We start from the raw sequence: 110,718 nt of genomic DNA on the forward strand, positions 1-110,718 counted from the left end.
GGCCCGCCCTCGGCCGTGCAGGCCTGGCTCGCCGCCGACGGAGCCCTCGCCCGCCGTCTCGCGACCCTCGCGCCCCTCGTGCTCGCCGCCGCGGCAGACGACGACGCCGTCGCCCGCGGGATCGTCGACGAGGCTGCCCGGCTCCTCGCGGCGACGACTGCTGCGGCCGCCGGGGCGACCGAGGACGTCGCGCTGCACGGTGGCCTCACCGACCACGACGGCTTCCGCGCCGCCCTGACCCGCGCTCTGGACGCGCGCGGCCACCGCGTCGTCCCCGCGCGCGGCGGCGCCATGGACGGGGCCCTGCTGCTGACCCGTCGCCTCGATCTCCCCCATGAAAGGTTCGTGCACCGTGCCGAATGACTCCCGTCTGACCACTCTCCTCGCCGAGCTCGCGGGCCTCGATACCGAGGCCTCCACCACCGAGCGCGGCGACCTCGACCTGCTGAGTACGACTGAGCTCGTCGAGCGCATGAACGCCGAGGACCGGCGTGTGCCCGAGGCCGTGGCCGGACGCACGGCGGAGATCGCGGCGGCGGTGGACGGCATCACGGAGCGGTTCCGCCGCGGCGGTCGTCTCATCTACATCGGCGCGGGCACGGCCGGACGCATCGGCGTGCTCGATGCGAGCGAGTGCCCGCCCACCTTCGGCACCGACCCGTCGATGGTCGTGGGGCTCATCGCGGGCGGGGAGACGGCCATCCGCTCGGCGGTGGAGAACGCGGAGGACGATGACGAGGCCGCGGCCGTGGCTCTGCGCGACCTGGACCTCACCGGCCTGGACACGGTGGTGGGGATCTCGGCATCCGGCCGCACGCCCTACGTCATCGGCGGGCTGCGGTACGCCCGGGGCCTCGGTGCGCTCACGGTGGCGATCGCCTCGAACGCCGGGTCGGCGATCGGCGCGGAGGCCGAGATCGCGATCGAGGTCGTCACGGGGCCGGAGTTCATCTCGGGCTCCACGCGGCTGAAGTCCGGCACGGCGCAGAAGCTCGTCGTGAACATGCTGACGACGCTCTCGATGATCAAACTCGGCAAGACGTACCGCGGGGTCATGGTCGACCTGCTGGCGACGAACGAGAAGCTGCACGCCCGCTCGATCCGCACGGTGTCGCAGCTCGCCGGCGTCGACGTCGACGCCGCGTCCGCCGCGCTGGAGGCCGCGGACGGTTCCGTCAAGCTCGCTCTGCTCCTGCTCGCGACCGGAGCGTCCGCCGAGACCGCCGCGGCGGCACTGGCGGCGTCCGACGGCATCCTCCGCGACGCGATCGCCGCCCTCACCTGAGCCGGTCGTCGCTCTCCCCGCGGTGCGGGATGCGAAAAGCTCCGGACGGGAGCCATCGGGGCACCCTTTCGCACCCGCGACGGGCCGCCCGCTAGCGTGAGGGCATGCCCCTCGTTCTCGTCACCGGCGCCGCGCGCGCGAACAGCATCGCCGCCGGCATCGTCCGGCGGCTCCGTGCCGACGGCTGGACCGTCGTCACCAGCGACCTCCACGACGCCGATCACCCCGCCGACCTCTCCACCGCGGACGGGCCGGAGCGCCTGATCGCCGAGGTCGCGGAGGCACACGGTCCGATCTCCGCGCTCGTCCTCAGCCACGCGCACGACGTCGAGTCCGGCGTGCTCGACACCACGGCGGAGAGCTTCGACCGGCACGTCGCCGTGAATGCGCGGGCGAGCCTGCTCCTCATCGCGGCCTTCGCCCGGCAGGCCGAGGACGGCGGCGCGATCGTGGCTCTCACGAGCGATCACGTCACCGGGAACCTGCCGTACGGGGCGTCCAAGGGTGCGCTCGACCGGCTGGTCATCTCCGCCGCGCGCGAGCTCGGTCCGCGCGGCATCTCCGCCAACGTCCTGAACCCCGGCCCCATCGACACCGGATGGATGGACGACGAGACGCGCGCCGGCCTCGCCGGGATGACGCCGCTCGGGCGCCTCGGCACCCCGGGCGATATCGCCGCCGTCGTATCGTTCCTCGTCTCGGACGAGGGGCGCTGGATCTCCGGGCAGCTCCTCCAGGCCGACGGGGCCTTCTCCGCCCGCTACTGATCGCGCGGCGGAGCGAGCCCGGGCGCGCTCAGTGGCCGCAGGCGCAGGAGTCGCCGCCGCAGCAGGAGGCCGTCGCCGCCGCGCCGCCGTGCGCCTGGGAGGACTCCGGCACGTCCATGGCCGGGTTCTGGTCGAGGAAGCCGTAGGGCTTGAACCAGAATCCCGCGTAGTCCACGGGCATGATCGGCCAGTCCTCCGGGCGGGGGAAGTGCGTGAGCCCGAAGGTGTGCCACAGCACGATGTCCTCGCCGTCGATCCGGCGATCGTCGGCCGTGTACTCCGGGAGGCCGGCGCCGCCTTGGTGCGCGTTGGGATAGCGCCCGGCCGGCCAGATCTGACCGTGCTCGTATCGCGTCGCCCAGAGGTGCTTCGTGGCGAAGGCCGCGCGCGCCGCGACGGACGACGCGGGGTCGGCCATCAGTAGAGCGGTCGGCTCCGGCACGAGGTGATAGGCGGTCGGGCGGCCGACGTGGTTCGTCCGCGAGGCACTCTGCACCTCCCACACCCGGGCGACCGAGGAGTCGGCCTCGCGCCGGGCGGCGTGCTCGGTCTCCAGCACCGTCTCCGACCAGGTGAAGGCGTTGCCGAACGGGTTGTCCGGCCCCAGGGGCACCCGCTGCGCGTCCACCTCCACGAGACGGTTGTCCTGGCCGTCGATCGCCACATCGAGGCGCGCGCAGAACAGGTGCTGGTGGACCGGGGCGAAGACGCCGGGAGCGAGTTCGGTGGCGTGCTTCTGGCGGACACCCGGCTCTCCGGCGGCGGCGAACACGATGCCCGTGGCCTTGGCGACGACCTCGATCGAGCCGTCCAGGCCGAAGTTCCAGTAGAAGCCGTAGTCGTAGTTGCCGATGGTGGAGAAGTACGAGACGACGAAGCGCCGCGAGCGCCGCACGTCGGAGCGCCCGGAGAGGTCGGTGTGCTTCCAGAGGATGCCGTAGTCCTCCTCGTGCATGCAGATCACGTTGGGGATGCGGACCGGGTGGCCGTGGTCGTCGGCGACGTAGCCGTCGAGGTACCGGATCACGCCGAGGCAGTCGCAGCCGAGCTCCAGGTGGTTGGCGTTCTTGCCGAGGAGATACTCGCCCGCGTCGAAGTAGCTGATCCAGTAGCGCCCGGGGGCGGTGTCGCCGTAGGGCACGACCATCTCCGGCACGCTCGCCCGGTGCAGCACGGAGCGCCCCTGGAACGACACGTCGTGCAGCACGAGGCCTTCGCGGGCGTTGAAGCCCACGCGCATCGACCAGCCCTCCCACTCGACGAGCGATCCGGAGACGGCGAAGCTCGGCCCCTCCGGCTGGGTGATCTCGATGGGCTTCAGCGTCGTCCGCGCCGCGCCCTGCACCTCCGGGTAGTAGTTGCCGTGTCCGGCCGGGACCGGCACGTCGCCCTCGTCCTCGACGCGGATCACGCTGTCCGTGGTGAGGTCGATGTGCACGATCAGCCCCTCGACGGGGTGCGCCCACGGCGAATCCTGCTCGTCGTCCCGGAGGAAGGTGAGGGATCGGATCACGCGGCGGCCGACCTCGTCGGCCCGGCCCGTGTAGCCCGGGGCCAGGGGGGAGCAGAAGGCGAGGGCCATGTGGTCCGCCAGGCCGCGGCGGCGCATGGCCGCCTGCCATTCCGGGGACGCCTTGGCGATGGCCTCGGCCCGCTCGTACTCCTCGAAGAGGTACTGCGGCTGGCCGTAGGGCGGGGCGTCGTTGGGCACCCGCTCCTGGCGCACGACCTCGCCGCGGGTGATCGAGACGATCACCTCGGTCGCGACGCCGGTGGCCGTGTCGAGCAGGGTGACGTCCACCCGGCGGTCGATGGGGGAGCCGGGGCGCCAGGCCGCGAGCTCCTCCTTCGTGGCTTCGTCGGGGAGCAGCATCGGCACGCGGGTGGTCGCCGTCAGCAGGCCGGCCGCGTCGAGCACCGCGCGGGCGGCGGCGATCTCGGCGCCGGTGAGCGGATCGAGCGGATGGGGAGCGGCGATGGGCTCGAGGGAGACGGGTTGGGGGGAGTGCGGGGACATCGTTGACCTCACTATTTTCGAGCAAGCGCTCAAGAAACGGGTTGGCACGATGATACGACGGCGGGCGCGGGCGCACAACCGTGGCGTGTGGGCGCCGTCGAGGTCAGCGTCGCCAGGGGGCGAGGATGCTGTCGAGGACCGCGAAGTGCGCCGCCGGCGTCTGCGGCTCGGTGACCTCGACGACCTGCTGACCGTAGGTGATCGAGCGCAGGAGGGCGAGGAGGTCGCCGGTGGGGGTGTCGGGGCGCAGCTCTCCGTCGGTCGCCGCCTCGTCCAGGGCCTCCCGGATGCTGTCCTGCCACGTCGCGAGGGTCGGCGCTCCGGCGTCGGGAGCCGGGGCGAGAGTGGCCAGGCGCCCCCAGAAGCCGACGACCACGTGCGCCTCGGTGCGGGTGCGCTCGTCGACGGGGAGCACCTCGCCCATCAGGGCCCGCAGGCGGGCGAGGCCACGCAGTCCGTTGGTCGCGGCGGTGATGCGCTCGTCGGTGCGGCGGGTGACCTCGGCCGCCGCGGCGCGGACGACGTCGTCGAAGCCGTCGAAGTAGTGCCACAGGGAGCCGGTCGCGACGCCGAGCTCCTTCGCGACCGCCCGCGAGGACACGCTCTCGTGCCCGTCCCTGGCGGCGACGACGAGCAGCGCGTCGGCGATCTGACGGCGACGCTCATCATGGTCGACGATGCGGGGCACGTGCTCATTGTGTCGCATCGCGACGGGGTCTCGCTTTTTTGAGCGATCGATCAATATACTTCGGCTGTGGACTTCCTGCTCCCGGCAGCATCGTGGCTGATGGCGGCGGCGGGGCTCGTGTCGGCCGGCGCGTGTCTCGCCGCGCGTCGTGCTGTGCCGTGGCAGGGGCGCCAGGCCGCGGTGGTGATGGCGGTGGGGATGCTGCTGATGGCGACGGGCGGCGCGGGAGCGCTGGGCGCGCTGCTGCTCGGTGCCCTGATGCTCGCGTCCGGCATGATCGGCACGATGGGCGTCCGCGGGGCGGCATCGGCGGCCGGCTGCTGCCACCGCGCTCTCGGGGCGCTCGTGATGGCGATTTGCGCCTTCCACGGTGCCGCCGGAGCGGGCGGTCAGGACGTGACGTCCGCGGGGCACACGGGGCACAGCGTCGGCGGTGCGCTCGGTGCGCTCATCGTGCTCGGCACCCTCGCCGTCGTCGGGTGGACGCTCGCCGCGGCCCTGCGTCCGGCGGGGCATCGGGGGCGCACCGCCCGGCTGCTCGCAGTGGAATCCTGGGCGATGGCGATCGGGGTCGTCGCGATGAGCATCGTGGGCTGACCGTGCGGTGCGACGGCCGACCTCACTCCCGCGCGGCGGGGCGGACGAAGGCCCAGGCGGCGATCGCCGCGACGGCGGCGGCCAGGGTCATGGTGACCGCCATCGTGACGGCGTTCGTGCCCCCGATCCCGGCGGCGACCGGGGCGAGCACCGGGCCGAACAGGAACGACGACATGCCGAGCAGGGCGGACGCCGTCCCCGCCCTGGCGCCGTGATGCGCGAGGGCGAGCGTCTGGCCGTTCGGGCCGCCGAGGCCCGCGCACAGCATGAACCCGACGAGTGCCGCCACCACGCCCGCCACCCCCGTCCCGCTGAGGGCCAGGACGAGGAAGGTCGCGGTCGCGACGAGCGTCGCCGTGACCCCGCCGAGGTAGACGCGGAGGGGGCCGAACCGGCGCACGACAAGGCGGCTCGACTGGCTGCCGACGATGCTCGCCAGGGCGCCGGCGGCGAAGGCGAGACTGAAGCTCTGCGGGCTGAGGCCGAACTCGTCCTGCAGGACGAACGACGACATCGACAGATAGGTGAAGAACGCCACGCCCGCACCGGCGGAGGCGCACAGGACCGCGGCGAAGAGCCGGTCGCCCAGCACGGCGCCGGCGTGCGCCCGCAGCACGCGGAGGCCTCCGCCGTGGCGCGCCTCCGGTCGCAGCGTCTCCGGCAGGAGGAAGACGACCACGAGCAGTAGGACGACGCCGATCCCGGCCAGCACGCCGAAGATCCCGCGCCAGTCCATGATGCGGGCGAGCTGGCCGCCCACCACCGGCGCGATGATCGGCGCGGTGCCCGAGACGAGGAACAGCAGTGAGAGCATGCGGGAGAGCTCGACCCCCTCGAACTGGTCGCGGGCGATCGCCAGGCAGATCACGATGCCCGCCGATCCCGCCAGCCCCTGCAGGAAGCGCGCGACGAGCAGCAGCTCGATGTTCGGAGCGACGGCGCACACCGCGGAGAGCACCGCGAACGCCGCGACGCCGACCAGCAGTGGCAGGCGTCTGCCCAGCCGGTCGCTGAGAGGACCGGCCACGAGCTGCCCCAGGCCGAGGCCGATCATGCATGCCGACATCGTCACCTGCGCCAGGGCCTCGGTCGTGCCGAGCGACGCCGCGAGCTGGGGAAGCTGCGGGAGGTAGAGGTCCATCGACAGCGGACCGAAGGCTTCCAGCATGCCGAGCACGAGCACCGCCCGCAGCGTGCCCATCCGTGCGGGCTCACCGCGCGCCGGGAGACTCATCCGCCCAGGCGAAGCACGCGGCGCAGCCAGCTCTCCCGCGCGGCCACCGCGGCCCGCGAGACCTCGGCATCGGGGGAGAAACCGGAGAAGCCGTGGTAGCCGCCCGCCCAGACGTGCAGTTCGGCCTGCCCGCCCGTGGCCCAGATCCGCGACGCGTAGGCGACGGCCTCGTCGCGGAAGGTCTCCGCGGCGCCCACCTCGATGAACGCCGGAGCGAGTCCTGCCAGATCCGTGGCCCGGGCCGGTGCCGTGTACGGCGACACGCGATCGGTGAACCGGTCGGCCCCGGCGATCGCGTCCCACGCGGTGTCGTTGTTGTTCCGGTCCCAGGCGCCGAAGCCGTCGTACTGGCGGGTCGACGGGGTCTCGTTGCGGTCGTCGAGCATCGGGCAGCCGAGGAGCTGCCCGGCCAGCCGGGGCCCGCCGCGGTCGCGGGAGAGCAGCGCGACCGCCGCCGAGAGCCCGCCCCCGGCGCTCTGCCCGGAGGCGATGATGCGGGAGGTGTCGATGCCGAGCTCGTCGGCGTGGGCGACCATCCACTCCAGCGCCGCGTAGCAGTCCTCCGCCTGCGCCGGTCCGGGGTGCTCGGGGGCGAGGCGGTACTCGACCGCGACGCCGACGACGCCGTGCCGCTCCGCGAGGTCGATGAGCTCGGCGGTGCCGAAGAAGCGCGTGCCGAGCACCATGCCGCCGCCGTGGATCGACAGCACCGCCGGGGCCGGGTCCGACGGCGCCTGCGCCGGGCGCACGACGGTGATCTCGAGGTCCGGAGCCCCGACGGGGCCGGGGATGACCCGGTCCTCCCAGGTCACGGCGCGGCCCTCGGCCTGCACGGCCATCGGCGGGATGATCGTGGCGAAGTGGTCGCGGTTGGTGTGGATCGTGTCCGCGCGCAGCGGGATGACCTCCACGAGGTCGACGAAGGCGTCGAGTCCGGCGACGAGCTCCGGGTCGTAGGGCACCGGCTCCGGCGTGCTCATGCGGCGGCCCGCCAGATCCGTCGCAGCCAGGAGGCACGGGCGGCGAGGGCGGCGCGGGTGATCTCGGCCTCCGGCATGTACATGTCGAAGCCGTGGGCGCCGCCGCCCCACACGTGCAGCTCGGCCTGTCCGCCGGTCTCCCAGATCCGGAGGGCGTACGCGGTGTCCTCGTCGCGGAACATCTCCGCCTCGCCGACCTCGATGTACGCGGGCGGGAGGCCGGAGACATCCGTCGCGCGGCTCGGCGCGGCGTAGGCCGGGGCCTCGGCGCTGAACGCGAGCTCCTCGCCGAGGACGCATGACCAGGCGAGGAGGTTCATGTCGCGCTGCCAGGTGCCGATGCCGTCGTACTGCCGACTGGCGACCGTGGTGTTGGTGTTGTCGATCATGGGGCACAGCAGCAGCTGCCCGGCCATGACAGGGCCCCGCCGATCGCGCGCCAGCAGGGCGACGGCCGCGGTGAGACCGCCGCCCGCGCTGCCTCCGCCCACGACGATGCGCGCGGGGTCGATGCCGAGCTCCGCGGCGTGGGCGTGCGTCCACACGAAGGCCGCGTAGCAGTCCTCCACGCCCGCGGGGTACGGGTGCTCCGGCGCGAGGCGGTACTCGACGTTCACGGCCACGACGCCGTGCTGAGCGACGATGTCGACGACCCGAGCCGTCTCCCACGAGCGGTGGCCGACGATCATGCCGCCGCCGTGGATGTTTACGAAGCCCGGGAGCGTCGAGGTCTCGGAACCCGCCGGGCGGAAGATCGTGACCTCGATGTCCGGGGCTCCGGGCGGGCCCGGGATGACGCGGTCCTCCCACGTGATGTCCCGGCCGGCGATCACGGTGTCGTTGTCCGGGAACATCCGGTCGACGCCGTCGCGCGGCAGGGTCTCGCGGGTGAGCGCGGGCTGCGGGTTCTTCGCGATCTCGTCGAGCACGGCCTGCACGTCGGGATCGAAGGGGACGGGGATGGTCATGGTTCTCCTCGGGTGGGGCGGCGTCAGGGGCCTTCGGGGTCGACGACCCCGCGGTCGGCCCAGAAGGGCTCGACGAGACGGCGCAGCTCGGCGATGCCGATGCGGTCGACGAGGGCGGCCGCGTCGAGGTTCGCCCGCAGCTGCGCGACGCGGGAGGCGCCGAACAGGGTCGTCGTCAGGGCGGGGTGGGTGAGGGTGAAGGCGATGCCGAGCTGGGCCGGGGTCACGCCGAGGTCCTCCGCGACCGCGGTGAACGCGGGGACGTCGGCGATGATCCGTTCGCGGATGCCGCCGGGGTCGCGCCCGATCTGCCGGCCGCCGTTCACCGTCCCGGCGAGGATCCCGCCCTCCAGGCAGTCCGAGGCCTGGAGCGTGAGGCCCTGCTCCCAGAGGCGCGCGAACGGCTCGCCGTCCGGGATCGACCGCCGCGAGACGCTGTACTTGAGCTGTGCGATCTGCGGGCCGGGCACGCCTTCCGCGGCGGCGAGGTCGATCAGGGCCTGGATGCTCCCCGCCGACCAGTTGTTCACGCCCCACGCGCGGATGAGCCCGGCGTCGGTGAGGGCGGCGAGGTCGAGCACGAGGTCGCGCAGGTCGAGGTCGTCGCGGCGCAGGTCGCCGAGGATCACGAGGTCGGCGTGCTCGGTGCCCACCCGCATCAGGGCGTTCTCGAGCTGCGGGCGGAAGCCGTCGGCACCGAAGGCCTCCAACCAGAGCTTCGACGACAGCAGCCACTCCTCTCGGCGCAGCCCCGCCGCGCGCACCATCGCCGAGAAGATCACGTCGGTGAAGACCGGCGGGGCGCCGGGTGCGGAGTACACGCCCACGTCGAAGAGGTTCACGCCGCGGTCGGTGGCCTCGCGGAGGAGCGCGACCGCGTCGGCGAAGTCCATGCGGTCGTAGGTGTGCCACGAGCCCAGGGAGAACAGGGAGGCATGCAGGCCGCTGCGGCCGATCTCGCGAAGGGGGAGGGGGGTGGTCATGATGCTCCTCAGAGGCTCGGGTCGATGACGGCCTTGACCTCATCGAGGTGGTGCATGTGCGCGATCTTCGCGGAGGCGTCGGCGAGCCCGACCGGGGCGCTGAACAGGTCGTCCCAGGGGAAGCGGTCGGCGAACGCCGTGAAGAAGTCGATCGCGCGGGCGTAGTCGGAGATGTCGCCGTTGAGCGACCCGACCACCGTGAGCTCCTTGCCCATGATCGTGCTGAGGGCGAAGCCGTCCCCGGCAGGGCCGGTCGAGCCGACGATCGCGACGGTGCCGCGCTGGGCGGCCATGCCGACGGCGTCCGGTCCGACGCTCGGGGCGCCCGCGAAGTCGAACACGTGGTCCGCCCCCTGGCCTCCGGTCAGCTCCAGGACCTGGTCGACGACGGGACCGTCGCGGAAGTCGACGACGGCGTCGGCGCCGAAGCGGGCGGCGAGTTCCAGGCGGGCCGCGGGAGCGCCGACGGTGATGACCTGCCCGGCACCCGCGATGGTCGCGACTGCCGTGGCGAAGATGCCGAGGGCGCCCGAGCCCTGCACCACCACGAGGGAGCCGGGGCGGATACGACCGGCCCGCTCGAACGCGCGGAGGACGGTCTTCGCGGCGCAGCCCGCCATCGAGGCCCAGGTGTCCTTGACCGCGGCCGGGAGCAGGAGCTTGGCGGCACCCGGGGTGACGTACGCGTACTCGGAGAGCCCGGCCGTCGCGAACGGCGGCACGTCCGCGCGCTGGAGGAAGCCGTAGCCGCGGCGGGAGCAGGCGACCGGTTCCCGGAGCACGACGCAGCCGTGGCACTCGCCGCAGGTGGACTCCGACCAGCCGATCCGGTCGCCGGCGGAGAGCGGGCGGCCGAGCGCGTCGCGGGTGTCGGGTCCGGTGGCCACGATCTCGCCGACCATCTCGTGGCCGAGGACCAGGGGCAGCATGCCGGGGAACGACATCCTCCCCTCCCAGATCTCGATGTCCGTGCCGCACAGCGTGGTGCAGGCGATGCGGACGAGGGCGGCGCCGGGTTCGATCTCGGCGGGCAGCGGGAGGTCCTGCAGGGTGAGCGGCTCGCCGTGCGCGGTGAGCACCGCGGCGCGGGTGGTGGTGGGGAGGGTCATGGTTCTCCAGTCGCGGGGCGGGTAGCGGGATCGAAAACGGTCCTCCGCGATGCCCGGGAGGGGCGGAATCGATCCCGCACGGAGGGGGACGCGGTCAGACGAGGAGCTGGCCGCCATCGACGGGGACCGAGACCCCGGTGATGTGGCTGGCAGCACTGCTCGCGAGGAACAGCACGAGCGGGGTGACCTGGTCGACCTCGGCGATGGTGCCGAGCGGGATGCGCGACTCCCACGCGGCGCGGGCATCCGGGTTCGAGGCGAAGTCGGCGGTCAGGGGCGTGAGCACGGGGCCGGGGGCGACAGCGTTGACCCGCACCCCGGAGCCGGCGAGCTCGATGGCCGCGGTCCGGGTGAGCGCGTCGACCGCGGCCTTCGTGGCCTCGTAGTGCCCGAGGCCGGGGGTGGGCTGCCGGGCGCCGATCGAGGAGATGTTGACGATGGCCCCGTGGCCGGCCGTGGCGAGCAGCCCGCCGAAGACCCGCAGCATGAGGAACGTGCCGCGGACGTTGACGCGCAGAGCCGCATCGACCGCGTCGACCGCGACCTCCTGGAGTGTTCCGCCGCCGGCGACGACGCCGGCGTTGTTGACGAGGACGTCGAGTCCGCCGGCCGCGTGGATCCGTTCGGCCGCCGCCTGCACCGACGCTTCGTCGCCGATGTCGAGGGGGAGGGCGGTGGCTCCGATCTCGGTGGCGACGGCCCGGGCGGCATCGAGATCCACGTCGCCGAGGAAGACATCATCCCCGGCGGCGCGGAAGGCGGTGGCGATGCCGCGGCCGAGCCCGGAGGCTCCTCCGGTGACGAGGATACGGCGCGGGGAAGCGGTCATGGTCGTCCTCACTGACGGTGTTGCGATGGGATTCCTCCGTTATATTCTACAACCATAGAAAAACACAACCCCGTGCTGGAGACGGCGAAGGAGCCCTCATGTCCGATGTGATCTATCCCCGCAAGCCGCTGTCCCCGGGAGGCGCGACGGTGCCGCCGCTCGCCCTCGGATCGTGGAACACCTGGGATCGCATGGAGTTCGACGACGCCGTGCAGCTCATCCACCGGGCGGTCGAGCTCGACGCCGGATTCTTCGACATCGCGTACTACAACATGGGACCGCACGCCGAGAACTCCCGGACCGACATCCTCTTCGGAGAGGCCTTCCGGGCGAGCGGGGTGGACCGTTCCGACGTCGTGCTGTGCGGCAAGCTCTGGCTCTGGGACTGGCCGAACCAGGGCTTCCGTGGGCAGATCGAGGAGTCACTGGAGCGGGCCGGCCTCGACCGCTTCGACACCCTCGTGGTGGGGGACTACCTCGACGCCCCGGACGTGCCGCGGCTCGTCGCCGACGTGAACGCCCTCCTCGCGGACGGCCTGATCGACTCGTGGGGAATCAACAACTGGCGGATCGCGGACACCAGGGCGGCGCTCGCCGAGGCGGATGCGCAGGGGCTGATCGGCCCCTCGTTCGCGCAGCTCAAGTACGGCATCGCCCGACGGGCCATGGCGGAGGGTGACGCGTACGGCCCGCTGTTCGCCGACGGAACCCTCGCGCTGCAGGCCTCGGACGTGTTCGAGGGCGGGATCCTCGCCACCGGACGGATGCCCCAGCGCAAGATCGGTGCCGACGTCGGAGGTATCCGCGAGCGGATCCTCGCCGTGTACCCCGAGGTCGCACGGGTCGCGGGGGAGTTCGGGGTGACCCCGGCCGCCCTCGGCATCGCCTTCTGTCTGGCGAACCCCGCGACGGCCACCGTGCTCTTCGGTGCCTCCCGCGTCGCGCAGCTCGAGGAGAACCACGCCGCCCTCGCCCTCGCCCGCGACCACGGAGCCGAGGTACGCGCCGCCCTCGCCGACTGCCGCGTCGACCACGCCGTCCGCCCCGACGGCACCTGGTGACCCCCGTATCTCCCCCGGCTTCTCCCCTCTGGCGTGCGGGATCACTTCCGCACCTCCCGCGCGTCCCGCAGGCACGTTCCTGATCCCGCCTCGCTCCGCCCCCGCGCCCCACTCCGCTCGCGGGATCAGTTCCGCACCTCGCAGGCACCCCACGGGCCCGTTTCTGATCCCGCACGGCGTGACGTTCCCCGCGCCGATTCGAAAACGCGCCGCGCAGGGAGGGCGTGCGGCCGAATCTGATCCCGCTTCTGGTGGTGACTGTTTGTCCATCACCGGGCCCGCCGCTCGTGCGGGACCGGACCGCTCTCCGGAGCCCGGATCAGAAGGGCTCCTCGCCTCCGTGCTGGATCGGAAGTGCCCCGCGCACGCGCCGGATCAGAAATGCTCCTGGGGCCCGGGTGGGCGGTGCGTTCTTGATCCCGGGAAGGGGCACGGCGGCCCGCGGGGGCGCCCGCGTGGCCCGTTCGCGCCGTCGCTCACCCCGGTGCGGGATGAAAGGGGTGCCGAAAAGGCATCACCGAGGGGCGTTCCTGATCCGGCTGGAGGGGTGGGCGCGGTGGCGGGATCAGAAATGGGCCGCGCGGGGAGGGCAGGGGTGCGGTATTGATCCCGGTGCCCGTGCCTGCACCCGCGGGGGTGTGCGCGGGGGAGCAAGGTGCGTGCGCGCTGAGGCATCAGTCCGCGCGCCCGGGGGCGGAAACACGCTTGCGCTCTTTTTCCACGCATGTAGACTAACCAGCACGACACATCGAAGTGGCGTCGGTCCCGGTCTCCGGTCAGCGGCTCTTCGAACCTTCTTCACCACCCCCTGCACCCGAGAGAAGGAACCATGAAACGAATGCCCCTCGCGGTCGCCGCCGCCGTCGCCGCGACCCTCGCGCTCGCCGGCTGCAGCGGCGGCGGAACGCCCTCGCCGTCCGACGGCGGTGGCGCCGAAGGCCCCGACGCCCTCAACATCGGCAACTTCCTCGATGTCACGTCGTGGGATCCGTCCCTCGCCGACATCGGGTTCGACGGCCCCTACCTGTCCGCGGTGTACGACGCCCTGATCGCCCTCGACGCCGACGGCACCCCGATCCCGTCGCTCGCGACGAAGTGGACCGTGGCCGACGACGACCTCAGCATCGACCTCGACATCCGCACCGACGCCGTGTTCAGCGACGGCACCCCGGTCGATGCCGACGCCGTCGTCGCGAGCCTCGAGTACCTCAAGGCCGGCGCCCGGTCCGGTGAGGCCTACGTCAACGCGAAGGGCTTCGAGAAGGTCGACGACGACACCGTCCGCATCGCCCTCACGCAGCGCGACGACACGATCCTCTACCTGATGGGCCTCGGCCGCAGCTACGTCATGTCCCCGGCGTCCATCGAGGCGGGCACGCTCGGCAGCGACCCGGTCGGCTCCGGCCCCTACGTGCTAGACAGCGACACCAGCGTCGCGGGCGCCGAGTACCACTTCACCAAGACCGAGGACCACTGGGACGCGAAGACGTACCCGTTCGCCGAACTCGCGATCTACCCGATCACCGATGCGACCGCCCGTCACAACGCGATGCTCAGCGGCCAGATCAACGTGCAGTATGGCGACGTGGCCAACCTCGACCAGGCCGAGCAGCAGGGCTGGAACACCGCCCAGCGCGTCTCCGGGTGGGCGGGCCTCGTCATCACCGACCACACCGGCGCGAAGAGCGAGCCCCTCGGCACGCTCGAGGTCCGCCAGGCGCTGAACTACGCGTTCGACGGTGCGGCCGTCCTCGCGGCGGTCGGCAGTGGTGCGGGGGTGGCCACCAACCAGGTGTTCCCGGACGGCGGCGACATCAACGACCCCGACCTCAACGACGCCTACGCGTTCAACATGGACAAGGCGAAGGAGCTCCTGGCCGACGCCGGCTACCCGGACGGTTTCGACATCTCGATGCCGATGTCCCCGATCTTCGAGATGTGGAAGCCGTCGGCCGAGCAGGCCCTCAACGAGCTCGGCATCACCGTCACCTGGGACAACATGCAGATGCCGGACTACCAGCTCAACGCACCCAACTACCCGATGTTCATCTCCTTCCTCGCGATGGACGGCAACGACGTGGCCACCGTCTCCCGGCAGCTGACGAGCGTGCAGTGGTTCAACCCGGAGCCCGACTACGCGAAGAACGAGGTCATCGCCCCGCTCGTCGAGAAGGTGCAGACGGAGCGCGGCGACGCGCAGACCGCCGCCATCAAGGAGCTCAACGAGGCCCTCGTCGACCAGGCCTGGTGGTCGGTCTGGTACCAGGCGAACAACATCTACTACACGGCGCCCGGCATCCAGCTGCAGCCCGTCGTGGGGATGATGTTCCCGACGCTGCGGTACATCACGCAGGGCTGAACGCCCGCCGGGGCGGTCGCCACGCGGCCGCCCCGGCACCCCTTCCCCTCCTCCTCACCCTCGAGAGGCCCCCATGCTCCTCTTCACGGCGAAGCGGGTGCTGTCCGGCATCCTCCTGCTCGTCGCGGTCTCGATCGGCACGTTCTTCCTCGCCCACCTCGCGATCAGCGATCCGACCGCCTCGCTCCTCGGGACCACGGCGAGTCCTGCGCAGCAGGAGGCGCTGGCGACGAAGATCGGTCTCGACCGCCCCCTGATCGTGCAGTTCTGGGACTGGTTCTCCCACGCCGTGCTGCTCGACTTCGGCGTCTCGTGGCGCAACTTCCAGCCGGTCGGCGCGCAGCTCGCGGTCAAGGTCCCCGTCACGCTCTCCGTCGTGACCCTCGCGACACTCATCACCGCGGTCATCGGCGTCGCGTTCGGCATGATCACCGGACTCCGCCCCGGCACCTGGTTCGACCGGATCATCAAGGGGATCTCCGTCGTCCTCTTCGCGCTCCCCGGGTTCTGGGTGAGCCTGGTCCTGGTGATGTGGCTGGCCGTGCAGCTCAAGTGGTTCCCCGCCGTCGGCTACGTCCCGCCGACCCAGTCCGTCGAAGGCTGGCTGCGCTCGATCACGCTCCCGGCGATCTCCCTCGCCCTGGGCGGCATCGTCGCCGTGTCGGAGCAGCTGCGCAATGCCGTCATCGCCCAGAGTCGCCAGGACTGGGTGCGCACGCTCCGCAGCCGTGGCCTGTCCGCCGCCCGGGTGAACCTGCACATCCTCCGCAACGCCTCGCCCGCCGCGCTCACGGTGATCGCCCTGATGTTCGTGGGCCTGCTCTCCGGCGCCATCGTGGTGGAGCAGATCTTCAGCCTCCCCGGTCTGGGGCAGCTCACGAACCAGTCGTCGCAGAACGGCGACATCCCCATGCTGCTCGGGATCACGGTGGTCTCCATCGTCTTCGTCGTCCTCATCAACCTCCTGCTCGACCTCGTGCTCGGTTGGATCAACCCGAAGGTGCGCGTCGCATGACCACGACAGACATCCGCGTCGCCTTCGACCGGGCCGCCCAGAAGCGCCGGTCGAGCCTGTTCCGACGCTTCCTCCGTCATCCCGGCGGCTCCATCCCGCTCGCGATCTTCGTGCTCATCGTGCTCGTCGGGGTGTTCGCGCCGCTGCTGGCGCCGATGGACCCGAACCTCGTCGACCTCGCTGCCGCCAAGGCCCCGCCCTCGCCGGAGCACCTCCTCGGCGGCGACTCCACCGGCCGCGACATCCTCAGCCGCCTCATCTACGGGACGAGGACGACGCTGTGGGGTGCGCTCATCACGATCGTCACGGCGCTCGTCATCGGCGTCCCGTCGGGTATCGCGGCCGGGTACTTCGGCGGCGTCTTCGACCGGGTCGCGACCTGGATCAGCGACGCCCTCCAGTCGATCCCCGGGATGATCATCCTGCTCGTGGTCGCCGCCGGCAGCCGCAACAACTTCGAGCTGCTGATGGTCACCGTCGGCGTCTTCATGGTGCCGGGCTACTTCCGCATCGCGCGGTCGCAGACGCTCGCCGTCCGCGGCGAGGCGTACATCGACGCCGCCCGCGTGTCGGGGCTGTCGGACGCGCGCATCATCTTCCGCCACGTCATCACGGCCGTCTACCCGCCGGTCATCATCCAGACCGCTCTCACGGCGGGCATCGCGATGGGCATGCAGGCGGGGCTCCAGTTCCTCGGCATCGGCGATTCGAACGTGCCGAGCTGGGGCGCGATGATGCTCGAGGGCTTCCGGCTCATGCTGACCTACCCCCTCATGCTGCTGTGGCCCTCCGCCGCGCTCGGTCTCACGATCGCCGTCCTCGCGATCATGGGCTCCACGCTCGCCGAGCTCGTGCAGGTGCGCACGCCGCGGGCGGCCCGACGGCGGCGGCGCGGTGTGCTCGAGACCGCGGACGAGGTCGCCGCGGCTCCCGCCACGGGCAGCGTGCGTCACGAGGCTCCGGCGTCGGCCCTCCGCGTCGAGAACCTGCACGTCGTCCACGCGACGCCGACGGGGGAGACCGAGGTCGTGCACGGTGTGACGCTCGACGTCGCCTCAGGCGAGGTCGTCGGGATCGTCGGCGAGTCCGGGTCGGGCAAGTCGCAGACCGTGTTCTCGGTGCTCGACCTGCTCCCCGCGACCGGCCGGGCGACCGCCGACGCGATCTGGGTCGGTGGCGCGGAGGTCACCTACGCGACGCCGAAGGAGCGCCAGGCCCTGCTCGGACGCACCATCGGCTATGTGCCGCAGGAGCCGATGAGTAATCTCGACCCCTCGTACACGATCGGGCATCAGCTCATCGAGCCGCTGCGCCGGACGCACGGGCTCGCGAAGGCCACCGCCCGGCAGCGCGCGCGGGAGGTGCTCCTGCGGGTGGGGCTGTCCGACCCCGACCGCGTGATGCGCAGCTACCCGCATCAGGTGTCCGGCGGTATGGCCCAGCGCGTGCTCATCGCCGGTGCGATCGCCGGTCGGCCGTCGCTCCTCGTCGCCGACGAGCCCACCACCGCCCTCGACGTCACCGTGCAGGCCGAGGTCCTCGAACTGCTGCGGGAGCTGCAGGCCGAGTACGGCATGGCGCTGCTCATCGTGACGCACAACTTCGGCGTCGTCGCCGACATCTGCGACCGCGTGATCGTCATGCGCGGCGGCGACATCGTGGAGTCGGGGCCCGTGGACGAGCTCTTCGCCGCGCCCACCCAGGAGTACACGCGCGAGCTCATCGCCGCGTCGCTCGACGAAGCCGAGGGCCGCGCCGCGCTCGACGGCCGGCGGACGGAGATCCCCGCATGAACACCGCTCCGGTGAACCCCCTGCTGCAGGTGGACGACCTCGTGGTCGAGTACGGCCGGGGTCGGCACGCCTTCCGCGCGCTGCACGGCGTCTCCCTCGACATCGCCCCCGGTGAGTGCCTGGGCCTGGTCGGCGAGTCCGGATCCGGGAAGTCGACGCTCGGCAAGGCCATCCTCGGCCTCGCCCCGGTGACGGCGGGGCGCATCCGCTTCGACGGCCAGGACATCGGCCGGCTCGGCGGCCGGGCCCGACGGGCGCTCGCCGACGACGTGCAGGTCGTGTTCCAGGACCCGTACGGCTCCCTCAACCCGGCACTGACCATCGGCGACATCCTCGCCGAGCCGCTGCTGACGACGGGCATCGGGGCGAAGGCCGCCGAGAAGCGCGTGCGCGACATGCTCGACCGGGTGCGGCTGCCCTCCGCGAGCATGGACCGGTACCCGAGCGAGTTCTCCGGCGGGCAGCGGCAGCGCATCGCGATCGCCCGCGCCCTCGTCCGCGGTCCGCGGCTGATCGTGTGCGACGAGCCGGTCAGCGCGCTCGACCTCACCACGCAGGCCACCATCCTCGACCTCTTCATCGAACTGCAGCGCGACACCGGCGTGGCCTACCTGTTCGTCTCGCACGACCTCGGCGTCGTCCGGCGGGTCTGCCACCGGGTCGCCGTGATGTACCGGGGGGAGATCGTCGAGATCGGAGACGGGGAGCAGGTCACCCGCGCGCCACGCCACCCGTACGCCGAGCGCCTGCGGCTGGCCTCGCCCGTCGCCGACCCGGGGGCTCAACGGGTACGCCGGGCGCAATGGCTCGCTCTGCGGGAGGTGCCCGATGCGGCGGTACGGTAGCTCCAGGCCGGAACACGCCACACCCCGGACTCGGCCGGAAGGACGCCATGCCGAAGATCATCGACCACGACCAGCGGCGACGGGACATCGTCGAGGTGGCCAAGAGCATCATCCTGAAGGGTGGGTTCGAGGCGGCGACCATGCGCAGCATCGCCGCGGAGGCGGGCTTCGCGAACGGTGCGCTGAAGCACTACTTCCCCGGGAAGGAGAGCATCGTCGCGGCGACGTTCGAGACGATCCTGCAGCAGATGTCCGAGGGCGTGGAGGCTGCGGGGCAGGAACCGGTGGCGGCGGACGACGCGCTGCGCGGCTTCCTGCAGGCCACCGTGCCGCGCGACCCGGAGCAGATCGCCGCGGGCCGGGTGCTCCTGGCGCTCTGGGAGTACGCGATGGCGAACGAGTCGCTGGCCGAGCTCTACCGCGGACACCTGGGCTCGTGGCGAGCCTCGCTCATCGCGCGCATGGAGGCGGCCCGCGACGAGGGCTCGATTCGCGACCAGGACTACGGCCCGCTGGCGGACGAGTACATCTCCGCGGCGGTCGGCGCGACGGTCATCAACCTCATGTACCCGGACGGCGACCGCATCGCCGACTACGAGAACTACATCGACCGGTTCCTCGCGCGGCTGCGCTGAGGGCGAGGGGCCGGTCCCGAGAGGACGGCCCGTCATGACCCTTCCCCCCGAACGACCCGTGGTGTTCCTGCACGGCCTCGCCTCGCGCGGCACCCAGGACTGGCCGGACAGCGAGTGGACGGCGGTGCTCGGCGACCGGCCGCGCCGGGTCCTCGATCTGCCGGCGCACGGCGACGCCCCCGGGCTCGGAGTCGTGCCGACCTCCGCGGTGCTCGACGCGCTCGCCGAAGCGATCGGCCCGGACGAGGTCGACCTCGTCGGCTACTCGCTCGGTGCCCGGCTCGCGTGGGATCTCGCCCGGCGCCCGGGTGTCGCGGTGCGGCGTCTCGTGCTCGGCGGCCTCAGCGCGGGGGAGCCCTTCGCGCTCGTCGACCTCTCCGCCGCGCGGGCTGCGCTCGCCGGCGGACCGGCTCCCGTCGATCCGCTGACCGGGATGATCGTGCACATGGTGAGCCTGCCCGGCAACCGACCGGGCGATCTGCTCGACCTCATCGAGGGGCTCGCGACCGAGCCTTTCGCGCCCGAGGCCGGAGCGCCGGCGGAGCCGGTGCTGCTCCTGGGCGGCGAGGACGACCCGATGGCCGCGGGCATCGACGAGCTCGCCGCGCGGCTGCCGGACGTCCGCGTGCGCCGCGTCCCCGGCGATCACCTCGTGGCGCTGCACACCCCCGCGTTCCGCGACGCCGTGCGCGAGTTCCTCGCGGACTGACCCGCCGATCCGCGCCCGGCGTCCTCCTGTCCTTTATTTCCCACGTTCGTAGACATACCGAAAGGCATCCGCCATGACCGACACCCCCACTCCCGACGCCGCCCGCATCCTCGACATCGCCACCGGCTACATGGCCGCGAAGCAGCTCTTCCAGGCCAGCCGCATCGGCCTGTTCGCCGCCGTCGCCGCGGGCGCGGACACGGCTGCGGCGATCGCCGAGCGCTGCGGGGTGAGCGAGCGGATCGCCCGGCTGCTCGCCGACGCCCTCGCCGCGAAGGGTCTCCTCGTCCGGGCGGAGGGGCGCTACGCCCTGGCGTCCGACGCCTCGGCCTACCTCACGGGGGAGGACGCGGTGATCGACCTCGCTCCGTTCCTCACGTTCCTCGACGAGATCAGCTACCCGCACTGGCTGCAGTTCGCGCACACGGTCGACACGACCGAGCCCGGCGACCTGCAGATGGACGACGCGCGGTGGGGCACGTTCATGGCCGGCGTCATGACGTACAACCGCCTGCACGCGCAGGAGTTCGGCCGGCTCGTCGACCTCGCCGGCGCGACGAAGGCCCTCGACTTCGGCGGTCTGTCCGCCGAGTTCGCCCTCGCCGTCATGGCGCGCAACCCCGAGCTGCACACCACGTTCGTCTACGCCCCGGGGTTCGAGGACGGCGTGGCCGCGGCGGTCGCGGCCGCAGGCGTCGCCGACCGGACTGCCGTCGAGGTGGGGGACACGGCGACCGCGGCCCCCGAGGGTGCCTATGACGCGGTGTTCGCCAACCACGTCATCCACCGCTTCTCTGCGGAGGAGAACGCGCAGATCTTCCGACGGCTCCGTGCCGCAGCGGTCGACGGCGCGACGCTGACGGTGCTCGACTTCTTCCTCGACGACGACGACGAGCAGCGCGCGCTGGACGCCCTGCACGCGGGGGAGTACCTCGTGATCGACGGCACCGTCGTGTACCCCGAGTCGCAGGTCCGCGGCTGGCTGACGGACGCGGGATGGGCGGTGCGCGACACCGTCGCCCTGCCGGGGAGCCCGCGCGTGCTCCTGGCCACCGCGGTCTGACGACCGCGGTTCGAGACTGGTCCGAGGGGGATCAGAGGCGGGCGGCATGCGTGAACATGCCGCCCGCCGTTTTCGTGGGGCGGGTGGTCAGCCGCGCGCGAACACCGTGCGGCCGTCGACGATCGTGCGCTCGACCTGGAGGGCGGCGAACGGGCGCCCCGGGCTGCACGGATCCTCGTCGAGCACCGTGATGTCGGCGACCTTGCCGGGCTCGAGGGTGCCCTTCCAGCTCGCGGCGCCGTCCTGGATCGCGGCGTCGGCCGTCATGGTGCGCAGCAGCCGGCGCCGCGTCGCGGCGTCGTCCGCGCGGCCGTCGGCGGCGAGGAGGGCAAGGGACGCATCGAGGCTCGGGCGCCAGTCCGGCGTGGCGATCGGGGCGTCGCTGGTCACGGTGGTCAGCGCCCCGGAGGAGAGCATCGCGGCCAGCGGCCACGCGGCGGCGACGCGGGCCTCGCCGAGCTGCACCGCCGCCCAGGAGTGCGTGTGCGCCGCGATGAGGGGCTGCACGGCGAAGCCGACGCCGAGGCGTTCCGCGCGCCGGATCTGCGCGGGGGTCGCGAGGTCGCCGTGCACGATGTGGTGGGGCGCCTGCGGCGGGGGAGTCTGGCCGTGCCGTTCCAGTGCGGTGAGGAACTCCTCGATCGAGCGGTCGCCGGTGGCGTGCACCGCGATCTGGAGGCCGCGACCGGCAGCCAGCGCGATCATCTGCTGGAAGGCGCTGAGCGGATCGGCGTCGCCGCGCGTGAGCAGGTGCCCGGACGTCCCGTCGGGGTAGGGCTCCGACGTCCAGGCGGTGGCCATCGGCGGGATGCCGTCGGCGAAGATCTTCACGCCGGGGATCGCGAGCCAGCGGGGATCGGTCGACGGCGGCGGCACCGGGAGTCCGGCGGCGAAGTCGTCCAGGGAGCTCTCGCCGTCGATCGTCCCGAAGAGGCGCAGCAGCGTGACGCGCGAGGTCTGCGCGCCCTCCCTGTGCAGCTCCACGTACGCGTCGAGCATGTCGGTGCCGAAGCAGCCGGTCTCGCCGTCGTCCTCGCCGGGGCCGATGCCCGGCTCCGTGTAGCTCGTGACGCCGAGTTCCGCGAGCAGCGCCCACGCCCGACGCAGGGCCCCGCGTCGCTCGTCGGCCGTGGTCACGAGGCGGCCGGTCGGCTGCTCCTCGGGCGGGGTGTCGGAGAAGAACAGGTGCGGCCAGCGCGCGCCCAGCCAGGCGGCGTGGAGATGGGCGTCGTTGAGGCCGGGGATCGCGGTGCGACCGTCGAGCTGCACCACCTCGCGGGCCGGGAGGGCTTCGGCGGCGGCGTCGGTGGCGACGATCACCCCGTCCCGGACGGCGATCGCGGTGGCGACGGAATCGGTGGCGTCGACGGTGTGGATGCGGCCGCCGCGGACGAGGAGGTCGGCGTCGTCGCCGAGGAGTGCGCTGCTCATTATTCCACCAGTGTAGACGTAAAACTCGCGCGCACGGGAGGTCCTGCGCCGGCCGATTCGGCGCGTTGTTCCGCGGCTTGTACCCTGGAGTCATCCCCCGAACACCCCGGCAACCTCATGCGCGCCGGCGACCTCGGCGCGCGCTCACACATGCAAGGACGCAGATGAACGATTCCGCGGCACACCGCGACGAATGGACGGCGAGCGAAGAGCTGGCGGAGCGGATGATCCCGCTCATCGGGGCTCTCAAGCGCGAGCGCGACGTGGTCACCTCGTTGCACGGTCATCGCCTGCTCGGCCTCTCGGCCACCGGCCTCGTCGAGGTGCACGAGCGCGTGGCCCAGCTCGGACACGAGCGCCTGGCGGTCGAGGACAGCCTGGCGGTGCTCGAGGGCATCCACGCCCTGGCCCCCGGAGCCTCGTCGATCGACGTGGCCCGCCTCGTGGAAGGGCACGCGGAGAGCGGCCGCCCGCTCGAGGAGTACCTGGCCGAGACCCTGGCCCCGGCCGTCGGCGCGGTCCCGGCACCGCCGACCGACGTCGTGCTCTACGGCTTCGGCCGCATCGGCCGCCTGCTGGCCCGCATCCTCATCGCGCACACCGGCGGCGGGAGCGGGCTCCGGCTCCGCGCCATCGTCGTGCGCCGCGGCTCCGAGAACGACCTCGTCAAGCGCGCGTCGCTGCTGCTGCGCGACTCGGTGCACGGCCGCTTCGCGGGCTCGGTCACGGTGGACGAGGACGCCGAGCAGATCATCGCCAACGGCACGCGCATCCAGGTCATCTACTCCGACGACCCGGCCGCCGTCGACTACACGGCCTACGGCATCGACGACGCGATCGTCGTCGACAACACCGGCCGCTGGCGTGACGAGGCGGGGCTCTCCCAGCACCTCCGCGCGAAGGGCGTCGCCCGCGTGCTGCTGACCGCGCCCGGCAAGGGCCCGCTGAAGAACATCGTGCAGGGCATCAACGACGACACGATCACCGACGAGGACCGCATCGTCTCGGCGGCGTCGTGCACGACCAACGCCATCACCCCGGTGCTCGCCGCGATCGACGAGGCGTTCGGTGTGGTGAAGGGCCACGTCGAGACCGTGCACTCGTTCACGAACGACCAGAACCTCATCGACAACTTCCACAAGGGCGACCGCCGCGGACGCTCCGCCGTGCTGAACATGGTCATCACCGAGACCGGGGCGGCGAAGGCCGTGGCCAAGGCCCTGCCGCAGCTGGAGGGCAAGCTCACGGGCAGCGCGATCCGCGTCCCCACGCCGGACGTCTCACTCGCGGTGCTGCACCTCACGCTGGAGCGCCCCGCCACCAAGGACCAGGTCAACGACTACCTGCGCCGGGTGTCGCTGCACTCGAAGCTCCGGCAGCAGATCGACTACGTGGAGAGCCCCGAGGTGGTCTCCACGGACTTCGTCGGCTCGCACCGCGCGGGCATCGTCGACGGCCTGGCCACGATCGCCGACGAGGACACCCTCATCCTCTACGTCTGGTACGACAACGAGTTCGGCTACTCCTGCCAGGTGATCCGGGTGCTGGAGACCATGGCGGGGTCGCACCCCGTCGTCCTCCCCACCCGCCGCGAAGTCACCCTCTGACTCCCGACCCACCCCCTTCCGCTCGACCCGGCCCCCTGCGCGCGCACGCAACGGGCCGGGGCGCACGAAAGGGGATGGGTCGCGGCATGATGAGGGGCATGAAGACCTCACAGTGGCGGGAGGAGCGGCTGCGGTGGCAGGGGCTGACCGCGCCGGCGGCGGACGTGGCGGGAGCGGCGGCGCGGCTGCTCGCGGTACAGAGCCAGGATTTCACGGCCGGACGGTGGGCGCTGGCCGTGCGGACGAAGGGCGATGTACGGCTTCGTGACATTGACGCCGCGTTCGACCGTGGGGACCTCGTCCGGGCCTGGACCATGCGGGGGACGCTGCACACGATCCCCGCGCGCGACCTCGGCTGGGTGCTGGAGGTCACGGCCGCACGACAGCAACAGCAGGCGGCCTCCCGACAGCGGCAGCTCGGCATCGACGACGCCATGATCGACGCGGTCGTCCGGGAGCTCACGCCGCGGCTCCGCGACGGCGGCCTCACCAGGGGCGAGATCTTCCCGGTGCTCGAGGGCATCGGCATCGACCCCTCAGGGCAGCGCGGCATCCACCTGCTGTTCGCGCTGACGGTCTCCGGCGTGCTCGTGCAGGGGCCGGTCGTGCCGCGGGAGGGCATCACGCGGGAGCAGCGGTTCGTGCTCGCGGCGGACCACATCCGCGATCACGCCCGCCCGGAGGACTCGCTGGCCGAGCTGTTCGTCCGCTACGTCGAGGGTCACGGGCCCGCGGGGGTCGCAGACTTCGCGTGGTGGTCGGGGCTGACGCTCGGGCGGTCTCGGGAGGCGGCGGAGCGCGCGGCGACCCGGGTGAGCGAGGTCGAGGACGGGGTCTTCGTCGGCCGCACCCCGCCCCGGCGCGCGGCGGGCCGTCCGTCCGTGTTCGCCCTCGGAGCCTTCGACGAGTACTACATCTCCTACGCCGACCGCACCGTCGTCTGCGCTCCGGAGCACCTCCCCGTCGTCGGACCGGGGAAGAACGGGATGGTGAGGGCGACCGTGGTGGAGAACGGCCGCGTGATCGGCTGCTGGACCCACGCCGCCGCCGCCCACACCACCCCTCCCACGCTCTTCGAGCCCCCCGAAGATCCCGCCGCCGTCCCCGCCGCCCTAGCCCGGTTCGCCGCCTTCCTCGCTTGACCTGTCGTCGACCCACCCCTTTCCGCGCCTCCCGGCCCCCTACGCCCGCGCGTAACGGGCCGGGGCGCACGTAAGGGGGTGGATCGGCGCGTCACTCACTCGCGTGGCGGCCCAGGAAGTTGTAGACCTCGTTGTCGTCCACGCCGGGGAACATGCCGCGGGGGAGCGGCGAGAACATGTGGGTGTGCACGCGGGCGCTCGGCCACGCCCGGCCCTTCCAGCGCTCCGTGAGCTCGGCCGACGGACGACGGCAGCACGCCTCGTCGGGGCAGGTCGACACGGCCCTGTCGTTCGTCTCGCGTCCCCGCCACCACCGGGCGTCGTCGAACGGCACGCCGACCGTGACGGAGAACTCGCCCTCGCTCGACGAGCCGGTCTGCGTGGAGCACCAGAATGTGCCGGACGGGGTGTCCGTGTACTGGTGGTGCTCGACGGTGCGGTTCTGCTCCGTGAAGGCGGAGCGAGCCTGGAACTTCCGGCACACCCGCTGTCCCTCCACCGCTCCCGTCACGTCCATCGGCAGGGGCAGGTCGTCGTTCTCGTAGACCCGCGTGATGGCGCCGGTCGAGTCGACGCGCAGGAAGTGCAGCGACATGCCGAGGTGCTGCGTGAGGAGGTTGGTCATGCGCATGCCGGCGGCCTCGTGCGTCACGCCGAAGCCGTCGCGGAAGTCCTCCACCGCGAGGTTGCGATCCTTCTTCGCCTGCTGCAGGAAGGCCACCGCGGCGGTCTCCGGCATCAGGCAGCACGCCGCGAAGTAGTTGATCTCCAGGCGCTGCTGCAGGAAGTCGGCGTAGTCGGTCGGCGGCGTGTGCCCGAGCAGACGGTGCGCCATCGCCTGCAGCGCCATGGACCGCAGGCCGTGTCCGCCGGGGATGGACGCCGGGGGCAGGTAGATGCGGCCGTTCTCGAGGTCCGTGACCGAGCGCGTCGAGTGCGGCAGATCGTTGACGTAGATGAGCTCGAAGCCGAGCTTCTCGGCCATGATGCTCACCGTGCGGTGGGTCAGGGCGCCCTGCGAATGGCCGGCCGCCTTGAGCTGCTTCTCCGCGAGCTTCTCGATGTCCGGGAGGTAGTTGTTCTGCGCGCGCATCCGCAGGCGCAGCTCCGTGTTGGCGCGACGGGCCTCCTCCGGGGTCGCGATGGCCTCGCGCTCGCGGCGCTGCAGCTCGCGGTGCAGCCCGAGGATCGACTCGATGGTCTCGTCGCTCATGCCCTTCGTGACGCGGACGGGAGAGACCCCGAGCTGACGGAACACCGGACTCTCCTGCGCCCGCTCCAGCTCGATCTCCAGGGCCGCGCGGCGGTTCGGCGGCTCGCCGGAGATGAGATCGGTCACCTCCGTGCCGGTGGCCTGCGCGATCGCCTGGAGGAGCGACAGCTTGGGCTCGCGCTTGCCGTTCTCGATGAGGCTGAGCTGGGAGCCGGCGACCCCGACGAGGGCTCCCAGCTCGTCGAGCGTGTAGCCCTTCTCCAGGCGGCGGTGCCGGATGCGGTGGCCGAGGGTCGTGAGGTGGATGCCGGAGGACGCCATAGTTTGAGTCTAGCGAAAGAACCGCGATTCTTACCGCTCGATTTAGCCGAAAGTCCGAGTCAAGGGCGAAGAAGATGGAAGCAACGCCCCACACTTCGAAGGAGCAGTCATGGCCATGGCCGAAGTTCTCACCCCTCGCACGTCCCCTGTCGCCCCGACGCGCACGTTCGGCACCGCTCCCTCCTACGACACCCCCGCGATGGCGGAGCTCGCCGCCTGGGTCGAGGAGATCCGCGCGCTGACGCAGCCGGACGCCGTGCACTGGGTGGACGGTTCGCGCGCCGAGAACGACTGGCTGCTGCGCGGACTCGTCGATGAGGGCAAGCTCATCAAGCTGAACCCCGAGTGGCGTCCCGGCTCGTACCTGGCGCGCTCGCACCCCAGCGACGTCGCCCGCACCGAGGCCCGCACCTTCATCGCCTCGGAGCGCGAGGAGGACGCCGGCCCCACCAACAACTGGGCCGACCCCGCCGAGATGCACGCGAAGATGGACGAGATCTTCGAGGGCTCGATGCGCGGCCGCACGATGTACGTCGTGCCGTTCTCGATGGGTCGCGTCGGCGGACCACTGTCGCACATCGGCGTGCAGATCACCGACAGCGCCTACGCGGTCGCGTCGATCGGCATCATGACCCGCGTGGGGGACGAGGTCACCCGCCAGATCGCCGAGGGCGCGCCCTGGGTCAAGACGGTGCACTCCGTCGGCGCTCCGCTGGAGGCGGGCGAGCCGGACGTCGAGTGGCCCTGCAACGACGACAAGTACATCGTGCACTTCCCCGAGACGCTCGAGGTCTACTCGTACGGCTCGGGCTACGGCGGCAATGCGATCCTCGCGAAGAAGTGCTTCGCGCTGCGCATCGCGTCGGTGATCGCCCGGGACGAGGGCTGGCTCGCCGAGCACATGCTCCTCATCCGCGTGATCGACCCGCAGGGCAAGGCGTACCACGTGGCCGCCGCGTTCCCGTCGGCCTGCGGCAAGACGAACCTCGCGATGCTCCGCCCGACGATCCCGGGGTGGAAGGTCGAGACCCTCGGCGACGACATCGCCTGGATCCGTCCCGGCGAGGACGGACGGCTCTGGGCGATCAACCCGGAGGCCGGCTTCTTCGGCGTCGCGCCCGGCACGGGTGAGTCGACCAACGTCACCGCGGTCGAGACGCTGTGGGGCAACACGATCTTCACCAACGTCGCGCTCCGCCCCGACGGCGACGTGTGGTGGGAGGGCCTGACCGACGAGGCGCCCGCGAGCCTCGTCGACTGGGAGGGCAACGACTGGACGCCCGACTCCGGCCGTCCCGCGGCGCACCCCAACTCGCGCTTCACGGTGTCGGCGGCCCAGTGCCCGCAGATCTCCGAAGACTGGGAGGAGGCCGTGCCGCTCGACGTCATCCTGTTCGGCGGGCGCCGCGCGAGCAACGTGCCGCTCGTGGTCGAGGCCACCGACTGGACCCACGGCGTGTTCCTGGGCTCGAACATCTCCTCCGAGCGCACGGCGGCGGCCGAGGGCACGCTCGGCGAGCTGCGCCGCGACCCCTTCGCGATGCTGCCGTTCTGCGGCTACAACATGGCCGACTACTTCGGTCACTGGCTCAAGGTCGGTCGCGGCCTGCGGTTCGACCGTGCGCCGCGCATCTTCCAGGTGAACTGGTTCCGCCGTGGTGCGGACGGCCGGTTCCTCTGGCCCGGCTTCGGCGACAACTCCCGCGTCGTCGACTGGATCATCCGCCGCGTGGCCGGCGACGTGCCGGCGGTGGACAGCCCCATCGGACGCCTGCCGCGCGTGGAGGACCTCAACCTCGACGGCCTCGACATCCCCGCGGAAGACCTCGACGAGCTCTTCTCGGTCGACCCCGAGGCGTGGAAGGCCGAGGCCGACCTCACGGAGGAGTTCTACGACACGTTCGGCGACCGGGTGCCCGCAGCTCTGCGCACCGAGCTCGCGTCGCTGCGCTACCGCCTCGCGAAGGCCTAGCCCCCAGACCGGTGCCGGTTCGGGGGAGCCGGCACCCTCGGCCTCCGGGTCGAGATAGACCCGCGAAGGCGGGGCATCAGAGACGAACCCATGGCTGAGTGGTCTCCGACGCCCCGCCTTCGTGGCACCCACTTCCGCCGAGACCCCGGTTTCGCGTCGAGACCCCGCCCCGCATACGTGCGGAAGGCGGGGTCTCGGCGGAAACGCGGGGTCTCGGCGGTGGACAGAGGGGGGAGAGGGGGGAGTTAGGCGAGGAGCTGGTGGCGGGCGAGGTCGCGGTAGAGCGGGGTCGACTCCACGAGCTCGGCGTGCGTGCCCTGTCCGACGACCACGCCGTCCTGCAGCACCACGATGAGGTCGCTGTCGACGACGGTGGACAGACGGTGCGCGATCACGACGAGCGTGCGGTCGGTGGCGACCGCGTCGATGGCCTCGCGCATGCGCTGCTCGTTCACGCCGTCGAGCGACGAGGTCGACTCGTCCAGCAGGAGGATCGGGGCGTCCGTGAGGAGCGCCCGGGCGATCGCGAGCCGCTGCCGTTCGCCGCCGGAGAGCATCACGCCGTCCTCGCCGACCGGAGCATCGACCCCGAGGGGGTTCCGCTCCAGCACGTCGCCGAGGTTCACGGCGCGGAGCACGCGCTCGCAGTCCGCATCGGTGGCGTCGGGGGAGGCGAGCCGCAGGTTCTCGGCGAGGGTGCCGGCGAGGGTCGGGGCGTCCTGCTCGACGTAGCCGAAGTGGGCGCGGAGCTCGTCGCGCGCGTAGGTGCGGGTGTCGTGTCCCTTCAGACGGATGGAGCCGCCCGTGGGGTCGTAGAAGCGCTCGATGAGGGAGAGGATGGTGCTCTTCCCCGCCCCGCTGGGGCCGACCAATGCCACCCGTGCCCCCCGGGGGACCGCGAAGGACACCCCGCGGAGCACGTCGTGGTCCTGGGGGTCGGGGGCGGCATCGGCCTGCTCCAGGTGCGCGTCGGCGAGCAGGGTCTGCGCCTCTCGCGCGGCGGCGCGGCGGGCCGCGACGACGTTCTCCGGGTAGCGGAAGCGCACGTCGCGGAACTCCAGGACCGGGGCGTCCGCACCGGGCTCCTCGTCGCGGGGGAGGGCGGCGGCGGTGGCCGCGTCGTCCTGGGTCTCGGTGGGCAGGTCGAGCACCTCCTGGATGCGGCCGAGCGCGCCGAGGGCCTGGTTGACGGAGGTGATCGCGCCGAATGTCGAGGCGAGGGGCATCACCAGCAGGAAGAGGAACATCACGAACGAGATGAGGGCCGCGATCGAGATGGCTCCCGCGGCGACGCGGAAGCCGCCCACGCCGAGCACGACGAGCAGGGAGAGCTGGAGGGCGATGCCGGCGACCGGCACCACGAGCGAGGAGATCTTCGCGATCCGCACGCCGATGCCATAGGCCTCGGAGGCCCGCTCCGTCACCGCCGCGGTCTCCCGCTCGGTCGCGCCGGAGGCCCGGATGGTGCGGATGGAGCCGACGGCCCGCTCGACGCCCGAGGCCAGCTCGCCGACCTTCTCCTGCTGAGCGGTGGACGCCGTGCGGATCCGGCCGCTGAGGGCGACGACGACCACGACGGAGACGCCGATCACCACGACGATGAGCAGCAGCAGCACCGGGTCGATGAGCAGCATCGCGATGAGCGCCCCCGCGAAGAGCACGACGTTGCCGACCGCGTCGGCGAGCCCCTGCGTGAGGACGGCGTAGAGGAGCGTCGTGTCGGTCCCGACGCGAGAGACGAGGTCGCCGGTGCGCCGGGCGTCGAACTCGGACGTCGGCAGGTGCAGGATGCGGGCGATGAGCTTGCGGCGGCTGGAGTACACGACCGCGGTGCCGGTGCGCTGCAGCAGATAGTGCTGGAAGCCGGAGATGATCGACGACACGATCACGAAGCCGACGAGCAGCCACACGAGCACGCCGATCGTGCCGTCCGATTGCACGGCTTCGATGACCTGGCCGACGAGGAGGGGCTGCACGAGCGAGGTCGCGGCGCCGAACACGCTGAGGACGGCGACGACGACGAGGGTGCGCTTGTGCTCGAAGAGGAAGGGCAGGAGCTGGCGGAAGGTGGCGCGGGGCCCGTCGGCCGGTGCGCCCCGTCCGCGTCGGCGTGCTGTCGCCGTGCGGGACATGGGGGACCTCGATCTGGAGATGGTACTTCGACCGTACTCGGGGGACGGTCGTTTCCTATGGGGCGGCTGTATGGGCTCAGGTGCGGCCGAAGCGCCGATGTGCCGCCTGCTTCGTGACGCCGAGGGCGCTCGCGATCGCCTGCCACGAGTAGCCGCTCGTGCGGGCGCGACGGACCTGGGCCTCTTCGGCGCGGGCGAGCTCCTTGCGCAGCGCGGCCAGGCGGTGGAGCTCGGCGAGGGGTTCGCCGCCCTCGGCCGCGGCGATGGTGGTCGGTTGAGACATGGGGACCTCCTTCGCGTCAATATTCGTTGACGCGGCGGGCCCCTGTCAAGGAGCGTTGACGAGCACGTTGACTATGTCGCGCGCGAGCTGGAAGACCTCGTCCGGTACCGCAGCAATGCGCAGGTTCTCAAGGCGTCCCGGGCACGGGCGCGCGCCGCCGGCGTCTCCCTGACGCGTGAGAGCATCCTCACCGCCCGTGATCGCGAACGGGACGAGCGCGAGTGAGCGGGACGTCGGAGGCGGTCGCGCTCGATGCCTCGGCCGCGATCGAGGCACTGCTCGGCGAGGAGGTCTGGTCGCACGGCGAGGAGTTCCATGCACACACGGGTCTCGACATCGAAGTCCTGTCCGTGCTGCGCCGACTCACGATGCTGTCCTCGATGCCGGCACACGCTGCCCGCGAGGCTCTCGATGCATTCGGGGCGCTGCAGATCACCCGCCATCCGCTGCGCCGGCTCATCCCGCGGATCTGGTCGCTGCGCGGTGACGTCTCCGCATACGACGCCGGTTATGTCGCGCTCGCGGAGGCCCTCGACGTCCCGCTGCTCACGGCCGATCGCCGGCTGGCGAAGACGGCGGGGCGGTACTGCGACGTCGTGGTGCTGTGAGCCTCTGGCCAGGAAGACGAGAACGGCTGCACCCCGCGGGAGTGCAGCCGTTCGTTTCGTCGTTCGGTCGGCCTAGAGCTCGACCGCGGAGGCCAGACCGAGGTCGTCCTCGTAGTCGTGGTCCTTCGTCTCCGGGGTGAAGATGAGCGCGATGAACGTCAGCACCGCCATCGACGACAGGTACAGTCCCACGAGCCACGGCTCGCCGCCGACAGCCGCCCACAGGGCCACCGCGATGAACGGCGCCACGGCCGCACCGAGGATCGACGACACGTTGTACGCGATCGCGGAGCCGGAGTAGCGCACGTTCGTCGGGAAGAGCTCCGGCAGGAGCGCCCCCATCGGCCCGAACGTCGTGCCCATGAGCATGAAGCCGAACACGAGGAAGGCCTGGGTGAGGGCCCCGGTGAACTTCGGGTCCGCCTGCGGGAGCAGGAAGATGTTGAACGACAGGCCGAAGACGACGATGAGTCCGGTGACCCACAGCAGCAGCTTGCGGCGTCCGATCGCGTCGGCGATCGGCCCGGACAGCAGCGTGAAGATGCCGAAGAACACGACGCCGATGATCTGCATGAGCACGAAGTCCGTGTAGCCGAAGCCGAGGCCCGGGTAGAACTGCGCCGCGAACGCGCTCGGGTCGAAGTCTTTTCCGGTGGCTTCCGCCGCAGCACGGGCGGCGGCCGAGGCGGTCTCGAGGTCGGCGGCCTTCGTGCCGTAGGTGAGCGTGAAGTTCGTCATCAGGTAGAACAGCACGTAGGTCGCCAGCATGATGAACGTGCCGAGGATGAGCTGCTTCCAGTGGTGCCGGAACACGGTCGCGAGCGGGAGCTTGCGGATGGCCCCGGTCTTCTCCGCCTTCTTGAACGTGTCCGACTCGACGAGCCGGAGCCGCACCCACAGGCCGATGATGACCATGACGGCGGAGAACAGGAACGGCACGCGCCAGCCCCAGGAGAGGAAGGCCTCCGACTTCAGCGCCGGGTCCTCCGGGTGGGGGAGCGCGAAGTTGATGGCGAGGAAGATGCCGTTCGCGATGATGAAGCCGAGCGGCGCGCCCAGCTGCGGGAACGAGCCGTACCAGGCGCGCTTGCCCTTCGGGGCGTTCTCGGTGGCCACCAGCGCCGCGCCCGACCACTCGCCGCCCAACGCGAAGCCCTGGGCGAGACGGAGGATCAGCAGGAGCAGCGGGGCGACCCAGCCGATCTGCTGGAAGGTGGGCAGGAGGCCGATCACGAAGGTCGCGATGCCCATGGTGAGGAGCGATGCGACGAGGGTCGCCTTGCGCCCGAACTTGTCGCCGAAGTGCCCGAAGATCACGGCACCGATCGGGCGGGCGACCATCGCCGCGCCGAAGACGGCGAACGACGACAGCAGCGACGCAGTGTCGTTCGTGCTCGGGAAGAAGAGCGTGGGGAAGACGAGCACGGCTGCCGTCGCGTAGACGTAGAAGTCGTAGAACTCGATGGTGGTGCCGACGAGGCTCGCGGTGATGACGCGCGAGCGGGGGTTCGCGGGCGTGGTGGCGGTGCTCAAGGGGTCTCCGATCCTCCGCCGGTATACCAGCGGACTCGGGCGAGTCTACGCCTTCCTGAGAGTTGGCTGGACGTTCATGACGCGAGGGTGCCGAGCGCGTCGGTGCCGCCGCGTAGAGTCGGGGAAGACCGGCCGGAGGGGGACCATGACCACGCGGATGCTGCTCCTCGCCGACACGCACGTCCCGAAGCGGGCGAAGCGGCTGCCGGACGCGGTGCTCCAGGCGATCGACGAGGCCGACGTCGTCGTGCACGCGGGGGACTGGGTCGATCTCGCCACCGTCGAGCTGCTCCAGGCCCGCGCGCGTGTGCTCCACGGCGTGCACGGCAACAACGACGGCCCCGAGATCCGCCGGGTGCTGCCGGAGATCGCGCGGTTCACCGTGGAGGACACCGCCGTCGCCGTCGTCCATGAGACGGGCGCCGCGACCGGGCGCGAGAAGCGGATGGACCTGGCCTTCCCCGACGCCGGCCTGCTGGTCTTCGGGCACTCGCACATCCCCTGGGACACCGTGACGCCGAACGGGCTGCGCCTGCTCAACCCGGGCTCTCCCACCGACCGGCGACGGCAGCCGGTGCACACGATGATGCACGTCGTGGTCGACGGGCGCGATGTCGAGGCGACCCTGGTGCCGCTCCGATGACGGACGACGGAGCCGACGGGCCGATCGCCTACCGGGCGCCGATGCGCTCGCGCGACGACGCCGTCGCCCCGGGGGTCGCGGTCGAGCGGGCGCTCGCCGGCGGGGTGTGCGGCATGGGCGGGCGGCTCGACCGCGAGCCCCGCTCCCTGACCGCGGCGCTCGCGGCCGTCGATGCCCGTCATGGCGAGCGAGCGGCGCGGCGGCTGGAGCGGTTCGCGGCGCTTCCGACGGGAACCCTCGTCTGGACGCGGGACGTCGACGGGTACTTCTGGCTCGGGACGCTGACGGGGCCGTGGCGCTACGACGACGATCCGGCGGCGGCGGCGGCAGACCTCGTGCACGTGCGCGACTGCACCTGGTCCTCGCGCCCGGTGGCAACCGCCGACGTCCCGCCGGGCGTCACGGCCACGTTCGCCCGCGGCGGACGCAACGGCCAGCGCATCCGGACGGCCGGGGCCGCGGAGCAGTCAGCCGCACTCTGGGAGCGCGGCGTCCGCTGATCCGCGCCTCAGCGCCAGATCGCGGCGATGGCCGCGTTGACCGCGGTGAGGATGCCCACGAGCCAGAAGATCGCCGGCGGCACCACCTGGTCGCGCTTCTGGCGCGCCGTCCCGATCCCGAGCAGGGCGCCGATGGCGAGGAGGATGACGAGCTTCGTGCCGATCTTGGCGTAGTTCATCTCGACGCCTTCGGGGAGGCCCCACGGGGCGGCGAGGGCGAGGCCGGCGACTGCGGCGATCGTCATGCCGATGGTCATCAGACGCGTGAACACCCGCTTGCCGCCGAACGCCTGCGCCGCCCAAGCTCCGAAGAGCACGGCGAAGCCGATGAGGTGGACGAAGAGCACGATGTGGCGCAGGGTCTCCATGCCCTCACCGTACGAGAGTGCGGCGTTCCGCGCCACCAAGGCACGCCTGACCTCGCGCCCGCGATCGGGCGCGAGGTGGAGGGAGTCAGCCGCGCAGCTCGCGGATCACGAGGGCGGTGCGCAGCGCCGCGTCCGCGGCCTCCGCGCCCTTGTCCTCCTTCGAGCCCTCCAGGCCCGCGCGGTCCAGTCCCTGCTTCTCGTCGTCGAGCGTGAGCAGCCCGAACCCGACCGGCTTACCGGCATCGAGGGAGACCCGGGTGAGGCCGTCCGTCGCCGCCGCCGAGACGTACTCGAAGTGCGGCGTGCCGCCACGGATGATGACCCCGAGGGCGACCACCGCGTCCGCACCGCCGGCGAAGGCGGCCTGTGCGGCCACGGCGAGCTCGAACGAACCGGGCACCCGCACGAGCCGATGCGTCGCCCCCGCCTCGTCGAGTACCCGCTGCGCACCGGCGATCAGGCCGTTCGAGATCACCTCGTGCCAGGTGCCGGCGATCACGACGACCTCCAGCCCCCGCCCGTCGATGTTCCCCGTCTTCGGTGCTCCGGCGCCGCTCATTCCTCGTCCTTTCCTGCCGCGAGAGCCTCGGCGAGCTCTGCCTCGCCGATGATGTGGCCCATGCGGTCGCGCTTGGTCTCCAGATACTGATGGTTGTTCGGGCCCACGCCCACGATCAGCGGCACCTGCTCGACGACGTCGAGGCCGAGCTCGCGCAGCTTGTTCACCTTGTCGGTGTTGTTGGTGAGCAGCCGGACCTTCGAGACGCCGAGGTCGGTGAGGATCCCGGCCGCTGCCGCGTAGTCGCGGGCGTCCGCCGGGAGGCCCAGCGCCAGGTTCGCGTCGACGGTGTCCAGGCCGTCCTCCTGCAGGCTGTAGGCGCGCAGTTTGTTGATGAGCCCGATGCCCCGACCCTCGTGCCCGCGCATGTAGATGACGATGCCGCCCTCGCGGTCGATCGCGTCCAGCGCGGCGTCGAGCTGTGGCCCGCACTCGCACTTCTGGGAGCCGAATGCCTCGCCGGTCAGGCACTCGGAGTGCACGCGGACGAGCGCGGTCTCGGTCGGCTCGCCGGACACGACCGCGATGTGGTCGGTGCCGGTGACGCGGTCCTTGTAGGCGAGGAAGCGGAACCTGCCGTGGTCGGTGGGCACGGTGGCGTCGGCACGGAGGCTCACGCGGCGTCCGCGCTGGGCGGCCGGTGTCGCTCCGTCCGGGTCGATCTCGTTGAGATGCGCGATGAGCTGCTCGATCGTGATGACCGGCACACCGTCGCGGGCGCCCAGTTCGAGGAGCCCGGGAAGCCGCATCATGCTGCCGTCCTCGGCGACGACCTCGGCGATGGCGCCGACGGGCCGGAGGCCGGCGAGCTTCATGAGCTCGACCGCGGCCTCGGTGTGGCCGCTCCGCTCGCGAACGCCGCCGTCGACGGCCCGCAGCGGCAGCACGTGGCCGGGGCGGATGAGGCTCGCAGGGGTCGAGTCGGGGTTCGCGAGCACGGTGAGGGTGCGGGCGCGGTCGCTCGCGCTGATCCCGGTCGTCACGCCCTCCGCGGCGTCGACGCTCACGGTGTAGGCGGTGGAGCGGGCGTCCTCGCTGGCCGCGACCATCGGCGGGAGGTTGAGGCTGTCCGCGAGGTCGGTGGGCATCGGCGCGCAGAGGAAGCCGGACGACCAGCGCACCGTCCACGCCACCCATTCGGGGGTGGCGAGCTCGGCGGAGAGGACGACGTCCCCCTCGTTCTCGCGGTTCTCGTCGTCGGCCACGAGCACGGGCCGGCCGGCGCGCAGCGCCTCCAGGGCCTCGGGGATGGTTGCCAGGCTCATCGCGAGCCCCCTTCCGGTGCGGCGCGGAACGCGAGCAGCCGCTCGACGTGCCGCGCGAGGATGTCGGTCTCCAGGTTCACGCGGTCGCCGACCGCGCGGGTGCCGAGGGTGGTCGCCGCCAGGGTCTCCGGGATGAGCGACACCTCGAACCAGTGCCCGCCCCGGGACCCTGAGCCGTCCGGGGTCCCTGAGCCTGTCGAAGGGGTCGCAGGGCTCACCGCGCTCACGGTCAGCGAAGTGCCGTCGACCGAGATGGAGCCCTTGTCGACGACGAGCGGCGCGAGGTCGTCCGGAAGGCTGATGCGGAGCACGCTCCACTCCGCGCCCGGGCGCACCTCGAGCACGACACCGGTCCCGTCGACGTGGCCCTGCACGATATGCCCGCCGAGCCGCGCACCGACGGGCATCGCCTTCTCGATGTTGACTCTCGTGCCGACGGTCGCCGTGCCGAGGGCCGCGACGTCGAGCGTCTGCTTCATGACGTCGGCGTCGAAGGTCTCCGCGGTGGAGCCGACGACGGTCAGGCAGACGCCGGAGACCGCGATCGACTCCCCGTGCACGGCGTCGGCGGCCGCCTTCGGGGCGCGGACCGTGAGCCGCCAGCCGTCGCCCGCCTCGGCGATGGCGGTGATCTCGCCGATCTCCTCGATGATTCCGGTGAACATCAGAGGCTTCCCTCCTTCTCCGGGCCCGTGTGGTCCGGGTCGTCCGCGTCCGCAGGATGCGCGATCGCGAGCAGGTCTGCGCCCAACGGCAGCCACTCGTCCACGACGAGGCGACGTGCCTGGTCGATCGAACGGACACCGATGTCGGTCACGGCCAGGCGGCTCCCGCCCAGGAGGACCGGGGCGACGTAGGCGAGCACACGGTCCGCGAGTCCGGCGGCGAGGAACGCGCTGGCGAGCGTCGGGCCGCCCTCCACGAACAGCGTCTGGATGCCGCGCGCGTGCAGCGCGGCGAGGACCGCCGACAGGTCGTGCGTGTCGAAGAACAACGGCGTGTGCGGATGGCGGTGCACCGCCGCATCCGCAGGGGTGGGCCGGGCGCCGATCACGACCGGGACGGGCTGATGCGGGAGGAGCTCGTCGCCGGCGCGGGCGGTGAGCGCAGGGTCGTCGGCGAGCACGGTGCCGGTGCCCACGGCGATGGCGTCGGCCTCGGCGCGTCGCCGGTGCACGTCGGCACGCGCCTCCGGACCGGTGATCCACTGGCTGGTGCCGTCGTCCGCCGCGGCCCTGCCGTCGAGGCTCTGCGCCCACTTCACGGTGACGTGCGGACGGCCGCGCCGCGCCGCGAAGAGCCAGTCGCCGATCAGCGCCCGCGCCTCCTCGGCCCGTTCCCTGGCTTCGACGCTGACGCCCGCGGCGCGCAGCCGCTCTGCGCCGCCGCCGGAGACCTCACCCGGGTCGTCGAGGGCGTAGACGACCCTGGCCACCCCGGCCTCGATGAGCGCGAGCGCGCACGGACCGGTGCGACCGGTGTGGTTGCACGGTTCGAGGGTGACGACCGCGGTCGCGCCGCGTGCAGCGCCAGGGGCGAGCTTCGACAGCGCGTCGACCTCGGCGTGCGGAGTGCCGGAGCCCCGGTGCCAGCCCTCGGCCAGCACCTCGCCGTCGGGGGAGAGGAGCACGGCGCCCACCTGCGGATTGACTCCGCGGGGGCCTCGGGTCGCGAGGGCGAGCGCGCGATCCATCGCGCGGCGCTCTGTCGCGGTCACTGCCATCCGTCGTCCTCTCTGCGGCCTCGGGGTCGCTGCAGGGTGGCGGAACGGACGCACGCGCGTGCGCCTCGTGCTGCCTCCCTTCCGGACTAGCGAGGTGTCCCTCGCATCACCGTCGGTTCCGGAATTCCACCGGATCGGCATCCCGATCACTCGGAACGCTCGCGGACTGTCACCGCCGGTTCGGATTCCCACCGACCCCGGAGCACGTTGCTGCTCTGAGTGTACTCAACGCGTCCGCGCCCGTTTCATTCCGTGGCAGGGGGGCGGTCCCCGCCCCTCACTTGAGCAGGCGGGAGAGCCGCCGGTCGGCGAGCACCTTGCCGCCGGTCTGACAGGTGGGGCAGTACTCCAGGGAGCGGTCCGCGAAGAAGACGCTGCGCACCTCATCGCCGCAGACCGGACACGCCTCGCCCCGGCGGGCGTGCACCCGCATGCCGCGGCGCTTGGCGTCCTTGAGGTCAGCCGGAGGTTTGCCCGCGGCGGCCGCGACGGCCTCGGCGAGGGTCTCCTGCATCGCCGCGAACAGGCGGTCGATCTCGGCGTCGTCCAGCGTGCCGGCGATCGCATACGGCGACATGCGGGCCGCGTGCAGGATCTCGTCCGAGTAGGCGTTGCCGATGCCCGCGATCACGCCCTGGTCGCGCAGCAGACCCTTGATCTGCATCCGCCGGTCGTCCAGCAGCGCGGCGAAGGCGTCGCGCGTGAAGGACGGATCGAGCGGGTCGGGGCCGAGCCGCGCGATGCCGGGCACCTCGGCGGGGTCGCGGACCACGTACACGGCCAGCGACTTCTTCGTCCCGGCCTCGGTCAGGTCGAAGCCGCTGCCGTCGTCGAGAGCGATCCGCAGCGCGATGGGCGACTTGCCCGGCTTGAGGAGCGTGGTCGGCAGGGTGTCGTACCAGCGCAGCCATCCGGCCTTCGCCAGGTGGAAGACGAGGTGCAGCTCGGACCCGCAGGAGAGCACCACGAACTTGCCGCGACGCTCCGCCCCGGTGATCGCCGCGCCTTCCAGCGCCGAGATCGGCGGGTCGTAGGTCTTCAGCGCGGCGATCGCGGCCACGGAGGCACGGGTGATCGTGCGTCCGGTGGTGCGCTCGCCGAGGAACGCGACGAGTCCTTCGACCTCCGGCATCTCAGGCATGCAGCCATCCTGTCACCGGGGTCCGACGCTGTCACGCGTCGGTCGTCCGTTCAGAGCACCGGCCACTCGACCGGCGTCCGGTCGTCGTCGCGCAGCAGCCCGGCGAGCCAGCCGTCGTCCCGTCCGCGCTGGCTGGTGAGTCCCTGACGCATGGTGCCCTCGAAGCGGAAGCCGAGGGCGCGGGCCGCGCGGGCGGAGGGGATGTTGCCCACGACGGCCTGCCAGCGGATGCGGGCGAGGCCGAGCTCCGCGAAGCCCCAGTCGAGCACGGCCCGCGCGGCCTCGACGAGGTAGCCGCGGCCGCGGGCATCGGCGACGACCCAGTAGCCGAGCTCGGCGTGGCCGCCGGCCGCGTGCTCGACGATGTGGTGGAGCCCCACCATGCCCACGAGCGCGCCGTCGGCGTAGACGCCCCAGACGGTCTGCGAGCCGTCCTCCCACCACTGCTCGACGAGGGCGACGAAGTCCTCCGCGTCCTGCCGGAAGTAGGGGGAGGGCACCGTCGTCCACCGCGCGATCTCCGGGTCCTGGCAGGCCTCGGTGATCGCGTCGACATCCGCCTCCGTCGGGGCATGGAGGACGAGTCGTGCGGTGGTGAGGGTGACCGGAAGCATCCCTCCAGCCTAAGACGCTCGACCCGGCCCCTTCGGTTCGCCCCGGCCCCTTCCGCGCGTCCGTAACGGGGTGGGAGGCACGGAAAGGGGTGGGAGGGGAGGAAGCCGACCGCAGTGTCCGTGGGCGCGATTAGGCTTGTCCGGTGACTGTTCCGGGGATTCTGCGCGCCTTGGAAGAGGCGTCTCTGTATCGTGACGCTCTCGCCTGGGCGCACACCGACGCCGACCTCGGCCTGGTCGACGGGCTCGACGCGCCCGTGCTCGCCGGCCTGCTCGCCCAACGCGCGGCGGCCGGCCACCCGGCGGCGCTGCTGGCCGTCGTGCCAACGGGGCGCCGGGCGGAATCGGTGGCGCAGGCCCTGGAGACGTACGTCCCGGACGCCGAGGTGCTCACCTTCCCCGCCTGGGAGACGCTGCCGCACGAGCGCCTCAGCCCGAGTCCGGACACGGTCGGCCTGCGACTGCAGACCCTGCGGCGCGTCGCCGAATGGTCCGGGGAGCGCCCTCTCGTGGTGGTGGCCTCCGTGCGCGCCGCGCTCCAGCCCATCGCTGGGAACCTCGGCGACATCGTGCCGCTGGAGCTGACGGTGGGCAGCCGCGGCAACGAGCTCGACCACGTCGCCGAGCAGCTCGTCGAACGGGCCTACTCCCGCGTCGACATGGTGTCGCGACGAGGCGAGTTCGCGGTCCGCGGCGGCATCCTCGACGTCTTCCCTCCCACGTCGGAGCACCCGTACCGCGTGGAGTTCTTCGGAGACGAGATCGATCAGATCCGCGCGTTCTCCGTGGCGGACCAGCGCTCGCTCCCCGGCGACGTGCCGCGCGTCGACCTCCCGCCCAGCCGCGAGCTCCTGCTCACGGCCGAGGTGCGGGAGCGCGCCAGGGCGTTGATCGGGGGCTTCCCCGCCATCAGCGGCATGCTCGAGAAGATGGCCGAGGGCATCCCGGTCGAGGGCATGGAGTCGCTGCTGCCCGCGGTCGCCGGCCCGCTCAAGTCGCTCGTCGAGTACCTGCCCGAGGGCACGGCGACCGCCGTCATCGACCCGGAGCGCTCGACCGCCCGCGCCCTCACCCTCGGCGAGACGAACCGCGAGTTCCTCGACGCCGCCTGGAGCGCGGCGACCTCTGGGGCCTCGGCCCCCATCGACCTCGGCGCCGGCGACTTCCTCACCATCGCCGACCTGCGCGAGGTCGTCCGCGACCGCGGCGGCGTGTGGTGGCGCCTGAGCCCGTTCGGGATCGGCGACGCGACCGTGGAGAGCGTCGAGGCGGCCACCGTCATCCCCTCCTTCCACGGCAACGTCGACGGCGCGATCGCCTTCGTCGACGCGAAGGTCGCCGAGGGCTGGAGGGTGGTCGTGCTCGCGACCGGACACGGCCTCGTCGACCGCGCCCGCGACGTGCTGTCCGACCGCGGCATCGCGGCCCGGGTCGTCGAGACCATCGCGGACGCGCCGGACGCGGGGGTCGCGACCCTCACCGTCGGCGGCGTCGAGGCCGGCTTCCAGGTGCCGGAGGCGAAGCTCGCCGTCCTCACCGACAACGAGTTCTACGGCCGCACGATCGGCGGCGACCAGCGCGTCGTCAAGAAGCTCGCCTCCCGGCGGAAGAACGTCGTCGACCCGCTGCAGCTCAAGCAGGGCGACTTCGTCGTGCATGCGACGCACGGCATCGGCCGGTTCGTCGAGATGACCCAGCGCGAGGTCTCCACCGGCGGCCGCAACGCCGCGAAGTCCGTCCGCGACTACCTCGTGCTGGAGTATGCGCCGTCGAAGCGCGGCTACCCCGGGGACAAGCTGTACGTGCCCACCGACCAGCTCGACCTCCTGTCGAAGTACGTCGGCGGCGAGGCCCCGACCCTGTCGAAGATGGGCGGCAGCGACTGGGCGCAGGCCAAGGGCAAGGCGCGCAAGGCGGTCCGCGACATCGCCGTCGAGCTCGTCAAGCTCTACTCCGCCCGGATGAGCGCGAAGGGGTACGCCTTCGGCCCGGACACCCCCTGGCAGCGTGAGCTGGAGGAGGCGTTCCCGTTCGCGGAGACGCAGGACCAGCTGCAGACCATCGACGAGATCAAGGCCGACATGGAGCGGCCGATCCCGATGGACCGGCTGCTCTCCGGCGACGTCGGCTTCGGCAAGACCGAGGTCGCCGTCCGCGCGGCGTTCAAGGCCATCCAGGACGGCAAGCAGGTGGCGATGCTCGTGCCGACGACCCTGCTCGTCAAGCAGCACCTCGAGACGTTCACCGAGCGCTTCGCCGGGTTCCCGGTCAAGGTGCGGCCGCTGTCGCGGTTTCAGACCGACAAGGAGGCGCGGCTCACGCTGCAGGGCCTCCTCGACGGCTCGGTGGACATGGTGATCGGCACGCACCGCATCCTCACGGACCAGGTGCTGTTCAAGGACCTCGGCCTCATGATCATCGACGAGGAGCAGCGCTTCGGGGTCGAGCACAAGGACGCGCTGAAGAAGATGAAGACCAACGTCGACATCCTCGCCATGAGCGCCACCCCGATCCCGCGCACCCTGGAGATGGCGGTCACCGGCATCCGCGAGATGTCGACGCTCGCCACGCCCCCGGAGGACCGGCACCCGATCCTCTCGTTCGTCGGACCCCGCAGCGACAAGCAGATCGCCGCCGCCATCCGTCGCGAGATCCTCCGCGAGGGGCAGGTCTTCTTCGTGCACAACCGCGTGCAGTCGATCCAGCGGGTCGCGGCCGAGCTCGCCGAGCTGGTCCCCGAGGCGCGGATCGCCGTGGCGCACGGCCAGATGGGGGAGCACGCGCTGGAGCAGGTCGTCGACGACTTCTGGGAGCGCAAGTTCGACGTCCTGGTCTCGACCACGATCATCGAGACCGGCCTCGACATCTCCAACGCGAACACGATCATCATCGACCGCGCCGACAAGTACGGCCTCAGCCAGCTCCACCAGCTCCGCGGACGCGTGGGCCGCGGACGCGAGCGCGCCTACGCGTACTTCCTCTACGACGACATGAAGCCGCTGAGCGAGACCGCGGCCGACCGGCTGCAGACCATCGCGGTCAACAACGACCTCGGTTCCGGTATGCAGGTCGCCCTCAAGGACCTCGAGCTGCGCGGTGCCGGAAACCTCCTCGGCGCTGAACAGGCCGGGCACATCGCCGGGGTCGGCTTCGACCTGTATCTGCGCATGATCGGCGAGGCCGTCGCGACCTTCCGCGGCGAGGAGGTCGAGACCGGGCAGGAGCTCCGGCTCGAGCTGCCGCTCGACGCCCGCATCCCCGAGGACTACATCGACAGCGAGCGCCTCCGGCTCGAGGCCTACCAGAAGCTCTCCGCCGCCTCGGCCGCGACCGCGAAGGACGACGCCATCGACCTCGTGGTGGAGGAGCTCGTCGACCGGTACGGCACGCCGCCGGAGGAGGTCACCGGACTCGTTTCGATCGCGCGACTGCGGCGCCGGGCGGCCAGGGCCGGGCTCACCGACGTCGTGGCCATGGGGTCGAACCTGCGCCTCGCGCCCGCCCGCCTCGAGGACTCGATCAAGGTCCGGCTGCAGCGGCTGTATCCGAAGGCGAAGCTCGTCTCCGGCGGGGAGGCTCTCGTCGTGCCGATGCCCACGGTGCCCACGGCGGTCGGCGTGGGCGTGGAGCCGCTGCCCGACGCGGAGCTGCTCGCCTGGGTCGACCAGCTGTTCACCGCCATCTTCCCCGAGCCCGCCAAGCCCGAATGACCCGGTGGTGATGATCTCCGAAGTCGTGCACGCCGCAGACGCCGCGGGCTAGTCTGGCCGCATGTTGTACGAGCACCTCGGGGCTCGCCCCCGCATCCACGACACCGCCGTCGTCGCTCCCACCGCCGTCATCTCCGGCGACGTGGAGCTCGGACCGGGCTGCCAGGTGCTGCACGGCGCCGTGATCACCGCGGAGGGCGGCCCGATCACGCTCGGCGCGCACGTCATCGCGATGGAGAACGCGCTGATCCGGGCGACCGCGGCCAACGCCGTCCACATCGGGGCGCACACCCTCGTCGGGACACTGGCCAGCATCGCCGGGGCGACCGTGGGCGAAGAGGTGTTCTTCGCGTCCGGAGCCCGGGTCTTCAACGGGGCCCTCGTCGGGGACCGCTGCGAGGTGCGGGTCAACGCCATCGTGCATCGCCGGGCCGTGCTGCCCTCGGGGACGGTGGTGCCGATCGGGTGGGTCGCGGTCGGCGATCCGGTGCAGCTGCTCTCACCCGACCGGGACGCCGAGATCGCGGCCGCGCAGCCCGAGCTCGACTTCCCCGGACACGTCTTCGGCGTCGACCGGGACACTCCCGACCTCATGGTGCAGCTCACGGAGCGCTACGGCAGCTCCCTCGCACGGCACGCCGACGACCGCCAGGTCTGACCCCCACCCTTCGAATCGCCCGAATGGTCCCATCTCGGCCGGATGTGGGACCATTCAGGCGATTCGAACGGGTCAGATGACGCCCTGGGCGAGCATCGCCGCAGCGACGCGCTCGAAGCCGGCGATGTTGGCCCCCGCGACGTAGTCGCCGGGGACGCCGTGGCGCTCCGCGGCCTCGAAAGCGGCGCGGTGGATGTCGCCCATGATCTCGCGGAGCTTGTTCTCGCTGTCGCCGAAGCTCCAGCGCTGCCGCGACGCGTTCTGGCTCATCTCCAGGGCCGAGGTCGCCACACCGCCGGCGTTCGCGGCCTTGCCAGGGGCGAACAGCACTCCGGCCTTCTGGAAGGCCTCGACGGCCTCGGGGACGCACGGCATGTTGGCACCCTCGGACACGGCACGCACGCCGTTCGCGATCAGGGCCTCCGCATCGGCGAGGCTGACCTCGTTCTGGGTAGCGGAGGGCACCGCGATGTCGACGGGCACCTCCCACACGCTGCCGCTCTCCACGAACCGGGCGCTCGGGCGGCGGTTCGCGTACTCGACGATGCGGGCGCGCTCGACCTCCTTGAGCTGACGCAGCAGGTCGAGGTCGATGCCCGCGTCGTCGACGACGTAGCCGGAGGAGTCGGACGCCGTCACCGCGGTCGCGCCGAGCTGGGCGGCCTTCTGGATCGCGTAGATCGCCACGTTGCCGGAGCCCGAGATGCCGACGCGCTTGCCGTCGAGGGAGTCGCCGTGCACGCCGAGCATCTCCTGCGCGAAGAACACGGCGCCGTAGCCGGTGGCCTCGGTCCGCACCTCGGCGCCGCCCCAGCCGGTGCCCTTGCCCGTGAACATGCCGGACTCGTGCCGGTTGGTGACCTTGCGGTACTGGCCGAACAGGTAGCCGATCTCGCGGCCGCCGACGCCGATGTCGCCCGCGGGGACGTCGGTGTGCTCGCCGAGGTGCCGGTAGAGCTCGTTCATGAACGACTGGCAGAACCGCATGACCTCGGCGTCGGACTTGCCGTGCGGGTCGAAGTCGGAGCCGCCCTTGCCGCCGCCGATGCCCTGACCGGTGAGGGCGTTCTTGAAGATCTGCTCGAACCCGAGGAACTTGATGATCGACAGGTTGACCGAGGGGTGAAACCGCAGGCCGCCCTTGTAGGGACCGAGCACGGAGGAGAACTGGATGCGGTAGCCGCGGTTGACCTGCAGCTTCCCGGCGTCGTCGACCCACGGCACGCGGAACATGATCTGCCGTTCCGGCTCGACCAGGCGCTCCAGGATCCCGCCGTCCACGTATTCCGGGTGGCGCTCCAGCACCGGGGCGATGGAGTGCAGCACCTCGTGGACAGCCTGGTGGAACTCCGGCTCGTGCGGGCTGCGGGCCAGCACCGTGTCGAAGACGGGCTGCACGGAGTCGGCGAGCGGGTGGAAGTCGGTGGGGGTGGTGACGGTCACGCGGGAGGGCTTTCTGATGGGGGATGGGGTGCGGGCGATCGTGTCGCGCGCGAAAGCAGAGCCGGGTGAGGCGGAGGTTTCACTCTAGCGTCGGCGACGAGGGCCTCCGCGCACACGGTGGAGCGGCCGGGGTCACCCGGTGTTCTGCAGGCCGGCGGCGACCCCGCTAACGGAGAGGAGGAGCAGGCGCTGCTGTTCGGCGTCGGCTCCCGAGCCCTCCGGCTGCTCCGGTGCCGACCGGAGCGCGCGGAGCGCCCGCAGCTGCAGGAGCGAGAGGGCGTCGACGTACGGGCTGCGCAGCTGCACGGCGCGCTGCAGCACGGGCTTGTTCTCCAGCAGGCCCTCGCCTCCGGTGAGACGGATGACCCAGCGCCGCGTGAGCGCGAGCTCGTCGAGCACCAGGGCAGCGAGGTCGTCGCGGTCGCCGAGGGCGAGGTACTGCCGGGCGATGCGCTCGTCGGTCTTGGAGAGGCTCATCGCGACGTTGTCGACCATCGTGCGCAGCAGCGGCCACTCGCGGTAGGCCTCCGTGAGCAGTTCCTCGTCGCCGACGGCCTCGAGCGCGGTGCCGAGGCCGAACCAGCCGGCGAGGTTGATGCGGGCCTGCGTCCAGGCGAACACCCAGGGGATGGCCCTGAGGTCTTCCAGCGACTCCACCGAGAGGCCGCGGCGGGCGGGACGCGAGCCGAGCGCGAGCAGGCCGATCTCCTCCATCGGGGTCACGGTGGCGAACCACGGGGCGAAGCCCTCGGCCTTGACGAGCGCGAAGAACCGCTCCCGGGAGGCGGCGTCCATGGTCGCGGCGACGTCGGCGTAGCGGGTGGCCGCGCGGCTCGTGCGCTCCTCGACCGTCGGGGAGGAGGCCAGCAGCGTCGCGGCGGCGACCTGGTCGATGTGTCGCATCGCGATCGCGGGCTCGCCGTAGCGGGCGAAGATGACCTCGCCCTGCTCGGTGAGCTTGAACCGACCGTCGACGGAGTGCGGGGGCTGCGCGAGGATCGCGGAGTTGGCGGGGCCGCCGCCACGGCCGAGCGCACCGCCGCGGCCGTGGAAGAGGGTCAGCTCGATGCCGGACTCCTGCGCCCAGCGGGCGATCTTCTCCTGCGCCGTGTACAGCGCGAGGTTCGCGGCGACGGGCCCGACGTCCTTGGAGGAGTCGGAGTAGCCGAGCATGACCTCCAGTCGGTTGCCGGTCGCGGCCATCCGCTCGCGGAACTCCGGGAAGGTCACGGCCTCGGCGAGGATCCCCGGGGCGGCCTGGAGGTCGGCGAAGGTCTCGAACAGGGGCACGACGTCGAGCACCGGGGCGTCGTCGCCGAGCGCATGACGGGCCAGCTCGTACACGTTCGCGAGGTCGGAGGCCGCCTGCGTGAAGGAGACGACGTAGCGACCCGCGGCGCGGAGACCGCGGTCGCGCTGGATGTCCGCGATCGCGCGGAACACCTCCAGCACCTCCTCGGTCTGCGTGCTGATCGGACCGCCGGCCTCGAGCTCGGCCAGGGCCTTCGCGTGCACCTGGGAGTGCTGACGGACCTCGAGCTCCGTGAGGTGGAAGCCGTAGGTCTCGACCTGCCAGATCAGATGCTGCACGCCGCCGAATGCGTGGCGGCGGGCTCCGGCGGCGACGAGGGAGGACTGCACGGCGCGCAGCTCCGCGAGCAGCTCGTCCGGACCCGTGTAGCCCTCGTCGTCTCCTCGGCGCGTGGCCGCCACGCGGCGGGCCATGACGAGGACGACCCGGCGGTGCGGCTCGTCAGGGGAGCGGGCCGCGAGCTCGTCGGCGGCCGTCGGCTCCGTGGCGGCGAAACGCTCCCAGAGCGCGGTGACCTCGGCGCTGGGCGGCGTGTCGTCCGCGGCGAGCGTGAGGGTGCGGCCGATCCGGTCGAGCGCCCGCTCGAGGCCGCGGAGCACGTGGTCGGAGGCGATCTGCGACGCCTCGCGGGTGACCGCGGCGGTGACGAACGGGTTGCCGTCGCGGTCGCCGCCGACCCAGGAGCCGATCCGCACGAACGCCGGGACGACCGGGGCGCTGGCGCCGGACTCCTCGCCGCGGAGGGCGTCGTCGATCCGGCGGTAGACGTGGGGGACGGTGGTGAACAGCGTCTCGTCGAAGACGCCCATGACGGTGCGGACCTCGTCGGTCGGGGAGGGCTTCTGCGCGCGCAGCGGCGCCGTGCGCCACAGGGTGTCGATCTCCTCGAGCATCCGGCGGCGCGCGCGGTGCTCCTCGGAGCCGCCTGCGCTGGCCGCGTCGTGCTGGGTGAGCAGCTCGGAGAGCCGGCGGATGCTCGACGAGACCGCACGGCGGCGGGCCTCGGTCGGGTGGGCCGTGAAGACGGGGTGGAAGCGCAGGCCGTCCAGACGACGACGGGCCTCGTCGTCGCCGACCTCCTCGCGCAGCCGGGCGTACGCCCCTGCGACCGTGTCCGTCGCCTGGGCCCCTGAGCCTGTCGAAGGGGCCTGCCCCGCCCGTTCCCGCAGCACGCGCACGCGCTGGTGCTCCTCGGCGAGGTTCACGAGGTGGAAGTAGCAGGTGAACGCCCGGGCGACCTCGTCGGCGCGGGCGATCGTGAAGGAGTCGGCGATCGCCGCGGCGCGGTCGAACGCGTCGGAGCTGTGGTCCTCGTAGGCCTGGATGGTCGCGAGGCGCAGGCGCTCGACGTCCTCGAAGAGGTCGTCGCCGCCGGCTTCGCGGAGCACCTGGCCGAGGAGCTGGCCCAGCATCCGCACGTCGGAGCGCATGGCATCGGGGATGCCGCGACCGGCTTCGAAACGACCGATCACGCGGATGGCCTCGGTGGGCGTCGGCTCGGAGAAAGCGGGGGAATCGGGGGTCACCCTCCGAGAGTAGCCGGGTGGATCGGGGTGTCCCGCACGCATGACGACCGTGTGACATCCCGGCCTACGATGGACGGGATGCGCATCACAGCGAACCCCCTCCGCGGGCAGCAGTTCCCCGCCGTCCTCCTGCTCGTGGCCGCCGGTCTCGGCCTCCTCTTCGCGAACCTGCCCACGCACGACGCGATCGCCGGACTGCTGGAGACGCATCTCGCGGTCCCGGGGACGGCGCTGGACCTCTCGATCGCGCACTGGGTGTCGGACGGCCTGCTCGCGATCTTCTTCCTCGTCGTGGCGATCGAGCTGCGGCACGAGCTCACCCACGGCGAGCTCGACTCCCCGCGGAAGGCCGTGCAGCCGGCCATCGCGGCGACCGGCGGCGTGCTCGTGCCGATCCTCGTGTACCTGCTGATCGCGGGAGGGGCGGAGACGGCGTCCGGCTGGCCGATCCCGACCGCCACCGACATCGCCTTCGCGCTCGGCGTGCTGGCGATGTTCGGACGAGGACTCCCGTCCCGGGTGCGGGTGTTCCTGCTGGCCCTCGCGATCCTCGACGACATCATCGGCATCATCTTCATCGCGGTGCTCTTCGCGCACGACGTGCAGTGGCTCCTGTTCGGGTTCGCGATCGTCGGGGTGGCAGTGTTCTGGCTGCTGAGCCGCCTGCTGCACGCCACCGGACACACGCTCGTCGCGGTCGCGATGGCCGTCGTCGGCGTCGTCACGTGGGGCCTCGTCGCCTCGTCCGGCATCCACGCGACCATCGCCGGCGTGATGCTCGGCCTCGTCATGGCGCCGATACCCGCCGGACGCACCCGGCATGCGCTGGAGCCGACCGTGAACGGCGCGATCCTGCCGCTCTTCGCCTTCGTGGCAGCCTTCGTCGTCATCCCCGCCGTCTCGCCGACGGCCCTCTCCCCGGCGTTCTGGGCGATCGTGGTGGCCCTGCCGGTGGGGAAGATCGTCGGCATCTCCCTGTTCGGCTGGCTCGCCATGCGCATCCGTCCGAAGGGGGCCGACCCGGCCCTGCCCTTCGCGGACCTCCTCGCCGCCGGCGCCCTGGGCGGCATCGGATTCACCGTCTCGCTCCTGCTCGCCAACCTCGCTTTCGAGGGCGACGCGGTCATCCGCGACCAGGCGATCCTCGGCGTCCTCGTGGGCTCGCTCCTCGCACTGATCCTCTCCGGCATCGTCGTCACCCTGCGCGCCCGGTGGTACCGTCGCGCTGCGCCCATCCCCGCCTGAGCCGGAGTCCGGAGGAAGCATGACCAGCGATCACCAGCGCCCCGAGGACATCGACGATCCGCTGCGCGCGGCCGCGGAGACCATGCGTGCGGTGCGGGAGCGGTGCGTGTGGTCGCAACGCATCACTCACCGTGATCTCGTGCCGTACCTCGTCGAGGAGTCGCACGAGGTGATCGACGCGGTCGAGGACGGCTCGCGCGCCGACCTCCGCGAGGAGCTGGGCGATCTGCTGTGGCAGGTGCTGTTCCATGCCGCCATCGCGGCGCAGGATCCGGACGACCCGTTCGACATCGACGACGTCGCCCGCACGCTCACCGAGAAGATGGTGCGGCGGCATCCGCACGTGTTCGGCGACGAGGTCGCGGAGACGCCGGAGGAGGTGCTCGTGCACTGGAACGCGGCGAAGGCGGCGGAGAAGCGCACCCGCCGCAGCGTGCTCGACGGGATCCCGCGCGCGATGCCCGCCCTCGCGCGTGCGCAGAAGATGTCGGGTCGTGCCGCCGGTGTCGGCGTGGCGCCCGCGCAGCCGTCCGCGATGCGCCCGTCCTCCGAGGAGGAGCTCGGCGATGCCCTCCTCGCCCTCGTGGACACCGCCCGGGCCGAGGGCTGGGACGCGGAGCGCGCCCTCCGGGAACGGCTGACGCGCCTGGAGGACGAGGTCCGCGCCGCCGAGGCCGGTTGACCCGACACGGGCACCGCCGCCGACCTGGGAAGATGGACGGGTGGCTACCGTGAACGCGCCGCGCGGCATGCGCGACTTCCTCCCCGCCGACAAGGCCCGCCGTGAGCGGGTGCTCTCCGTCATCCGCGACCGCTATCGCGCGCACGGATTCGACGAGATCGAGACCCCCGTGGTCGAGGAGTACGACCGGCTGCATGCCGGCATCGGCGGCGACAACGAGAAGCTGTCGTTCAACATCCTGCGCCGTGGCCTGGATGCGGAGGCCGTCCGCGCCGCCGCCGACGATCCCGCGGAGCTCTCCGACCTCGGCCTGCGCTACGACCTGACGGTGCCTCTCGCCCGCTTCTACGCGAGCAACAGGGGACAGCTCCCCGGTGTCTTCCGGTCCATCCAGATCGGTCCCGTCTGGCGGGCCGAGCGTCCGCAGAAGGGGCGCTACCGCCAGTTCGTCCAGTGCGACATCGACATTATCGGCGACGCGTCCGCTCGCGCCGAGGCCGAGCTGCTGGCCGCCTCGCTCGACGCCGTCGACGCCCTGGGGCTGGAGGGCGCGAGCGTGCGGATCAACGACCGCCGCGTGCTGGAATGGATGCTGGGGCACTTCGGGTTCACCGAGGATGAGCGCCCGCAGGTGCTGATCACGATCGACAAGCTCGACAAGATCGGGCCCGAGGGCGTGGCCGCCGAGCTCCGCGAGCGCGGGGCCACGACGACCGCGGTCGACGCGTTCCAGGCCTTCCTCGGTCGCCCGCAGACCCTCGAGTACCACCCGTTCGGCGACCGCCAGATCCGCAAGGCGCTCCCGGACGACGCACCCGACGAGCTCGTCGCCCACCTCGTCGGCATCGGCGAGGCGGTCGCGGCGGGCCGCGGGCAGGACGACACCCCGCTCGTGTTCGACCCGTTCCTCGTGCGCGGCATGGGGTATTACACGGGGACGATCTTCGAGCTCGCGCACCCGTCGGTGACGTATTCGCTCGGTGGCGGAGGACGGTACGACGGCATGATCGGCCGGTTCCTCCAGCAGGACGTGCCGGCGGTGGGCTTCTCCCTCGGGTTCGAGCGCCTGGTCGACCTCGTCTCGACGGACCCGGCCACCGCGGCGCAGGCGATCGTGCTCGTCCACGACGCGGCCGTCCCCGTCGCGGAGCTCGTGGCGCACAAGACGGCCCTCGTCGCGAAGGGGGCGCGTGTCCGCCTCGAACAGCGCACGAAGAACCTCAAGGCGCTGCTGGAGCGCTCCGCCGCGGACGGCTACACCCACTTCGCGAGCGTGCGCCCCGGCGACGACGAGCTCGAGGTCAAGACGCTGGCCTGAGTCGCCCCCGTCGGGACGAGGCGTTCACCGGACGTTCACGGCGGTCGGCTGGAATCGTGCCGTGCGTCGTCTGCCTCTGCTGACCCTGGTCGCGCTCGCCGCCGCGCTCGTCGTGGGCGCCCGCGCAATCCTCGACCGGCAGGCCGCCGTCGCGCGTCGGCGCATCGGGAAGCCGCTGGGGGAGCAGTCGCTCGACGCGGATCGCGTCTGGCGCCCGGGGCTCGAGGGCGAGCCGCTCGACCTCCTGCTCCTGGGCGACTCCCTCGCTGCCGGCCTGGGAGCGGCACGGCGGAAGGAGACCCTCGGGGCGCGGCTCGCGAAGGCGACGGCCCGCCGACTCGGGCGTCCGGTGCGGCTGCGCACCGCCGCGGTCGTGGGCGCGGAGTCGCGGGATCTCGCCGGGCAGCTCTCCCGCCTCCCCGCGGACTATCGCCCGGACGTCGCCGTGGTCGTGGTCGGCGGCAACGACGTCACCCACCGCCTTCCGGCAGCGGAGTCGGCCCGCCACCTGCGCGAGGCCATCGTCCGCCTGCAGGCTCGCGGTGCCCGCGTCGTCGTCGGCACCTGCCCCGACCTCGGCGCCCTGCGCGCGGTGCCGCAGCCCCTGCGCCGCATCGCCTCCGGTCTGTCGCGACGGCTGGCCGAGGTGCAGGCGGAGGCCGCGGACCGCGAAGGAGCGGAGACGGTGGACCTGCGGCGGGCTGTCGGCCCGATGTTCTTCGACGAGCCGGAGGAGATGTTCAGCCTCGACCGCTTCCATCCGAGCGCCCTCGGCTACCGCCGCACCGCGGAGGCGCTGCTGCCGGCCGTCGAGCGGGCCGCCCTGGTCGCGCTCAGCTCTCGGCGTTCTCCGGCGCCGCGCTGAACGAGGCCGCCCACTCCGCGACCCGTCGTGCGCTCTCCTCGTCGGAGAGATCCTCCACGCGGGTCATGATCGACCACCGCACGCCGAACGGGTCGCGGATGCTGGCGTAGCGGTCGCCGGAGACGAACACGGACGGCGCCTCGCGAACGGTCGCCCCCGCCGCGACGGCGCGCGCGACCACGGCGTCCACGTCGGGCACGTACAGGCCCATCGAGTAGCAGTCGTCGTCGCCGGAAGGCGCGGGCACGAGGTGATACTCGGGGCTGGGCTCGCCGAGCTGGAGCCGTCCGAGTCCGAAGTCGAGGTCGGCATGCGCGACGACACCGCCGAACTCCGTGACGTCGACCACGCGGGCGCCGAAGACGTCCCGGTAGAACTCGACGGCACGGGCGGCGTCGGGGATCGCGAGGAAGGGGGTGAGCGAGGTCGCGCTGTGCGGGCGGCCGTCGGTCGTGTGCGCGCCGGTCACGCCGGCCGGAGGTGTCTGTTCGGTCATGCGGCCACGGTAGACGGGGGAGGGCGCCCGGCGCTTGAAGATCCGCGACACGCCCTCGGGGCCGTGGCGTCGGTGGCGCGTCCTACGCTGGGGCCATGGTCGACCGGACGCGCGGAGTGCTCTATCCCGCGCGGCTGCCCTCGTTCCATCGGCTGCCCCCGCCCGCAGAGGCCGCCGCGCTCGTCTCCTGGTTCTGGATCCCGGAGTGGAGCCTTCCGGAGGGCGAGGTGTCGCGGCAGGAGATCGTCTCGTATCCGGCCGTCAACCTCGTCGTCGCCCCGGAGGGCGTGTCGATCTCGGGCGCCACGACCCGCGCGTCGACGAGGGAGCTGCGGGGTGCGGGCTGGGCCGTCGGCGCGCTGCTGCGCCCTGCCGCCGTCCCCGCGCTCACCGACGCCGCAGCGCAGCTCGTCGACGCGGAGCGCTCCTTCGACGCCCCCGATCTGCACGCGGCGGTGACGACGGCGATGCGGCCCGCAGACGGGCGACGGGAGCGCGCCGTCACGGTCTTCGCCGCGTGGCTGTCGCAGCGGGTCGGACCGGTGAGCGCGGCGGGGCGGCAGGCGAACGTGATGCTCGACGTCCTCCTGGGGGAGCGGGCGGCGCTGACGCCGGAGGAGGCGGCGACCCGACTCGCGCTCTCGGTGCGCACGCTGCAGCGGCTCACGCACCGCACCGTCGGGCTCTCGCCGGGTGCCATCATCCGCCGCCGCCGGCTGCAGGAGGCGGCGCAGCGCCTCCGCGAGGAGCCGGCGACGGACCTGACGGCGCTCGCCGCCGCGTTGGGGTACGCCGACCACGCCCATCTCACGCGCGATTTCGCGGCCGTCCTCGGTCTGCCGCCGCGGGACTATCGCACCAGGGTCTCCGGCTGAGGCGATCAGGCGCGCTGCTGCTGCCGTCGTATCCGCAGCGCCCGACCAGCGACCCCGAGCAGCACGACGCCCATGCCGACCAGCGAGGCGAGGGCGGGAAGGGTACTCACGAGCACGAGACAGCCCAGGGCGCCGCCCACCTGCAGTGCCCGGGGGTATCGTCGGGCCGCGCCGCGCTGGCGGAAGGCGGCGGCGTTCGCGATGAGGTAGTACAGCAGCACGCCGAAGGACGAGAACCCGATCACCTCTCGGAGATCCCCGACGAGCACGAGTGCGATCACGATGACCGCGAGGGCGATCTCGGCGCGGCGCGGCACCTGATGGCGCTCGTCGATTCGCGCGAGGAACCGTGGGAGATCGCTCTCTCGCGCCATGGCGAGGGTCGTGCGCCCGATGCCGGTGAGCAGGGCGAGCAGTGCGCCGAGGGACGCGGCGGCCGCGGCGATCCGCACGACGGGGGCGAACGCGGACCAGCCGGCGGCGGTGAGGACGTCGGCCAGGGGTGCGGCCGCTCCGCTGACGGCGCCGCCGAGCACGAGGAGCACGACGACGCCGACGAGCGCGTAGACGACGACGGCACCGCCGAGGGCGAGCACGATGGCGCGCGGGATCGTGCGCGCGGGGTCCACCACCTCCTCGCCCATGGTCGCGATCCGGGCGTAGCCGGCGAAGGCGAAGAACAGCAGTCCGGCGCCCTGGAGCACGCCGTACACGGTCGTGTCGGGGAGGGGCGCGGGGGAGGCGGTCGGCGCGGCGCCGAGGCCGACCGCGACCACGACCGAGAGGCCGAGCAGCGAGCAGGTCACGAGGATCCGGGTCGCCAGCGCCGTCCGTGTCACACCCAGGCAGTTCACGACTGCGAGCGCGGCGACGGCGATCACGGCGACCGGGGTCTGCCACCCCGCGGGAGCGGCGTAGGCGGCGAAGGTCATGGCCATGGCGGCGCAGCTCGCGACCTTGCCGATCACGAAGCTCCAGCCGGCGACGAAGCCCCACCACGGTCCGATCTCCGCTCGCGCATAGGCGTACGTGCCACCGGCGACGGGGTGGACGGCCGCGAGCTGTGCGGAGGCGGTGGCGTTGGCGTAGGCGACCGCGGCGGCGATGACGAGGGCGACGAGCGTCGCGTTCCCGGCGACGTCGACGGCCGGACCCCAGACCGCGAACACGCCGGCGCCGATCATCGATCCGAGGCCGATGGCGACGGCATCCGGCAGCGTCAGGCGGCGGGCGAGGGGCATCCGGTCATCGTCCCACGCCGGGGTGAACGGCCGGTGACGCGTCAGCCGCGGGACGCGGTGACGCGCTTCTTCTCGCGGATGTAGACCTCGCGGCGCACGGTCGCCACGACGTCCCCGTCACGATCGGTGATGACGGTCTCGAACCACTCCAGCACCTTCGCGCCGCCGTGGGCGCGCTGCCGGAGCTCCTCCGCCTTCTCCCGCGTCACCTCGAACTCCGCGGTCAGCACCCCGCGACCCGGCTTGAGGAACTCGATCTCGCCACGGGTGTCCCACACGACGTAGTCCCGCCCGAGCTGGTGCATGACGAGCATGAAGAAGTACGGGTCGGTCATCGCCGACATCGACCCCCCGAACGCCGTCTTGACGTAGTTGCGGGTGAGGAGGTTCACATGCAGCTCCACGGTCGCGTGGGTCCAGTCGTCGCTGAACCGGCGGACGCGGATGCCGCTGCACAGGTTGGGGATCCAGAGGCTCATGCCGAGGGCGAGGCGGCGGGGCGTGATGCGCATGAGGTCAGTGTGGAGGATGCGCCGAGTCCCCGCGAAGACGTCTGGAGGGTTGGTACAGTTGTTCTAGTTCACCTAGAATAACTAGGGAAGGGAGGCGTCATGCTCATCCGCGTCGATGTCGACAGCCCGCACGCGCTCTACGACCAGGTCGCCGCCTCGGTGCGCGCCGACATCCTTTCCGGAGCCCTCGCGCCGGGCGACCGTCTGCCGGCCGCCCGCGACGTGGCCGCCGCGCTCGACATCAATCAGCACACCGTGCTGCACGCCTACCAGCGCCTCCGCGACGAGGGCCTGGTCGACCTCCGACGGGGGAGGGGCGCCCTGGTCGCGGCCTCCGCCGCGCCGCTCGCCGAGCTCGCGCACGAGATCGACGGGCTGATCCGGCGGGCCGCCGCTTTGGGCGTCTCCGCCGAGACCCTCGCCGGGATCGTCCGCACGCACCGCGCAGAAGCCGAACCTCTCACCCCCGCCGCGACTCCCCAGGAGGCCTCCCATGACGACGCCTGACCCCACCCGCACCCCGCCGGCCACCCTGCGCCGCGCACGACGGGCCTTCGTCCTCGTGGCGCTCGTCCTCCCGGTGCTCATCGTCGCGATCTCCGCTCTCGTGCTCACGGCCTGGCTCCCGTCGTTCCCCGTCGACGTCGCGATCCACTGGGGCGTCGACGGGGCGGACGGGTTCGGCCCGGCCGCCACGTACCTCTGGGTGCTCCTCGGCGTCGGTCTCGGCATCCCGACGCTCCTGGCCGTCACGACGCTGATCGCCGTCGGGGCGCACTGGGGCGCGACCGCCCGTCTCCTCGGAGCGACGGCGGCCGGCATGTCGGCGTTCGCGGGCGTGATCTGCCTGGGTTCCCTCGCGATCCAGCGCGACCTCCCGCCCTCCGGTGAGGTCCCGGGCATCGCGGGGGTGATGGCGCTGGCCTTCGCGGCTCTCCTGGGGGTGGGCGCGATGGCGTGGTTCGTGCAGCCGCGCGTGCAGTCGGTGCCCGGTGCCGCTCTCGAGCCGCGCCACGACGTGCGGGTCGGTCAGGGCGAGCGGGTCGTCTGGGTGGGCACGACGACCATGCCCACCGGCGCGCTCGTCTTCCTCCTGCTCGTGCTGCTCGGGCTCGTGGCGCTCGCCGTGACGATGCTCGTCACGGGCACCCCGCTGGCCTGGGTCTCGGGCCTGGTCGCCCTCGTCGTCGGGTTCGCGCTGGCGGCGACCGCCTCGTTCCGGGTGCGCGTCACGCCGGACGGCATCGACGCCCGTGCCGTGATCGGGTGGCCGCGGAAGACCATCCCGGTGGCGGAGATCGAGTCGGCCAGGGCCGTGCGCATCTCGCCCTTCGGGGAGTTCGGCGGCTGGGGGTGGCGTCTCGCTCCGGACGGCCGCAGCGGGATCGTGATGCGGCAGGGTCCGGCGATCGAGGTGCATCGCCGCGACCACGGACCGTTCGTCATCACGATCGACGGGGCGGAGGAAGCAGCAGCGCTCCTGCAGGCCTACGTGGACCGATCCGCGGGGTCGGCGCCCTCCGGAGGAACGGAGAGGACGGCACGATGAGCGCTCTGACGCCGACCCGCGTGCCCTGGCGCGCGGTCCTCATCTTCACCCTCACGGCCTGCGGGCTCGCGGCCCTCGTCTGCCTGCCCCTGTGGCTCGGCGACGGCCTCGCCGAACCCTTCGCGGGAGCGCTCCTCCCGGTGATGATGTTCACGCCCGCAGCCGCGGTGCTCGTCGTCACGCTCACCACGGGCGTACCGGAGAAGGGCAGCCGGGCGCGGTTCCTCGGGCTGTGGCCGCTGCGGCCCGCGAAGCGCGTCGTCGGGCTGCTGATCGCGGCCTGGCTCGTGCCGCCGGTGCTCGTCGCCCTCGGCGTCCTCCTCGCGGCCGCTTTCGGGTGGGTGCGGCTCGACCTCACCTTCTCGGCCTTCGCTGATCAGCTCGCCCAGGCGCTTCCCCCGGGGACGCCGGTACCGCCGGTCGGCGTGGTCGTGTTCGCACAGCTCGCCGCGATCCCGGTCGGGGCGCTGGTGAACAGCGTGCTCGCCTTCGGCGAGGAGCTCGGCTGGCGCGGCTGGCTGCTCCCGGCGCTGCGTCCGCTCGGCACCTGGCCGGCGCTCCTGCTCAGCGGGGCGATCTGGGGACTGTGGCACAGCCCCGTCATCCTCCTCGGCTACAACTTCGGCCGGACGGATGTCACCGGCGTGCTGTTCATGATCGGCGGCTGCGTGGCGTGGGGGCTGCTGTTCGGTTGGCTGCGGCTGCGCTCCGGCTCGCTCTGGCCGGCGGTCGTCGCGCACGGGGCCCTCAACGCCGCCGCGGGCCTGGTCCTGGTCGTCGCCGCCATGCAGCCCGACCTCGCCCTCGCCGGACCGCTCGGCGTCGCCGGCTGGATCGTCGCCGCCGTCGTGGCCCTCGTCCTCACCCTCACCGGGCAGTTCCGCCGGCAGCCGGAGCTCGCCGCGCCGCGCACCCCGCCGGCACCGCCGACGCTTGACGCCCGGCCGGAGCCGGGGGTTGGCTGAGCACATGGAATCCACTCCCGCCGCCTGGGCCCGCGCCGACACCTTCCTCGCCGACATGCTCGTGGGCACGGATCCGGCTCTGGAGCACGCGCTGGAAGCGCAGCGGGCGGCGGGGCTGCCCGAGATCGAGGTCGCCCCGGTCGCGGGGAAGCTGCTGAACCTCCTCGTGCGGATGAGCGGCGCGCGCCGCGTGCTGGAGATCGGCACCCTCGGCGGCTACTCGACGATCTGGATGGCGCGCGCCGTCGGTCCCGACGGGCAGGTGGTGACGATCGAGGCGGAGGCCGACAACGCCGCCGTCGCCCGTGCGAGCATCGACGCCGCCGGGGTGGGGGACCGGGTGGACATCCGCGTCGGCCGAGGAGCCGATGTGCTCCCGACGCTCGTCGGCGGCTTCGACCTCGTCTTCATCGACGCCGACAAGGAGTCCAACACCGTGTACCTGGACTGGGCCGCGAAGCTCGGTCACCCCGGCACCGTGGTCGTGCTCGACAACATCGGCCGCGACGGCGAGATCGTCCGCGACGACTCGACGGACCCGAAGGTGAACGGCACGCGCGCGGGGCTGCGCATGCTGGGGGAGGACCCGCGCTTCGACGCCACGGCGTTGCAGACCGTCGGTGTCAAGGGATGGGACGGCGTCGCGCTCGCCCTCGTCGTCTGACTCCGGCGCCCCGCCCCGCCGGGGATAGACTGGGCGCGGATCGACGACGCTCCACACACCCTTCCATCCTGAGCAAGGAGCACATCAGTGGCACTGATCGAGGCTGTAGGCGCACGCGAGATTCTCGACTCGCGCGGAAACCCGACCGTCGAGGTGGAGGTGCTCCTCGACGACGGCATCGTGCAGCGCGCCGCCGTCCCCTCCGGTGCCTCGACCGGCGCCTTCGAGGCGTACGAGCTGCGCGACGGCGACAAGAGCCGTTACGGCGGCAAGGGCGTGCTCAAGGCCGTCGAGGCCGTCATCGACGAGCTCGGCCCGGCCATCGAGGGCGTGGACGCGAGCGAGCAGCGCATCGTCGACGAGATCCTCATCGAGGTCGACGGCACCGACAACAAGAAGCGCCTCGGCGCCAACGCCATCCTCGGCGTGAGCCTCGCGGTCGCCAAGGCCGCCGCCGACTCCGCCGATCTCCCGCTGTTCCGCTACCTCGGCGGCCCGAACGCGCACGTGCTGCCGGTGCCGCTGTTCAACGTCATCAACGGCGGAGAGCACGCCGACAACGGCATCGACATGCAGGAGTTCTTCCTCGCGCCGATCGGCGCGGAGAGCTACTCCGAGTCGCTGCGCTGGGGCGTGGAGACCTACCACGTGCTGCGCGCTGAGCTGAAGGCCGCGGGCTACGCGACCGGCCTCGGCGACGAGGGTGGCTTCGCCCCCGACCTGCCCAGCAACCGCGAGGGCCTCGACTTCCTGGTGAAGGCGATCGAGAAGGCCGGATTCACGCCGGGCACCGACATCGCCCTCGGCCTCGACGTCGCCGCCACCGAGTTCTTCAACGACGGCGTCTACCGCCTCGACAACAAGGACTGGGACGCCGAGGCGCTCACCGAGTACTACGTCGGGCTCGTCAACGACTTCCCGATCGTCACGATCGAGGACGCGCTCGCCGAGGACGACTGGGACAACTGGAAGCACCTCACCGAGGCTCTGGGCTCGAAGGTGCAGCTGGTCGGCGACGACCTGTTCGTCACCAACCCGCAGCGGCTGGCGGACGGCATCACGCGCGGCGTCGCCAACTCGCTGCTCGTGAAGGTCAACCAGATCGGCACGCTCACCGAGACGTTCGACGCCGTCAGCCTCGCGCAGCGCTCGGGCTACACGGCGATGCTCTCGCACCGTTCGGGTGAGACCGAGGACACGACGATCGCCGACCTCGTGGTCGCCACGAACGCCGGCCAGATCAAGGCGGGTGCCCCGGCGCGCAGCGAGCGCGTCGCGAAGTACAACCAGCTGCTGCGCATCGAGGAGGAGCTGGGCGAGGCGGCGGTCTTCGCCGGCCGTTCCGCCTTCCCGCGCTACCAGGGCTGAGCGCCCGCGACAGCAACGACGCCGCATCCGCGGCATGACCGCGCCGCCCGGCGGCGACAGAGACGAAGGAGGAGCCGTGGCACGACGACCGGCTCCTCCTTCGTCGTCTCCCGGGTCCGCCGCGCCGCGCCGCGCCGCGTCGACATCGCGGCAGCCGCGGGGTGACGCGACGGCCGCCCCTCGCGTGGACGTGCGCGAGTGGGCATCGGGCATCCGGCTCTCCGCCTTCTCGGTGATCATGCTCTCCCTCGTCGTGCTGGGAGCCTGGGTGCTCGTGCCCACGCTCGGCACCTTCATCGACCAGCGGCAGAAGATCGCGGCGCTGGAGCAGTCCGTGCAGGTGAGCGAGGACGAGATCGCGGCGCTGACCGCGGAGCGCGAACGGTGGGAAGACCCTGCGTACATCACCACGCAGGCCCGTGAGCGCCTCTACTACGTGAAGCCGGGCGAGGTCGTGTATCTGATCGACAACGACCTCGATCCGTCCACCCTCCCGCGCGAGCAGGAGCCGGTGAGCGACACCCTCGAGGAGAAGCCCGCCGACTGGATGCCGCAGCTGCTGCGCACCCTCGTGTCCGCAGGCTTGAGCGACACGGCCGCCGCCCCCGGCTGAACGCTCGTTCCGAGCATCCTCCCGGACGGCTCCCCTACGCTGGTGGGGTGACCACCCCGCCGTTCCCCGCGCCCACGTCCGCCGAGCTCGCCGTCGTCTCGACCCAGCTCGGACGACCCGCTCGCGGCGTCGTCGGCATCGCCGCGCGCTGCCGCTGTGGCAACCCCACGGTGGTGGCCACCACGCCGCGGCTGCCGGACGGGACGCCGTTCCCCACGTTCTACTACCTCACGCATCCGGCGGCGACCGCGGCGATGTCGACGCTCGAGGCCACCCAGGTCATGCCCGAGCTCGCGGCGCTGCTCGCCGAGGACGAGACGGTGGCCGCAGCCTATCGGTCCGCCCATGAGGCCTACCTCGCGGACCGGGCGCAGTTCGGCGAGGTGCCCGAGATCGACGGGATCTCCGCTGGGGGCATGCCGACGCGAGTGAAGTGCCTGCACGCCCTCGCCGGGCACGCCCTGGCGGCGGGTGCCGGCGTGAACCCGATCGGCGACGCCGCTCTCGCTCGCAGCTCCTGGTCACCCGAGGTCTGCCGTTGCGAGGAGCCCGGCGCCGCCCTCCGCGACGATCCGGCACGCTCGGCATGACGCGGCGACGGATGCTGCGCAGCGCCGTCGCCCTCGTGGCGGTGGCGGCATCCGTCCTGCTCCTCGGGTCGACCCCGTCCCCGACCCCGACGCCGCCGGTCGCCGACGATCCCGCGGACCCGGTCCGTGCGGCGGAGTACTGGCTGGATGGCGCAGGGATCAGGGATGCATGGCAGACGACGCGCGGAGAAGGCGTCACCATCGCCGTCATCGACACCGGTATCGGCAAGGTCCCGGAGGTCTTCGGGGACGCGGTGGTCGGCGGGACCGACGTCTCCGGTGCCGGCACCCCGGACGGTCGCACGCCGCTGGGCGCGGTGGACGGCAACCACGGATCCTGGGTGGCTTCCCTCGCGGCGGGGCGCGGCAAGGCTGACGGCACGGGCATGGTCGGCGTCGCGCCGGAGGCCGATCTGCTGTCGGTCTCGGTGGGCTTCGGCGCCGCGGCAGCCGTGCCGTTCACCGAGCAGGTCGCCAAGGGCATCCGGTGGGCGGTCGATCACGGTGCCGACATCATCAATCTGTCGTTCACGACGAACACCCTCGACTGGGACGAGAGCTGGGACGACGCGTTCCTGTACGCCTTCGAGCACGATGTCGTCGTGGTCGTCGCCGCCGGCAACCGGGGGAGCGGCACGAACATCATCGGAGCGCCCGCCACGATTCCCGGCGTGCTCACGGTCGGCGGTGTCGACCAGACCGGCACGGCCAGCATCGAGGCATCGACGCAGGGCATCACCATCGGGATCTCGGCGCCGAGTGAGGGGCTGCTCGGGGTGTCGGCGGACGGCGAGGTCGTCTCGTGGAGCGGAACCAGTGGTGCGGCTCCGATCGTGGCCGGTGTCGCGGCGCTGATCCGCTCGGCGCATCCCGACATCTCGGCGAACGACGTCATCAACCGCATCATCAAGACGGCCATGCCGGTGGCCGACGCACAGAAGCCGCGAGATCCGCTCTACGGCTTCGGGCTCGTGGACGCGGACGCGGCGATCTCGGCGAACATCCCCTCCGTGAGCGAGAACCCGATGGGAGATCTGGCGGAATGGGTGCGGCTGTTCCGCCGTGCGGACAGTGTGCCCACGCCGGAACCGTCTCTTGGCCCGGTGGACATCCCACCGCTGCCGGACGCGGACGCCCCGACCGAGGCCGGTTCACCGCTGCTTCCCAGCGCCGATTCCCTGCGCTACGGTACCCTGCCGCTCATCGCCCTCACCGTCCCTGGTATCCTGGTAGCGCTTGGCGTCACCGCAGCTGCCCGGCGCATCCGATCGGCGCGCGTTCCCGTACGCCACAATCCCGACTCCGAGGAGTAGTTCTTCTGTGCCTCAGAACAGCACTGTGCCCAAGATCCTGATCGTCGGCGGAGGGTACGCAGGTTTCTACACCGCGTGGAAGCTCGAGAAGCATCTGCGCAAGGGCGAGGCCGACGTGACCATGGTCGACCCGCTGCCGTACATGACGTACCAGCCGTTCCTCCCCGAGGTCGCCGCGGGCTCCATCGAGGCCCGTCACTCGGTGGTCGCGCACCGTCGTCATCTCAAGCGCACCCACGTTCTCACCGCCAAGGTGACCAACATCAACCACGCGCAGAAGGTCGCCACCATCACGCCGCCCGTCGGTGAGCCGTACGAGTTCGCGTACGACCAGATCGTCGTCACCGCGGGCGCCGTCTCGCGCACCTTCCCGATCCCCGGCATCGCCGACAACGCCATCGGGCTCAAGACCATCGAAGAGGCCGTCGCGATCCGTGACAAGGTCATGTCGAACTTCGACAAGGCCGCGTCCCTCCCCGCCGGTCCCGAGCGCGACCGTCTGCTCACCGTCGTCGTCGTCGGCGGCGGCTTCGCCGGCATCGAGGTCTTCGCGGAGCTCCGCTCCCTCGCGTCCTCGCTGGTGAGCAAGTACCCGCAGCTGAGCTTCGAGGACACGCACTTCCACCTCATCGAGGCGATGGGCCGCATCATGCCCGAGGTCTCGCTGAAGACGAGCGAGTGGGTGCTGAAGGACCTCGCCAAGCGCGGAGCCAACGTCCACCTCGACACGCAGGTCACGGGTGCCATCGACGGCAACGTCGAGCTCTCCACCGGCGAGGTCATCCCGACGGACGTCATCGTGTGGACCGCCGGTGTCATGGCCAACCCGACCGTCGTGCGCGGCGGTGATCTGCCGGTGGAGGAGCGTGGTCGCATCCAGACCCGCGCCGACCTCCGCGTCGGCACGCCCGAGGCGTTCGTCGAGGGTGCCTGGGCAGCGGGTGACGTCTCGGCCGTTCCCGACCTCTCCGGTGGCGGCGTCGGCGGATTCTGCGTCCCGAACGCACAGCACGCCGTTCGTCAGGCGAAGCTCCTGGCCAAGAACGTCGTCGCCGTGCTCCGCGGCGAGGAGCCCAAGGAGTACTTCCACAAGAACCTCGGCGCGGTCGCAGGTCTCGGCCTGTACAACGGCGTCTTCCAGTCCGGCAAGATCGCGCTGAAGGGCTTCATCGCCTGGCTCGCCCACCGTGGCTACCACGGTCTCGCCATGCCGACGTGGGAGCGCAAGTGGCGCGTGCTCTGGGGCTGGTGGAACAACCTGTGGCTGGGCCGCGACCTCGTGAACCTGCAGACGGTGCAGAACCCGCGGTACGTCTTCGAGGAGTTCGCCGCTCGCCCGCGTCCCGCGGCACCTGCGGACGCGGCTCCCGCGTCGGCCGCTCCGGCCGCGAAGGCGCCGGCTGCCGAGAAGCCGGCTGCTGCGCCGGCGGCGGAGACGCCGGCGGAGATCAAGAAGCCCGCGGCCAAGAAGCCGGCGGCCAGGAAGCCCGCTGCCAAGAAGGCTCCGGCCGCGTCGGCGGATGACTCGGTGGAGACCGCCGCGGTGAAGTGACCGCACGGTTCTGAGAGGAGGGCCCCGAGCGCACGAGCGCCGGGGCCTTCTTCGTTCCCGCGCGCAGCGCGAGTTGGCGACGTAACATCTCACATTGTACGCTCGCAGAGTGCTCGGGAGGGGCGTCTACCACGCGACCCCGGACGACGCTGGGAGGAGGTCCGGTGAGCGCGCAGGGGGGAGAGCCGCCGACGGTCAGTGTGTCGATCCGGGCGACTCCGGGCCAGGAAGGTCGCGCAGAGCAGCTCGCGGAGCGACTCGACGGCGCTTTCGTCCGCATCTGCCGAACGGGTGTGGGGACGGATGCCGGAGCCTTCACCGAGGCGTGGCAGCCATGGACCCGGCGGGCGACCCACCACATGGTCCTGGACGCCGCAGTGCGCCCGCACCCGAGCCTCGTCGCGCAGGTGCACGACGCCGTGGGAGGGCGGCCCCGGGCCGCCCTGCGGTTCTTCACTCCCGGAGACGGCTATGCCTCGCACGCCCTCCGGGTGGCGGCGTTCGCCGGCCATCCGTGGCTCGTGCCGCCTGGAGCCGATCCGACGTCGATCGCCGTGGTGCTGCCGACTCCCGAGGCGGCTGAGTTCGCCCGTTCCGTCCCGGCGGGCGACGACGCTCCTGAGGGCGTGCTGCTCCAGCGGTTCGCGGAGGAGCGGGGACTCGCCCTGCTCGCGAGCACTGCCGATCTCGTGCAACGCGACGAGCCGGGGGCGCACGCTCCGGCCACCGCCTTCCTGCCCGCCGAGGTCGCTCCCGCGGAGTGGTGGCGACGGGACACGCTCCAGGCACCGCCGCTGATCCCTGTGGTGCATCTGCGAGACGGGCAGCCGCTGTCGTACGAGGCTGTGCCGGGTACGTCGGACGGCTGGCGTCTTCGCGCGCGCCGAGATGTGCCGACACCGCACGCCCGCCGGTTCGCGCGGGTGATGCACGACCGGCTTCTGGGTACCGAGGTCGCTCGCGGTCACCTCCGGGCGGCGGCTGTACTCCTCGGCGTGGCGGGAGTGCTGCGCGACCAGCTCCTCCTCGCAGCGGCGTGGGGGCGGCCGTCCGATGCGTTCGGCGTGGCCGTGGCCCGGGAAGCGGCGGCGACGCTCGCACTCGGGACCTTGGCGGAGGCCGTTCCGGCAGCACGTCGTCCGGACGGTGCGGCGGAGCTCCGCGAGACGTTCGAGGCGCTGTACGAGGAGATGACCGCCATCCTCCGCGGGTCGCCCCGGCCGGAGCATGGAGCCGATCCATAGGCCGCCTCACTAGCGTGTCGAGGGCAAGGGGAGTACTCCCGTCTGCAGCGACGTCGTCATGACGGGCATGTCATCGTGCCCCGGCCCGCTGGCCCGTGAGGGTGGAGGAGACCTTGGCACCCGCATCGCGGGCTGCCCGGAACCTTGCGTCGACCGACGTCGCGGAGAACGGCGGCCCGTCTCACGAACGGACCCTCATGTCGAAACTCTCCCGCCTGATCCGCCTCGCCACCGACGCCCTCGACGCGAAGGGCGCGAGCCCCGCCGCGAGGGGCGGGGAGGGCTCTCGTTCTTCGACGGATTGGAGCGGGATGATCCGTGGCGCCGTGGATGCCGTCCGTGGTCCCGGTACCGAGGGGCCGCGCCCGGACACCCCGTCTCCCGCCTCGTCGTCGGCCGGCGGCCCTGCCTCGGGACGACCGTCGACCTCGTACGCGCCGCCGCCTGCCCCCGGTGCCGGTGGTCGGCCGGACGCCTCCGCGGCGGACCGTGCGGCCATCGCCCGGTACGACTACCTTCTGCAGACGGCGGACCCGCATCGCGTCGAGCAGATCCATCGCGAGGCCTTCGCGCGTCTCACGCCGTCGCAGCGGGAGCAGGTCGAGGCCCGCATGCGGGCCGAGCTCCCGGCGGAGGAGCGACCGCGCTCCTCCTCCGCGGATGACCTCGCCCGCGCGGCGGGCCGCGCCGAGGCGATGCAGCCGGGCCGTCTGCGCGGCCTCCTCTCCCGGGTCCGGGGTGCCGGCGCGGGTGGGGCGGCGGTCGCCGCCGGCGGTGCGGCGGTCGGCCTGTTGGGTGTGGTGGCCGGCGGGGCCGTCGTGAGCACCGTGGCGGCACCCCTCCTGGAACAGGCCGCAGGCCTCGGAGTGGACTTCGACGCCTGGGCGCAGGGCATCGACATCGACGCCCTCGCCTCCGGCGTCGACGTCGATGCGCTGGCCGGTGGCGCCGACGAGATGCTCGGCTCGGCCGGGGAGGCCGTCTCGGGACTCGGCGAGACCGCGACCGGCTGGGGAGAGCGGCTCGGCGATCTCGGCCTCCCGGGGATCGGCGACATCCTCGGCCGCTGACGGGTGCCCCCGCTGGGACTCGAACCCAGACTGAAGCGATTTTAAGTCGCCTGCCTCTGCCATTGGGCTACGGGGGCCGTGCCGCCAGCCTATCGTCGGCGGGGTCGTGACCCGGGCGGGGCTCAGGCCGTAGGGTGGGGGAGTGCTCGACCTCACCGACGAACTGAGCCCCGTCCCGGGTGGCCCCGCGGTCGCCCCCGAATGGGAGGACCCGGGCCGCTACTGGCCGCGCTTGTCGGCCGCGACCGGGCACCTTCCGGCCCCGGTCGCCGTCATCGATCGGGAGGCGCTGCGCTACAACGCCATGGATCTGCTCGTCCGTGCAGGCGGTCTGCCGATCCGGGTGGCGTCGAAATCGGTGCGGGTGCGTGCCGTCCTCGATGCCGTGCTCCGCGTCCCCGGCTTCCGCGGCATCCTCGCGTTCACGCTCGAGGAAGCGCTCTGGCTCGCCGAGACGCACGACGACATCGTGTTGGGCTATCCGACCGTGGACCGGGCCGCCCTCGAACGGCTCTGCGCCGACGAAGAGGCCGCGCAGCGCATCACCCTCATGATCGACGATCCCGTGCACCTCGACCTCGTCGACAGTGTGGTGGCCCCCGCAGCGCGCCCCGAGCTCCGGGTGGCGATCGACGTCGATGCATCCTGGCGATCGGCGCTGCTCGGGCACATCGGCGTCCGCCGGTCAGCTCTCTTCTCCGCCGGCGAGGTCGCGGCGTTCGCCCGGAAGGTCGTGGCTCGCCCCGGCTTCCGCCTCGTGGGGCTGCAGATGTACGACGCGCAGATCGCCGGACAGGGTGACGCCGGCCCCGATGGGCCGCTGATCCGCCGCGTTCAGGCCCGCTCGCGCGACGAGCTGCGGGAGCGGCGGGCGCAGATCGTCGCCGCAGTCAGTGCCGTGACCTCCCTCGAGTTCCTCAACGGCGGGGGCACCGGCTCCCTCGAGTTCAGCGGCAGCGACGAGTCCCTCACCGAGGCCAGCGCGGGTAGCGGCCTGCTCGGAGGGCACCTGTTCGACGGGTACCGGTCCTTCCACCCGGCACCGGCTGCGGCTTTCGCCTTCGACGTCGTGCGCCGTCCTGCGGCCGACATCGCAACGGTGCTGGGCGGCGGCTGGATCGCCTCCGGTCCCGCGGTCGCCTCCCGACAGCCGCGCCCGGTGTGGCCGGCGAATCTCCGCACGCTTCCGCGGGAGGCGGCAGGCGAGGTGCAGACGCCGCTGCAGGGGCCGAGCGCCGCGACGCTCGGCGTCGGCGATCGCGTCTGGTTCCGTCATGCGAAGAGCGGCGAACCGGCCGAGCGCATCGCCGCCTACCATCTCGTGTCCGGCGACGAGGTCATCGACGAGCTGCCGACGTACCGCGGCGAGGGGAAGGCGTTCCTGTGACGAGAATCGGCGGCACCTGGCAGAACTGGGGCCGGTCGGCGTCGGTGCGCCCGGTCCGAGTCGAGCGGCCGCGCAGTCCCGAGGGCGTACAGCGTGCCGTGCGGGCAGCGGTGCGACAGGGACTCACGGTCAAGGCGGTCGGCGCCGGTCACAGCTTCACCGGGATCGCCGTCGCTCCCGGTGTCCTCCTGGAGCTCGACGACCTGCAGGGACTCGTATCCGCGGACGCCGTAAGCGGGCGCGTCACGCTCCTCGCCGGCACCCGGCTGCACCGCATCCCCGGGCTGCTGGCGCGCTACGGACTCGCGATGGAGAATCTCGGCGACATCGACCGGCAGTCCATCGCCGGGGCGATCTCCACGGGCACCCACGGGACCGGCGCCGGCTTCGGCGGTCTCGCCACCCAGGTGGTCGGGGTGACTCTGATCACCGCGGACGGCGAGTTCCTCCGCATCGACGAAGCCCACAGCCCCGAGCTGCTGCCCGCGGTCGCCGTGGGGCTGGGAGCGCTCGGCATCATCGTCGAGGTGACGTTGCAGTGCGTGCCGACGTTCGTGATGCATGCGATCGACGAACCCGTGCCGATGGAGGAAGTCCTTTCGACGATCGATGAGCGCGTCGCGGCGGCCGATCACTTCGAGTTCTACTGGTTCCCGCACACCGACGTCGCGCTGACCAAGCGCCAAGCGCGTCTGCCGGAGTCGACGCGACGCCGGCCCCTTCCTCCCGTGGGCCGATGGGTGGACGAGACGCTGCTCGCGAACGGCGTGTACCGCGTCGTCTGCGCGGCGGGACAGGCTGTTCCGGCGATCACCCCTCGGTTCAACCGGCTCGCCGTGCGACTCACCGGGGACCGCGAGTACACCGACCTGTCGAACCGCGTGCTCACCCAGAGCAGGACGGTGCGATTCCGTGAGATGGAGTACGCGCTCCCGGCGGCGGACGTCGTGCCCGCGTTCCGCGCTCTCCAGGATCTCATCGACCAGCGCGGCTGGCGGGTCGAGTTCCCGGTGGAGGTGCGGTTCGCGGCAGCCGACGACCGCTGGCTCTCGACCGCATACGGTCGCGAGACCGCCTACATCGCGGTCCACCGGTACTGGCGGGCGGACCCGACCGAGTACTTCGGCGCGGTGGAGGAGATCATGAGCGCGCACGACGGTCGCCCGCATTGGGGGAAGCTGCACACGCTCACGCACGACACGCTGCGGGGGCGGTATCCGCGCTTCGAGGACTTCGTGGCGCTGCGCGACCGCCTCGATCCGGACCGCCGATTCTCGAACCGTTACCTGGAACGCGTGCTCGGGCGCTGATCGAGTCGGGCCGGAGACTCTCGTCCCCAGTCCACGTGCAGGCACCGCGTCTAGGATGAGAGAAATACGGGAAAGGGTGGGGCACTGATGGAATGGCTCGTGCCGGTACTGATCGTCGTCGGGGTGATCCTGCTCGTCGGCGTGTATCTCTGGGCGACATACAACTCGCTGGTGCAGCTGAACGTCCGTGTGGACGAAGCCTGGAGCGGCATCACGGTACAGCTCAAGCGTCGAGCCGACCTCATCCCGAACCTCATCGAGACGGTCAAGGGCTATGCCGCGCACGAGAAAGCCGTGTTCGAGAACGTCACCCGCGCCCGTGCCGAGACTCTCTCTGCCGGCAGTCCCGGTGAGGCGGGGATCGCTGAAGGCCACCTGCAGCAGGCGCTGCGCAGCCTCTTCGCCGTCGCCGAGGCCTACCCGCAGCTGCAGGCCAGCCAGAACTTCCTCCAGCTGCAGCAGGCCCTCGTCGACACCGAGGACAAGATCCAGGCGGCGCGACGCTTCTACAACGGCGGCGTGCGCGAGCTGAACACGAAGATCAAGGTGTTCCCCAACAACCTCTTCGCCAAGGGACTCGGCTTCACCGAGCGCGAGTTCTTCGAGGTCGCCGACAGCGGCGCCATCTCGGAGCCGCCGCGCGTGCAGTTCTGATCCTCGCCCTCACCACACCGTGAGGGCGAGTTCGTCTGCGGTGACGTCCACGCCTCCGCGCACGCTCCACGCGGTGCTGCGATAGGTGACCGTGCGCGCGGCGCCGTCCTGGCCGGTGCCGGTCACGGTCGCTTCGAGGATGCCGTCGTCCGCGGTGAACGCCGTCGGGGTGAGCAGCACCGCGGGGAACCGCTCGACACGGAACGCGATGTCGGAGATCTCTCGGAATTCCGTCCCCCACGGGATCCGCACGCCGCAGTTCTCGGGGACCACGGTGCCGTCGGCGGTGCAGCTCGTCAGGTAGGCCTCCAGCTGGGTCTGCGCAGCCTCCGTCGCCTCGGGCCGGAGCTCGGCGGTCACGCCCGCGGTGGCGTCATCCCCGGGGAGCACGACAACCTCGGCCGTACCCGTCAGCAGCGTCCGAGGTGCGGCCGTCACGGGGTACACGCCAGGGAGCAGCGCGGCGTCTTGCTCCACCGGGAGGACCGCATCGCCGACCTGCACCGCCGTCCCGATCGTGGTCGTGGAGCGGAGGGCGCCGAGGCCGGAGTCATCGACGACCCACCCGCCGATGCCCGGCGTCAGTCGGAGGTCCGCCTCGTGCTCGTCTCCGTCGAGCCGGAAGCGCACCGTCGCGGACGCGCCACCGTCCCCCTCGCGGACATCGGTGACCTCGGCATCCTGGATGGTCGACGTCGCTCCGGCGAACGCGGTGAGGGCGGCGTCGGACGCCCTGGTCCCGGTCGCCGCGACCGCCTCCGGATCGCCCGACTCCAGCGCGTGGAGATAGGCCAGCGCCGCCTCCTCCGCCGTGGGCGAGCGGAGCGCGGACAGTCCCCACCACACCGCCCCCGCGACAGCGACGGCCGCGACGAGCCCGCCCAGGAGCCACCATCGACGATGGCTCACGCGACGCCCTCCCGGACGTGGACATGGCGACGCACCGTGTCCGGGGCGGTGGCGGTGAGTGCGGTGTGGACGGCGGCGGTCGCATCGCCCCATCCGGAGACCGACACCTGGTCGAGACCCTGCCACCGCGCGGCGCGCAGGAGCTCCGCCGCGATCGCCTCGGCGTCGCCGGGACGCGCCTGCGGCTCCCACCATGCCGACTGCACCTGCAGCGTGGACGTGCCGCGGTCCGCCTTGAGGTCGACCCGCGCCACAATCCGGTCGCCGACGAGCACGGGCAGCGAGTAGTAGCCGTAGCGGCGCTTCGCTGCCGGCACGTAGATCTCGATGCGGTAGTCGAGTTCGAACGCCCGCAGCGCACGTTCCCGGAACCACACCACGGGATCGAACGGGGTCAACAGGGCGGCGGTCTCGACCCGGCGCGGAAGAACCGCGTCGCGATGCCGCCAGGCGGGCAGGGGCCGACCGCCGCGCTCCCAGCCGCGGACGGTCACGGGGTGCACGTCGCCCGCGTCGACGAGATCGGCGATCGCTCCGGTCACCGCGGCACGGTCGCGGAGGCGGTAGTAGTCGGCCAGGTCGGCCGCCGTCCCGACGCCGCTCGACCGCGCGGCGCGCCGGACGAGCTCGCGGATGGCGTCCTCGCGCGGGATCTCACGGGACCGGATGCCGTCGGGGATGACCTGCTCGGCGAGGGCGTAGGTGCGCTCGAATCCCCGGCGCCCGCTCACCGCCACGTCTCCCGTGCGCCACAGATGCTCGAGGGCGAGCTTGACCTCGTCCCAGTCCCACCAGGTGCCGCGCTCGCGTGGGGCGTCGGCACGGAGATCGACCGGGCGGAGCGGTCCCCGCGCACGGAGCTCGTCCTGCACCCACTGCACCGTCCGGGCGTTCGTGCGGAGCCAGGAGTCCTCCGCGGACCAGCGCCGCCGGAAGTCGTCCATGCGGAACCGCCACAGCGGCCAGTCCTCGACGGGGATGAAGGTCGCCTCGTGGGCGAGGTACTCCACATAGTGCGTCGTGCGAGAGAGGAAGAGGCGGTCGAGAAGCGCCGGATCGTAGGCGCCGAGCCGGGAGAACAGGGGAAGGTAGTGCGACCGGGCGAACACGTTGACCGAGTCGATCTGCAGCACGCCGAGCCGCTCCATCACGCGGTGCAGATGGCGACCGGAGACGGTGGCCGGACGGGCGCGGGTGAAGCCCTGGGCAGCGAGGGCGATGCGGCGCGCCTGGGCGGGACTGAGGGTGTCGGTCACGCCGCCAGCGTATCCTCGCTCTCCGACATCGTCGGAGAGCGCAAGATGCGTCGAGCGGCATACGGCATGACCGTAGACTGAGGCGATGAGCGAGGACCAGCGACCCCGGCTGCGCGATCTGTTCCGTCCGCGCCCCGTGGTGACCGATCGGACCGTGACCACCGAAGCCGACGAGGCGGTGCCGCTGCCCCTGCGCATCACGGCGAGCTACGCCTGGCGCCTGCTGCTCATCGCGGCCGCGGCCGGCGTCTTCATCTGGCTGGTGATGCTGCTCAAGCTCCTCGTCATCCCGCTGATGGTGGGGATCCTGATCACCGCCCTGCTGTGGCCGGCGTTCTCCTGGATGCTGCGCCGCGGCTTCCCGCGCTGGCTCGCGATCGCTGTCTCGCTCATCGGCACGATCGCCATCGTCACCGGACTGATGTGGCTCGTGGTCTGGCAGGTGCGCGCCCAGCTCCCGGACGTGCAGCAGCGCACGACCGAGGCCTTCGACCAGTTCCAGGTGTGGCTGCACGACGGTCCGCTGAACCTGTCAGACACGCAGATCGCGAACTACCTGCAGCAGGGCCTCGACTTCATCAGCGAGCAGGCGCAGGTCCTCTGGACGGGGGCCCTCGCGATCGGGACCACCGTCGGGCACGTGGCCACCGGCGCGCTGCTGTCGCTGTTCATCCTCATCTGCCTCCTGGCCGACGGTGCGGGCATCTGGCGCTGGACGCTGCGGATCTTCCCGCGGAAGGCCCGCCCCGCTGTCGACGGCGCCGCGCGCAACGGCTGGACGACGATCGTCAACTACGCCAGGACGCAGCTGTTCGTGGCGACGATCGACGCGATCGGCATCGGCCTCGGCGCGTTCCTGCTCCAGGTCCCGCTCGCGCTGCCCGTCGCCGTGCTCGTCTTCCTCGGCTCGTTCATCCCGATCGTCGGTGCGGTCGTGACCGGTGCCGTGGCCGTCTTCCTCGCCCTGGTCTACAACGGGCCGTGGATCGCCCTCTGGATGCTCGTCGTCGTGCTGGCCGTGCAGCAGATCGAAGGCCACATCCTGCAGCCGATCATGATGGGTTCCGCCGTCAAGGTGCACCCCCTCGCCGTCGTCCTCGTGGTCGCGGGCGGCGCGATGATCGCGGGCATCCCCGGTGCCCTGTTCGCCGTCCCGCTGGCCGCGTTCGTGAACGTGGCGGCGGTGACCATCAGCTCGGGATCCTGGCGCACCGGCGTCGGGCCGAGCGGAGACCTGATCTGGAGCACAGTTCCGCGCGAGCGGAGACGGAGGAATCGATGAGCGCAGTCCCCAGCCTGACCGAGTTCCAGGACGCGGCTCGAAGTCTGGCTGAGGTGATCTCGCACACCCCGACGCTGCCCTCCCGGGCGCTGTCCGACGCGCTCGGCGCCCCGGTGCTGCTGAAGATGGAGAACCTGCAGCGCACGGGTTCCTTCAAGATCCGCGGGGCGACCTACCGGCTCTCCCGTCTCAGCGCGGAGGAGCGCTCCCGCGGGGTCGTGGCGGCCTCGGCCGGCAACCATGCGCAGGGCGTCGCTCTGGCCGCTCAGGCGCTCGGCATCCCGGCGACGATCTTCATGCCGCTCGGGGTCCCCGTGCCGAAACTCCTCGCCACCCGCGGCTACGGGGCCGAGGTGGTGCTCGAGGGGGAGACCGTCGCCACGTCGCTGCGCCTGGCCGCCGAGTTCGCCGAGCGCACCGGCGCCGTGCTCATCCATCCGTTCGACCACCGTGACATCGTGATCGGGCAGGGCACCCTCGGCCTGGAGCTACTGGAGGATGCGCCCGAGATCGACACCGTGGTCCTCGGCATCGGCGGCGGAGGGCTGATTGCCGGCGTCGCCGCCGCGATCAAGGCCAAGGCCGCCGAGCTCGGGCGGACGATCCGCGTGATCGGCGTGCAGGCGGAGAACGCGGCCGCGGTGCCGCCGTCGCTGGCAGCCGGGGAACCGGTCGACATCGTCACGCGCCCCACCATCGCCGACGGCATCCTCGTCGCCCGCCCCGGGGCCGTGCCGTTCGAGATCATCAAGGACCTCGTCGACGAGGTCGTCACCGTCTCCGACGACGACCTCGCGCGCGCCATGCTCGTCCTCCTGGAGCAGGCCAAGGTCGTCGTGGAACCCGCCGGCGCCGCGGGGGTCGCCGCTCTCCTCTCCGGACGCGTGTCGGCGACCGGCACGACGATGGCCGTGCTGTCCGGCGGCAACATCGACCCGCTCCTGCTGCAACGCGTGGTGTCGCACGGCCTCGCCGCCTCCGGACGGTATCTCACGATCCGCATCCCGCTGCCCGATCGCCCCGGTCAGCTCGCCCGCGTGTCCGAACTCATCGCGGAGGCGGGAGCGAACGTCATCGAGGCGATGCACACCCGTCACGGCCACGGACTGCAGATCAGCGAGGTCATCCTCGAGCTCAGTGTCGAGACCCGTGGGGCGGACCACTCGGCCCACACGCTCGACACCCTCCGTCGCGCCGGCTTCGCACCCATCGTCGTCCAGGACTGACCCCCGGACGCGAGACACCCCCTCGACCGTGGCGGTCGAGGGGGTGTCTCGTGAGGGGCGTCAGCCCGTGTAGGTCTCCACCTTCACGATCTCGACGCTGATCGAGCGGCCGTTCGGCGCCTCGTACGACGAGGACTCGCCGACCTTGAGGCCGAGGATCGCCTGGCCCAGCGGGCTGGCCTCGCTGTAGACGTCGAGGTCGCTGCCGGCGGCGGCGATCTCGCGGCTGCCGAGGAGGAAGACCTCTTCGCCGCCCGCGACGATCGCGGTCACGACGGTGCCCGGCTCGACGATGCCCCGGCTGGCAGGGGCCTCGCCGACCTTGGCGGTCTTCAGCAGCGCTTCCAGGGTGCGGATGCGCGCCTCCTGCTTGCCCTGCTCGTCCTTCGCCGCGTGGTAGCCGCCGTTCTCCTTGAGGTCGCCCTCCTCGCGGGCCGCCTCGATGCGCTTGGCGATCTCGTCGCGACCGACGGTGGAGAGGTGTTCCAGCTCGGCGACGAGCCGGTCGTAGGCTTCCTGCGTGAGGAAGGGGACCTGAGCATCGGTGGACATGACGAAGCTCCTTCTATCGGGATCCCGCCGAGATGCCGCGGGGGATATGCCAAGACGCCCCGGCACGGTGCCGGGGCGTCGTCTGTCTGGCATCAGTCTAGGCGACCCAGCAGGTGTTCACCAAACCTGTCGTCGCCTCCGCGACGGTCGGGATGCGCTCCGCGCGGGTGAGCGCATGGGCATCTCCGGCCGGGATCTCCACGATCTTCCAGCCCACGACGCCGAACTCCTCGTCGAGGGCTTCGAGCACGCACACGACGTCCTTGCCCTGGACGCCGGTCACCTGGAAGCGCACGTCGACGGCGTGCTCGTCCACGAGCTCGAAGCCCAGATCATCGGCGTCGACCGCGCTCAGCGACTGGCCGACGATGGACCACGCGAGGGCGGCGAGGAGGAGGAGCGCGACGGCCCCGGCGAGGAACCACGGCCACCGACGGCGTCGGGTGCGGCCGTAGCGTTCGTCGAGCTGGAGGGCGGTCGTCACAGGTGGGGTCTTCCGGTCGTTAGGCTGGTGATACCAGGTTATGCGACCTGCGTACGAAAGGCCGATTCATGCGCTTCCTCTCCGAGACCCCGATGCCGACACCGTCGATGACGGTGGCCCCGGAGTCGGTCACGCCGGGCTTCGCCGGCTTCGCGGTGATCGTCATCGTGCTCGTCGCCGTGATCCTGTTGATCTGGGACATGAACCGCCGGATCCGCCGGGTGCGGTACCGCGAAGAGGTGCGCGAGGAGCTCGACGCGGAGGAGGCCGCCCGCGCCGCCGGAGACGCCCAGGACCAGGGCCGCACCGCACCGGAAGCGCCCGCCGCGCCCGACGAGGAGCCGCGCGAGCGCTGACCGCCGCTCAGGGCGCGCCGAGCGACGGCGACAGCGGGTGCAGGGCGATCAGCAGGCACGCGGTCCAGTGGCAGAGGAAGGCCAGGACCGTGCACACGTGGAAGATCTCGTGGAAGCCGAAGTGTCCCGGCCACGGGTTCGGCTTCTTCAGCGCGTAGACGATGGCGCCGCCCGTGTAGAGCAGACCGCCGACGATCACGAGGACCATCATGGCCACGTTGGCGTCGAGCAGGTCGACGATGTACATCACCGCGGCCCAGCCGAGCAGCAGATACAGCGCGACGTAGAGCCAGCGCGGCGCATGGATCCAGAACACCCGGAAGAGGATGCCGAGCAGGGCTCCGCTCCAGACCAGGGTCAGCAGCAGAACGCCCTTCTCCGGCGGCAGCGCCAGGGTGGCGAGCGGCGTGTACGTGCCGGCGATGAGCAGCAGGATGTTCGCATGGTCGATCCGCTTGAGGATGCCCTTCACCCGGGGGCGCCAGTTGAAGCGGTGGTACACGGCGGAGTTCCCGAACAGCAGCAACGAGGTGGCCATGAAGACCGCCGCCGCCCACTTCGCCGCCGCCCCCTGGGATACGGCGATGAGGACGATGCCTGCGGCGATCGCGACGGGGAACGTGCCGGCGTGGATCCACCCGCGCCAGGTCGGTTTGATCTCGGCCGCCGCGTCGACGGCCGCCGCTTCGAGCAGCGGCAGCTTCGGGAGGTCGGCGCCGGTCTGGTCGGAAGTGCTCACGTGCTCACTCTAGGTGGGAGCGCATGCCCGTCCCCGTACATGTCCCCAGGTTCTGCACCGACGCGGAAGAGCGGGGCAGGGTAGCGTAGGTGGGTGATGTCACGCGAGAGCCCGGGGCGGGGACCGCTGTACCGGCTGTACACCAGCCGGCTGCGCCGCCACCTCGATCCGGCCTCCGTTCCGCACCACGTCGCCATGATGATCGACGGCAACCGCCGATGGGCGCGACAGCTCGGATTCGACACCCCAGCCGAAGGGCACCGTGCAGGCGCCGCCAAGATGCAGGAGTTCCTCGGCTGGTGCGACGAACTCGGGGTGCGTGTGGTCTCGCTCTACCTCCTCTCCAGCGACAACCTCCGCAAACGGGACTCGGCCGAGCTCGCCGACCTCATCGAGATCATCGCGGAGCTCGCCGAGGCGCTGTCCCAGAAGGGGAACTGGCGGGTCAAGCACGTCGGCCGCTCCGACATCCTCCCGGCGGAGCTGGCGCGCGTGCTCGCCGATGCGGAGGAGCGGACGAAGGACCACACCGGGCTGCACGTGAACCTCGCGGTCGGGTACGGCGGCCGGAACGAGATCGTCGACGCGGTGCGCAGCATCATCACCACACACGAGGCGTCGGGCGGCACGCTGGAGGACCTCGCGGCGCAGCTCACTCCGGAGATGATCGGGGAGCACCTCTACACGGGCGGCCAGCCGGATCCCGACCTCGTGATCCGCACGAGCGGCGAGCAGCGGCTCAGCGACTTCCTGCTGTGGCAGAGCGCGCACAGCGAGTTCTACTTCGTCGAGGCGCTCGGGCCCGATCTGCGACAGGTCGACTTCCTCCGCGCGATCCGCGACTACGCCGACCGCGACCGCCGCTTCGGTCGCTGATCCGAGGGGTGCGGGCGCGTGTCACAATGACGCAGTGAGCACTTTCGACGACTACCTCGGCACCTTCGACGCGGAGCCAGGGTACCTGAACTGGGCGGCATTCGGCCCTGTGTCCCCGTCGGTCCGCGCCGAGGTCTTCGCGGACGCGGACCTCCTCGGCAGTGGCCGGCCGTCGTCCCTGGCGCTCGTGGGAGAGCGGATCGGACAGGCGCAGGAGGTCGTCGCCGAGCTCCTCGGAGCCGATGCCGCGGACGTCACGCTGCAGCCGTCGTCGACCCACGGCCTCATGCACGCGCTCTACGGGATCTCCGGCGCGGTCGTCGCGAGCACCGCGGAGTTCCCGAGCGTGAGCCTCACCCTGGAGCGCGCGGCGGCGGCGTCCGACCACGCGGTCACGCCGCGCTGGATCACGCCCGACGACGGACGGGTCACCCCCGACGCCGTCGCTGCCGTCCTCGACGACGATGTCGTGGCGCTCGCCGTCAGCCACGTCGACTTCCGCACCGGCTATCGGGCCGATCTCGCCGCGCTGCGGGACGTCCTCGGCCCCGACCGTCTCCTCATCGTCGACGCCGTGCAGTCCTTCGGCGTGATCGACGCCGACTACAGCGTCGCGGACGTCGTCGTCGGGCACGGCTACAAATGGCTGCGCGCGGGCCGGGGCACCGGGTTCGCGTGGTTCTCGCCGTACGCACGCGAGCGCATCTCGCCCGTGCTCTCCGGGATCACCGGGACGGCGGCGAGCGGGCTGGTCGTCGACGAGCTGCCCGCCCCGGCACCGGACGCGCGGGCCTACACGATCAGCATGCCGGACACGCTCGCCGCCGGCCGGCTCGCGATCGGCGCTCGGGACGTCAGGGATGCCGGGGTCGCGGCGATCGAGGAGCGGCTGTCCGCGCACGTGGACGCGGTGATCGCCACGGCCGACCGCCACGGGATCGTCGTCGCCTCCCCGCGCGAGCGCACCGAGCGCGCGGGGATCGTCGCCCTCGCACCGGAGGAACCGGCGCGGCTCGCCGCGGCTCTCGCCAACGCCGGACTCGTCGTCACCGCTCGGGGCGGATCCATCCGCATCGCGCCGCACGCCGGAACCGACGCCGAGACGCTCGCCCTGCTCGACGAGACCCTGGGCGCGTTCGGCAAGGAATCGTTCATCGTCCCGTAACGAATCGCTGGCGTGTCGAGTCCGTGGAAAACCCCTGAGCGGCCGTACCGTCAAGGCATCGGGCAAGGCGCCCGGTCGGGTCGGCCTCAGGTTCGCGACTCGTGACCCCCTGGTCGACTCGTTCGCATAGCCGGGAATCCCCGGGTCGGGAGTGGGTCGTGACCACACGTACAGCGCAGCAGTCCACCAGCACCGCGCAGCAGTCCACCCGTCAGACGCCGAGTCAGGCCGCGGCCGCAGAACCGGATCAGGATCTGCGCACCTACGTCCTCGACACCTCGGTCCTGCTGAGCGATCCGCAGGCGCTCTTCCGGTTCGCGGAGCATTCCGTGGTGCTCCCGGTGGTCGTCATCACCGAACTCGAGGGCAAGCGGCACGACCCGGAGATCGGGTACTTCGCCCGCCAGGCGCTGCGCCACCTCGACGACCTGCGCGTCGAGCACGGTCGACTCGACTTCCCGGTGGAGGTCGGCGAGGGCGGCACCCTCCGCGTCGAGCTCGGCAACGCCGACCTCTCGGTGCTCCCCGCGGGGATCCGCCTCAGCGACAACGACAGCCGCATCCTCTCCGTGGCCATGCACCTCGCGCAGGACGGCCAGGACGTGACCATCGTGTCGAAGGACCTCCCGATGCGGGTGAAGGCCGCGTCCCTGGGGCTCCGCGCCGAGGAGTACCTCGCCGAGCAGGCCGTGGACTCGGGCTGGACCGGCATCGCCACGCTCGATCTCTCCGGCGACGACATCAGCGACCTCTACGAGAGCGAGGTCGGGCTCAGCGAGGACGTGCACGGGCTTCCCCTCAACACGGGCCTCATCATCCACTCGGAGCGCGGGTCGGCTCTCGGTCGGGTGACCGGCGACGGGGAGTTCCGGCTCGTCCGCGGTGACCGGGACATCTTCGGCATGCACGGGCGCTCCGCCGAGCAGCGCATCGCGATCGACCTGCTCCTCGACCCCGAGGTGGGCATCGTGTCCCTGGGCGGGCGCGCGGGCACCGGCAAGTCGGCGCTCGCACTGTGCGCGGGTCTGGAGGCCGTGCTGGAGCGGCAGCAGCAGAAGAAGATCATCGTCTTCCGTCCGCTGTTCGCCGTAGGTGGCCAGGAGCTCGGATACCTCCCGGGCGACCAGGGCGAGAAGATGAACCCCTGGGGTCAGGCGGTGTACGACACCCTCGGCTCCGTGGTCTCGGGGAACGTCATCGACGAGGTCGTGGAACGCGGACTCCTCGAGGTGATGCCCCTCACCCACATCCGTGGGCGGTCCCTGCACGATGCCTTCGTGATCGTGGACGAGGCGCAGTCCCTGGAGCGGAACGTGCTGCTCACGGTGCTCAGCCGCATGGGGCAGAACTCCCGCGTGATCCTCACCCACGACGTCGGGCAGCGCGACAACCTCCGCGTCGGTCGCCACGATGGCATCGCCAGCGTCATCGAGACCCTCAAAGGACACGGCCTCTTCGGCCACGTCACCCTGACCCGCTCGGAGCGCTCCGCCATCGCCGCCCTCGTCACCGACCTCCTGGAGGGCGGCGAACTCAGCTGACCCGCGCCGGCGGGCCCGGTTGCACGATCCGGGCCCGCCCGCACGACCTCGTCCCGCTGCACGACCGTGCCCCGCCCGCACGACCTCATCCCGCCCGTGGGCCCCACTGGCCGCTCCGATCGTGCATCCGTGTCGGGCTCGTGCATCCGTGCCGCGGGCCCTCGGACGTCGGTAGCGACACCTGCACGGTCCTGCACCGTCGGCCGGCCGCTGCGGGCCGAGGGGTCGTGCGGGTGGAACGGAGTCGTGCATGCGGAACCGGGTTCGTGAGGGCGGGATCAGACGTCAGATGCGGTCGTGGGCTCGACGGAGGGCGCCTTCGATCGCAGCCTGAACCGTGGGCCAGTCGTGCACGACCTGGGCGTAATCGAAGCGCAGCGTCTCGTACCCGAGTCGCGATGCGACGGCATCACGGGCGAGGTCGCGGTGGCGCATCGCCGGGGCACCGTGGTGCTCGCGGCCGTCGACTTCGATGATGAGTCGACCGTCGACAACGAAGTCGACGCGGCCGACACCGGAGATCGTGACCTGCGTCGTGAGCTGCACGCCGAGGATGTGGAGACGGAGGCGCAGGAGGGATTCCAGGCCGCTGTCCGCGTCAGGACGAGCGAGGTCCACGAGCCAGCGGGCGGACCGCGGCAGCGCGGCGCGGATCCGGTCTCGCGCTGCCCGCCCGATCAGTCCCTGCCGCCAGGCCGACTCGAAGGACACGAAGAAGGCCTCGTCACCCTCGCACACGTGCAGATGCCGAAGCGCGTCCTCGACAGACACGATGCCGAACCGGGTGCGTCCCTCGAAATGATGCGGGATGCACCGGCACTCGATGTGCGGGTGCGCGCGGCCGTTGCGACCGAGCCACACGTGCGGCGCATCGCTCTCCGACAGCACCCAGACTCCGTGGGCGCGCAGCGCGGTGCCGCAACTGATGGCTCCACCATGGGCAGCTGCCGCGAGTACGGTCGCGTCGGTGTCGTGGGTGGCGAACACCCCGGAGCGGACCCGACGGATCCGGCCGGCGCGCACCGCGCGCGACAACGCGGAGCGCGGGATTCCGAAAGCCCCGAGGTCGCGCCCACGGGCGATGCCTCCGAGACGAGTGAGGGTCGAGACAGGATCGAGCATCCGCTGATTCTGCGTCCTCCGGTGTCTCCACGGGGCAGGAGGGGCGTCGTGGGGATGAGTCGGGGTGTCCGGGGACTCGTGGAGGAGGAGTCGCCTGCACGATCCGGAGCCGCGGGCAGTCCTGATCTGAGGATTCCGACGTGCGGGCGGAACGTGGTCGTGCATCCGAGGCAGGAACCGCGACGGACGGAGCCCGGATCCTGGCCGAGACGGGGGACGGGACGGGACGGGGGCGGAGACGACGGATGCCGCGAGGACCGAGGTCCCCGCGGCATCCGTGTCAGGCGTGGATCAGCCCGGGTGGGTCATCGACAGGAGGTCGAGCTTCTCGTCGAGCTGCTCCAGCGTCAGCTCGCCGCGCTCGACGTAGCCGAGGTCGATCACGGCGTCGCGCACCGTGATGCCCTTCGCCACCGAGTGCTTCGCGATCTTGGCTGCGGCCTCGTAGCCGATCAGCTTGTTCAGCGGCGTCACGATCGACGGGCTCATGCCCGCGAAGGCGGCGGCGCGGTCGAGGTTCGCCTGCAGGCCGTCGATCGTCTTGTCGGCGAGCACCCGGGAGGCGTTCGACAGCAGACGGATCGACTCGAGCAGCGCGGTGCCCATGACCGGGATGGCGACGTTCAGCTCGAACGACCCGGAGGCGCCAGCCCAGGCGACCGTGGCGTCGTTGCCGATGACGCGCGCGCACACCATGAGCACGGCCTCGGGAACGACGGGGTTCACCTTGCCCGGCATGATCGAGGAACCGGGCTGCAGGTCGGGGATGTGCAGCTCGCCGAGACCGGTGTTGGGGCCGGAACCCATCCAGCGCAGGTCGTTGTTGATCTTCGTGAGCGACACGGCGATCGTGCGGAGCGCACCGGAGGCCTCGACGAGACCATCGCGGTTCGCCTGCGCCTCGAAGTGGTCCTTCGCCTCGGTGATGGGCAGCTCGGTCTCGGCGGCCAGCAGCTCGATGACCTTCTGCGGGAAGCCGAGCGGCGTGTTGATGCCGGTGCCGACAGCGGTGCCGCCCAGCGGTACCTCGGCCACGCGGGGGAGCGCCGACTGCACGCGCTCGATGCCCAGGCGGATCTGACGGGCGTAGCCGCCGAACTCCTGGCCGAGCGTGACGGGCGTCGCATCCATGAGGTGCGTGCGGCCGGACTTGACCGCGTCCTTCCAGAGCTCCGCCTTGGCCTCGAGCGCAACGGCGAGGTGGTCGAGCGCGGGGATCAGGGTGTCGATGAGCGCCTGGGTGACCGCGATGTGCACCGAGGTGGGGAACACGTCGTTCGACGACTGCGAGGCGTTCACGTGGTCGTTGGGGTGCACGGTCGAGCCGAGGATGCGGCTTGCGAGCGTCGCCAGGACCTCGTTCATGTTCATGTTCGACGATGTGCCGGAGCCGGTCTGGTAGGTGTCGACGGGGAACTCGCCGTCGTGGCTGCCTGCGGCGACCTGGTCGGCGGCCTGGGCGATCGCGTCGGCGATGGCGCCGTCGAGCGTGCCGAGCTCCTTGTTCGCCAGCGCGGCGGCCTTCTTGATGCGCGCGAGTGCGGCGATCTGCGTGGACTCCAGGGCCTTGCCGGAGATCGGGAAGTTCTCCACGGCGCGCTGCGTCTGCGCCCCGTAGAGCGCGTTCACGGGCACTCGCACCTCACCCATGGTGTCGTGTTCGATGCGGTACTCGGTGTCGGTCATTCCGAACCCTCCTTGGTTGCGGGGTCGATCCCCTCGGCTTCGATGCCGACCGTGATGACGGGCGCTGCCTCACCCTCGGCCAGACGGTAGTTGGCGCCGACGATGCCGAGACGGCCTTCGGCGACGGCGTTGCTGATGATCTCGGACGACTGCAGCAGGTCGTTGACGGTGTTGCGAAGGTGCTCGCGTCCGACGAGCTCCGCATCGATGTCGGCCACCGTGCCGCCGCCGCTCTCCGCGAGCACCTTGCGGGCGGCCGGGACGATCGGCGCGATGAGCTTCCAGATGTGCGGGGGGAGCGGGTCCGCGTCGATGGCGGTGCCGTCGATGGCGGCGCGCACCGCACCACAGGAGTCGTGCGCGAGGACCACGATGAGCGGGACCTCGAGAACGGCGACCGCGTACTCCAGGCTCGCCACGATCGACTCGCCGATCACCTGCCCGGCGTTGCGCACCACGAAGAGGTCGCCGAGGCCGAGGTCGAAGATGATCTCGGCGGCGAGACGAGAGTCCGAGCAGCCGAAGAGCGTCGCGACGGGGTGCTGCGCCGCGGTGAGGTCCTTGCGGCGGTCGACGTTCTGGTTCGGGTGCTGGGGCTCGTCGCGGACGAAGCGACGGTTGCCGTCCTGCATCTGCTTCCAGGCGGCGGCGGGGGTCAGCGGGTGGGTCATCGGGCCTCCGAGACGGTGCGGATCTGGGGGATGAGCGACTCCGCGAGCTCGGCGGTGGAGTCGGCCGAGCGGGAGCCGTAGAGAAGCACGTAGTCGTCGCCGGCCTGGGTGCCGAGGGCGTAGGTGACGTTCGCCTCCGCGCCGGCGGACCCGGGCCGATAGACGTCCCACTCCAGACCGCCGATACGCACGGTGTCGGTCGGGGCGACGCCGTTCAGCCGCTGCGGGGCCCAGGAGGCATCGGCATCGAAGGCCTGGGCGAGCTTGATGAACCCGCGCTCGTCCTGTGCCGCAGGCGCGAGGGTGACCTCCCAGACCACGGGGGCTCCGCTCTGGAGCTCGGCCGCGTTCACTCGCCAGAACTCGTCCGTGTCGGGGACGATCGCCGGGCTGCCCATGGACGACTCCACGTCCGCGGCGATGGCGGCCACGTCGATCGGCTTCGCGGCGACCGGCTCGCCCCGGGGGACGAGCGCGATGATGACGACGACGACCGCGAGGGTCACCACGAGCGCGGCGACGAGGTTGCGGACCGTCTGGCTCGACCGGTAGGCCTTGCTCGACGCGGCCTTGCGTGCCGCGGTCTCGTCCGGCGTCTCCGGTCGACCGAGGTCGGCATTGATCGCGGGACCCTTGCTCATGACGCGTCGCTCTCGTCGGGGGTGGCGGTGCGTGCAGCCTCGAGACGACGCTTCGCGCCGAGCAGCCACTCCTCGCAGCGGGCGGCCAGGGCCTCGCCACGCTCCCAGAGCGCCAGCGAGTGCTCGAGGGTGGGCGCCCCCTGTTCGAGCTCGGCGACGACCCGGACGAGCTCGTCACGGGCCGCCTCGAACGACAGCGTGTCCACGGGGGTGTCGTTCACGGCGCTCACTCCTCCATCCTACGTCGTGCCCCGGACGCCGCCCGCTCAGGCGCCTTCCGCGATCTCGCCCTCCGAGCGAACCGCGAGCGACCCTCGGTCCACCGTGAGGGTGAGCGCGCTGCCCGCAGGGGCGTCCGCCGCGTCGCGGAGGATCACGCCGCCTTCGAGGTGGGCGATGGCGTAGCCGCGGGCCAGAGTGGCGGCGGGGGAGAGGGCGCGTAGCGAGGCGCGCAGTTCGCTCGTCCGCCGGCCGGCGTCGTCGAGCTGCCGGGCGACCGCGTCGCGACCGCGGGCGAGAAGCAGGAAGGTCTCCTGCGCGCGGCTGTCGATGATCGGATCGGGCGAGCGCAGCACCGGCCGGGACCGCAGCTGCTCAAGCTGGGCCATGTCGTGTGTGAGGCGCTGCGTGAGGCGGGTGGTGGCCCGGGACCGCAGTTGCGCGATGAGTGCGCGCTGCTCCCCGACGTCGGGGACGACACGCTTGGCGGCATCGGTCGGCGTCGAGGCGCGCAGGTCGGCGACGTCGTCGAGGAGGGGGTGGTCGTTCTCATGGCCGATGGCGCTGACCACCGGTGTGGAGGCGGCGGCCACGGCTCGGACGAGGCGTTCGTCGCTGAAGCCGAGGAGTGTCTGCGGGTCGCCGCCGCCGCGCGCGATGATGATGACGTCGACCTCGGGATCGGCGTCCAAGCGGGCGAGAGCCGCCAAGGTGTCCGGCACGCAGCGATCGCCCTGCACCGCGGCGTACGCGGTCTTGAATCGCACCTGCGGCCAGCGCAGCTCGGCGTTGCGGTGGACGTCCTTCTCGGCGTCGGAGCGCTCACCGGTGATGAGGCCGATGACGTGGGGGAGGAACGGCAGCCGCTTCTTGCGGGCGGGATCGAAGAGGCCCTCCTGGCGGAGCTGCACGCGCAGCCGTTCCAACCGTTCGAGCTGGTCGCCCAGTCCGACATGCTTCATGGCCGAGACCGCGAAGCTGAAGTCTCCGGAGCGCACGAAGTAGTCGGCCTTGACGGCGGCGACGACGTGATCGCCCACGCCCAGGTCGGCGGGGATGCGGCCGCGCACGCTCGACCAGACCCGGATGGAGATCTGTGCATCGGAGCGGGTGTCCTTGAGGCGGGCGAAGACGTTGCCGGCGCGGACGTTCCAGGAGGTGATCTCGCCCTCGACCCACACCGTGTTCCACCGTGCGACGAAGTCGCGGATGGTGGCGTTCAGCCGCGCGACCGAGGTCGGCGCCTGCGCCGTGGAGTCGCGCGGGGCGACGGCATCCGCCGGCGGCGTCTCTCCCGGTCCCGTCGTCGCTTCGAAGACTGTCATCTGCTCCCGTTCCTGCCCGCGCACTCTCCGGCCCCGTCCAGCCGGGCGACGGTAGAATCGAGGGGTGACTTCGACTGCCGTTCATCTTCCCGCTCCTCGCATCCCACGAGTGCGCGCCGCGGCCGGGCGGCTTCAGGATAACCCGGTGCCCGGACACAAGCGCGTCCTGCTCGCCGCCCCCCGCGGATACTGTGCGGGGGTGGACCGTGCGGTGGTCGCCGTGGAGAAGGCGCTGGAGCGCTACGGCGCCCCCGTCTACGTCCGCAAGCAGATCGTGCACAACATCCACGTCGTGACGGAGCTCGAGGCCAAGGGCGCGATCTTCGTCGAGGAGGTCGACGAGGTGCCGGAGGGCGCGCACGTCGTCTTCAGCGCGCACGGCGTCTCCCCGGCGGTCGTGAACGCCGCCTCCGACCGTGGCCTGCACGCCATCGACGCCACCTGCCCGCTCGTCACCAAGGTCCACCGCGAGGCCGTGCGGTTCGCGCGGGACGACTTCGAGATCCTGCTCATCGGCCACGACGGACATGAGGAGGTCGAGGGCACCGCGGGAGAGGCGCCCGATCACGTCACGGTCGTCAACTCTCCGCAAGAAGCCGACACCGTGCAGGTGAAGGACCCGTCCAAGGTAGTGTGGCTGTCGCAGACGACGCTCTCCGTCGACGAGACGATGGAGACGGTGAACCGGCTCCGCACCCGGTTCCCCGAGCTGCACAACCCGCCGTCCGACGACATCTGCTACGCCACGCAGAACCGGCAGGTCGCCATCAAGAAGGTCGCTCAGCGCGCTGATCTCGTGATCGTGGTCGGCTCCGCCAACTCCTCCAACAGCGTGCGGCTCGTCGAGGTCGCCCTCGAGTACGGAGCCAAGGCCGCCTACCGCGTGGACTACGCCGAGGAGATCCGCCAGGAGTGGCTCGACGGCGTGGAGACGGTGGGCGTCACCAGCGGCGCTTCCGTCCCCGAGGTGCTCGTGCGCGAGGTGCTCGACGCGATCGGCGATGCCGGGTATCGCGACGTGGAAGAGGTCAAGACGGCGGAGGAGGACCTCATGTTCTCCCTGCCGAAGGAGCTCCGTCAGGACGCCACGGGCCAGCGCGACGCGCGCGCCCTCGGCGGCCGCGCCTCCGCAGGAGGGGGTGCATAGCGGTGAACGCCGCGGAGGCGGAGCCGACCCTCATCGGGTCCGTGCAACGCGCGCTCCGCCTGGTCGACATCGTCGCGAACTCCCCGCGTCCGCTTCCGGCCAAGATGCTCTCATCGATCACGGGGCTCACTCCGGGAACGACCTACAACCTCGTCCGCACGCTCGTGCACGAGGGGTACCTCAGCGCCGAACCGGACGGGCTCGTGCTGGGCGGACGCTTCCCCGCGTTCCAGCAGCAGATCGACTCTCGTGGGGTGTTCCTGGCTCGGGTGCGCGCCGCTCTGCGCGCAGTGACGGAGGACGTGGGCGCCACGGCCTACCTCTCCCGATATGCGGACGGGGAGATGCATCTCGTCGATATCGTGGACGCCGTACGGAATCCGCGCATCGAGCTCTGGGTCGGGCTGCACGCCAGCGCCCACGCGACCGCGCTGGGCAAGCAGATCCTCGCGGCGCTCTCCGAGGAGGACCGCCTGGACTACCTCTCCCGGCACCGGCTCGAGGAGCTCACGCCTCGGACGATCAGCGACCGCCGGACGCTCCTCACGCAGCTCGAGCAGACGCCGGGGTGGGCGATCGACCGGGAGGAGTATGCGATCGGAGCCACCTGTGTCGCGGTTCCGGTCATCGCCCCCGGGGTGACGGCGTCGCTGGCCGTCTCCCTGCCCGCGGACCGGGCGGTGGTCAACCGTCGTCTCGTGTCGAACCTGCAGCGCACGGCCCGGCGGCTCTCCCTGCAGCTCGGGGCGGACGCCCTGGACACCGACGGCCCGGACGCCGAGTTCACCATCTGAATTCGGGGCCCTGGTGTGGGCATCGAGGGTTCCCTATGATCGAAGGCGTAGTGGCTGACAACGCCCTACTGATCGCCTACGGCGTCCCCAGCGCCGGCGACCAACGGGATGAGGAGCGTCCCCAGCGCTCCACGTCCGCGGCCCCGAGAAGTCCCCACTTCTCCGGGGCCGCTATCGGTTGGGGGTCCGACTTCTCTGAACGAGCGAGCTGAGCCTCGGCCGATACGATGGCGGGATGACCGACCAGCGCCCCCGATACGGGGAACTCGCCACACCAGAGGAGCAGCGGAGGGCAGCGGGGCTGCCGCCCGTGGCAGAGGTGATCGCCCCGTCGGCTCCCGTCTCGGACCCCGCGCCCGCGGCTCCTGCTCCGGCGCGCCCCTCCTCAGTGGATCGGTTCGCGACGATCGCGCTGCTCGCCTACGGCCTCGTGAACGTCATCGTCACCGGCCTGTCCTACCTCGACATCGTCCCGGTGATGAACCAGACCATGGGCATGCTGGGCATCGAGGGGGAGTTCACCAACTACGCCGCGGGGCGCACGTGGGGGACGATCGCCGCCGTCGTGCTGGCAGTCGGCTGGTGCGTCACGGCGGCCCTGTCGATCCGTCGCCTGCGTCGTGGCCGCCTCACCTGGTGGCTCCCGCTCGTCGGAGCCGTCATCACGCTGGGCATCGCCTCGTTCTGCCTCGTCGTGCCGATGATGGGCGACCCGGCCTTCATCGCCTACCTCGACCAGGCGACCGGGGCGCGCTGACGCCGACACGCAGACGAAAGGGGCCCGGCAAGACGCCGGGCCCCTTTCGTGTGTCTGGTGGTGTCAGCTCTTCGACTGGCCGTACGAGCCGAGCTGGCGGGTGGACTCGACCACGCGGGCGGCCATCGCCGACTCGGCGATCTTGCCCCAGGCGCGCGGGTCGTACTGCTTCTTGTTGCCGACCTCGCCGTCGACCTTCAGCACACCGTCGTAGTTCTTGAACATGTAATCGGCGATGGCGCGCGTGTAGGCGTACTGGGTGTCGGTGTCGATGTTCATCTTGATGACGCCGTTGGCGACCGCGAGAGCGATCTCCTCGTCGGTGGAGCCCGAGCCGCCGTGGAAGACGAGGTCGAGCGGCTTCTCGCCGGTGTTGTACTTCGCGGCGACCTCGGCCTGGATCTCGCCGAGCAGTTCCGGACGCAGCTTCACGCCGCCCGGCTTGTACACGCCATGAACGTTGCCGAAGGTGAGGGCGGCGATGTAACGGCCCTGCTCACCCAGGCCCAGCGCCTGCACGGCCTGGTCCACGTCGGCGAACGTCGTGTAGAGCGCCTCGTTCGAGCCCTCGTGCTGCACGCCGTCCTCCTCACCGCCGACGACGCCGATCTCGACCTCGAGGATGGCGTTGATCGCCTTCATGCGGGGGAGCAGCTCCTTGGCGATCTCGATGTTCTCTGCGAGCGGCACGGCCGACCCGTCCCACATGTGGGACTGGAAGATCGGGTTGCGGCCAGCCTTGACCTCTTCCTCCGAGGCGGCGATGAGCGGCTCGACGAAGCCCGCGAGAGCGTCCTTCGGGCAGTGGTCGGTGTGCAGGGCGACGGTGACCGGGTAGTTCTTGGCGACCTCGGTGGCGTAGCGGGCGAAGGCGAGAGCGCCGGTCGCACGAGCCTTGACCGTGTGGCCGGCGAAGTAGTCGGCGCCACCGGTGGTGACCTGGATGATGCCGTCGGAGCCGGCCTCGGTCAGGCCCTGGAGGACGGCGTTGATCGTCTGCGAGCTGGAGACGTTGAACGCGGGGTACGCGAAGCCGCCTGCCTTCGCGCGGTCGAGCATGTCGGCGTACTGATCCGGGGTGGCGACGGGCATGAGAACTCCTGCGGTAGGTGAAGCCGGGACAGCTGCCACTCTATCGGGGCGGGTGTCCGGCTTCGGCAGGAGGAGTCGCGCGTCGGTGGGCACCGTCCTTCGGTGGTGTTAAGAACGGCGATTTCTTCCTCGCTCAGAGGCGGAAAACGGGGCGATCGATCCGGTGCTCGCGGATAGGCTGGGGTTCATGGTGAGTCTGACTGCCGACCTGAGCCCGCTGCGTCCCGACCGTAACCTCGCGATGGAGTTGGTGCGTGCGACCGAGGCGGCGGCGATCCGTGCCGTTCCGTTCATCGGTCGTGGTGCGAAGGAGGCTGCCGACGGCGCCGCCGTCGACGCCATGCGGGCGTTCCTCGGGACGGTCGACTTCCAGGGCCGCGTGGTGATCGGCGAGGGCGAGAAGGACAACGCCCCGATGCTGTTCAACGGCGAGGTCGTCGGGACGGGACGCGGGCCGCTCTGCGACATCGCGGTGGACCCGATCGACGGCACGTCGCTGACCGCGGCCGGTCGGCAGAACGCGCTCTCGGTGATCGCGGTGTCGGACCGCGACACGATGCTCGACGCCTCCAGCGTCTTCTACATGGACAAGCTCGTCACGGGGCCCGCCGGCGTCGGCGTGGTCGACATCCGCCTGCCGATCGGCGAGAACATCCGCAAGCTCGCCGGCGCGCTGGACAAGCCGGTGGACGAGATCGTGGTGTCGGTGCTCAACCGTCCGCGGCACGAGCAGCTCATCCAGGAGATCCGGGACGCCGGGGCCGGAACCCGTCTCATGAGCGACGGCGATGTCGCCGGCGGGATCAACGCCGCACGCCACGACGCCCGCACCGACATGTGCGTGGGCGTCGGCGGCAGCCCGGAGGGCATCGTCACCGCGTGCGCGATCAAGGCCCTCGGCGGCCACATCCAGGGCCGGCTCTGGCCGCGCGACGACGACGAGCGTCAGCGCGGCATCGACGCAGGACTCGACATGGACAAGGTCTACGAGGCGGACGACCTCGTGCAGGGCAACAACACGATCTTCGTCGCGACGGGTGTCACGGACGGCCAGCTCGTCGCCGGTGTGCGCCGTGAGCGCGGTTACGTCTACACCGAGAGCGTGGTCCTGCGGGGCGCCTCCGGAACCCTCCGCCGGATCGCGTCGGAGCACCTCGTCTCGAAGTGGCTGTGACGGCTCTCCTGTCGGCATGATCGCGGGCCGGATTCTCGCCATCGTTACCGACCCGGTATCGCCTCCTCCACGAGTCGGGCCCGGTTCGGCGAGCTGCCGTGCCAGAATTGTCACTGGGTTTGTCGCCGTCGACGGAGCCGCCAGGCACCGCAGGCACAGGAGGGCGAACGCATGACAACGCAGCACACGAGCGGCTCGAAGAGCGCCGCGCCGACCAAGATCATCACCACGAACACCGGACGCATCCTCCGGGTGAGTGCCGATGCCGAAGCGGCCGCCGTGGCCCCGCCGGCACCGGTTGCGCAGCCGGCCGTCGATCCGGCTCGCCGCGCCGACGTGCTGTTCCGCGTCCGCCGCGCGGAGGGGCACGAGGTGAGCGCCTGGTGGATGATCGGCGCCTTCCTCGCCACGAGCGGCCTCGTCATCGTGCTGCTCAGCGGCGTCCCTGGCGTCGCCTGACACTCCGCGATCGGGGATCCGGTCGCGTCCGCCGTCACTGCTCCCGGTCGTGGAGCGCGGCGGCGTGGTCGAGGCGCGCGCGAACTTCGCCGACGTCGGCCTGCATCGTGTCGGCGGTAGCCTCGGCCTCCGTCGGGACCAGCAGTTCGGGTGCGGTGAAGCGCCGTCCGTCCGCGGTGATCGCCGAGACAGGCGCGAGGGCCTCCGCATCGACGCCGGGGAACTGCCGGGCGGTCACGAGAACCCGGGACTCCAGGGAGCCGGCGAAGCGGTTGTAGCTGTCGACCGTGCGCTCGATCGCCCGCCGCAGATCGTCGGCGTGACCGGCGAGGGTGCCGAGGCGCTCGTACAGCTGCGTGCCGAGCGCGAGCAGCGTCCGGGCCTCGGTGGACACCTCCTGCTGGGTCCAGGTGTAGGCGACCGTCTTGAGGACCGCCCAGAGGTTGACGGGGGAGGCGAGGGCCACTCGTCGGCTGAAGGCGTAGTCGAGCAAAGTGGCGTCCTCATCGATGGCGGCCGCCAGCAGCGACTCGCTCGGCAGGAAGCAGATGACGAACTCGGGGCTGGCGTCGAGGCCCGACCAGTACGCCTTCTTGGCGAGGGCGTCGACGTGGGCGCGGACCGCGCGGACGTGCTTCTGCATGTGCGCGCGGCGCTGAGACTCGTGGGCGTCGCCGAGGGGGAGGGCGGAGGCCTCGAGGTAGGCGTCGAGGGGCACCTTCGCGTCGACGGCGATCGACGTGCCGCCCGGAAGGCGGACCACCATGTCGGGGCGCCCCTGGCCGCGGTCGGAGGTGATCGTCGCCTGCAGGTCGAAGTCGACATGTCTGGTCAGCCCCGCCGCCTCGACGACGCGCCGCAGCTGGGTCTCGCCCCAGACGCCGCGGGTGGACGTGGAGCGCAGCGCACCCGCCAATGACTCGGTCGTCGCGCGGAGCGCTTCATCGGACTCCTGCGCGCGCCGGAGCTGCTCGGCGAGTGTGCCGAACTGCGCCTGACGCTCGCTCTCGATCGCGGCGACCTTGGACTGCATCTGCTGGAGACTCTCGCGGACCGGCGCCAGAGCCTGCAGCACGGCGTTCTGCTGCTGGACGCGCTGTGCCTCCGCCCGCTGCTCGGTGCGAGCGTGCTCGACCGCGTCCCGATAGAGGTCGTACTGGCGATCGCGGTCGTCTCGCGCGGCCGCGAGTTCCGCCTGCGTGCGTGCGATGTCGGCGGCACTGCGTCCGGCTCGCAGGAACCAGCCCAGAGCGACGCCCGCGGCGAGGGCCACGAGCAGAAGAACGATCGACAGGGCATCCATGGCTCCATGATGCCCGGGGCCTCCGACATCGCCGGGAGGACGCGAGGTGCGTCAGGCGACGGCGCGCTCCAGCGCCGGTGCGGCAGGCTCCGTCACGCGGAGGCCGAGGGCGTCGGCGAGGCCGAAGACATCCGCGGCCCCGGCGCGCGCGGCCGCGTCCACGATGATCTGGGCGCAGGCGAGGGCATCCGCCAGTGCGTCGTGGTGCGAGAACTCCGCGTACCCGGCCGCCGCGGCGGCGAGGGGCAGGCGGTAGGAGTCGAGCTGATAGGTCTTCCGTGCCACCTGGAGGCTGCACAGCGACCGGTACGGCGGGCAGATCTGTCCCGTGACCTCCGTCGCCCGTCGCAGGACGTTCAGGTCGAAGCCGGCGTTGTGGGCCACGAGCACGTCGGCGCCCGCGAAGCCGCACAGGCGGTCGAACTGATCGACCCACGTCGCCGCCGACAGCACCTGCTCGGGGCGGATGCCGTGGATGCGGACGTTCCACTCCTGGAACTCGTCGTGGCCGGGCGGGGGCTGGATCAGCCAGTTCGCGGTGGCGACGACCTCCCCGTCCCGCACCCGCACGAGTCCCACGGAACACGCGGAGGCCGGGCTGGAGTTCGCGGTCTCGAAGTCGATCGCAGTGAAGTCCAGTGGCACGTCCTCACTCTCTCCCGGGCCTCCGACGTCGCTGTGCAGGCTCGCCGTATGCTGGCCACATGGCGGACGAACTCGCGAGATCCTTCGGTGCGGCGGCCGGAAGCTACGAGGCCGGACGGCCCGAGTACCCCTTCGAGGCCGTCGCCTGGATGCTCGAACCGATGGCGGACGGTGCGCGTCGGGTCGCCGATGTCGGCGCCGGGACCGGCAAGCTCACGCGGGCGCTCGTCACGGCTGCGGACGCCGAGGTGGTGGCGATCGATCCGGACCCCGCGATGCTCGCCGCCCTTCGCGACGCCGTCCCCGGGGTGCCCACGTTCGTCGGGACCGCCGAGTCGCTGCCGCTTCCGGACGCGAGCGTGGACGCCATCGTGCTCGGCCAGGCCTGGCACTGGGTCGAGCCGGTCGCCGCCTCGGCGGAGATCGGTCGCGCGGTGCGGCCGGGCGGGGTGCTCGGTCTCGTCTGGAACCTCCGCGACGAGCGCGTCGACTGGGTGCGCCGGCTCACCGACATCATGCACGGCAGCAACGCCGAGATCATGCTCGCGGCGGGCGACCCCGTGGTGGCGGAGCCCTTCGGCGCTCTGGCGCAGGACCGCTGGGAGTGGTCGCGCCCCATGACGCGGGAACTCCTGCACCGCATGGCCGCGTCCCGCAGCGCTGTGATCACCGCCCACGATGCCGAGAAGGCACGGATCCGCCGCGAGATGGACGCCCTGTTCGACGAGCTCGGCCTGCACGGGGACGGTGTGATCGAGGTGCCCTATGTGACGAGGGCCTTCCGCGCGGTTCGCGACTGAACAGGCGTCCGCGCCGTATCAGGCGCTTTTCCCACCCTGCCGCCTGATCCCGCGTGGGTGCCTGCCCTCGCGAGGGGTGAGGCGGGGGAGAGCGGCGCAGGTAGACTCATACCCCGTGGCTCTCACTATCGGAATCGTCCGTGATGGGAACGTCTAACCCCGCTTGGAAAGCGTCAGCCATCGCTGTATAGTCAGCGTGTGCTGACTATTGCTTCTCGCGTCGACGTGATGAACAGGCTCGGACGGGCAATGGCCGATCCGACCCGTTCACGGATTCTCCTCACGCTGCTGGATGGCCCCAGCTATCCGGCCGTTCTGTCACGGGGACTCGAATTGACGCGGTCGAACGTCTCGAATCACCTAACGTGTCTGCGCGACTGCGGCATCGTCGTCGCTGAGCCGGAGGGGCGGCAGACCCGCTACGAGATCGCGGATCCGCATCTTGCAGCGGCGCTCGCGAGTCTTGTGTCGGTGACGTTGGCGGTCGACGAGAGCGCACCATGCGTCGATCCGGCATGCTCGGTTGCCGGCTGCTGCGACGCAGGGGAGCCCCGATGACCGCGCTCATGCTCGCACCTGAGCGCCGTGACGTGCTGCGCCGCCGCATCCGGGTCGTGGTTGCGATCACGATCACCTGGAACGTCATCGAGGCGGTGGTCGCGCTCATCGCAGGCGGCGTTGCCTCGTCCGCGGCGCTCATTGGGTTCGGATTGGACTCGATCGTCGAGGTGCTCTCGGCAGCGGCGGTCGCATGGCAGTTCGCGGCGCCTGACCCGCAGAAGCGAGAAAAGGTCGCGCTGCGGGTGATCGCAGTCTCGTTCTTCGGTCTCGCCGCGTACGTGAGCGTCGACGCCGTGCTGTCGCTGTTCGGCCTGCGGGATCCTGAGCACTCGCCGGTCGGGATCGCAATCGCGGCGTTGAGCCTGCTCGTGATGCCGTTCCTCAGCTGGTTCGAGCGCCGCACCGGTCGCGAGCTCGGTTCGGCCTCCGCCGTCGCCGACTCGAAGCAGACCCTCATCTGCACGTATCTCTCGGCCGCGCTCCTGGCGGGCCTGTTACTCAACAGCCTGTTCGGGTGGGCATGGGCGGATTCCGTAGCCGCGCTGGTGATCGCTGTGTTCGCTGTTCGAGAGGGAGTCGAAGCGTGGAAGGGCGACGCATGCTGCGCCGCTCCCGTGGCTGTGCTGACCGGGGAGCGGGAACCTGACACCTGCGAGGACGGCTGCTGCGCCCGGTAGGCGGCGGAGGCCGAGTTCTCGCGGCGTTATGCTCATAGAGCCATGCCTAACTTATCCATAGGAATCGTCGGCCTGCCCAACGTCGGCAAGTCCACCCTCTTCAACGCTCTCACCAAGAACGACGTGCTCGCGGCGAACTACCCGTTCGCGACGATCGAGCCGAACGTCGGCGTGGTGAACCTGCCCGACCCGCGGCTCCAGAAGCTCGCGGAGATCTTCGGGAGCGAGCGCATCCTGCCCGCCGCCGTGTCGTTCGTCGACATCGCCGGCATCGTGCGCGGGGCGAGCGAGGGGGAGGGGCTGGGCAACCAGTTCCTCGCGAACATCCGAGAGGCCGACGCGATCGCCCAGGTGGTGCGCGGGTTCTCCGACGACGACGTGGTGCACGTGGACGGGGCCGTGAATCCGGCGTCGGACATGGAGACCATCAACGCCGAGCTCATGCTCGCCGACCTGCAGACCGTCGAGAAGGCGATCACTCGGTACGAGAAGGATGTCCGCGGCAAGAAGATCGACCCGTCGGTCCTCGAAGCCGCGAAGGCCGCCAAGGACGCCCTGGAGCGCGGGATCCTGCTCTCAACGAGCGGCCTCGACCTCGAGCCGATCCGCGAACTCGGGCTCCTGACCGTCAAGCCCGTCATCTTCGTCTTCAACGTCGACGAGTCCGTGCTGACCGACGACGCCCGCAAGGCCGAGCTCGCCGCCCTCGTCGCGCCGGCGCAGGCGATCTTCCTCGACGCGAAGATCGAGTCCGAGCTCAAGGACCTCGACCCCGAGGACGCCGCCGAGCTCCTCGCCTCGACAGGGCAGGACGAGTCGGGTCTCGACCAGCTCGCCCGCATCGGCTTCGACACCCTCGGTCTGCAGACCTACCTCACCGCCGGCCCCAAGGAGGCCCGCGCCTGGACCATCCCCAAGGGATCGAAGGCCCCGCAGGCCGCCGGCGTCATCCACACCGATTTCGAGAAGGGCTTCATCAAGGCCGAGATCGTGTCGTTCGACGACCTCGTGGAGACCGGATCTGTGCAGGAGGCCCGCGCCAAGGGCAAGGCGCGCCTCGAGGGCAAGGACTACGTCATGCAGGACGGCGACGTCGTGGAGTTCCGCTTCAACAACTGAGTTCGAGTCTCGGGCTCTTGACCTGGTTTCGCTCGATCTCGAACAAGTTCGGTTGAGCGTGGCGACAGCTTTGTGAGATATTGATGTCGCAATGAGCTACGAAGACTATCGAGGTCGTTTCGACGACGTGCAGAACCAATACAACGTCATGGCGCTGGTTGGAAACGGGTTCGACATTCAGGCGTTGTCCGGACTTGGCTCTCTGACCGACACCCGCTACGAGTCGTTTTACCACTATCTGAAGTACCGGAAGTTCGACGGCGAGAACAAGATTCTCGAGCGAATGGAGAGCTTGCGCGGCACCGCTGAGAACTGGAGCGACATTGAGTCAGCAATTGAGGGCTTGCTCAACGTGGATCGAGTTGACCCTCGCGCCATTGCCGACGATCTTAAAGACGTGCAACGGGAGTTCTCTACCTTTCTGGACCAGGTTGTGACTCCAGACCTCCTTGCTCAACTTGGCGAGCGGGCCGTTTCAAACAACTCCAGTATGGTCAGCTTCACCGAGTTCCTAGGAGACATCAGCGATTCGGAGGAGTATTACAAGATGCGGCTTCCCCGGCACATCAACATAGGTGACTTGTTGAACTTCAAGTTCGTGAACTTCAACTACACCACGCTCCTGGATGATTTCGTCTATCTCGATCAGATGCAGTTCGATCCGCATCCTTACAAATGGTCGGATCGCAACATCAATTTCCATCCGAATCCGCTTGGACACCCGTATTCCGAGGCGCACCCGGAGTTTCACCCGGAGAATAAGTCTTTCCATATGGTGTCCTACTTGGTATCTGATGTTGTCCACCCGCATGGGATACAGTCCATCCCGCGATCGCTGCTTTTCGGCATAGACGAGGCACCGAAGCGCGCGCAGAAGCTATCGAAACCGTACTGGGCGCAGAACAAGGTCAAGTACGGCGGGCTGTTTCCAGCTACTGACTTGTTCATCATCTTTGGTTGCTCACTGGGAGAAACAGACCGATGGTGGTGGAGAGCCATCATCGACGGAATGCGCGATAACGAGAATGCAGACCTTATCCTTTACTGGCGCCGTGGCTCCGGGGATAGTGCTTTGACCGCCCCCGAACTGCGCGAGAAGTTTGCGACCGCTGCGGGATTTCGGAATGACGCGGACGTCCTGGGTTTGCTCGGCGAGAGAGCCCGCGTCGTGCTCTACGACGACGCGAGTGAGCGAGCATGGCTAAACACGAATGCGATCACGCCGCCGTCGTGGGTGAGTTAATGGTTGGTTGGCGCACATTCAAGGCTCCGAACCAAACGCCTATCGGTGACGTAACGCGGTGGAGTTCCGCTTCAACAACTGAGTCCCGGACGACATGACCCGAGTGGCGCGGACAACATAGTCCGAGGGTGGACGCTTGAGATTAGTTTCGACGCAAGATATTGTCGATTTCCAGCTCCGGCAATTTGGCCATCGTCCGACGTGCCCACTCGGGGTCAACCATGGCTTGCGCGAACGTGATCTGCAGTTGGGCTTCTTTCATCGTGTAGTGGAGCAACTCCGTCCAGTAGACAATTTCTACGTGCCGCCTCGAGCTCACGACGGCCATCAGGAAGGCCGTGGCGCTCTGATTCATGCTATCCAGGCACTCATACGCCGGCATGTAGAACCCCACAGGTCTTGGGCCATGGAGGAAGACACCCGACGAGTCCGCGACTGCTGACTTCACAGATCCACTGTGCGAGGCGTGGACGTGGTGACTGGCGTTCGAAAAGCGGGAGCTTGCATCGTCGTTTCCGTACGCTCTGCTCATGTCTGCGTAGGTCACGCGACGGTCGTCGAAGGCGGGCGATGCCCAGCCGTATGGTTTGGACATTGAGACGCAATGTTGCCGGATGACGCGCTGATACTGCCTGTCTATTGTCTGGGAACCCTCGTCAGCAAGGCCTCGAATATGACCGTCCTCCTTCCGGCGCCACATCTCCACATGGTGACTTGCCTCGAATCGTCGTGCAATCTCCGTGCTGCTTCGTTCGATGAACGCCGCGATCACGCCGAGCTCCACGGCGGTCCGCATGCGGGCTTCAGCTCCGTCGGGAAATCCGCGTTCGAGCAGTGCGAAGGTTTCGTTAGTTGCGGTCATGGCCCGCTGGAGCAGTCCTGCCAAGCTTGAACTCTGCGCCTGCCGACGTAAGGGTGAGCATCCCGTCTCCGATTTGGGCGAGACCAGCCGACTTGAGGAATCTGCCGTACTCGCCCCAGGTGAGCGGCGCGGTCGTTGCCGGTGCTCCGATGCTGGTCTTGTGGCCGAAGACGTCGGCGCTGAGATCGGGACGGGCTTCCATTGCCGTGGCCGCACCGGCATCGACTTGATCCACAAGCTCAAGTACGAGTCCGACCCAGGCGCGCTTGCCGCCATGAAGTGCGGGAAACGTTGCTCCTTGTCGTCGCCACAGGGCCCGCTGTTCGAGCAGAGTGGTCTCGTCGAGGGCTTTCTGCGGAATCATGGATGGATTCTATGGCATCGTTTTGAGTCTTATTGAGACCCAGGAGGACGTGCGCGCGAGGACCTCAATCGGGCCGGTGACGATTCCCAAGAGCACGGGTGCCGTGCGGCTCAGTGGTTCCTCCGCAGGCTCTCTTGGCTCAGCAAGGTGGACGCCACCCTCGACGTTCACGTAATACTTGATGACCTGCCCGATGGAAAGCTTCTCGCCTTCGATCTCTGGAAATCGATCACTTCAGCGCGGGTATGCGTGCGTTGGCGCGGCTTTCCGGAGCGTGAGGACTCCCCGGGCGCGCCGAAAAGGAGACCGGCGCCGACTGCACAGCCTTATCCGCGACCGCGAGGCGCGACCGACTCGCTAGCGCCGTACACCCGCGTCCGGCCCATGGCGATCCTCGAACGCACGGAGCGCGCGCCTCGCGCGGTGGGTCTCGACGATACCGACGATGATCCCGGCGGCGAACACGATGATGCTGAGAACGCGCCACAACCCGGCGGGCGCATCGAGGAGGAACGCGACCGTCCAGCCGACCGTCATCACCGAGGAGAACACGATCGCGTAGACGCCCCAGTTCCGCCGCCGTTCCAGCGCCATGCGCTGCTGGATGAGCGACGGCTCCGGTCCGCCCACGGGCCCGCTCATACCCGGAGGGAGGAACCCTCGTCGCTCGCGGCCGGAATCGGAACCGCAGCGCCGGAGCGTGTGCGGAACCACAGGGTGAGCTCGAACAGGGCGCGCTCCATCGTGGAGGCGTCCGCGCCGTCGACGAGGTCGTCGAAGGAGTCGCGGAAGCCGGTGGGGGCGGCGGTGCTCCCCGTGCGGAACGACCGGTAGCCCATCGACCAGTCGGAGAAGAGCCGGGCGGTGATCGGCGTCTCCAACAGGATGCGCATCGCGCGGTGACGCGGATCGTCGGCGATCGTGTCGACGAGTCGGCGCACGGCCTCGACCGGTCCTTCGAGGACCTGGAGGAAGCGTCCCTGGCGGAAGAGGAGGAGGCCCGTGATGTCGCGGGCCGCGTTCGACCGGCGGCACTGCTCGAGCAGCTGCTCCAGAGCGGTCTCACGGAACGGCTGCGCCGCCGTGCTGGTGTAGACGAGGCGGAGCAGCCCGTCGGCCCTGGCCGCCGTCACCCCTGCACCAGCTCCGGGGCGCCGAGGGCGGCGTCGCCCTCTGAGGGGCCGGCGTGGGCGACGACCTCCGTGGTCGCGTCGCTCAACGTGGCGTGCAGGCCGAGCGGCTGCGCGGACGCGGAGAACGCGGCGAAGCGGCCGTCGGGCTGACGGTCGACGTAGCCGAGGAAGTCTCCGCCACGGCTTCCGACATGGAAGCCGTCCTCGACGCACGCCCAGAGGACATCCGATGCGGGGTGGGGGGAATCAGGCACGGCTCCACCCTACGGCGGGCGGCCGACATCGCCCCGGGCCTTGCGCTGACCCGCCTCGATATGGCACACGCACCGAACGCCGCCTCAGTCGCCGGCGCGCGGTCGTCCCGGCTCCCGCCAGCGCGGCGGCACCGGGGCCGGCGTGATCGGCTCGACGCGGTCCGGCGTCGGCAGGCTCGACGCAACGCCGGCGTGCAGGACGAGCCCCTCGCCCGCGTGCCGGATCGTCACCGGCTCACCCGCGCTCAGCCGGTAGGTCGTCTCCGCCGGCGTGATGTCGACGTGCAGGATGCAGCCGTGCAGCCGCACCCCGAACGCGAGACGGGTGACGCCGTCCGGGAGCTGGGGCCGGAAGGACAGACCGTCGTCTCCCTCTCGCATGCCCCCGTAGCCGGCCGTGACCCCCGTCCAGATGCCGGCGAGCGCCGCGATGTGCAGTCCCTCGTCTGTGTTGCCGTGGAGGTCGTCCAGGTCGAGGGCAGCGAGCTCCGCGAGGTACGCAGATGCCAGCTCGAGGTGACCCACCTCGGCGGCGATCACGGCCTGCGCCGCCGCGGAGAGGGAGGAATCGCGCACGGTGAGGGCGTCGTAGTAGGCGAACGCCCTGGCCTTCTCCTCCCACGTGAACTCCTCGTGCGCGGTGTAGAGCGCCAGCACGAGGTCGGCCTGCTTCAGCACCTGTTTGCGATAGAGGTCGAAGTAGGGGAAGTGACTGTGCAGCGGATAGTCGTCGGGGCCGGTGGCGTCGAAGTCCCACCGGGCGTGCGCGGTGAATCCCGCCGACTGCGGGTGCACCTTCCGATCCTCGTCGTAGAGCACGGTCATGCCGGCGGCGGCGGCCTCCCACGCGGAGATCTCGTCGTCGTCCACGCCGAGGCGGGCGGCGACGTCCGGATGCCTCCGGACGGCTGCCACCGCTCCGCGGAGGTTCCGGCGGGCGGAGAGGTTGGTGTAGACATTGTCGTCGACCACGGCGGTGTACTCGTCCGGACCGGTGACACCGTCGATGTGGAAGCCGCCGGTCTCGTCCCACCGCCCGAGGGACGCCCATAGACGAGCCGTCTCGACGAGGATCTCCGTGCCCGCCTCCCGCTCGAAGTCCTGGTCACCCGTCGTCCGGACGTAGTGCATGACGGCGCCCGCCACGGCCGCGTTGATGTGGAAGGCGGCCGTACTCGCGGGCCAGTATCCGGAGCTCTCCCGACCGTCGATCGTGCGCCAGGCGAAGGACGCGCCGCGCAGACCGAGCGTGCGCGCCCGCTCCTTGGCATGATCCAGCGTCGCATGCCGCCAGCGCAGTGCCTGGAGCGCGGCATCCGGAGCGGTCGAGGTGAGCACGGGCAGCACGAACGCCTCGAAGTCCCAGAACGTGTGGCCCTCGTAGCCCGAGCCGGTGAGGCCTTTGCCGGGGACCGATCGGGCTTCGGCTCTCGCCGATGCCTGGAACACCTGGAACAGCGCGAAGCGCACCGCCTGCTGCAGCCGGGCATCGCCGTCGATACGGACGTCGCCGCACTCCCAGTACCGATCGAGGACGGCACGCTGTCCCGCCACGAGCGCGTCCCACCCCAAGCGAGCCGCTTCCTCCACGGCCTCCTCCGCGCGGTCACGCAGCGTCTGCGGTGCGAGGGACGCCGACCACTCGTGTCCCACGAGCTTGACGATCTCGAGCTCCTCGCCGGGGGCGAGGTCGACGCGGATGCGCGTGCGCGCCAGATCGTCGTCCACCTCGGTCGTCACGTCCGGCGTCCCCTCTCCGGAGATCTGCACGAGATGGTCCGCGCTCACCGCCACACGCAGACCGCTGCGGCGGGTGCGGTGCAGCAGCGTGCTCCGCGCGCCGCGCTCCGATGCCGCGACGGCCTCCAGCGGACGGGCGAGGAGCTCCTGCACCCGCGGATCGTCATGGGTCACGGGGAGCGGCTCGTTCGCGAGCACCTCGGACAGCACGGTGACCGCGAGCGGAGCGTCGAGCGCCTGCACGCGGTAGCGCACGGCGGCCAGCGACCGGTGTTCGAGGGAGACCAGACGGGTCGAGGCGAGGTGCACCCGACGCCCCTCCGCGGACTCCCAGTCGACCTCCCGGTGCAGGGTGCCTGCGCGAAGGTCGAGGCGGCGGGCGTGGGCGTGGACGGTCCCATGCTCGACGTCGAACGGCTCGTCGCCGACCAGCAGGCGGATGAGCTGCCCGTTCGGCACGTTGATCACCGTCTGCCCGGTCTCGGGGTACCCGTAGCCGTCCTCGGCATGCGGCATCGGGTGTTCCTCGAACACGCCGTTGAGGTAGCTGCCGGCGACACCCCGGGGATCGCCCTCGTCGAGATTGCCCCGCCAGCCGATGTGGCCGTTGGAGAGACCGAAGACGGACTCCTCCTGCGCGAGATGGGCCGTGTCGACGCTCTCGATGCCGACGGCCCAGGGTTCGATGGTGAACTGCGCCGTCATCGGCGCGCCCCGGCCCCGAGGCGCCTGTCCGAGGAGGAGGTGAGGATGCCGAGGAGCATGGAGTTCCCTTCTGCCGGAGACCGTGGGCCTCGACGCTATCGATCCCGTCGAAGGGGCGCGAGGGCGTTGCGTCGCGCGGACCGGGTCCGGTAGGGCGGTCGCTGTGCGCCGGGGCGCGGCGGCCGCCCGTTCCGGGGCACCGGTGGGTCTGCTCACTCCTTGTGGAGCGCGTCCTGCGCGGCGCCGGCCACCTTCTCCACGACGTTCGGCAGCTCGGTGGTGCCGTAGAAGCGCGCATCGGGGTGGGTGGGCGGAGGCATCTCGGCCGTGGTCGTCGGGCCCTCGTGGTAGCTGAACTCGCCGTGCCCGTCCGGCGTCGGACCCGATGCCCAGGTGCCTTCGGCGGCAGCAGGACCGTCGCTGAAGTTGAGGTACTGGTACGACACGTCGCGGTGCTCCTTCGAAAGCGGGAAGTTGCTGGGCACGGGCAGCTTCTCGGCGCCCTCGGCCTTCAGTTCCTCGGCAGCGGCGAGCCACTGGTTCTGGTGCATGGTGTCGCGCGCCAGCAGGAAGCTCAGCAGATCCCGCACGCCGTGATCGTCGGTCATGTGGTACAGCCGGGCGACCTGCACCCGGCCCTGCATCTCGGCGTTCGCGTTGGCCATGAAGTCGGCGAGGAGGTTACCGCTCGCGGTGATGTACGAGCCCTGCCACGGGTTGCCGTTGCTGTCGACCGGGCGGGCGCCGGCACCGGCGACGATGCCCTGCTGCACATCCGTGCCGCCGACGATCGCGGCGACCGTCGGGTCGTCCTGCACGGCGTCCTCCGTGATGCCGAGCGGGGACTTCTCGAGGAGCTGCGCGATCATGACCGCGAGCATCTCGACGTGGCCCATCTCCTCGGCGCCGATACCGAAGACCAGGTCGCGGTACTTGCCGGGGATGTGCATGTTCCATGCTTGGAATTGATACTGCAGCGCGACGGTGATCTCGCCGTACTGCCCGCCGAGGACCTCCTGCAGCTTGCGCGCGTACACGGCGTCCGGTGCCTAGCCGCCGCGCCGGTGTTAGCCGGTCGGCGGCGGCGCCGTCAACCCCCGCCCTCCTCGGCGGCGTAGCGGGCATGCTGTGGGCATGGGGATCGGACGGCAGCCGCGGAGGACGCGATCGGAGCGTTCCTCGGTCCAGGGGAGGATGGGCAATGCCGGGGGAGGGCCGGCCGAGCTGCTGTCCCGCGAACTCGGTTCGCCGGTCGTGTTCCTGGGCGCGGGGCTGCCCGAGGATCACTGGCATGCGAGCGACGAGAGCATCGATCTGCGCATGCTCATTCGCGGCGCCGCGACTCTCGCGCATCTGTGGCGCGAGCTCGCCGCCGCCTGATGACTCCGCCGGGGGATGCGAGGAGGAGGCTCGTCCCCCGGCGGGCTACGCTGGACGCAGGCGCCACCGCCCGGTGCCCGGTCGCAGGAGCCCGGTGCGGACGACGCCTGCGAACCTGACACCGACGGCTTGAGGAGAACGACGCCGATGACCGACACCCAGATCTTCGAGCCCGAGGGCCGCGCCATCCCCTTCGTCGACGAGGGTGACGGGCCGGTCAAGCTCGTGCTCATCCAGGAGCGCGGCCTGGCCGCCGACGTGCTCGGAGTGGTCGGTCACTACCTGGCCGAGGAGGCCGGATTCCACGTCGTGCGGATCGGCCATCGCGCGGATGACGCCGACACCTCGATCGAGGACCGCGTCGCGGACGCGCTCGCCGTCATCGACCACATCGGCCTCGGCGACACGTGGATCGGCGGACACGGCTTCGGCGGCACGATCGCCCGGTCGTTCGCGCTGGCTCATCCGGAGCGCGTGAACGGTCTCGCACTGCTCGGCGTGGAAGACGTGGAGACGCCCCTCGCCCCGGTGATCCCGGTGCTGCTGATCCAGGGGACGGCCGACGAGGTCACCCCGCCCGCGAACGCCGAGAGCCTGCGCGTCACGGCTCCGGAGCGCGCCAGCATCAAGGTCGTCGAGGGCGGGGATCACCTCTTCCCGATGACGCACCCCATCGAGACGGCCGTCGTGCTCGAGGAGTACCTGGACTGGGACTGAGGGTGACGTCGCGGGTCAGAGGTCGCTGAAGTCGTTCGAGGGGACCATGATCTGCGTGACGGTGTCGCCGTCGAGCACGAACATCGTGTAGACGATCCCGGTGGAGCCGGGGCGGGTCAGGGACTCCGTGTCGGGGACCTCGCGCCCGCCGAGCCCGAGCTCGTTCGCGGTCGCCGGGTCCTCCGCATCCGTCAGCGCCCAGGCGTCGGCGGCGCGGAGCTCGGTGCGCGTGCTGCCGACGCGGAATCCGTCCTCCGTGACGACCGGGAGACCCGCGACCTCGGCGGCCGTGACGGAGACGCTGGCCGGGGCCTCGCCCGTGCTGTCCGCCAGGACGCGCAGACCTCCCCAGTCGTACGCCTCCAGTGTGGAGGGCTCGCCGGGGAAGATCTCCACGCCCTCCGCCTCGGGAAGCTCGCCGGTGGCCTCCTGGAGGAGCTCGAGAAGGGCGGCGGAATCCGTGTAGTCGGCGCTCCGCTCCTCGGCGCCGGTGACCGTCAGGCCGTCCAGCGACACCACGATCTGCGCGGAGATGGTCTCCGTCGGCGTCGGCGACGGGCTGGAGACCTCCGAAGGACGAGGGGACGCGGACGGCTCGGCCGAGTTCGCGGGAGCACAGGCCGTCACGGCGAGCGCGGTGGCGGCGAGGGCGAGAAGGAGAGAAGAGAGTCGTCGCATGGTCCCGATGCTAGAGCGTTCGGGGCCGGCGCTGACGCCGGCGCGGTACTCGTTATCGGTCCGTGTCCGGAGACGGACGAACGCCGCGGCCGGGGAGGCCGCGGCGTTCGAAGTCTGAGGTCTCAGGCGACCTGAGGGAGCACGGCGAAGGACACGGAGCCCTCGTCGTCGACGCCCGCGTCGAGGATCTTGTCGTCGAGCGCGGAGGCGGCGGCCTCGTCGAGGAACAGGCGCGTGCCCGACAGCTCGACGACCTGATCGGCGGGCTCCGGGTCGGCGGTCACGGCGACGGCGAGCCGGGCCGCGCCCGACTCGTCCTGCGCCTCGGCGGTGTGGATGCGCAGCCCGGCGGCCGGCGCGTCGTTCTGCCGACTCACGAGGGTCGACACGATGGCGGTGGCGTTGTCGGTGAGGGTGAGCACGAGCTCTCCTTTCCGGTTGGGGCATGACGCGGTCGCGGCATGTCCGGACCACGATTCCCTATCGTCTGGATCCCTTCGACCCCCTTGCGCGGAGCGGGGCGCTGCCCTTAACCTCGCAGCCGCTTGCGGAGGAAGACCTGGTCGGTGCCGTCGCCCTGTGGGATCCGTTCGCGCTCTTCGTAGCCGCAGGACTCGTACAGCCGGATGTTCGCCTCGCTGAGGCTTCCGGTGAACAGCTCGGCCTCGCGGGCGTCGGAGGCCTGCTCCGCCGCGTCGAGGAGCTTCCGGCCGATGCCCTCGCCCTGCATGTCGGGGGCGATCGCGATCCGTCCGATCAGGAGCAGGTCGTCGTCCTCGACGAACCGGATGGCCCCGACCAGACGACCGCCGATCCGGGCGCCGAGACCGCGCTCCGTGGTGAGCTCGGCCTCCATCTCGGCGAGCGTCTGGGTCAGCGGCGGCATGTCGACGCTCCCGTAGATCGCCGCCTCCGACACGAAGGCCGCCCGTTGGATCGTGAGCACCTCGCCGGCATCAGCCGCCGTCAGAGGGGCGATGACCACCTCGGGCCGATCCTCCTGTGCTGCTGTTCCCACTGTTCCGCCTTTCTCGATGGCCCTGTCGCCTCCCTCACGTTCAGGGGTGCGACCGGCGGGTGTCAACCCCCTCGGAACGGGCCGTGCTGCGGGCTACCGTGCCGGGAGGAGGTCACACCATGGCAGACACGAAGTCCAAGAAGACCAGCAGCTCCAACAGCAAGGACGGGGCGGCGAAGGCCGGCGTCAAGACCACGCGCCAGCAGAATGCGGAGAAGGGGTTCACGGCATCCCCGACCCTCGCGGCGAACCTGCAGGCCGTGCTCGTCGATCTGATCGAGCTCTCGCTGCAGGGCAAGCAGGCGCATTGGAATGTCGTAGGACGGAACTTCCGCGACACCCACCGTCAGCTCGACGAGATCATCGAGGACGCCCGGACGTTCAGCGACACCATCGCGGAGCGCATGCGGGCCCTGCATGCCGTCCCCGACGGACGCAGCGCCACGATCGCGAAGACGACCACGCTGCCGGAGTTCCCGACCGGTGAGGTGTCCACGACGGAGACCATCGACCTCGTCACCGCGCGCCTGGAGGCCGCGGTGGGGACGATCCGCGACGTGCACGATGCCGTCGATGAGGAGGATCCGACGTCCGCTGATCTGCTGCACGCCGTGATCGAGCGATTGGAGCAGTTCGCCTGGATGGTGAGCGCGGAGAACCGCAGCCCCGCCGGCCGCTGACGCCCCGCCGTCCGACCGCCGCCCTCGTCGCGCTCACGCCGACGGGGGCGGCGGTCCTTCGTGTGCCCGCACCCGCGACCGGGCGCGCCGCAGCAGGCCGGGCAACGCCATCCAGAGTCCGAGCACGAGCACGAGGGACGCGACGAGCGCGATGATCCCGGCGGTCCTGCTGACCGTGAAGTCGACGATGAGCGTCGTGACGCCGATCGTGAGGGCCCCGATCACGAAGAGGTCGATCTTCACCAGGCGCGCCGCCGTCCGGACGAGCTCCGGCTTCAGCCGGCTGCCGAACAGGGCGCGGTGGATGCCGACGGGGGCGAGGGCGAGGATGGTGGCGAGAGCGGCGAGCGCCACGAGCACGACGTACAGGTCGCGCTGGAACTCGTCCATGTCGGTGAAGCGCGGCTGGAACGCCACCGCGAGGAGGAAGCCGGTGAGGATCTGCGTGCCGGTCTGCATCACCCGGAGCTCCTGCAGCAGCTCTTCCCAGTTGCGGTCCGCGCGCTCGTTCGGGGTCTCGTCGCGGCCGTCGTCGCGGTCGTCGCGCTCGTCCGCGGCGCCACGGGGTTCTGCTGTCATGGCGATAGTCTCGTGGGCACGATCCGCCGCTGTCCAGGACCTTGCGCGGCCCGGCGGACAGGCCTCAGGAAAGGACCCGAGATGACCCTGCCCCCGATCGACGAATGGTGGCCCGAGCTGTCCGACGAGGCGCGCCGAGCGGTCATCGGCGGTGGCTCGCGGCACCTCGACGAGGACGTCCGCGAGGAGATCCGGGAGATCACCGGAGCGGTGGTCGGGATGATCGAGTCGCTGTCCGACGACGACCTCGCGTACGCCCGCGACCACGCGCCCGCGGAGGAGTGAGCCGTCACGCCTCCGGCCGCGCGGCCGTCTCCTCGCGCAGCCGCGGCTCCGTGCGCCGCTCGGGGCGCACACCGTGCTTGTCTGCGTAGAACGCGCGGATCCGGTCCATGTCGGCGGCCACGTCGCCCGTGAGGTCGAGGGTCGGCCCGAGGCCGGTCGTCATCGTGTGGCGGTCGACGAAGCCGAGGGTGACCGGCATGCCGGTGGCACGCGCGATGCGGTAGAAGCCGCTCTTCCAGTACTCGTTGCCGCCGCGGGTGCCGTCGGGGGTGACGACGAGGCCGAACACCGTCCCGGCGTGCACCTGGTCCACGACCTCGCCGACGACGCGCGCCGGATCCGCCCGGTCGACGGCGATGCCGCCGAGGCCGCGCATGATCGGTCCTCGCCAGCCGCGGAACAGGCTCTTCTTGCCCAGCCAGTGCACCTCGATGCCCAGGCGCCAAGCGATCGCGAGCATGAGCACGAAGTCCCAGTTCGAGGTGTGCGGAGCGCCGATCAGGACGGTCGGACGCGTGGGGGCGGCGTCGGCGACGAGGGTCCACCGGCTGACGGCCCAGTACACGCGGGCGAGAAATCGTCGGAGCATCCGTCCAGATTAAGGGGAGCGGCCTTTCGATCGCCTGGCGGGCGGGCCGCGGAGGCGTGCCTGAGCGCCGCGGTGAGGGCGGGATCCAGCCCGGGGACGTCCTCAACGGGGACGGCGAGCGCGAGCAGCGCCCTGCTGAAGTAGTTGCGCGCCGCCGCCGCCAGGGTGATGTCCACGATCTGCCGATCGCTGAACCCCGCCTCGCGCAGCTCCTGCGTCTCCGCGTCGGTCATCGCCGACGGATCGGTCGACAGGCGCGCGGCGAAGCGGATCACGACCTGCTCCTGATCCGTGAAACCGCTGTCGTCCCCGGCGGCGAAGGCGGCGAGCCCTTCCTCGTCGACGACTCCGGCGCGGAGGGAGCGGCGGCCGTGGGCGAGCAGGCAGTGCGCGGATCCGAGGGCCCGCGCCGCCCCGAGGGTAGCCGCCTCGTACACACGGACGCCGATGGACGGGACGACCGCACGGACGAGCGCCTCGAAGGCGGCGTGGGCTTTGGGGTTCACGGCCATGGCCCTGGTGTGTGCGAACACGATGCCGTCGTCGGCGAGGTCGCTCTCGTACATCGCGGCGACGTGGCCGGTCGCGGTGGCCCGCTCGGGAGGGTGGATGATCATGGCGCCTCCTCGGCTCCGGGGGCGCGGGACGAGGGTGCGCACCCCCTCGCCGGGAACGATACGCCGCTCCGAGGTCGCAGAGAAGAGCGTGCGGCGCCCGGTGCTCCTGGCAGGCGTACGATCGAGGGATGACCGAATCGAAGCAGGAGAACACCGGGCAGGACGCGCCGCTCGGGCTGCAGCCGCTGCCGGGTGCGATCGAGCTGCTCGACGGCGATGCCGCCGGTTACTGCAGCAACGGCGTCTGCCACATCCCCGCCCCCAAGGAGCGGTGAGCAGCAGACGCCGTCGGTGTCTCTGCGCGGTCAGTGACCGCCGTGCGCCGCGTCGCCGATGTCGTCGGCGGGCTTGCGCACCAGCGGGCTGAGGGCGACCGCCGCGAGCGAGATGATCGCCGCGATGAGGAACGCCGTCCGCGCACCCGGGGCACCCGCCACCGCCCGCGACAGGCCCTCGTCCTCGCCGGCGTGCAGGATGGCCGAGTACGTGACCGTGAGCAGCGCGACGCCGGCCGCGCCGCCGACCTGCTGCAGCGTGTTCAGCACCGCGGAGCCGTGCGAGTACAGCGAGCGGTGCAGCGACCCCAGCGACGAGGAGAACAGCGGCGTGAACGACATCGCGAGGCCGACCGACATGGCCGCCTGCACGATGATCAGCAGCCACCACACGGTGTGCTCGCCGACCGTCGAGTAGAAGAAGAGCGAGGCCGAGACGAGGATCGTGCCGGGGATGAGCAGCGGTCGGGTGCCCTTCGCGTCGTACACGCGACCCATGATCGGGCCGAGGAGGCCCATCAGCACCGAACCGGGGAGCAGGATGAGGCCCGACTCCAGGGCGCTGAGTCCGGCGACGTTCTGCAGGTACTGCGGCAGCAGCGTGAGGGTGCCGAACATCGACAGCGCCAGGATCGTCATGATGATGACGGCCAGCGAGAAGTTCGCCGAGCGGAACACACGCAGGTCGAGCAGCGCGTCGTCCACCCGCTGCAGCACGAGCTGCCGCCAGACGAACAGCGCGAGCGCGACGGCGCCGACGACCAGGGCGATGACGCCGGTCGTTCCACCCGAACCTCCCTCGCCGCCGAACTGGCTGAGGCCGAAGACGATGCCGCCGAAGCCGAGCGCCGCGAGCGGGATGGAGAG

The 110,718-nt window shown here is 71.2% G+C and carries 112 protein-coding genes, 1 tRNA gene, 1 pseudogene and 1 riboswitch (1 of these 115 only partly in view); of the genes and pseudogenes, 60 read left to right on the plus strand and 54 right to left on the minus strand.

Annotated features, from left to right (window positions below):
• The 3 genes and pseudogenes from BK819_RS16760 to BK819_RS04470 form a co-directional block, all read left to right on the plus strand.
• Window positions 1–363 (plus strand): annotated as a pseudogene (locus tag BK819_RS16760) (ATPase); the annotation flags it as partial.
• Window positions 353–1,285 (plus strand): N-acetylmuramic acid 6-phosphate etherase, encoded by a 933-nt coding sequence (gene murQ, locus BK819_RS04465; protein ID WP_071328097.1) that lies wholly within the window; start codon window positions 353–355, stop codon window positions 1,283–1,285. The pseudogene BK819_RS16760 and the gene murQ, both read left to right, overlap by 11 nt.
• A 104-nt stretch (window positions 1,286–1,389) precedes the next feature.
• On the plus strand, window positions 1,390–2,052 hold the full coding sequence (locus BK819_RS04470; RefSeq protein ID WP_071328098.1) for an SDR family oxidoreductase: 663 nt from the start codon (window positions 1,390–1,392) through the stop codon (window positions 2,050–2,052).
• Between the two features lie 28 nt (window positions 2,053–2,080).
• On the opposite strand, the gene BK819_RS04475 is transcribed toward BK819_RS04470, so the two are convergent.
• On the minus strand, window positions 2,081–4,069 hold the full coding sequence (locus BK819_RS04475) for a primary-amine oxidase (RefSeq protein WP_071328099.1): 1,989 nt from the start codon (window positions 4,067–4,069) through the stop codon (window positions 2,081–2,083).
• Between the two features lie 103 nt (window positions 4,070–4,172).
• Window positions 4,173–4,757, minus strand: coding sequence for a TetR/AcrR family transcriptional regulator (locus BK819_RS04480; protein ID WP_071328100.1), 585 nt, complete (start codon window positions 4,755–4,757; stop codon window positions 4,173–4,175).
• A 66-nt stretch (window positions 4,758–4,823) separates the two neighbouring features.
• On the opposite strand from BK819_RS04480, the gene BK819_RS04485 reads away from it, so the two are divergent.
• Window positions 4,824–5,354 carry a hypothetical protein gene (locus BK819_RS04485; protein WP_071328101.1) on the plus strand — a complete coding sequence of 177 codons (531 nt, stop codon included), beginning with the start codon at window positions 4,824–4,826 and terminating at the stop codon, window positions 5,352–5,354.
• Window positions 5,355–5,376: 22 nt separating this feature from the next.
• On the opposite strand, the gene BK819_RS04490 is transcribed toward BK819_RS04485, so the two are convergent.
• The 6 genes from BK819_RS04490 to BK819_RS04515 all read right to left on the minus strand — a co-directional run bounded on the left by BK819_RS04490 (window position 5,377) and on the right by BK819_RS04515 (window position 11,457).
• Window positions 5,377–6,588 (minus strand): multidrug effflux MFS transporter, encoded by a 1,212-nt coding sequence (locus BK819_RS04490; protein WP_256209384.1) that lies wholly within the window; start codon window positions 6,586–6,588, stop codon window positions 5,377–5,379.
• The gene (locus BK819_RS04495) at window positions 6,585–7,568 is read right to left on the minus strand and encodes an alpha/beta hydrolase (RefSeq protein ID WP_071328103.1); all 984 of its coding nucleotides are present in this window, start codon (window positions 7,566–7,568) and stop codon (window positions 6,585–6,587) included. The genes BK819_RS04490 and BK819_RS04495 overlap by 4 nt, the downstream gene beginning before the upstream one ends.
• A complete protein-coding gene (locus BK819_RS04500; protein ID WP_071328104.1) occupies window positions 7,565–8,536 on the minus strand; it encodes an alpha/beta hydrolase in 972 nt (323 codons plus the stop codon). The genes BK819_RS04495 and BK819_RS04500 overlap by 4 nt, the downstream gene beginning before the upstream one ends.
• Window positions 8,537–8,559: 23 nt before the next feature.
• Window positions 8,560–9,519, minus strand: coding sequence for an aldo/keto reductase (locus BK819_RS04505; protein ID WP_071328105.1), 960 nt, complete (start codon window positions 9,517–9,519; stop codon window positions 8,560–8,562).
• A gap of 8 nt (window positions 9,520–9,527) precedes the next feature.
• Complete coding sequence (locus tag BK819_RS04510; RefSeq protein WP_071328106.1) at window positions 9,528–10,628, minus strand: zinc-binding dehydrogenase; 1,101 nt, start codon at window positions 10,626–10,628, stop codon at window positions 9,528–9,530.
• 94 nt (window positions 10,629–10,722) lie between these two features.
• Window positions 10,723–11,457, minus strand: coding sequence for an SDR family NAD(P)-dependent oxidoreductase (locus BK819_RS04515; protein ID WP_071328107.1), 735 nt, complete (start codon window positions 11,455–11,457; stop codon window positions 10,723–10,725).
• Between the two features lie 98 nt (window positions 11,458–11,555).
• Here BK819_RS04515 and BK819_RS04520 point away from each other — a divergent pair, with 98 nt between their 5' ends.
• The 8 genes from BK819_RS04520 (at window position 11,556) to BK819_RS04555 (ending at window position 20,937) form a co-directional block, all read left to right on the plus strand.
• Complete coding sequence (locus BK819_RS04520; RefSeq protein WP_071328108.1) at window positions 11,556–12,518, plus strand: aldo/keto reductase; 963 nt, start codon at window positions 11,556–11,558, stop codon at window positions 12,516–12,518.
• Window positions 12,519–13,347: 829 nt separating this feature from the next.
• Complete coding sequence (locus tag BK819_RS04525; RefSeq protein ID WP_256209385.1) at window positions 13,348–14,877, plus strand: ABC transporter substrate-binding protein; 1,530 nt, start codon at window positions 13,348–13,350, stop codon at window positions 14,875–14,877.
• 73 nt (window positions 14,878–14,950) lie between these two features.
• Entirely contained in the window at window positions 14,951–15,892 is a 942-nt protein-coding gene (locus BK819_RS04530) for an ABC transporter permease (RefSeq protein ID WP_071328110.1), read from the plus strand.
• On the plus strand, window positions 15,889–17,685 hold the full coding sequence (locus BK819_RS04535) for a dipeptide/oligopeptide/nickel ABC transporter permease/ATP-binding protein (protein ID WP_071328111.1): 1,797 nt from the start codon (window positions 15,889–15,891) through the stop codon (window positions 17,683–17,685). The genes BK819_RS04530 and BK819_RS04535 overlap by 4 nt, the downstream gene beginning before the upstream one ends.
• Window positions 17,682–18,530, plus strand: a complete 849-nt coding sequence (locus tag BK819_RS04540; RefSeq protein WP_071328112.1) for an ATP-binding cassette domain-containing protein — start codon at window positions 17,682–17,684, stop codon at window positions 18,528–18,530. The genes BK819_RS04535 and BK819_RS04540 overlap by 4 nt, the downstream gene beginning before the upstream one ends.
• 47 nt (window positions 18,531–18,577) lie before the next feature.
• Entirely contained in the window at window positions 18,578–19,165 is a 588-nt protein-coding gene (locus BK819_RS04545) for a TetR/AcrR family transcriptional regulator (RefSeq protein WP_025103887.1), read from the plus strand.
• A 34-nt stretch (window positions 19,166–19,199) separates the two neighbouring features.
• Window positions 19,200–19,874 carry an alpha/beta fold hydrolase gene (locus BK819_RS04550; RefSeq protein ID WP_071328113.1) on the plus strand — a complete coding sequence of 225 codons (675 nt, stop codon included), beginning with the start codon at window positions 19,200–19,202 and terminating at the stop codon, window positions 19,872–19,874.
• Between the two features lie 73 nt (window positions 19,875–19,947).
• Window positions 19,948–20,937, plus strand: a complete 990-nt coding sequence (locus BK819_RS04555) for a methyltransferase dimerization domain-containing protein (protein ID WP_071328114.1) — start codon at window positions 19,948–19,950, stop codon at window positions 20,935–20,937.
• Between the two features lie 87 nt (window positions 20,938–21,024).
• Here BK819_RS04555 and BK819_RS04560 read toward each other — a convergent pair whose 3' ends face one another.
• Window positions 21,025–22,368 (minus strand): amidohydrolase, encoded by a 1,344-nt coding sequence (locus BK819_RS04560; RefSeq protein WP_071328115.1) that lies wholly within the window; start codon window positions 22,366–22,368, stop codon window positions 21,025–21,027.
• A 164-nt stretch (window positions 22,369–22,532) separates the two neighbouring features.
• Between BK819_RS04560 and BK819_RS04565 the strand changes: the two genes are divergently transcribed.
• Window positions 22,533–23,975, plus strand: a complete 1,443-nt coding sequence (locus BK819_RS04565; RefSeq protein ID WP_071328116.1) for a glyceraldehyde-3-phosphate dehydrogenase — start codon at window positions 22,533–22,535, stop codon at window positions 23,973–23,975.
• Window positions 23,976–24,073: 98 nt separating this feature from the next.
• Window positions 24,074–25,117, plus strand: a complete 1,044-nt coding sequence (locus BK819_RS04570) for a winged helix DNA-binding domain-containing protein (protein ID WP_071328706.1) — start codon at window positions 24,074–24,076, stop codon at window positions 25,115–25,117.
• A 91-nt stretch (window positions 25,118–25,208) separates the two neighbouring features.
• Here BK819_RS04570 and BK819_RS04575 read toward each other — a convergent pair whose 3' ends face one another.
• The gene (locus BK819_RS04575) at window positions 25,209–26,651 is read right to left on the minus strand and encodes an XRE family transcriptional regulator (protein WP_071328117.1); all 1,443 of its coding nucleotides are present in this window, start codon (window positions 26,649–26,651) and stop codon (window positions 25,209–25,211) included.
• 109 nt (window positions 26,652–26,760) lie between these two features.
• Between BK819_RS04575 and BK819_RS04580 the strand changes: the two genes are divergently transcribed.
• Window positions 26,761–28,623 (plus strand): phosphoenolpyruvate carboxykinase (GTP), encoded by a 1,863-nt coding sequence (locus BK819_RS04580; RefSeq protein ID WP_071328118.1) that lies wholly within the window; start codon window positions 26,761–26,763, stop codon window positions 28,621–28,623.
• Between the two features lie 245 nt (window positions 28,624–28,868).
• Here BK819_RS04580 and BK819_RS04585 read toward each other — a convergent pair whose 3' ends face one another.
• Both BK819_RS04585 and BK819_RS04590 read right to left on the minus strand, forming a co-directional pair.
• Entirely contained in the window at window positions 28,869–30,755 is a 1,887-nt protein-coding gene (locus BK819_RS04585) for an ABC transporter ATP-binding protein (protein WP_071328119.1), read from the minus strand.
• Window positions 30,756–30,831: 76 nt separating this feature from the next.
• Window positions 30,832–31,038, minus strand: a complete 207-nt coding sequence (locus BK819_RS04590) for a hypothetical protein (RefSeq protein ID WP_060923460.1) — start codon at window positions 31,036–31,038, stop codon at window positions 30,832–30,834.
• Window positions 31,039–31,259: 221 nt separating this feature from the next.
• Here BK819_RS04590 and BK819_RS04595 point away from each other — a divergent pair, with 221 nt between their 5' ends.
• On the plus strand, window positions 31,260–31,646 hold the full coding sequence (locus tag BK819_RS04595) for a type II toxin-antitoxin system VapC family toxin (protein WP_071328120.1): 387 nt from the start codon (window positions 31,260–31,262) through the stop codon (window positions 31,644–31,646).
• A gap of 72 nt (window positions 31,647–31,718) precedes the next feature.
• Here the strand turns inward: BK819_RS04595 and BK819_RS04600 are convergent, their stop codons facing one another.
• Window positions 31,719–33,179, minus strand: a complete 1,461-nt coding sequence (locus BK819_RS04600; protein WP_071328121.1) for an MFS transporter — start codon at window positions 33,177–33,179, stop codon at window positions 31,719–31,721.
• A gap of 145 nt (window positions 33,180–33,324) precedes the next feature.
• On the opposite strand from BK819_RS04600, the gene BK819_RS04605 reads away from it, so the two are divergent.
• Window positions 33,325–33,822, plus strand: a complete 498-nt coding sequence (locus BK819_RS04605) for a metallophosphoesterase (RefSeq protein WP_071328122.1) — start codon at window positions 33,325–33,327, stop codon at window positions 33,820–33,822.
• Window positions 33,819–34,322 carry a GAF domain-containing protein gene (locus BK819_RS04610; protein ID WP_071328123.1) on the plus strand — a complete coding sequence of 168 codons (504 nt, stop codon included), beginning with the start codon at window positions 33,819–33,821 and terminating at the stop codon, window positions 34,320–34,322. Before BK819_RS04605 ends, BK819_RS04610 begins: the two co-directional genes overlap by 4 nt.
• 8 nt (window positions 34,323–34,330) lie before the next feature.
• Here the strand turns inward: BK819_RS04610 and BK819_RS04615 are convergent, their stop codons facing one another.
• From BK819_RS04615 to BK819_RS04645, 7 genes are all read right to left on the minus strand, one after another.
• Window positions 34,331–34,690, minus strand: a complete 360-nt coding sequence (locus BK819_RS04615; RefSeq protein WP_071328707.1) for a Fe-S protein — start codon at window positions 34,688–34,690, stop codon at window positions 34,331–34,333.
• A gap of 85 nt (window positions 34,691–34,775) precedes the next feature.
• The gene (gene ribH, locus BK819_RS04620) at window positions 34,776–35,249 is read right to left on the minus strand and encodes a 6,7-dimethyl-8-ribityllumazine synthase (protein ID WP_025103903.1); all 474 of its coding nucleotides are present in this window, start codon (window positions 35,247–35,249) and stop codon (window positions 34,776–34,778) included.
• The gene (locus BK819_RS04625) at window positions 35,246–36,514 is read right to left on the minus strand and encodes a bifunctional 3,4-dihydroxy-2-butanone-4-phosphate synthase/GTP cyclohydrolase II (RefSeq protein ID WP_071328124.1); all 1,269 of its coding nucleotides are present in this window, start codon (window positions 36,512–36,514) and stop codon (window positions 35,246–35,248) included. The genes ribH and BK819_RS04625 overlap by 4 nt, the downstream gene beginning before the upstream one ends.
• Window positions 36,511–37,179 carry a riboflavin synthase gene (locus BK819_RS04630; protein WP_071328125.1) on the minus strand — a complete coding sequence of 223 codons (669 nt, stop codon included), beginning with the start codon at window positions 37,177–37,179 and terminating at the stop codon, window positions 36,511–36,513. Before BK819_RS04630 ends, BK819_RS04625 begins: the two co-directional genes overlap by 4 nt.
• Entirely contained in the window at window positions 37,179–38,237 is a 1,059-nt protein-coding gene (gene ribD / locus BK819_RS04635) for a bifunctional diaminohydroxyphosphoribosylaminopyrimidine deaminase/5-amino-6-(5-phosphoribosylamino)uracil reductase RibD (protein ID WP_071328126.1), read from the minus strand. Before ribD ends, BK819_RS04630 begins: the two co-directional genes overlap by 1 nt.
• Window positions 38,238–38,301: 64 nt before the next feature.
• A riboswitch (FMN riboswitch) is annotated at window positions 38,302–38,446 on the minus strand.
• Between the two features lie 68 nt (window positions 38,447–38,514).
• Window positions 38,515–39,378: an Fpg/Nei family DNA glycosylase gene (locus BK819_RS04640; RefSeq protein ID WP_071328127.1), complete on the minus strand. Its 864-nt coding sequence runs from the start codon at window positions 39,376–39,378 to the stop codon at window positions 38,515–38,517.
• Between the two features lie 50 nt (window positions 39,379–39,428).
• Window positions 39,429–39,992: a GNAT family N-acetyltransferase gene (locus BK819_RS04645; RefSeq protein ID WP_071328128.1), complete on the minus strand. Its 564-nt coding sequence runs from the start codon at window positions 39,990–39,992 to the stop codon at window positions 39,429–39,431.
• A 143-nt stretch (window positions 39,993–40,135) separates the two neighbouring features.
• On the opposite strand from BK819_RS04645, the gene mfd reads away from it, so the two are divergent.
• Both mfd and BK819_RS04655 read left to right on the plus strand, forming a co-directional pair.
• A complete protein-coding gene (mfd, locus tag BK819_RS04650) occupies window positions 40,136–43,702 on the plus strand; it encodes a transcription-repair coupling factor (protein ID WP_071328129.1) in 3,567 nt (1,188 codons plus the stop codon).
• A gap of 61 nt (window positions 43,703–43,763) precedes the next feature.
• Window positions 43,764–44,360, plus strand: coding sequence for a gamma carbonic anhydrase family protein (locus BK819_RS04655; protein ID WP_071328130.1), 597 nt, complete (start codon window positions 43,764–43,766; stop codon window positions 44,358–44,360).
• Between the two features lie 72 nt (window positions 44,361–44,432).
• On the opposite strand, the gene gdhA is transcribed toward BK819_RS04655, so the two are convergent.
• Both gdhA and BK819_RS04665 read right to left on the minus strand, forming a co-directional pair.
• Window positions 44,433–45,803 carry an NADP-specific glutamate dehydrogenase gene (gene gdhA / locus BK819_RS04660; RefSeq protein WP_071328131.1) on the minus strand — a complete coding sequence of 457 codons (1,371 nt, stop codon included), beginning with the start codon at window positions 45,801–45,803 and terminating at the stop codon, window positions 44,433–44,435.
• 132 nt (window positions 45,804–45,935) lie between these two features.
• The gene (locus BK819_RS04665; protein WP_371259833.1) at window positions 45,936–48,545 is read right to left on the minus strand and encodes a phosphoenolpyruvate carboxylase; all 2,610 of its coding nucleotides are present in this window, start codon (window positions 48,543–48,545) and stop codon (window positions 45,936–45,938) included.
• A gap of 174 nt (window positions 48,546–48,719) precedes the next feature.
• Between BK819_RS04665 and BK819_RS04670 the strand changes: the two genes are divergently transcribed.
• The 4 genes from BK819_RS04670 to BK819_RS04685 all read left to right on the plus strand — a co-directional run bounded on the left by BK819_RS04670 (window position 48,720) and on the right by BK819_RS04685 (window position 52,751).
• A complete protein-coding gene (locus BK819_RS04670) occupies window positions 48,720–49,886 on the plus strand; it encodes a Na+/H+ antiporter NhaA (RefSeq protein ID WP_071328133.1) in 1,167 nt (388 codons plus the stop codon).
• A 19-nt stretch (window positions 49,887–49,905) separates the two neighbouring features.
• Complete coding sequence (locus tag BK819_RS04675; RefSeq protein WP_071328134.1) at window positions 49,906–50,568, plus strand: MazG family protein; 663 nt, start codon at window positions 49,906–49,908, stop codon at window positions 50,566–50,568.
• Window positions 50,569–50,635: 67 nt separating this feature from the next.
• Window positions 50,636–51,886 carry a histidine--tRNA ligase gene (hisS, locus tag BK819_RS04680; protein WP_071328708.1) on the plus strand — a complete coding sequence of 417 codons (1,251 nt, stop codon included), beginning with the start codon at window positions 50,636–50,638 and terminating at the stop codon, window positions 51,884–51,886.
• A gap of 70 nt (window positions 51,887–51,956) precedes the next feature.
• Window positions 51,957–52,751: an SGNH/GDSL hydrolase family protein gene (locus BK819_RS04685; RefSeq protein ID WP_371259834.1), complete on the plus strand. Its 795-nt coding sequence runs from the start codon at window positions 51,957–51,959 to the stop codon at window positions 52,749–52,751.
• Here BK819_RS04685 and BK819_RS04690 read toward each other — a convergent pair.
• Window positions 52,720–53,247, minus strand: a complete 528-nt coding sequence (locus BK819_RS04690; protein ID WP_071328710.1) for a glyoxalase/bleomycin resistance/extradiol dioxygenase family protein — start codon at window positions 53,245–53,247, stop codon at window positions 52,720–52,722. The genes BK819_RS04685 and BK819_RS04690 overlap by 32 nt on opposite strands.
• A 95-nt stretch (window positions 53,248–53,342) precedes the next feature.
• Here BK819_RS04690 and BK819_RS04695 point away from each other — a divergent pair, with 95 nt between their 5' ends.
• A complete protein-coding gene (locus tag BK819_RS04695; protein WP_071328135.1) occupies window positions 53,343–54,122 on the plus strand; it encodes a helix-turn-helix domain-containing protein in 780 nt (259 codons plus the stop codon).
• Between the two features lie 5 nt (window positions 54,123–54,127).
• Here the strand turns inward: BK819_RS04695 and BK819_RS04700 are convergent, their stop codons facing one another.
• Together BK819_RS04700 and BK819_RS04705 are read right to left on the minus strand one after the other, a co-directional pair.
• The gene (locus BK819_RS04700) at window positions 54,128–55,363 is read right to left on the minus strand and encodes an APC family permease (protein WP_071328136.1); all 1,236 of its coding nucleotides are present in this window, start codon (window positions 55,361–55,363) and stop codon (window positions 54,128–54,130) included.
• Window positions 55,364–55,404: 41 nt separating this feature from the next.
• Complete coding sequence (locus BK819_RS04705; protein WP_071328137.1) at window positions 55,405–55,875, minus strand: PaaI family thioesterase; 471 nt, start codon at window positions 55,873–55,875, stop codon at window positions 55,405–55,407.
• Between the two features lie 99 nt (window positions 55,876–55,974).
• Here BK819_RS04705 and BK819_RS04710 point away from each other — a divergent pair, with 99 nt between their 5' ends.
• The 11 genes from BK819_RS04710 (at window position 55,975) to BK819_RS04760 (ending at window position 66,803) form a co-directional block, all read left to right on the plus strand.
• Window positions 55,975–56,382 carry a GntR family transcriptional regulator gene (locus BK819_RS04710; RefSeq protein WP_071328138.1) on the plus strand — a complete coding sequence of 136 codons (408 nt, stop codon included), beginning with the start codon at window positions 55,975–55,977 and terminating at the stop codon, window positions 56,380–56,382.
• The gene (locus tag BK819_RS04715; protein ID WP_071328139.1) at window positions 56,369–57,424 is read left to right on the plus strand and encodes a hypothetical protein; all 1,056 of its coding nucleotides are present in this window, start codon (window positions 56,369–56,371) and stop codon (window positions 57,422–57,424) included. The genes BK819_RS04710 and BK819_RS04715 overlap by 14 nt, the downstream gene beginning before the upstream one ends.
• Complete coding sequence (locus tag BK819_RS04720) at window positions 57,421–58,389, plus strand: CPBP family intramembrane glutamic endopeptidase (protein ID WP_071328140.1); 969 nt, start codon at window positions 57,421–57,423, stop codon at window positions 58,387–58,389. Before BK819_RS04715 ends, BK819_RS04720 begins: the two co-directional genes overlap by 4 nt.
• Before the next feature lie 4 nt (window positions 58,390–58,393).
• The gene (locus tag BK819_RS04725; RefSeq protein WP_071328141.1) at window positions 58,394–59,053 is read left to right on the plus strand and encodes an O-methyltransferase; all 660 of its coding nucleotides are present in this window, start codon (window positions 58,394–58,396) and stop codon (window positions 59,051–59,053) included.
• An 87-nt stretch (window positions 59,054–59,140) separates the two neighbouring features.
• A complete protein-coding gene (eno, locus tag BK819_RS04730) occupies window positions 59,141–60,421 on the plus strand; it encodes a phosphopyruvate hydratase (protein ID WP_071328142.1) in 1,281 nt (426 codons plus the stop codon).
• A gap of 76 nt (window positions 60,422–60,497) precedes the next feature.
• Window positions 60,498–61,034 (plus strand): septum formation initiator family protein, encoded by a 537-nt coding sequence (locus BK819_RS04735; protein ID WP_256209387.1) that lies wholly within the window; start codon window positions 60,498–60,500, stop codon window positions 61,032–61,034.
• Between the two features lie 47 nt (window positions 61,035–61,081).
• The gene (locus BK819_RS04740; protein WP_071328143.1) at window positions 61,082–61,624 is read left to right on the plus strand and encodes a DUF501 domain-containing protein; all 543 of its coding nucleotides are present in this window, start codon (window positions 61,082–61,084) and stop codon (window positions 61,622–61,624) included.
• Window positions 61,621–62,937 carry a S8 family serine peptidase gene (locus tag BK819_RS04745; RefSeq protein ID WP_071328144.1) on the plus strand — a complete coding sequence of 439 codons (1,317 nt, stop codon included), beginning with the start codon at window positions 61,621–61,623 and terminating at the stop codon, window positions 62,935–62,937. The genes BK819_RS04740 and BK819_RS04745 overlap by 4 nt, the downstream gene beginning before the upstream one ends.
• 25 nt (window positions 62,938–62,962) lie before the next feature.
• Window positions 62,963–64,489, plus strand: a complete 1,527-nt coding sequence (locus tag BK819_RS04750) for an NAD(P)/FAD-dependent oxidoreductase (protein WP_071328145.1) — start codon at window positions 62,963–62,965, stop codon at window positions 64,487–64,489.
• 164 nt (window positions 64,490–64,653) lie between these two features.
• Window positions 64,654–65,733 carry a hypothetical protein gene (locus BK819_RS04755; RefSeq protein ID WP_071328146.1) on the plus strand — a complete coding sequence of 360 codons (1,080 nt, stop codon included), beginning with the start codon at window positions 64,654–64,656 and terminating at the stop codon, window positions 65,731–65,733.
• A gap of 197 nt (window positions 65,734–65,930) precedes the next feature.
• The gene (locus tag BK819_RS04760; RefSeq protein WP_071328147.1) at window positions 65,931–66,803 is read left to right on the plus strand and encodes a hypothetical protein; all 873 of its coding nucleotides are present in this window, start codon (window positions 65,931–65,933) and stop codon (window positions 66,801–66,803) included.
• Window positions 66,804–66,807: 4 nt separating this feature from the next.
• On the opposite strand, the gene BK819_RS04765 is transcribed toward BK819_RS04760, so the two are convergent.
• Window positions 66,808–66,880: transfer RNA gene (locus BK819_RS04765), tRNA-Leu, on the minus strand.
• Between the two features lie 65 nt (window positions 66,881–66,945).
• Between BK819_RS04765 and BK819_RS04770 the strand changes: the two genes are divergently transcribed.
• The 3 genes from BK819_RS04770 (at window position 66,946) to BK819_RS04780 (ending at window position 70,154) form a co-directional block, all read left to right on the plus strand.
• Complete coding sequence (locus tag BK819_RS04770; RefSeq protein WP_071328148.1) at window positions 66,946–68,190, plus strand: alanine racemase; 1,245 nt, start codon at window positions 66,946–66,948, stop codon at window positions 68,188–68,190.
• Window positions 68,187–69,500, plus strand: coding sequence for a D-arabinono-1,4-lactone oxidase (locus tag BK819_RS04775; protein WP_071328149.1), 1,314 nt, complete (start codon window positions 68,187–68,189; stop codon window positions 69,498–69,500). The genes BK819_RS04770 and BK819_RS04775 overlap by 4 nt, the downstream gene beginning before the upstream one ends.
• An 87-nt stretch (window positions 69,501–69,587) precedes the next feature.
• Complete coding sequence (locus BK819_RS04780) at window positions 69,588–70,154, plus strand: LemA family protein (protein ID WP_071328150.1); 567 nt, start codon at window positions 69,588–69,590, stop codon at window positions 70,152–70,154.
• A 9-nt stretch (window positions 70,155–70,163) separates the two neighbouring features.
• Here the strand turns inward: BK819_RS04780 and BK819_RS04785 are convergent, their stop codons facing one another.
• Window positions 70,164–71,063 (minus strand): hypothetical protein, encoded by a 900-nt coding sequence (locus BK819_RS04785; protein WP_071328151.1) that lies wholly within the window; start codon window positions 71,061–71,063, stop codon window positions 70,164–70,166.
• Window positions 71,060–72,319: a winged helix-turn-helix domain-containing protein gene (locus BK819_RS04790; RefSeq protein WP_071328152.1), complete on the minus strand. Its 1,260-nt coding sequence runs from the start codon at window positions 72,317–72,319 to the stop codon at window positions 71,060–71,062. Before BK819_RS04790 ends, BK819_RS04785 begins: the two co-directional genes overlap by 4 nt.
• A gap of 85 nt (window positions 72,320–72,404) precedes the next feature.
• On the opposite strand from BK819_RS04790, the gene BK819_RS04795 reads away from it, so the two are divergent.
• The gene (locus BK819_RS04795) at window positions 72,405–73,601 is read left to right on the plus strand and encodes an AI-2E family transporter (protein ID WP_083391664.1); all 1,197 of its coding nucleotides are present in this window, start codon (window positions 72,405–72,407) and stop codon (window positions 73,599–73,601) included.
• The gene (gene ilvA / locus BK819_RS04800; protein WP_071328153.1) at window positions 73,598–74,827 is read left to right on the plus strand and encodes a threonine ammonia-lyase; all 1,230 of its coding nucleotides are present in this window, start codon (window positions 73,598–73,600) and stop codon (window positions 74,825–74,827) included. Before BK819_RS04795 ends, ilvA begins: the two co-directional genes overlap by 4 nt.
• Window positions 74,828–74,887: 60 nt before the next feature.
• Here the strand turns inward: ilvA and greA are convergent, their stop codons facing one another.
• Entirely contained in the window at window positions 74,888–75,379 is a 492-nt protein-coding gene (gene greA / locus BK819_RS04805) for a transcription elongation factor GreA (RefSeq protein ID WP_025103938.1), read from the minus strand.
• A gap of 97 nt (window positions 75,380–75,476) precedes the next feature.
• Window positions 75,477–75,863 (minus strand): DUF4307 domain-containing protein, encoded by a 387-nt coding sequence (locus tag BK819_RS04810; RefSeq protein WP_060922683.1) that lies wholly within the window; start codon window positions 75,861–75,863, stop codon window positions 75,477–75,479.
• Window positions 75,864–75,931: 68 nt separating this feature from the next.
• On the opposite strand from BK819_RS04810, the gene BK819_RS04815 reads away from it, so the two are divergent.
• Complete coding sequence (locus BK819_RS04815; RefSeq protein WP_071328154.1) at window positions 75,932–76,219, plus strand: hypothetical protein; 288 nt, start codon at window positions 75,932–75,934, stop codon at window positions 76,217–76,219.
• Between the two features lie 7 nt (window positions 76,220–76,226).
• Here the strand turns inward: BK819_RS04815 and BK819_RS04820 are convergent, their stop codons facing one another.
• Window positions 76,227–76,958 (minus strand): hemolysin III family protein, encoded by a 732-nt coding sequence (locus tag BK819_RS04820; protein ID WP_071328155.1) that lies wholly within the window; start codon window positions 76,956–76,958, stop codon window positions 76,227–76,229.
• Between the two features lie 96 nt (window positions 76,959–77,054).
• Between BK819_RS04820 and BK819_RS04825 the strand changes: the two genes are divergently transcribed.
• From BK819_RS04825 to BK819_RS04835, 3 genes are all read left to right on the plus strand, one after another.
• Window positions 77,055–77,834: an isoprenyl transferase gene (locus BK819_RS04825; protein ID WP_025103942.1), complete on the plus strand. Its 780-nt coding sequence runs from the start codon at window positions 77,055–77,057 to the stop codon at window positions 77,832–77,834.
• Window positions 77,835–77,868: 34 nt separating this feature from the next.
• Window positions 77,869–78,999: an aminotransferase class V-fold PLP-dependent enzyme gene (locus BK819_RS04830; protein ID WP_071328156.1), complete on the plus strand. Its 1,131-nt coding sequence runs from the start codon at window positions 77,869–77,871 to the stop codon at window positions 78,997–78,999.
• Between the two features lie 158 nt (window positions 79,000–79,157).
• Window positions 79,158–80,540 (plus strand): PhoH family protein, encoded by a 1,383-nt coding sequence (locus BK819_RS04835; RefSeq protein WP_071328157.1) that lies wholly within the window; start codon window positions 79,158–79,160, stop codon window positions 80,538–80,540.
• Between the two features lie 285 nt (window positions 80,541–80,825).
• Here BK819_RS04835 and BK819_RS04840 read toward each other — a convergent pair whose 3' ends face one another.
• The 6 genes from BK819_RS04840 to xseA all read right to left on the minus strand — a co-directional run bounded on the left by BK819_RS04840 (window position 80,826) and on the right by xseA (window position 86,204).
• Window positions 80,826–81,662: a type IV toxin-antitoxin system AbiEi family antitoxin domain-containing protein gene (locus BK819_RS04840; protein WP_083391665.1), complete on the minus strand. Its 837-nt coding sequence runs from the start codon at window positions 81,660–81,662 to the stop codon at window positions 80,826–80,828.
• Window positions 81,663–81,953: 291 nt separating this feature from the next.
• Window positions 81,954–83,348, minus strand: a complete 1,395-nt coding sequence (locus BK819_RS04845; RefSeq protein WP_071328158.1) for an aspartate ammonia-lyase — start codon at window positions 83,346–83,348, stop codon at window positions 81,954–81,956.
• On the minus strand, window positions 83,345–84,019 hold the full coding sequence (locus BK819_RS04850; RefSeq protein ID WP_025103947.1) for a carbonic anhydrase: 675 nt from the start codon (window positions 84,017–84,019) through the stop codon (window positions 83,345–83,347). Before BK819_RS04850 ends, BK819_RS04845 begins: the two co-directional genes overlap by 4 nt.
• Window positions 84,016–84,660, minus strand: coding sequence for a DUF4245 family protein (locus BK819_RS04855; RefSeq protein ID WP_071328159.1), 645 nt, complete (start codon window positions 84,658–84,660; stop codon window positions 84,016–84,018). Before BK819_RS04855 ends, BK819_RS04850 begins: the two co-directional genes overlap by 4 nt.
• Window positions 84,657–84,890 carry an exodeoxyribonuclease VII small subunit gene (locus tag BK819_RS04860; RefSeq protein ID WP_062633571.1) on the minus strand — a complete coding sequence of 78 codons (234 nt, stop codon included), beginning with the start codon at window positions 84,888–84,890 and terminating at the stop codon, window positions 84,657–84,659. The genes BK819_RS04855 and BK819_RS04860 overlap by 4 nt, the downstream gene beginning before the upstream one ends.
• Window positions 84,891–84,926: 36 nt before the next feature.
• The gene (xseA, locus tag BK819_RS04865; protein ID WP_071328160.1) at window positions 84,927–86,204 is read right to left on the minus strand and encodes an exodeoxyribonuclease VII large subunit; all 1,278 of its coding nucleotides are present in this window, start codon (window positions 86,202–86,204) and stop codon (window positions 84,927–84,929) included.
• A 100-nt stretch (window positions 86,205–86,304) separates the two neighbouring features.
• Between xseA and BK819_RS04870 the strand changes: the two genes are divergently transcribed.
• The 3 genes from BK819_RS04870 (at window position 86,305) to BK819_RS04880 (ending at window position 88,902) form a co-directional block, all read left to right on the plus strand.
• Window positions 86,305–87,351, plus strand: a complete 1,047-nt coding sequence (locus BK819_RS04870; protein WP_177173808.1) for a 4-hydroxy-3-methylbut-2-enyl diphosphate reductase — start codon at window positions 86,305–86,307, stop codon at window positions 87,349–87,351.
• Window positions 87,352–87,353: 2 nt separating this feature from the next.
• On the plus strand, window positions 87,354–88,145 hold the full coding sequence (locus BK819_RS04875) for an IclR family transcriptional regulator (RefSeq protein ID WP_071328162.1): 792 nt from the start codon (window positions 87,354–87,356) through the stop codon (window positions 88,143–88,145).
• Between the two features lie 235 nt (window positions 88,146–88,380).
• Complete coding sequence (locus BK819_RS04880) at window positions 88,381–88,902, plus strand: DUF6264 family protein (protein ID WP_071328163.1); 522 nt, start codon at window positions 88,381–88,383, stop codon at window positions 88,900–88,902.
• A 63-nt stretch (window positions 88,903–88,965) separates the two neighbouring features.
• Here BK819_RS04880 and fbaA read toward each other — a convergent pair whose 3' ends face one another.
• Window positions 88,966–89,994, minus strand: a complete 1,029-nt coding sequence (gene fbaA, locus BK819_RS04885) for a class II fructose-bisphosphate aldolase (protein ID WP_025103954.1) — start codon at window positions 89,992–89,994, stop codon at window positions 88,966–88,968.
• A 187-nt stretch (window positions 89,995–90,181) separates the two neighbouring features.
• On the opposite strand from fbaA, the gene glpX reads away from it, so the two are divergent.
• Window positions 90,182–91,168, plus strand: coding sequence for a class II fructose-bisphosphatase (glpX, locus tag BK819_RS04890; protein WP_060922697.1), 987 nt, complete (start codon window positions 90,182–90,184; stop codon window positions 91,166–91,168).
• Window positions 91,169–91,339: 171 nt separating this feature from the next.
• Window positions 91,340–91,627 carry a hypothetical protein gene (locus BK819_RS04895; protein WP_060922698.1) on the plus strand — a complete coding sequence of 96 codons (288 nt, stop codon included), beginning with the start codon at window positions 91,340–91,342 and terminating at the stop codon, window positions 91,625–91,627.
• Window positions 91,628–91,661: 34 nt separating this feature from the next.
• Here BK819_RS04895 and rmuC read toward each other — a convergent pair whose 3' ends face one another.
• Together rmuC and BK819_RS04905 are read right to left on the minus strand one after the other, a co-directional pair.
• A complete protein-coding gene (gene rmuC / locus BK819_RS04900) occupies window positions 91,662–92,930 on the minus strand; it encodes a DNA recombination protein RmuC (RefSeq protein WP_071328164.1) in 1,269 nt (422 codons plus the stop codon).
• Window positions 92,931–92,981: 51 nt separating this feature from the next.
• Window positions 92,982–93,575, minus strand: coding sequence for an exonuclease domain-containing protein (locus BK819_RS04905; RefSeq protein ID WP_071328165.1), 594 nt, complete (start codon window positions 93,573–93,575; stop codon window positions 92,982–92,984).
• A 59-nt stretch (window positions 93,576–93,634) separates the two neighbouring features.
• Here BK819_RS04905 and BK819_RS04910 point away from each other — a divergent pair, with 59 nt between their 5' ends.
• From BK819_RS04910 to BK819_RS04925, 5 genes are all read left to right on the plus strand, one after another.
• Entirely contained in the window at window positions 93,635–94,375 is a 741-nt protein-coding gene (locus tag BK819_RS04910) for a class I SAM-dependent methyltransferase (RefSeq protein ID WP_071328166.1), read from the plus strand.
• Between the two features lie 198 nt (window positions 94,376–94,573).
• Window positions 94,574–94,933 carry a helix-turn-helix transcriptional regulator gene (locus BK819_RS16325; protein ID WP_083391666.1) on the plus strand — a complete coding sequence of 120 codons (360 nt, stop codon included), beginning with the start codon at window positions 94,574–94,576 and terminating at the stop codon, window positions 94,931–94,933.
• Complete coding sequence (locus BK819_RS04915) at window positions 94,930–95,613, plus strand: cation transporter (RefSeq protein ID WP_071328167.1); 684 nt, start codon at window positions 94,930–94,932, stop codon at window positions 95,611–95,613. The genes BK819_RS16325 and BK819_RS04915 overlap by 4 nt, the downstream gene beginning before the upstream one ends.
• 42 nt (window positions 95,614–95,655) lie before the next feature.
• A complete protein-coding gene (ychF, locus tag BK819_RS04920; RefSeq protein WP_071328168.1) occupies window positions 95,656–96,732 on the plus strand; it encodes a redox-regulated ATPase YchF in 1,077 nt (358 codons plus the stop codon).
• 91 nt (window positions 96,733–96,823) lie between these two features.
• The gene (locus BK819_RS04925) at window positions 96,824–97,975 is read left to right on the plus strand and encodes an AbiH family protein (RefSeq protein WP_071328169.1); all 1,152 of its coding nucleotides are present in this window, start codon (window positions 96,824–96,826) and stop codon (window positions 97,973–97,975) included.
• Between the two features lie 142 nt (window positions 97,976–98,117).
• Here the strand turns inward: BK819_RS04925 and BK819_RS16505 are convergent, their stop codons facing one another.
• The 7 genes from BK819_RS16505 to BK819_RS04955 all read right to left on the minus strand — a co-directional run bounded on the left by BK819_RS16505 (window position 98,118) and on the right by BK819_RS04955 (window position 104,070).
• A complete protein-coding gene (locus BK819_RS16505; RefSeq protein WP_143049252.1) occupies window positions 98,118–98,861 on the minus strand; it encodes a DUF5677 domain-containing protein in 744 nt (247 codons plus the stop codon).
• Window positions 98,824–99,201 (minus strand): hypothetical protein, encoded by a 378-nt coding sequence (locus BK819_RS16510; protein ID WP_143049253.1) that lies wholly within the window; start codon window positions 99,199–99,201, stop codon window positions 98,824–98,826. The genes BK819_RS16505 and BK819_RS16510 overlap by 38 nt, the downstream gene beginning before the upstream one ends.
• Window positions 99,202–99,558: 357 nt before the next feature.
• The gene (locus BK819_RS04935; protein WP_143049254.1) at window positions 99,559–99,843 is read right to left on the minus strand and encodes a hypothetical protein; all 285 of its coding nucleotides are present in this window, start codon (window positions 99,841–99,843) and stop codon (window positions 99,559–99,561) included.
• Window positions 99,840–100,334 carry a BLUF domain-containing protein gene (locus BK819_RS04940; RefSeq protein ID WP_083391667.1) on the minus strand — a complete coding sequence of 165 codons (495 nt, stop codon included), beginning with the start codon at window positions 100,332–100,334 and terminating at the stop codon, window positions 99,840–99,842. The genes BK819_RS04935 and BK819_RS04940 overlap by 4 nt, the downstream gene beginning before the upstream one ends.
• Window positions 100,331–100,588 (minus strand): hypothetical protein, encoded by a 258-nt coding sequence (locus BK819_RS04945; RefSeq protein WP_025102908.1) that lies wholly within the window; start codon window positions 100,586–100,588, stop codon window positions 100,331–100,333. Before BK819_RS04945 ends, BK819_RS04940 begins: the two co-directional genes overlap by 4 nt.
• 84 nt (window positions 100,589–100,672) lie before the next feature.
• Complete coding sequence (locus BK819_RS04950; protein WP_071328172.1) at window positions 100,673–103,033, minus strand: glycoside hydrolase family 65 protein; 2,361 nt, start codon at window positions 103,031–103,033, stop codon at window positions 100,673–100,675.
• A 212-nt stretch (window positions 103,034–103,245) separates the two neighbouring features.
• Window positions 103,246–104,070, minus strand: coding sequence for a manganese catalase family protein (locus BK819_RS04955; protein ID WP_071328173.1), 825 nt, complete (start codon window positions 104,068–104,070; stop codon window positions 103,246–103,248).
• A 157-nt stretch (window positions 104,071–104,227) separates the two neighbouring features.
• Here BK819_RS04955 and BK819_RS04960 point away from each other — a divergent pair, with 157 nt between their 5' ends.
• Together BK819_RS04960 and BK819_RS04965 are read left to right on the plus strand one after the other, a co-directional pair.
• Entirely contained in the window at window positions 104,228–104,413 is a 186-nt protein-coding gene (locus BK819_RS04960) for a hypothetical protein (protein WP_071328174.1), read from the plus strand.
• A 147-nt stretch (window positions 104,414–104,560) separates the two neighbouring features.
• Window positions 104,561–105,130 (plus strand): alpha/beta fold hydrolase, encoded by a 570-nt coding sequence (locus BK819_RS04965; RefSeq protein ID WP_071328175.1) that lies wholly within the window; start codon window positions 104,561–104,563, stop codon window positions 105,128–105,130.
• Window positions 105,131–105,145: 15 nt separating this feature from the next.
• On the opposite strand, the gene BK819_RS04970 is transcribed toward BK819_RS04965, so the two are convergent.
• The 3 genes from BK819_RS04970 to BK819_RS04980 form a co-directional block, all read right to left on the minus strand.
• Window positions 105,146–105,808, minus strand: coding sequence for a hypothetical protein (locus BK819_RS04970; RefSeq protein ID WP_071328176.1), 663 nt, complete (start codon window positions 105,806–105,808; stop codon window positions 105,146–105,148).
• Between the two features lie 122 nt (window positions 105,809–105,930).
• Complete coding sequence (locus tag BK819_RS04975) at window positions 105,931–106,230, minus strand: Fe-S cluster assembly protein HesB (protein ID WP_071328177.1); 300 nt, start codon at window positions 106,228–106,230, stop codon at window positions 105,931–105,933.
• A 107-nt stretch (window positions 106,231–106,337) separates the two neighbouring features.
• On the minus strand, window positions 106,338–106,793 hold the full coding sequence (locus BK819_RS04980; protein WP_071328178.1) for a GNAT family N-acetyltransferase: 456 nt from the start codon (window positions 106,791–106,793) through the stop codon (window positions 106,338–106,340).
• 152 nt (window positions 106,794–106,945) lie between these two features.
• Between BK819_RS04980 and BK819_RS04985 the strand changes: the two genes are divergently transcribed.
• Window positions 106,946–107,506, plus strand: a complete 561-nt coding sequence (locus tag BK819_RS04985) for a Dps family protein (protein ID WP_071328179.1) — start codon at window positions 106,946–106,948, stop codon at window positions 107,504–107,506.
• 33 nt (window positions 107,507–107,539) lie between these two features.
• On the opposite strand, the gene BK819_RS04990 is transcribed toward BK819_RS04985, so the two are convergent.
• Window positions 107,540–108,085, minus strand: coding sequence for a DUF6328 family protein (locus BK819_RS04990; RefSeq protein ID WP_071328180.1), 546 nt, complete (start codon window positions 108,083–108,085; stop codon window positions 107,540–107,542).
• 81 nt (window positions 108,086–108,166) lie between these two features.
• Between BK819_RS04990 and BK819_RS04995 the strand changes: the two genes are divergently transcribed.
• The gene (locus BK819_RS04995; protein WP_071328181.1) at window positions 108,167–108,370 is read left to right on the plus strand and encodes a hypothetical protein; all 204 of its coding nucleotides are present in this window, start codon (window positions 108,167–108,169) and stop codon (window positions 108,368–108,370) included.
• 4 nt (window positions 108,371–108,374) lie between these two features.
• Here the strand turns inward: BK819_RS04995 and BK819_RS05000 are convergent, their stop codons facing one another.
• Together BK819_RS05000 and BK819_RS05005 are read right to left on the minus strand one after the other, a co-directional pair.
• Entirely contained in the window at window positions 108,375–108,959 is a 585-nt protein-coding gene (locus tag BK819_RS05000; protein ID WP_071328182.1) for a 1-acyl-sn-glycerol-3-phosphate acyltransferase, read from the minus strand.
• Complete coding sequence (locus tag BK819_RS05005) at window positions 108,869–109,576, minus strand: carboxymuconolactone decarboxylase family protein (protein WP_071328183.1); 708 nt, start codon at window positions 109,574–109,576, stop codon at window positions 108,869–108,871. The genes BK819_RS05000 and BK819_RS05005 overlap by 91 nt, the downstream gene beginning before the upstream one ends.
• 128 nt (window positions 109,577–109,704) lie before the next feature.
• Here BK819_RS05005 and BK819_RS16765 point away from each other — a divergent pair, with 128 nt between their 5' ends.
• On the plus strand, window positions 109,705–109,851 hold the full coding sequence (locus BK819_RS16765; RefSeq protein WP_167627859.1) for a hypothetical protein: 147 nt from the start codon (window positions 109,705–109,707) through the stop codon (window positions 109,849–109,851).
• A 30-nt stretch (window positions 109,852–109,881) separates the two neighbouring features.
• On the opposite strand, the gene BK819_RS05010 is transcribed toward BK819_RS16765, so the two are convergent.
• Window positions 109,882–110,718 carry the 3' portion of an MDR family MFS transporter gene (locus BK819_RS05010; RefSeq protein WP_071328184.1) on the minus strand. The gene runs 639 nt beyond the window's last position, so the window shows 837 of its 1,476 coding nt (coding positions 640–1,476); its start codon lies beyond the right edge, outside the window — the gene reads right to left on this strand; its stop codon occupies window positions 109,882–109,884.

This window comes from Microbacterium sp. LCT-H2 (assembly GCF_001866135.1).
GTDB lineage: Bacteria > Actinomycetota > Actinomycetes > Actinomycetales > Microbacteriaceae > Microbacterium.

What these genes read in the sequence shown, in the direction of transcription:
- greA (WP_025103938.1), bottom strand. Translation starts at nt 75,379, where the DNA reads ATGTCCACCGATGCTCAGGTCCCCTTCCTCACGCAGGAAGCCTACGAC.
- BK819_RS04910 (WP_071328166.1), top strand. Translation starts at nt 93,635, where the DNA reads ATGGCGGACGAACTCGCGAGATCCTTCGGTGCGGCGGCCGGAAGCTAC.
- BK819_RS04850 (WP_025103947.1), bottom strand. Translation starts at nt 84,019, where the DNA reads ATGACCCACCCGCTGACCCCCGCCGCCGCCTGGAAGCAGATGCAGGAC.
- BK819_RS04845 (WP_071328158.1), bottom strand. Translation starts at nt 83,348, where the DNA reads ATGACCGACACCGAGTACCGCATCGAACACGACACCATGGGTGAGGTG.
- BK819_RS04570 (WP_071328706.1), top strand. Translation starts at nt 24,074, where the DNA reads ATGAAGACCTCACAGTGGCGGGAGGAGCGGCTGCGGTGGCAGGGGCTG.
- BK819_RS04580 (WP_071328118.1), top strand. Translation starts at nt 26,761, where the DNA reads ATGGCCATGGCCGAAGTTCTCACCCCTCGCACGTCCCCTGTCGCCCCG.
- BK819_RS04745 (WP_071328144.1), top strand. Translation starts at nt 61,621, where the DNA reads ATGACGCGGCGACGGATGCTGCGCAGCGCCGTCGCCCTCGTGGCGGTG.
- BK819_RS04710 (WP_071328138.1), top strand. Translation starts at nt 55,975, where the DNA reads ATGCTCATCCGCGTCGATGTCGACAGCCCGCACGCGCTCTACGACCAG.
- BK819_RS04925 (WP_071328169.1), top strand. Translation starts at nt 96,824, where the DNA reads ATGAGCTACGAAGACTATCGAGGTCGTTTCGACGACGTGCAGAACCAA.
- hisS (WP_071328708.1), top strand. Translation starts at nt 50,636, where the DNA reads ATGCGCGACTTCCTCCCCGCCGACAAGGCCCGCCGTGAGCGGGTGCTC.
- BK819_RS04530 (WP_071328110.1), top strand. Translation starts at nt 14,951, where the DNA reads ATGCTCCTCTTCACGGCGAAGCGGGTGCTGTCCGGCATCCTCCTGCTC.
- BK819_RS04880 (WP_071328163.1), top strand. Translation starts at nt 88,381, where the DNA reads ATGACCGACCAGCGCCCCCGATACGGGGAACTCGCCACACCAGAGGAG.
- fbaA (WP_025103954.1), bottom strand. Translation starts at nt 89,994, where the DNA reads ATGCCCGTCGCCACCCCGGATCAGTACGCCGACATGCTCGACCGCGCG.
- BK819_RS04915 (WP_071328167.1), top strand. Translation starts at nt 94,930, where the DNA reads ATGACCGCGCTCATGCTCGCACCTGAGCGCCGTGACGTGCTGCGCCGC.
- BK819_RS04550 (WP_071328113.1), top strand. Translation starts at nt 19,200, where the DNA reads ATGACCCTTCCCCCCGAACGACCCGTGGTGTTCCTGCACGGCCTCGCC.
- BK819_RS04605 (WP_071328122.1), top strand. Translation starts at nt 33,325, where the DNA reads ATGACCACGCGGATGCTGCTCCTCGCCGACACGCACGTCCCGAAGCGG.
- BK819_RS04825 (WP_025103942.1), top strand. Translation starts at nt 77,055, where the DNA reads ATGTCACGCGAGAGCCCGGGGCGGGGACCGCTGTACCGGCTGTACACC.
- BK819_RS04515 (WP_071328107.1), bottom strand. Translation starts at nt 11,457, where the DNA reads ATGACCGCTTCCCCGCGCCGTATCCTCGTCACCGGAGGAGCCTCCGGG.
- BK819_RS04520 (WP_071328108.1), top strand. Translation starts at nt 11,556, where the DNA reads ATGTCCGATGTGATCTATCCCCGCAAGCCGCTGTCCCCGGGAGGCGCG.
- BK819_RS04590 (WP_060923460.1), bottom strand. Translation starts at nt 31,038, where the DNA reads ATGTCTCAACCGACCACCATCGCCGCGGCCGAGGGCGGCGAACCCCTC.
- BK819_RS04960 (WP_071328174.1), top strand. Translation starts at nt 104,228, where the DNA reads ATGGGCAATGCCGGGGGAGGGCCGGCCGAGCTGCTGTCCCGCGAACTC.
- BK819_RS04525 (WP_256209385.1), top strand. Translation starts at nt 13,348, where the DNA reads ATGAAACGAATGCCCCTCGCGGTCGCCGCCGCCGTCGCCGCGACCCTC.
- BK819_RS04705 (WP_071328137.1), bottom strand. Translation starts at nt 55,875, where the DNA reads ATGCGCATCACGCCCCGCCGCCTCGCCCTCGGCATGAGCCTCTGGATC.
- BK819_RS04555 (WP_071328114.1), top strand. Translation starts at nt 19,948, where the DNA reads ATGACCGACACCCCCACTCCCGACGCCGCCCGCATCCTCGACATCGCC.
- BK819_RS04535 (WP_071328111.1), top strand. Translation starts at nt 15,889, where the DNA reads ATGACCACGACAGACATCCGCGTCGCCTTCGACCGGGCCGCCCAGAAG.
- BK819_RS04565 (WP_071328116.1), top strand. Translation starts at nt 22,533, where the DNA reads ATGAACGATTCCGCGGCACACCGCGACGAATGGACGGCGAGCGAAGAG.
- BK819_RS16510 (WP_143049253.1), bottom strand. Translation starts at nt 99,201, where the DNA reads ATGATTCCGCAGAAAGCCCTCGACGAGACCACTCTGCTCGAACAGCGG.
- BK819_RS04815 (WP_071328154.1), top strand. Translation starts at nt 75,932, where the DNA reads ATGCGCTTCCTCTCCGAGACCCCGATGCCGACACCGTCGATGACGGTG.
- BK819_RS04675 (WP_071328134.1), top strand. Translation starts at nt 49,906, where the DNA reads ATGACCAGCGATCACCAGCGCCCCGAGGACATCGACGATCCGCTGCGC.
- BK819_RS04505 (WP_071328105.1), bottom strand. Translation starts at nt 9,519, where the DNA reads ATGACCACCCCCCTCCCCCTTCGCGAGATCGGCCGCAGCGGCCTGCAT.
- BK819_RS04625 (WP_071328124.1), bottom strand. Translation starts at nt 36,514, where the DNA reads ATGAGCCTGGCAACCATCCCCGAGGCCCTGGAGGCGCTGCGCGCCGGC.
- BK819_RS04470 (WP_071328098.1), top strand. Translation starts at nt 1,390, where the DNA reads ATGCCCCTCGTTCTCGTCACCGGCGCCGCGCGCGCGAACAGCATCGCC.
- rmuC (WP_071328164.1), bottom strand. Translation starts at nt 92,930, where the DNA reads ATGGATGCCCTGTCGATCGTTCTTCTGCTCGTGGCCCTCGCCGCGGGC.
- BK819_RS04545 (WP_025103887.1), top strand. Translation starts at nt 18,578, where the DNA reads ATGCCGAAGATCATCGACCACGACCAGCGGCGACGGGACATCGTCGAG.
- xseA (WP_071328160.1), bottom strand. Translation starts at nt 86,204, where the DNA reads ATGACAGTCTTCGAAGCGACGACGGGACCGGGAGAGACGCCGCCGGCG.
- BK819_RS04610 (WP_071328123.1), top strand. Translation starts at nt 33,819, where the DNA reads ATGACGGACGACGGAGCCGACGGGCCGATCGCCTACCGGGCGCCGATG.
- BK819_RS04540 (WP_071328112.1), top strand. Translation starts at nt 17,682, where the DNA reads ATGAACACCGCTCCGGTGAACCCCCTGCTGCAGGTGGACGACCTCGTG.
- BK819_RS04895 (WP_060922698.1), top strand. Translation starts at nt 91,340, where the DNA reads ATGACAACGCAGCACACGAGCGGCTCGAAGAGCGCCGCGCCGACCAAG.
- BK819_RS04715 (WP_071328139.1), top strand. Translation starts at nt 56,369, where the DNA reads ATGACGACGCCTGACCCCACCCGCACCCCGCCGGCCACCCTGCGCCGC.
- BK819_RS04695 (WP_071328135.1), top strand. Translation starts at nt 53,343, where the DNA reads ATGGTCGACCGGACGCGCGGAGTGCTCTATCCCGCGCGGCTGCCCTCG.
- BK819_RS04700 (WP_071328136.1), bottom strand. Translation starts at nt 55,363, where the DNA reads ATGCCCCTCGCCCGCCGCCTGACGCTGCCGGATGCCGTCGCCATCGGC.
- BK819_RS04575 (WP_071328117.1), bottom strand. Translation starts at nt 26,651, where the DNA reads ATGGCGTCCTCCGGCATCCACCTCACGACCCTCGGCCACCGCATCCGG.
- BK819_RS04500 (WP_071328104.1), bottom strand. Translation starts at nt 8,536, where the DNA reads ATGACCATCCCCGTCCCCTTCGATCCCGACGTGCAGGCCGTGCTCGAC.
- BK819_RS04950 (WP_071328172.1), bottom strand. Translation starts at nt 103,033, where the DNA reads ATGACGGCGCAGTTCACCATCGAACCCTGGGCCGTCGGCATCGAGAGC.
- BK819_RS04985 (WP_071328179.1), top strand. Translation starts at nt 106,946, where the DNA reads ATGGCAGACACGAAGTCCAAGAAGACCAGCAGCTCCAACAGCAAGGAC.
- BK819_RS04855 (WP_071328159.1), bottom strand. Translation starts at nt 84,660, where the DNA reads ATGAGCAAGGGTCCCGCGATCAATGCCGACCTCGGTCGACCGGAGACG.
- BK819_RS04760 (WP_071328147.1), top strand. Translation starts at nt 65,931, where the DNA reads ATGTCGAAACTCTCCCGCCTGATCCGCCTCGCCACCGACGCCCTCGAC.
- BK819_RS04840 (WP_083391665.1), bottom strand. Translation starts at nt 81,662, where the DNA reads ATGCTCGATCCTGTCTCGACCCTCACTCGTCTCGGAGGCATCGCCCGT.
- BK819_RS04970 (WP_071328176.1), bottom strand. Translation starts at nt 105,808, where the DNA reads ATGCGACGACTCTCTTCTCTCCTTCTCGCCCTCGCCGCCACCGCGCTC.
- BK819_RS04795 (WP_083391664.1), top strand. Translation starts at nt 72,405, where the DNA reads ATGAGCGAGGACCAGCGACCCCGGCTGCGCGATCTGTTCCGTCCGCGC.
- BK819_RS04495 (WP_071328103.1), bottom strand. Translation starts at nt 7,568, where the DNA reads ATGAGCACGCCGGAGCCGGTGCCCTACGACCCGGAGCTCGTCGCCGGA.
- BK819_RS04655 (WP_071328130.1), top strand. Translation starts at nt 43,764, where the DNA reads ATGTTGTACGAGCACCTCGGGGCTCGCCCCCGCATCCACGACACCGCC.
- BK819_RS04670 (WP_071328133.1), top strand. Translation starts at nt 48,720, where the DNA reads ATGCGCATCACAGCGAACCCCCTCCGCGGGCAGCAGTTCCCCGCCGTC.
- BK819_RS04615 (WP_071328707.1), bottom strand. Translation starts at nt 34,690, where the DNA reads ATGGAGACCCTGCGCCACATCGTGCTCTTCGTCCACCTCATCGGCTTC.
- BK819_RS04490 (WP_256209384.1), bottom strand. Translation starts at nt 6,588, where the DNA reads ATGAGTCTCCCGGCGCGCGGTGAGCCCGCACGGATGGGCACGCTGCGG.
- BK819_RS04510 (WP_071328106.1), bottom strand. Translation starts at nt 10,628, where the DNA reads ATGACCCTCCCCACCACCACCCGCGCCGCGGTGCTCACCGCGCACGGC.
- BK819_RS04475 (WP_071328099.1), bottom strand. Translation starts at nt 4,069, where the DNA reads ATGTCCCCGCACTCCCCCCAACCCGTCTCCCTCGAGCCCATCGCCGCT.
- BK819_RS04665 (WP_371259833.1), bottom strand. Translation starts at nt 48,545, where the DNA reads ATGCGCTCCGACGTGCGGATGCTGGGCCAGCTCCTCGGCCAGGTGCTC.
- BK819_RS04780 (WP_071328150.1), top strand. Translation starts at nt 69,588, where the DNA reads ATGGAATGGCTCGTGCCGGTACTGATCGTCGTCGGGGTGATCCTGCTC.
- glpX (WP_060922697.1), top strand. Translation starts at nt 90,182, where the DNA reads ATGGTGAGTCTGACTGCCGACCTGAGCCCGCTGCGTCCCGACCGTAAC.
- ilvA (WP_071328153.1), top strand. Translation starts at nt 73,598, where the DNA reads ATGAGCGCAGTCCCCAGCCTGACCGAGTTCCAGGACGCGGCTCGAAGT.
- BK819_RS04690 (WP_071328710.1), bottom strand. Translation starts at nt 53,247, where the DNA reads ATGACCGAACAGACACCTCCGGCCGGCGTGACCGGCGCGCACACGACC.
- ychF (WP_071328168.1), top strand. Translation starts at nt 95,656, where the DNA reads ATGCCTAACTTATCCATAGGAATCGTCGGCCTGCCCAACGTCGGCAAG.
- BK819_RS04935 (WP_143049254.1), bottom strand. Translation starts at nt 99,843, where the DNA reads ATGAGCGGGCCCGTGGGCGGACCGGAGCCGTCGCTCATCCAGCAGCGC.
- BK819_RS04995 (WP_071328181.1), top strand. Translation starts at nt 108,167, where the DNA reads ATGACCCTGCCCCCGATCGACGAATGGTGGCCCGAGCTGTCCGACGAG.
- ribD (WP_071328126.1), bottom strand. Translation starts at nt 38,237, where the DNA reads ATGGCAGTGACCGCGACAGAGCGCCGCGCGATGGATCGCGCGCTCGCC.
- BK819_RS05005 (WP_071328183.1), bottom strand. Translation starts at nt 109,576, where the DNA reads ATGATCATCCACCCTCCCGAGCGGGCCACCGCGACCGGCCACGTCGCC.
- BK819_RS04965 (WP_071328175.1), top strand. Translation starts at nt 104,561, where the DNA reads ATGACCGACACCCAGATCTTCGAGCCCGAGGGCCGCGCCATCCCCTTC.
- BK819_RS05000 (WP_071328182.1), bottom strand. Translation starts at nt 108,959, where the DNA reads ATGCTCCGACGATTTCTCGCCCGCGTGTACTGGGCCGTCAGCCGGTGG.
- BK819_RS04990 (WP_071328180.1), bottom strand. Translation starts at nt 108,085, where the DNA reads ATGACAGCAGAACCCCGTGGCGCCGCGGACGAGCGCGACGACCGCGAC.
- BK819_RS04585 (WP_071328119.1), bottom strand. Translation starts at nt 30,755, where the DNA reads ATGTCCCGCACGGCGACAGCACGCCGACGCGGACGGGGCGCACCGGCC.
- BK819_RS04560 (WP_071328115.1), bottom strand. Translation starts at nt 22,368, where the DNA reads ATGAGCAGCGCACTCCTCGGCGACGACGCCGACCTCCTCGTCCGCGGC.
- BK819_RS04640 (WP_071328127.1), bottom strand. Translation starts at nt 39,378, where the DNA reads ATGCCTGAGATGCCGGAGGTCGAAGGACTCGTCGCGTTCCTCGGCGAG.
- ribH (WP_025103903.1), bottom strand. Translation starts at nt 35,249, where the DNA reads ATGAGCGGCGCCGGAGCACCGAAGACGGGGAACATCGACGGGCGGGGG.
- BK819_RS16765 (WP_167627859.1), top strand. Translation starts at nt 109,705, where the DNA reads ATGACCGAATCGAAGCAGGAGAACACCGGGCAGGACGCGCCGCTCGGG.
- BK819_RS04720 (WP_071328140.1), top strand. Translation starts at nt 57,421, where the DNA reads ATGAGCGCTCTGACGCCGACCCGCGTGCCCTGGCGCGCGGTCCTCATC.
- BK819_RS04725 (WP_071328141.1), top strand. Translation starts at nt 58,394, where the DNA reads ATGGAATCCACTCCCGCCGCCTGGGCCCGCGCCGACACCTTCCTCGCC.
- BK819_RS04645 (WP_071328128.1), bottom strand. Translation starts at nt 39,992, where the DNA reads ATGCTTCCGGTCACCCTCACCACCGCACGACTCGTCCTCCATGCCCCG.
- BK819_RS04630 (WP_071328125.1), bottom strand. Translation starts at nt 37,179, where the DNA reads ATGTTCACCGGAATCATCGAGGAGATCGGCGAGATCACCGCCATCGCC.